At 58.4% G+C, this 81,752-nt stretch carries 62 protein-coding genes, 1 tRNA gene and 5 pseudogenes; 35 read left to right on the top strand and 33 right to left on the bottom strand.

The features are described 5' to 3' along the window. Positions 1–697 precede the first annotated feature (697 nt). From JQ567_RS30175 to JQ567_RS30165, 3 genes are all read left to right on the top strand, one after another. Complete coding sequence (locus JQ567_RS30175; RefSeq protein ID WP_212442198.1) at positions 698–2,191, top strand: MFS transporter; 1,494 nt, start codon at positions 698–700, stop codon at positions 2,189–2,191. 6 nt (positions 2,192–2,197) lie between these two features. Continuing rightward, positions 2,198–3,034 carry a trehalose-phosphatase gene (otsB, locus tag JQ567_RS30170; protein ID WP_212269001.1) on the top strand — a complete coding sequence of 279 codons (837 nt, stop codon included), beginning with the start codon at positions 2,198–2,200 and terminating at the stop codon, positions 3,032–3,034. Positions 3,035–3,242: 208 nt separating this feature from the next. Beyond that, complete coding sequence (locus JQ567_RS30165) at positions 3,243–4,706, top strand: trehalose-6-phosphate synthase (RefSeq protein ID WP_212442197.1); 1,464 nt, start codon at positions 3,243–3,245, stop codon at positions 4,704–4,706. 69 nt (positions 4,707–4,775) lie between these two features. Here the strand turns inward: JQ567_RS30165 and JQ567_RS30160 are convergent, their stop codons facing one another. Continuing rightward, positions 4,776–5,120 (bottom strand): hypothetical protein, encoded by a 345-nt coding sequence (locus JQ567_RS30160; RefSeq protein WP_212442196.1) that lies wholly within the window; start codon positions 5,118–5,120, stop codon positions 4,776–4,778. 194 nt (positions 5,121–5,314) lie between these two features. Between JQ567_RS30160 and JQ567_RS30155 the strand changes: the two genes are divergently transcribed. Continuing rightward, positions 5,315–5,404, top strand: a tRNA-Ser gene (locus JQ567_RS30155). A 1,121-nt stretch (positions 5,405–6,525) separates the two neighbouring features. Here JQ567_RS30155 and JQ567_RS30150 read toward each other — a convergent pair. The 4 genes and pseudogenes from JQ567_RS30150 to JQ567_RS30135 form a co-directional block, all read right to left on the bottom strand. Then, positions 6,526–6,647 (bottom strand): annotated as a pseudogene (locus JQ567_RS30150) (transposase); the annotation flags it as partial. Positions 6,648–6,835: 188 nt separating this feature from the next. Continuing rightward, positions 6,836–7,219, bottom strand: coding sequence for an enoyl-CoA hydratase/isomerase family protein (locus JQ567_RS30145; RefSeq protein WP_212442195.1), 384 nt, complete (start codon positions 7,217–7,219; stop codon positions 6,836–6,838). 21 nt (positions 7,220–7,240) lie between these two features. Continuing rightward, positions 7,241–8,320, bottom strand: coding sequence for an MBL fold metallo-hydrolase (locus JQ567_RS30140; protein WP_212442194.1), 1,080 nt, complete (start codon positions 8,318–8,320; stop codon positions 7,241–7,243). Further along, a complete protein-coding gene (locus JQ567_RS30135) occupies positions 8,320–9,390 on the bottom strand; it encodes an NAD-dependent epimerase/dehydratase family protein (RefSeq protein ID WP_212442193.1) in 1,071 nt (356 codons plus the stop codon). The genes JQ567_RS30140 and JQ567_RS30135 overlap by 1 nt, the downstream gene beginning before the upstream one ends. Before the next feature lie 140 nt (positions 9,391–9,530). On the opposite strand from JQ567_RS30135, the gene JQ567_RS30130 reads away from it, so the two are divergent. Both JQ567_RS30130 and JQ567_RS38955 read left to right on the top strand, forming a co-directional pair. Further along, the gene (locus tag JQ567_RS30130; protein WP_212442192.1) at positions 9,531–10,151 is read left to right on the top strand and encodes a TetR/AcrR family transcriptional regulator; all 621 of its coding nucleotides are present in this window, start codon (positions 9,531–9,533) and stop codon (positions 10,149–10,151) included. A 48-nt stretch (positions 10,152–10,199) separates the two neighbouring features. Further along, entirely contained in the window at positions 10,200–10,511 is a 312-nt protein-coding gene (locus JQ567_RS38955; protein ID WP_212442191.1) for a hypothetical protein, read from the top strand. Between the two features lie 775 nt (positions 10,512–11,286). Here JQ567_RS38955 and JQ567_RS30120 read toward each other — a convergent pair. The 6 genes and pseudogenes from JQ567_RS30120 to JQ567_RS30095 form a co-directional block, all read right to left on the bottom strand. Then, positions 11,287–11,691, bottom strand: a pseudogene (locus tag JQ567_RS30120) (autotransporter domain-containing protein); the annotation flags it as partial. Between the two features lie 395 nt (positions 11,692–12,086). Next, positions 12,087–12,539, bottom strand: coding sequence for a thioesterase family protein (locus JQ567_RS30115; protein WP_212442190.1), 453 nt, complete (start codon positions 12,537–12,539; stop codon positions 12,087–12,089). Next, on the bottom strand, positions 12,536–18,145 hold the full coding sequence (locus JQ567_RS30110) for a type I polyketide synthase (protein ID WP_212442189.1): 5,610 nt from the start codon (positions 18,143–18,145) through the stop codon (positions 12,536–12,538). The genes JQ567_RS30115 and JQ567_RS30110 overlap by 4 nt, the downstream gene beginning before the upstream one ends. A gap of 27 nt (positions 18,146–18,172) precedes the next feature. Beyond that, positions 18,173–19,183: a hypothetical protein gene (locus JQ567_RS30105; RefSeq protein ID WP_212442188.1), complete on the bottom strand. Its 1,011-nt coding sequence runs from the start codon at positions 19,181–19,183 to the stop codon at positions 18,173–18,175. Next, on the bottom strand, positions 19,161–21,161 hold the full coding sequence (locus JQ567_RS30100) for a VCBS repeat-containing protein (protein WP_212442187.1): 2,001 nt from the start codon (positions 21,159–21,161) through the stop codon (positions 19,161–19,163). Before JQ567_RS30100 ends, JQ567_RS30105 begins: the two co-directional genes overlap by 23 nt. Next, positions 21,158–22,153, bottom strand: a complete 996-nt coding sequence (locus JQ567_RS30095) for a DUF1702 family protein (protein WP_212442186.1) — start codon at positions 22,151–22,153, stop codon at positions 21,158–21,160. Before JQ567_RS30095 ends, JQ567_RS30100 begins: the two co-directional genes overlap by 4 nt. A gap of 367 nt (positions 22,154–22,520) precedes the next feature. Here JQ567_RS30095 and JQ567_RS30090 point away from each other — a divergent pair, with 367 nt between their 5' ends. The 6 genes from JQ567_RS30090 to JQ567_RS30065 all read left to right on the top strand — a co-directional run bounded on the left by JQ567_RS30090 (position 22,521) and on the right by JQ567_RS30065 (position 29,854). Continuing rightward, positions 22,521–23,447 carry a helix-turn-helix domain-containing protein gene (locus tag JQ567_RS30090; RefSeq protein WP_212442185.1) on the top strand — a complete coding sequence of 309 codons (927 nt, stop codon included), beginning with the start codon at positions 22,521–22,523 and terminating at the stop codon, positions 23,445–23,447. A gap of 301 nt (positions 23,448–23,748) precedes the next feature. Continuing rightward, positions 23,749–24,585 carry a BTAD domain-containing putative transcriptional regulator gene (locus JQ567_RS30085; RefSeq protein ID WP_212442184.1) on the top strand — a complete coding sequence of 279 codons (837 nt, stop codon included), beginning with the start codon at positions 23,749–23,751 and terminating at the stop codon, positions 24,583–24,585. 185 nt (positions 24,586–24,770) lie between these two features. Continuing rightward, positions 24,771–24,965 (top strand): hypothetical protein, encoded by a 195-nt coding sequence (locus JQ567_RS30080; RefSeq protein WP_212442183.1) that lies wholly within the window; start codon positions 24,771–24,773, stop codon positions 24,963–24,965. A gap of 441 nt (positions 24,966–25,406) precedes the next feature. Next, positions 25,407–26,048, top strand: a complete 642-nt coding sequence (locus JQ567_RS30075) for a DUF6008 family protein (protein WP_212442182.1) — start codon at positions 25,407–25,409, stop codon at positions 26,046–26,048. Positions 26,049–26,740: 692 nt separating this feature from the next. After that, the gene (locus tag JQ567_RS30070; protein WP_212442181.1) at positions 26,741–26,932 is read left to right on the top strand and encodes a hypothetical protein; all 192 of its coding nucleotides are present in this window, start codon (positions 26,741–26,743) and stop codon (positions 26,930–26,932) included. A 1,119-nt stretch (positions 26,933–28,051) separates the two neighbouring features. Continuing rightward, positions 28,052–29,854, top strand: coding sequence for an ABC transporter substrate-binding protein (locus JQ567_RS30065; protein WP_212442180.1), 1,803 nt, complete (start codon positions 28,052–28,054; stop codon positions 29,852–29,854). Positions 29,855–30,117: 263 nt separating this feature from the next. Here JQ567_RS30065 and JQ567_RS30060 read toward each other — a convergent pair. Continuing rightward, positions 30,118–30,813, bottom strand: a pseudogene (locus tag JQ567_RS30060) (ATP-binding protein). Between the two features lie 424 nt (positions 30,814–31,237). Between JQ567_RS30060 and JQ567_RS30055 the strand changes: the two are divergent. Genes JQ567_RS30055 through JQ567_RS30045 form a run of 3 tightly spaced genes read left to right on the top strand, consistent with a single transcriptional unit; the run spans position 31,238 to position 33,471 of the window. Further along, complete coding sequence (locus JQ567_RS30055; protein ID WP_212442179.1) at positions 31,238–32,233, top strand: hypothetical protein; 996 nt, start codon at positions 31,238–31,240, stop codon at positions 32,231–32,233. A gap of 17 nt (positions 32,234–32,250) precedes the next feature. Continuing rightward, positions 32,251–33,021, top strand: a complete 771-nt coding sequence (locus JQ567_RS30050; RefSeq protein WP_283816591.1) for an SDR family NAD(P)-dependent oxidoreductase — start codon at positions 32,251–32,253, stop codon at positions 33,019–33,021. Positions 33,022–33,036: 15 nt separating this feature from the next. Next, positions 33,037–33,471, top strand: a complete 435-nt coding sequence (locus tag JQ567_RS30045) for a helix-turn-helix transcriptional regulator (RefSeq protein ID WP_212442177.1) — start codon at positions 33,037–33,039, stop codon at positions 33,469–33,471. Positions 33,472–33,798: 327 nt separating this feature from the next. On the opposite strand, the gene JQ567_RS30040 is transcribed toward JQ567_RS30045, so the two are convergent. Then, positions 33,799–34,626, bottom strand: coding sequence for a bifunctional 2-polyprenyl-6-hydroxyphenol methylase/3-demethylubiquinol 3-O-methyltransferase UbiG (locus JQ567_RS30040; protein WP_212442176.1), 828 nt, complete (start codon positions 34,624–34,626; stop codon positions 33,799–33,801). A gap of 867 nt (positions 34,627–35,493) precedes the next feature. Between JQ567_RS30040 and JQ567_RS30035 the strand changes: the two genes are divergently transcribed. The 4 genes from JQ567_RS30035 (at position 35,494) to JQ567_RS30020 (ending at position 41,319) form a co-directional block, all read left to right on the top strand. Then, on the top strand, positions 35,494–37,311 hold the full coding sequence (locus tag JQ567_RS30035; protein WP_212442175.1) for an ABC transporter substrate-binding protein: 1,818 nt from the start codon (positions 35,494–35,496) through the stop codon (positions 37,309–37,311). Between the two features lie 46 nt (positions 37,312–37,357). Then, positions 37,358–38,722 carry a DUF6004 family protein gene (locus tag JQ567_RS30030; RefSeq protein ID WP_212442174.1) on the top strand — a complete coding sequence of 455 codons (1,365 nt, stop codon included), beginning with the start codon at positions 37,358–37,360 and terminating at the stop codon, positions 38,720–38,722. Continuing rightward, positions 38,719–39,675: a methyltransferase domain-containing protein gene (locus JQ567_RS30025; protein ID WP_212442173.1), complete on the top strand. Its 957-nt coding sequence runs from the start codon at positions 38,719–38,721 to the stop codon at positions 39,673–39,675. The genes JQ567_RS30030 and JQ567_RS30025 overlap by 4 nt, the downstream gene beginning before the upstream one ends. A 240-nt stretch (positions 39,676–39,915) precedes the next feature. After that, the gene (locus tag JQ567_RS30020) at positions 39,916–41,319 is read left to right on the top strand and encodes an AarF/ABC1/UbiB kinase family protein (RefSeq protein WP_212442172.1); all 1,404 of its coding nucleotides are present in this window, start codon (positions 39,916–39,918) and stop codon (positions 41,317–41,319) included. 198 nt (positions 41,320–41,517) lie between these two features. Here the strand turns inward: JQ567_RS30020 and JQ567_RS30015 are convergent, their stop codons facing one another. The 6 genes from JQ567_RS30015 to JQ567_RS29990 all read right to left on the bottom strand — a co-directional run bounded on the left by JQ567_RS30015 (position 41,518) and on the right by JQ567_RS29990 (position 49,892). Further along, a complete protein-coding gene (locus JQ567_RS30015) occupies positions 41,518–42,675 on the bottom strand; it encodes an aminotransferase class V-fold PLP-dependent enzyme (RefSeq protein WP_283816590.1) in 1,158 nt (385 codons plus the stop codon). 470 nt (positions 42,676–43,145) lie between these two features. Further along, the gene (locus JQ567_RS30010) at positions 43,146–43,946 is read right to left on the bottom strand and encodes an SRPBCC domain-containing protein (RefSeq protein WP_212442170.1); all 801 of its coding nucleotides are present in this window, start codon (positions 43,944–43,946) and stop codon (positions 43,146–43,148) included. Between the two features lie 222 nt (positions 43,947–44,168). Next, positions 44,169–44,918: a DUF899 family protein gene (locus JQ567_RS30005; RefSeq protein WP_212442169.1), complete on the bottom strand. Its 750-nt coding sequence runs from the start codon at positions 44,916–44,918 to the stop codon at positions 44,169–44,171. Between the two features lie 199 nt (positions 44,919–45,117). Then, entirely contained in the window at positions 45,118–47,271 is a 2,154-nt protein-coding gene (locus JQ567_RS30000; RefSeq protein WP_212442168.1) for a S8 family serine peptidase, read from the bottom strand. Between the two features lie 1,531 nt (positions 47,272–48,802). Continuing rightward, entirely contained in the window at positions 48,803–49,309 is a 507-nt protein-coding gene (locus JQ567_RS29995) for a YkgB family protein (RefSeq protein WP_212442167.1), read from the bottom strand. A gap of 46 nt (positions 49,310–49,355) precedes the next feature. Beyond that, complete coding sequence (locus tag JQ567_RS29990; protein ID WP_212442166.1) at positions 49,356–49,892, bottom strand: carboxymuconolactone decarboxylase family protein; 537 nt, start codon at positions 49,890–49,892, stop codon at positions 49,356–49,358. A 132-nt stretch (positions 49,893–50,024) separates the two neighbouring features. On the opposite strand from JQ567_RS29990, the gene JQ567_RS29985 reads away from it, so the two are divergent. Beyond that, positions 50,025–51,089, top strand: a complete 1,065-nt coding sequence (locus tag JQ567_RS29985; RefSeq protein ID WP_212442165.1) for an AraC family transcriptional regulator — start codon at positions 50,025–50,027, stop codon at positions 51,087–51,089. An 11-nt stretch (positions 51,090–51,100) separates the two neighbouring features. On the opposite strand, the gene JQ567_RS29980 is transcribed toward JQ567_RS29985, so the two are convergent. The 4 genes from JQ567_RS29980 to JQ567_RS29965 form a co-directional block, all read right to left on the bottom strand. After that, on the bottom strand, positions 51,101–52,204 hold the full coding sequence (locus tag JQ567_RS29980; RefSeq protein WP_212442164.1) for an alkene reductase: 1,104 nt from the start codon (positions 52,202–52,204) through the stop codon (positions 51,101–51,103). 89 nt (positions 52,205–52,293) lie between these two features. Further along, complete coding sequence (locus JQ567_RS29975; protein ID WP_212442163.1) at positions 52,294–52,968, bottom strand: peroxiredoxin-like family protein; 675 nt, start codon at positions 52,966–52,968, stop codon at positions 52,294–52,296. Positions 52,969–53,122: 154 nt separating this feature from the next. Next, on the bottom strand, positions 53,123–53,464 hold the full coding sequence (locus JQ567_RS29970) for a hypothetical protein (RefSeq protein WP_212442162.1): 342 nt from the start codon (positions 53,462–53,464) through the stop codon (positions 53,123–53,125). A 164-nt stretch (positions 53,465–53,628) separates the two neighbouring features. After that, a complete protein-coding gene (locus JQ567_RS29965) occupies positions 53,629–54,510 on the bottom strand; it encodes a LysR family transcriptional regulator (protein ID WP_212442161.1) in 882 nt (293 codons plus the stop codon). A gap of 110 nt (positions 54,511–54,620) precedes the next feature. On the opposite strand from JQ567_RS29965, the gene JQ567_RS29960 reads away from it, so the two are divergent. Continuing rightward, complete coding sequence (locus tag JQ567_RS29960) at positions 54,621–54,854, top strand: hypothetical protein (protein WP_212442160.1); 234 nt, start codon at positions 54,621–54,623, stop codon at positions 54,852–54,854. 107 nt (positions 54,855–54,961) lie between these two features. Next, positions 54,962–56,131 carry a patatin-like phospholipase family protein gene (locus JQ567_RS29955; protein ID WP_212442159.1) on the top strand — a complete coding sequence of 390 codons (1,170 nt, stop codon included), beginning with the start codon at positions 54,962–54,964 and terminating at the stop codon, positions 56,129–56,131. 28 nt (positions 56,132–56,159) lie between these two features. Here the strand turns inward: JQ567_RS29955 and JQ567_RS29950 are convergent, their stop codons facing one another. The 3 genes from JQ567_RS29950 to JQ567_RS29940 form a co-directional block, all read right to left on the bottom strand. Next, positions 56,160–56,561, bottom strand: a complete 402-nt coding sequence (locus tag JQ567_RS29950; protein WP_212442158.1) for a hypothetical protein — start codon at positions 56,559–56,561, stop codon at positions 56,160–56,162. Next, positions 56,558–57,397, bottom strand: a complete 840-nt coding sequence (locus tag JQ567_RS29945) for an alpha/beta fold hydrolase (RefSeq protein WP_212442157.1) — start codon at positions 57,395–57,397, stop codon at positions 56,558–56,560. Before JQ567_RS29945 ends, JQ567_RS29950 begins: the two co-directional genes overlap by 4 nt. A 95-nt stretch (positions 57,398–57,492) precedes the next feature. After that, a complete protein-coding gene (locus tag JQ567_RS29940) occupies positions 57,493–58,386 on the bottom strand; it encodes a hypothetical protein (RefSeq protein ID WP_212442156.1) in 894 nt (297 codons plus the stop codon). A gap of 212 nt (positions 58,387–58,598) precedes the next feature. Here JQ567_RS29940 and JQ567_RS29935 point away from each other — a divergent pair, with 212 nt between their 5' ends. From JQ567_RS29935 to JQ567_RS29915, 5 genes and pseudogenes are all read left to right on the top strand, one after another. After that, on the top strand, positions 58,599–59,174 hold the full coding sequence (locus JQ567_RS29935; RefSeq protein ID WP_212442155.1) for a carboxymuconolactone decarboxylase family protein: 576 nt from the start codon (positions 58,599–58,601) through the stop codon (positions 59,172–59,174). Between the two features lie 82 nt (positions 59,175–59,256). After that, positions 59,257–59,961: a glutathione binding-like protein gene (locus JQ567_RS29930; protein WP_212442154.1), complete on the top strand. Its 705-nt coding sequence runs from the start codon at positions 59,257–59,259 to the stop codon at positions 59,959–59,961. A gap of 148 nt (positions 59,962–60,109) precedes the next feature. Beyond that, positions 60,110–60,581: pseudogene (locus JQ567_RS29925) on the top strand (2,4'-dihydroxyacetophenone dioxygenase family protein). After that, complete coding sequence (locus JQ567_RS29920; protein WP_212442153.1) at positions 60,578–61,402, top strand: alpha/beta fold hydrolase; 825 nt, start codon at positions 60,578–60,580, stop codon at positions 61,400–61,402. Before JQ567_RS29925 ends, JQ567_RS29920 begins: the two are co-directional and overlap by 4 nt. A gap of 11 nt (positions 61,403–61,413) precedes the next feature. Beyond that, complete coding sequence (locus tag JQ567_RS29915; RefSeq protein WP_212442152.1) at positions 61,414–62,355, top strand: D-2-hydroxyacid dehydrogenase family protein; 942 nt, start codon at positions 61,414–61,416, stop codon at positions 62,353–62,355. 1,289 nt (positions 62,356–63,644) lie between these two features. Here JQ567_RS29915 and JQ567_RS29910 read toward each other — a convergent pair. The 4 genes from JQ567_RS29910 to JQ567_RS29895 form a co-directional block, all read right to left on the bottom strand. Continuing rightward, on the bottom strand, positions 63,645–64,052 hold the full coding sequence (locus JQ567_RS29910) for a hypothetical protein (RefSeq protein WP_212442151.1): 408 nt from the start codon (positions 64,050–64,052) through the stop codon (positions 63,645–63,647). A 755-nt stretch (positions 64,053–64,807) separates the two neighbouring features. After that, entirely contained in the window at positions 64,808–65,209 is a 402-nt protein-coding gene (locus JQ567_RS29905) for a hypothetical protein (protein WP_212442150.1), read from the bottom strand. A gap of 159 nt (positions 65,210–65,368) precedes the next feature. After that, positions 65,369–65,749 carry a DUF6946 family protein gene (locus JQ567_RS39130; protein ID WP_409363642.1) on the bottom strand — a complete coding sequence of 127 codons (381 nt, stop codon included), beginning with the start codon at positions 65,747–65,749 and terminating at the stop codon, positions 65,369–65,371. Between the two features lie 514 nt (positions 65,750–66,263). Beyond that, a complete protein-coding gene (locus tag JQ567_RS29895) occupies positions 66,264–68,813 on the bottom strand; it encodes a hypothetical protein (RefSeq protein ID WP_212442148.1) in 2,550 nt (849 codons plus the stop codon). Between the two features lie 1,810 nt (positions 68,814–70,623). Between JQ567_RS29895 and JQ567_RS29890 the strand changes: the two genes are divergently transcribed. After that, positions 70,624–72,597 carry an ATP-binding protein gene (locus tag JQ567_RS29890; protein ID WP_212442147.1) on the top strand — a complete coding sequence of 658 codons (1,974 nt, stop codon included), beginning with the start codon at positions 70,624–70,626 and terminating at the stop codon, positions 72,595–72,597. On the opposite strand, the gene JQ567_RS29885 is transcribed toward JQ567_RS29890, so the two are convergent. Continuing rightward, positions 72,557–73,252, bottom strand: coding sequence for a response regulator transcription factor (locus tag JQ567_RS29885; protein ID WP_212442146.1), 696 nt, complete (start codon positions 73,250–73,252; stop codon positions 72,557–72,559). The genes JQ567_RS29890 and JQ567_RS29885 overlap by 41 nt on opposite strands. Positions 73,253–73,446: 194 nt before the next feature. Between JQ567_RS29885 and JQ567_RS29880 the strand changes: the two genes are divergently transcribed. From JQ567_RS29880 to JQ567_RS38950, 4 genes are all read left to right on the top strand, one after another. Next, positions 73,447–73,767 carry a hypothetical protein gene (locus JQ567_RS29880; RefSeq protein ID WP_212442145.1) on the top strand — a complete coding sequence of 107 codons (321 nt, stop codon included), beginning with the start codon at positions 73,447–73,449 and terminating at the stop codon, positions 73,765–73,767. 313 nt (positions 73,768–74,080) lie between these two features. Further along, positions 74,081–74,482: a hypothetical protein gene (locus tag JQ567_RS29875; protein WP_212442144.1), complete on the top strand. Its 402-nt coding sequence runs from the start codon at positions 74,081–74,083 to the stop codon at positions 74,480–74,482. Positions 74,483–74,880: 398 nt separating this feature from the next. Continuing rightward, the gene (locus JQ567_RS29870; RefSeq protein ID WP_212442143.1) at positions 74,881–75,912 is read left to right on the top strand and encodes a hypothetical protein; all 1,032 of its coding nucleotides are present in this window, start codon (positions 74,881–74,883) and stop codon (positions 75,910–75,912) included. Between the two features lie 455 nt (positions 75,913–76,367). Beyond that, positions 76,368–77,135, top strand: coding sequence for a YARHG domain-containing protein (locus JQ567_RS38950; RefSeq protein ID WP_212442142.1), 768 nt, complete (start codon positions 76,368–76,370; stop codon positions 77,133–77,135). A gap of 181 nt (positions 77,136–77,316) precedes the next feature. On the opposite strand, the gene JQ567_RS29860 is transcribed toward JQ567_RS38950, so the two are convergent. Next, on the bottom strand, positions 77,317–77,883 hold the full coding sequence (locus JQ567_RS29860) for a hypothetical protein (RefSeq protein WP_212442141.1): 567 nt from the start codon (positions 77,881–77,883) through the stop codon (positions 77,317–77,319). Positions 77,884–78,143: 260 nt separating this feature from the next. On the opposite strand from JQ567_RS29860, the gene JQ567_RS29855 reads away from it, so the two are divergent. Further along, positions 78,144–79,100: an ABC transporter substrate-binding protein gene (locus JQ567_RS29855; RefSeq protein WP_212442140.1), complete on the top strand. Its 957-nt coding sequence runs from the start codon at positions 78,144–78,146 to the stop codon at positions 79,098–79,100. A 212-nt stretch (positions 79,101–79,312) separates the two neighbouring features. On the opposite strand, the gene JQ567_RS29850 is transcribed toward JQ567_RS29855, so the two are convergent. Continuing rightward, positions 79,313–79,528, bottom strand: coding sequence for a DUF1127 domain-containing protein (locus tag JQ567_RS29850; protein WP_212442139.1), 216 nt, complete (start codon positions 79,526–79,528; stop codon positions 79,313–79,315). A gap of 161 nt (positions 79,529–79,689) precedes the next feature. Here JQ567_RS29850 and JQ567_RS29845 point away from each other — a divergent pair, with 161 nt between their 5' ends. Continuing rightward, positions 79,690–81,258, top strand: coding sequence for a winged helix-turn-helix domain-containing protein (locus JQ567_RS29845; protein WP_212442138.1), 1,569 nt, complete (start codon positions 79,690–79,692; stop codon positions 81,256–81,258). A gap of 270 nt (positions 81,259–81,528) precedes the next feature. Then, positions 81,529–81,752: pseudogene (locus tag JQ567_RS29840) on the top strand (ABC transporter substrate-binding protein); the annotation flags it as partial.

The following is an 81,752-nucleotide window of genomic DNA, read 5'->3' as shown; positions in this document are numbered from 1 at the left end:
GTGCACTTTGTTTTGTGCAAACCGCACGCGAGACCGCGGGTGCAGCGCGCACCCGGTCTTCCCTGCGCCCTCTCATTGGAGGGCGGAAAGTTTCTGGCAAAGCTCGGGCGCACAGCGCCGCGAGATTGCAAAACTGCGCTTGGATGATGGTGCAACAACAAACACCGCCGTCGTCCCGGCCTCGAGCCGGGACCCATACGCCGCGGCCCATCGGTAAGAGCGCAGGCGTCAAATACCTCCCGCAACAATAACTGCCACGGAGTATGGGTCCCGGCTCAAGGCCGGGACGACGCGTGGAGAGAGCTGAGAAGCGCAATGACCACGGAATGGGTGTGCCACAACCCGGCTGTCATCGCCCGGCATAGCCGTTCGAAGAACGGCGTCGCTTCCGCTCCGCCTACGCCCGGGCGACCCAGTATCCCAGAGACGCCAATGATCGAACCGAGAAGCCGCGGCGTACTGGGTCCACCGCTTTCGCCGGGACGACAGTTGTGGACGTCACTTCAATTGTGGACGTCATTGGTGTGATGCGAAGGAACCGCGGCGCTAAATCCGCACGGGTCCTATGCCGCAATGCGGGAACCATGACACCACGCGGACGTTGTCTCCCGATGGCGGGCACCATGTCTGCCTTAATTCGGGCCAAAGAACCTTGGGGCTGGGGCGTTCCGGGTGTTTTTTCATTGGTTCAATTCCCATGGGTGTGCAGCTGACAGGGAAACGTTCGGCAGCGAATGATTCCGCCTCCGCAGCCGTGCGGCAGGATAATGATCGCGTCATCGAAACTTCCATTCCGGCGCGGCTCGATGATTTGCGCTGGAGCGGATTTCATACCCGCGTCGTGCTGGCGCTCGGGATCACCTGGATTCTGGATGGGCTGGAAGTCACGCTCGCCGGCGCCTTGTCCGGAGCGTTGAAGGAAAGCCCGACGCTGCGCTTTTCGAATTTCGATGTCGGACTGGCCAATAGCGCCTATCTCGCCGGCGCCGTGCTCGGTGCGCTCGGCTTTGGCTGGCTGACCGACCGGATCGGCCGCAAGAAACTGTTCTTCATCACGCTCGCGGTCTATCTCACGGCGACCGCGGCAACCGCGTTTTCATGGAGCGTGGGAAGTTATGCGCTCTTTAGATTCCTGACCGGTGCCGGGATCGGCGGCGAATACACCGCGATCAATTCGACGATCCAGGAACTGGTGCCGGCGCGCTATCGCGGCTGGACCGATCTCGTGATCAACGGCAGCTTCTGGATCGGGGCTGCGCTCGGCGCGGTCTGCGCGATCGTGCTGCTCGATCCGGCGTGGATCGGCCCTGATATGGGCTGGCGGCTCGCTTATCTCACCGGCGCCGTCCTCGGCCTCGTGGTATTCGTGATGCGGATGTGGATTCCGGAAAGTCCGCGCTGGCTGATGATCCATGGCCGTCCCGATGAGGCGCACGCGATCGTGGATGCAATCGAGAAGTCGGCGGGGCAGGTACGGGATGAGACGAAGGGTGTCTTGCCGAAGATCAGATTGCGGATGCGCAGCCATACGCCGCTGCGCGAAGTCGCGCACACCCTGTTGACGGTCTATCGCCAGCGTTCGATGGTTGGCCTCGTGCTGATGGCCGCGCAGGCGTTCTTCTACAACGCGATCTTCTTCACCTTCGCGCTGATCCTGACCGATTTCTTCAACATCCCGGCCAACCATGTCGGCTGGTATATCCTGCCCTTTGCGGCGGGCAATTTTCTGGGTCCGCTGCTGCTGGGCCGGCTGTTCGATACGCTGGGCCGCCGCAAGATGATCACGCTGACCTATGGCGTGTCGGGCGTACTGCTGGCGCTGTCGGGCTATCTGTTCTCGATCGGAGCCCTGACCGCGCAGACCCAGACGATCGCCTGGATGGTGATCTTCTTCTTTGCCTCACCCGCGGCGAGTGCGGCGTATCTCACCGTCAGCGAGACGTTCCCGCTGGAGGTGCGCGCACTGGCGATCGCGCTGTTTTATGCGATCGGCACCGGAATTGGCGGCGTAATTGGGCCCGCTTTGTTTGGTGTGTTGATCGATACGGGATCGCGCACCAGTGTTTTCGCCGGCTACCTGTTGGGGTCGGCATTGATGATCGTTGCGGCAGCCGTGGCGTGGCGATACGCCATCGCCGCCGAGCGCAAGTCGCTCGAAACTGTCGCACGACCGCTAGCCTTTGTGGAGTAGGATGAGATGAACGAGGATCTGTTGGAAATGCCATTGGAAGATGAGATCGTTGGCGAGGAGGAAGGTGCGCCGGAAACCGTTCCGGTGCCGCGCTCGCTGGTGCCGCATTTGAGCGAAACCGCCATTTTGCTCGACATCGACGGCACGCTGCTCGAATTGATGCCGACCCCGCGCGAGGTCTGGGTGCCGCCGGGGCTGTCGAAGACGCTTAACCGGCTGTTGGCTCGCACCAACGGTGCGCTGGCGCTCGTCAGCGGCCGCTCGCTCAACGATATCGACTTGATCTTCGCGCCGGAGCAATTCCCGGCCGTCGGCGGCCATGGCGCGGAAATGCGCATCGATCCCGACAATGAATCGGTCGACTCCCATGCGCCGCCGATGGACAGGGAATTGAAGCGTCGCCTTGCGGCGATTGCCAAGCTCAGCCCGGGAATACTGCTTGAAGACAAGGGCTATTCGCTGGCGCTGCATTATCGCCTGGCGCCGCATGCGGAGAAGGCGATCTATGCCGCAGTGTCGCTGATCAGGGCCGACCTGCCGAACGCGCCGATCGAAGTGCTGCCGGGCAAATGCGTCTGCGAGATCAAACATTCTGGTTTCACCAAGGCGACCGGTGTGCGCGAGCTGATGACGCGTGAACCGTTCAAGGGCCGCCGTCCGCTCTTCATCGGCGATGACGTCACCGACGAAACGGTGTTCGGCATCATGCCTGATTACGATGGTCTCGCATTCTCCGTCGGCCGCCGCGCGCAAGGCGTGCAGGGACATTTCGATTCGCCGAGCGATGTGCGTGAGTTTCTTGCGCATCTGCTCGACGACGAAAGAGACGCGGCGTTGCCATGATCGGCCCACGATTTTGCAAATGGCGCCGGTTTTAGAACACAGTTCCCTGACGCATCACCGTCATCTCGCGAAAAATTTTCTTTTTCGTGAGTTCGGGTGAGTTCCGTCCGCGCCAGCCCGAATTTGGTTTCAATTCGTTGAAAGGTTGGCCAGGAACCATATTGATGAATGGTTGTTAATTCGCGAGTGCAGCAACAGGAGGGGACCTGTGAACCTCGTCGTCGTCTCTAACCGCGTTGCGCGCGGAAAGCCCAATGAACCCATGACCGGAGGCCTCGCGGCGGCTTTATTGCCCGTTGTCGAGAAATCCGGCGCGATTTGGGTTGGTTCCAGCGGTCGCGTTCGTGACGGGAACCAGAAGGAACCTTTCGCCGAAATCGAAGCCTTGGGGGCGGGCGCGCTGGCCATGCTCGATCTGCCGGCGGCGCATTACGGCGGATATTACGAGGGTTTTGCGAATTCGGCGCTGTGGCCGGCGCTGCATTCCCGCGCCGACCTGATTCGCGCCTCCCAGGAGGATTACGTCAGCTATCGCGAAGTGAACGCCTTCATGGCGCGCGCGTTGCTGCGCTTCAAAAAGCCGGACTCCGCGTTCTGGGTTCAGGACTATCATTTTCTCGCGCTCGGCGCCGAGCTGCGTGATCTCGGCGTGACACAGCCGATCGGCTTCTTCCTGCATACGCCGTGGCCGGCGCGCTCGGTGATATCAGGCGTGCCGCATCATCGCGATCTGATCGAGGCGATGCTGGCCTATGATCTCATCGGTTTCCAGACCGAAGAGGATTGCGAGAATTTCCTGGCTTACGCGCAGTCCGATCTCGGGCTCGCCGTGCATGACGGCGTCGTCGTCTCGCGCTATGGCCGGACCCGCGCCGCGGTATTTCCGATCGGCATCGATCCGCAGAAATTCGCCCAGCAGGCCGCCAAGGCCACGACGCATCCGGATGTGTCGCGGCTGCGGCGCAGCCTGAATGGCGAGAAGCTCGCGATTGGCGTCGACCGGCTGGATTATTCCAAGGGCTTGATCAACCGCATCAAGGCGTTCGACCGGATGTGGACGCTGCATCCGCAGCTTTTGCGCACCGTGTCGCTGCTGCAGATCGCTACCCCGTCGCGCGGCGCGATCGAAGCCTATGGCAATCTGCAGAGCGATGTCGCCAGGCTCGTAAGCGACGTCAACGGCGTCCACGGCGAAGTCGACTGGACACCGATCCGCTATCTCAACAAGGGCTTTGGCCAGGCTGTGCTCGCCGGGCTTTACCGCACCGCGCAGGTCGGTGTGGTGACGCCGCTGCAGGACGGCATGAATCTGGTCGCCAAGGAATATATCGCCGCCCAGAATCCCGCCGACCCCGGCGTGCTGGTGCTGTCGAAATTCGCCGGCGCCGCCAACGAACTCGACACCGCATTGCTGGTAAACCCGCACGATATCGACGGCATGGCCCGCACCATCTCAACCGCGCTTTCGATGCCGCTGACCGAACGGCGGATGCGCTGGGAGGCGATGATGACTAAGCTGCGCGGCGGCACGATCCAGCAATGGTTTGCCGATTTCATCGACGCGCTGCAGGAAAGCCAGCTCGATAGAGGCCCTTTGGGACCCGTCATGGCTGATGCGCCGACCCGGTTGCCGCTACGCTCCATCAATAATGGCGCGCGGTATCATCATTAAAGCGTTTTCACGCGAAGTGGCCCCCGGTTCGCGTCAAGAAAACGCGTCAAGAATCCAAAGCCTAGACTCTCAGTAGCAGTAGGAAACGCCATCCAGCACCGGGCAGCGTGCCCGGCGCGGATCGCTCGGATTCTCCATCGGCACCACGCCGTTGCCCTTGCCGACGAACACGCCTTTTCCGACGATGACGGACGATTTGTTGCCGATGATGACGCTCGGATGCGGCGAGGCCAGGCTCGATCGCGTGCCGTCGGCCCAGATGATCGCTTCCCCCGAAAGGATGCCGCGCCTTCCGTCGTCGCAACTGACATCAACGCCCTGACGGGTGCAGGATTGCGCCATTGCGGGGGCCGCCGCGCCCGCGACCAGCGCCGCTATCAGGGTGGCGAATGAAAGCGCCCGCGTGATCATCATGCCGTTCTCCGCCCATGGTTGCCCCATGGTCGTCGGCGATAACCTGATTCCGGTTCAAGGCCCAGCGCCAAGCGGTTGCCTCTGCGGACATAAGATACAAATTATCCAATAAATTCAAACAATTGGGGAAATTTCAGCGCGCGTGCCCGCGGTCCCTTGCAAAAACCGTCCTGCCCCTTCAAGAGAGGGCCTCCGGAGAGATGGCCGAGTGGCTTAAGGCGCACGCTTGGAAAGCGTGTGTGCGGGAAACCGTACCGTGGGTTCGAATCCCACTCTCTCCGCCATATCCTATTGAAAAATAAAGTAAATCTTCGTTTTTCGACGGTTGATTCCCGGATTGCTTCTGGGCGGGACGGGGTTTTGGAAGCCAGCGTGATCCGTTCTGAAATTCGGTTGAGAGCTGAGCTTAACTGCGCTTTGCCGTTGTTTCTGCACCTCCACACCAACGAAATACCGCGCACAGACCCATTGGTATAGGTCGACTACGTACGCGTCGTAGATTTGGATATTGGAGCGAGCAAATCGGACATCTGCGCGATCAGAGTGGTCACCATTTTGGAACGTGGCGGCAGAACTCGAACCTGCAACCGCGGGTTGGTGTAGAAACAGCTATGGAAAACGTTGAGTCTACCGATCGCCCGCCGACGCACCGCTAGAACATCACCAAGGCCGGGGGGGCGAGTCCTTCCTCGCTACCAACGCTCAGATGCGCGCCAAACTACGATATTCTGCGGTCGCGTACGATTGATGGTGGCAGCTAAGCCGCGGGCGCGCGTGCCATGTCACGAGCAGTCTTCGCCTGATGCGTGGTAAGCGAACGGCCGCTCGTGGCGCGAAGTGGCCGTTGGTGGCTTCGCTCATTGATTTTTGACGACGACACCGGGTACTCGGACGCATCCTGATTTCAGCCACTTGGGCTGCTTGGCGCGCCGTCCGGTTGGACGTCGTATTAACGACGATTTACATCCGGAACTTGCGGAGGGAAGCCATCCACGCCACCTAGGGAGAACGACTGTGTGTTGGATGGCAATTACAAAAAATAGTCCACTTTGTAGTCCGCAATGTATCCCTCTAAATCGCCGGATTTGCTGCTTTTTCTAGGAAAACAGGCGGATAGTACCTAATTGGCGGAGTGTCCCTCCCTCTCCGCCACCGTTTTGCGATAGCGCAGAAGTCCTTCAGAAACAGGCGTTTCTCGAACCGCCGGAAAATGACGGTGTAGCACCACGGTGGAGCACCGCGGCGGTCGAACTTTGCCATTCTTGAAGTAACCGCGGAAGAGAAATCACCACGGTCCGCGGTGGCGGCATTCCGCGCTTACACCGGCCCCGGTGCAAAGGCGAACGGATGGTCGGTGATGACGTTGCGACCGGCTGTCTTGCGCAGATCGAACTGGAAAGGTGCAGCAGGTGGTGCGTGGGCCGTACGCTCAGGCAGGTCTCGCCACGGTGCACTGGATCGCAGCACCCAGCAGATGCCGTTCAGCACGCGAGGGTCATCGACACGCGGCACGCCTCGCGGCTTGTTGGCCCAGCGGCAGTCTCTCTGTTCGAGGCAGGGGCTGTTTGCCTCGCCAAGAGATCCGCGAGCCGCCTGCAGAGCCAACTCGCTTGGCAAATTGGCGGCCGCCCTTGGGCATTTCCTCCCTGACCTGCCGTGATCTTGATAGAGATCCCGGCGTCTTCGCGACGGCCTCCGCCGTTGCCATCAGCTTGTCAAGGGGGTACGACCTTCGAGACAAGATTGATCTGCAACGCCCGTTGCGCGTCGATCGGTTCGGCTGTCAGCAGCATTTCCATCGCTATGCCGACGCCGCAGAAATTGACGATCCTAGCGATGCCTCCGTCGCCGTGAAATCCGCGACGGGCCTCGAACGATCCGAACTGTGCGTTCTCCGACGCGATGCGGATATCGGCCCCAAACGCGGTCTCGAAGCCTCCAGCCAGCGCCCATCCGTTGACAGCCGCGATGACCGGCTTCGAGAAGCGATGCTTGCCGCGAGTCGTTCCGCCAGGGCCGAACTTCACCCAGTCTGCTACCTTCCCCGGAGTCGCATCAACGTACGCCGACACGTGAGGCTTGAGGTCCATATTCGCCATGACACCTCCCGTGCCAGCAAGTCAGGATGCGCCAAGCTGCACCACGGAGCCGGGCAGTAACGCTGCAAACGATTGGTCTGGCATCCCCGCCTGTGCGAGCGCCGCTGCGAGGTCTCGGGGCGGCTCATCGTAGCCTTCGTCCGTAAGGCGGAATGTGCCCCAATGATGACCGACCGCCTGCTGCGCACCGCACAGGCGGAAGGCTTCGACGGCTTCGGCCGGGTTCATATGTTGGTCCTTCATGAACCAGCGAGGCGCGTATCCCCCGATGGGCAGCAACGCCAACCGCAACCGCGGATGCGCCCGGCCCACCTCGCGGAAAGTGTTGCCATCGCCGAAGGCCGTGTCGCCCACGAAGTAAATGCCGCCACCCGGCGCCTCGATCACGAACGATGCCCACAACGCGTGCCGCCGGTCGGTGAGCCCGCGCGCCGACCAGTGGTGCGTCCGGCGAAAATGAACGACGACCCGCGGGTTCAGGCGAACTCTGTCATTCCAGTCGCCGCTCTCGACGACAATGGTGGGGTCGGCGCCGCGAATGATTGCATCGTTGCCGAGCGGCACAATGATGCGGGGCCGGTCGCGGCGCCAAAGACGCCCAAGCGTGCGGAGGTCCATGTGGTCATAGTGACTGTGGCTGACCAGGACCGCGTCGATGGGCGGCAGGCTGTCAAAGGCGATGCCAGGCGCAGTGTGTCGGGCCGGCCCGGCAAACGCGAGCGGGCTGGCGCGCTCCGACCAAACCGGGTCGAGGAGGATGTTGAGACCGTCGACCTGGACCAGGAAACTCGCATGTCCGATGAACGAGACGCGGCAACGACCTTTTTCCAACCGTGCCGGCGGTAGATCTGGGACGGTGGCAGGCAGTGCGCCCGGCCAAGCAGTGGCACGGGAGCCAAGCTGCCAACGGAGCACGTCGACCAGGCCGCGGTCCTCGTCCTGGCTGCCAGGATTGAAAAAGCGCGTTCCGTCGAAGTGGTCGCTGACCGGACCTTGGTAATAGGCGTTGGTTCCTGCAGACGCGCGATTCGGCAGGACGCCCGTAACGAGAGCGGCGAGACCTGTAACAAGGGCGCGGCGCGAGGGTCTGACGCTGACCATCAGGACGCCGCGACGGTGTGCCGATCGCCCCGTTGGGAAGCCAAAGCGGCGGGGTACCTCTTGTCGGATCGCATCGCGGCAAGTCCGTTGCTCATCGTGGTTCGCGGTGCGTACCCTAGATCGGCGCGGGCCTTGTCGGTGCGGATTGTGAATGGCTTGCCGATCAGTCGCAGCATCTGGCGGGTGATGGGCGGCTGGCCCTTGAGGCGCAGCAAACGCCAAACCGCACCCATCAGACCGGCCATCGTCCACGCCAGCCGGAACGGGACCGCCTTGTCGGACACGCTCACGCCGCGCGTGGAGAGCAGAGCCGAGATGAAGCCCTTAAGGGTGCTTTTTTCATCGTCGGCAACGAAATAGGCCTCACCGCCCCGGCCCCGGTCTGCGGCGAGGATGAGTGCATCGCAAAGGTTGTCGACGTGGCAGCTCGACATCGCCTGCTTACCGCCATCGACCCATTGCCAGCGGCCGGCGTGCACGGTCTCGACCATCTCGTGGAGGGTCGGCATGCCATCTCCCCAGACGAAGGGCGGACGAAGAGCGACCGTTTCCAAGTCAGGCCGAACGCGGTTGGCGCCCAGTAACACGCGCTCTCCTTTGGCCTTTGAAGAGCCGTAGGGCGAGAAGGCGCGGACCTGCAGAGGAAGAGTTTCGTCCACATCGACCATCGGCGCGGGATCACCCATCACCACTGCAGCGGCGCTGACAGCCACTACCCGGCGCACGCTTGCGGTGGCGGCGGCTGCGTTCACTATGTTGCGCGTTCCGTCGACATTGACTTGATCGAAAAGCGCTTGCTCGCCCCACAGCTTGAAATGCGCGGCAACGTGGAACACGACATCGCAGCCGGCCATGGCCTTCCTCAGAGCCTGCTCTTCACCCAGGCTGCCTTTAACTGGGGTGGCCCCTAGCGCCCGGACTTGGGCCTCGCTTTGAGGACTTCGGGCGAGCGCGCGAACCTGCCAACCACGTTGCAAGAGGTGCGAAATCAGGCGTCCGCCAACGAAGCCGGAGCCGCCGGTGACAAGCGCAATGCGAGGTCGTTCGGGTGGGATGGTCAGTTCGGGCATGGGGAAATCCTCTTCGTTCAGATTGCAATGCCTCCTTAGCACTCCTCTGAACATAATTCAATAAACATAATTCATAAAATGTTCGTTATTGTTTGTGACATTGGATTGCCGTAGGCTGGGCAAGCAACCTACTGGTCTCCATGCCCGAACCCTCTGCTTCTCTCGATGAGCATTCCTTCCGCGCGCAGATCCTAGAGGCTGCGCGCATCCAGGTACGTCGCTTCGGCGAGGCCAAAACGAACGTGGTCGACATCGCTCGTGGGCTTGGCACCTCACACACCACGATCTACCGGCACTTCCGCTCAAAGGCGGACATATTCGACGCCTTGGTCGTCGAGGCGATGCGAGACGAGGAGGACATGGCACGTCGCTTCGTCGAGACGGACGGTCCCATCGCGGAACGCCTGGAGGGCATGGTACTGGCCTTGCATGCTCGTAAGCGCGATCGGTTCGCGACCGATCCCGAAGTTTACGGCCTCTACCGCCGCATTGTGGAAGAGCGGCCGGAGATCATCGCGGCATACGCGGTCGCGATGACGACTTTGATCGCGCGCATCCTTGCGGATGGGCGACGACGTGGCGAGGTTAGGATCGACGACGTCGAGGCCGCGGCGGGTGTTGTGCGGGATGCTGTAACCGTGTTCGTCCACCCAGCCCATGTGGCCGCCGCCGTTGCGGCCGGCTTGCCGAGCGAAAAGATGGCCCGCAACGTTGTGCGGACGCTTTGCGCAGCGTTCCGGGCCGGGATCGACCTCGACTGACGGCCACGAACCGCGGTTGTTCGCTAACGCAGATCATCGAGGAGAGTAGTGAAGCATGGTCATCCGAGATGGGCCCGTCGATCTACAACGCGCCGCCGTTCCGAACGCAACGAGCGGGTTCGCATCCGGGAAGTCGAAGATCGCGCGGAGGCCGCCCGGCTGATCGGCTTCTCGCCCGACTACGTCCCGGACGGAGAGCCGATCCGGATCGTGTTCGTCACCGATGGTCTCGGTCGCCCTTGCTGCGGAACGCACGTCGCCGAAACCAGCGAGGTCGGCGGCATCGTGATCCGGAAGATCCGCAACAGGAAGAACCAGACAAGCGTCGGCTACGACATCACAAACGTGTCTCGCCCTTAAGTAAGCGGCTTCAAGACGGGCCAAGATCCATCCGCAACCGCATCCGGTCCATGTGTCTCCATAAAGGAGGGCCGTTGCAACGGTGGAGTGGCGTGCGCGCGGAACTCTAATGGGATAAAGCGGCTTCCGGATCGGTTGCCGCGCGATGTTCGATGGGCAACGGTGGAAAGCGTTTACCATCCGACCGAATCCGCTTGAGCTGAGCCACCGGTTTCGGTACATACTGGCGGTACACACAACCCACCGCGGTTGTCTGGAAACGCTGATCTTGCAGCGGTTTTCGAGGTCCATAGGACCCTGGCAGAGAATTCCTCCCTCTCCGCCACTTTAAAGCAGCTTCGAGAAAGCCCCGTAAAATAAGGCCTTACTGCACGCCAGGAACATCTGGTGTAGCCCCCGGGTGTAGCCCCTCGGGTAGCCCTGAACCTGCCATAGCAGGGCGAAGAATTCAACGCCGGCAAGCATAGGGCCTCAACCGGCGAGGTAGGGCCAATGTTCTCAGATGCGCGTCCCGCGACCGGAACGTGTGCCTTCGCGGCGACGTCAATTGGCATCGTTCGCTACTAGCTACTGCATCATGCGCCGAGCCGTTGGACGGTTAGAGCGATGAGCTCGATGCGTAGCAACGCTGCGTTGGTCGGCTTCTGGCGCAAAGCGGACATTAGGCCGAACGCCGATGTCGGCTAAGTGCCAAAAGCGGAAGTCGGTCAGCAAAGTCGGATCGTCCGCTTCAGTCCCGGCAAACGGACATCAAAAGTGCCATTGGCGGAAGTCGCTACCATGCGTAGCGCACCACGCCCTTGCCAGCGTAGCTGCGGGTGACGTTCGAGAATTTGCCTTCGAACGTCGCCGCCGCCGACCAGCCGTTGATCCACTTCATTTCAGCGGAACCAGTCAGCAGCGCCGCCTCAGCCGCTTGCCGCGCGCCGTTGACGACAAAGCTCGCCCCGGCAGGGTCTGGAACGTGGCGCCGATGCTGCGGTCGGGGTTGAAGTCGTGCGCGGCCGCGCAGGGTGAGGATCGCGTTCGTCATAGCGAGCGATTTGTCGGTGCGCCGGCCGAGTTCGCTGCGAGTGTCGGTGACGCTCTTGGAGTTATAGGCGAGCGCGAAGATGTTGCTGCCGACGATTGCCTGCTCGGCGTAGTTCGGCAGTTCGAACGTCGTAAACCGCCCGGCGGCATACGGCGTCCATTGAGGTTGAACGAATTTTTAGTGGGTTGAATTTCGTTGCCTCGGCGACTCAGGTGCTCCCATATCCATACCTGCGGGCTTGGTGCCTGCAACGAGCCCTTTGCGATGTCACGCTAGTAGCTGGCGGAGCGGTCCGGCCCTGTCTCTCCGACAGCCTCGCCTCGCTGATTCCACGACTGTGCAAAAGCAGACGCAACCCGGTGACGCAACGCTGTTTTGGCAGCAGACCAAGAGTGCCGCGCCGCCGTCTTGGAGTGATCAGGCTTTCAATAAAGCCTTTACTGGTGGTTCGGCTCTTGCCGGCGATCGGGTTCTAACTGAGGGGGAAGTTCACCTGACCATTGGTCCACGTGATTTCCGGAACGGTGCTAGCGACGCCGGATTCAGAGAACGGCCTCGAATGGCCTCAGAGCTCCCGCAAGCGAGGCGGGCACATTAACGGGAACAAGGCCCTTTTCGGCTAGCCGCATGCAGCCGATCTCCTGGAAGCCGTGCGCGACCGTCTGCTCTTCACCCTCTCCCCTCTTGAAATAGGAAAAGTCGAGCCCGATCTTGTTCTGGCGCAAGTGAGCCAACGACATCTGTAGGTCGATCTCGTCGAATGCGTTCAATTCTTGGAAATATTCGCAAGACACTCGAAGCGTTACCAAGCGCAGGTCACGCGCGAGATCGCCAAGGATATCCGGAGCGTGTTGCCTCAGGAACATCTCGCGGCAGCGCCCTTGCCAAGCGAGATGTCGAGTGAAATAGACGTTCCCAACCAAATTGGTCTCTTCAAAGGAGACGATATGCCGATATACAAAGGGCGACGGCGTCGTTGACTTCGTGACATTCATGCGGTGGCCTCGCGAACCAGCCGGGAAGGAATTTGCAGTATGGATGTCGTTGTGCGGCGAAGACGGCCGACTGCAACAGCATAGATGCCCGACGTCGTCAGCAGGTCCACGGTAATTAGTTCGACGTCACCGATCGCAGCAACAACATTGGGCTTTATAGCGCTAATAGCGGTGCTGTCCGGCCTTCTTCCGAGTTTGCGGCATACCTCGAGGGCGAGATGTCGCTGGATTTCCTCAAGATCGTCCGCCTCGGCCCCGTCGGTAGGCTCAATGTCGCATGCGATCGGGCAATTTGCCGTGACGGCCAGCGTGATGACAGCTCCATGCGCCAGCGATACAAATCCGAGTCCGTCTCTGCGGATCGGACATCCGTCGCCGCGGCGTTCGATCAGTCCCTTGCGGCCGAAAGAGTGCAACGCGCTGGTTCGCCGCAATTCGCGCGAGCTCTCACCATGGATCAGCGCAATCTCGATCGAATCGTCTTCCAGCGATTCGCGGGCGATCCGCTCGAGATAGGGCCGCGCCAGTGGAGGAGCCGCGGTTAGCACTGGCGACATGTGGATGCCCCCGACCACGCGAAACGCTGCGTTCGTCCATTGCCAAGCGACGCACCCGTTCGCGTCAGTCGCTACGATATCGAACACGTAGCTGTCCGCGAACGACTTCTTTTCCTTCGCTCGAACATTCACGGCGATCCCGGCATTTTGGTCGACTTCGATTCGCTCGGCGGCCACCGGCAAAACGCGTCTGTGCGGCACCGCGATCTGGACCGCGTGCAGAGAGGCGTCAGCAATGCCGGGATCCCACAGCACGAGTGTGTCCGGCTCGTATTGGCCGAACCAACGCGCGCGACCTTGCCGGAGGCGGGCCGAAATCTCGCGTGACGTGGCCAGCTCGAAACAATCCAACCTCTCGAAACGGTGGCGGCCAAAGAATAGTGGGCCGTAGAGTGGGGCGGCGGGAAATGCCTGGCCGAGTGGCGAAAGGTCAATCTCGGTGCGTTCGATCGCTGCACTGCAGAAGGTCGCGCGCATACAGGCCACTGCGAATTCATCATCTTCGGCGAACAGTTCGACCTCGGTGGTTGAGTCTCTGCCGTGTAGCGCGGCAATCCTGATTTTCATGTTGGCATGCTCTGCCACGTAAACGGCGCGTGTGAAGGCGACGCTCCTCATCACTATACGCGGTTCAAGCGGCCGTAGTGCGTTGGCAACCTGCGACATCGCCTCCAGAGCCACTACACCAGGGAATACGGTATGGCCGTCGATGGCGTGATCGGCGAGATACGGATCGCGGCCAAGTGACAGCGTGGTTTCGACGATCAGCTCAACGCCCGGGAAATGCAGCCTCGGTTCATCGACGAAGCGCATCATTGGCAGCTCCGCCGGTCCGAGCGAGAGGTTGCGCGGTTTCCCAAACCGGCTCGTGACGATAGTCGAACCTATGGCATTTTCGAGTAACAGTTTGTCGAATTCCTCGAGCGCATCGTTCACCGATATAGCGTCCACGCCGATCGCGCCAAGCCTCTCGATGGTGCCCAACCGCTCGCCCATGCCTATGCCGCCCCAGAGGCTCCATTCGATGGCAAGCGCGGTGCGATGCGCCGCCGCGCGAGCCCACGCCTCGGTGGCTGCAGTCTGCATGGCGTTCGCCAGCGCGTAAAGAGTCTCGCCCTCAAGTCCGATGCGGCCGATAATCGAACCGAACGTCACAAGCCGTCGCAACTGGGGGCCCAATGCGAGCAGCACCGACTCTAGTGCGGTAGTCTTAAGCGCGAGGGTGCTCTTAAGACTCTGTTCGTCGATTTCGGTGAGGCGCCTTGGTTCGTTTACGCCGGCTGCATAGAGCAAAACCGTAACGGGACCGAATTTCCGAACGGATGACTTGAGGCGCTCCGCGAATTCGGCCGGATGCATCAAATCGGCGCTCACATAGTGGCAGGGCAGGCGCTTTTGCTTCGCGCGATCAAGCGTCGCGGCAACTTCTGGATCATCCGCAGCGCTACGCCCGACCATGATAACGACTGACCCACGTTGGGCAATGCGCAGCGCGCACTCGGCGGCGATACCTTTCCCGCCACCGACCACGACTACGATATCATTCGCGGTGATGGCCATGGAGGGAAGCGAGTCCGGCGCGCTCGGTGATAGTCCGGGGGTCTCGAACCCCGTCTGCCCGACCAGTCGAACCTCGTGATACCGCTCAACCTGCGCCGAGAGCATCTTCTCGATACGGATGTCGCTCCTGCCCGCGGCGCCGCGATCGATGACGCGAAGCGAACGAAAGTACCTTTCGTACGCAACGGACCGAGCGAAGGCAGAGATCGGCAATGCGTTATGGCAAATTGCTAAGTTCTCGACCCCAGCGCGGATCGCCGCCGCGACCAAGTCGACGAGGCGCTCGGCTTGAGGCATTCTGAATTGACCGTCGATCCAGATGAGCGAGCTACGGCTGAACCTATGCTCGGTGGACTGATGCGCATCGGGCTCGATTGTTACCTCGCTCCAGCGATTGGGGTCGGTGTTTCGGTTTAGCTCTGTTGCGGCCTGCCAGATCATACCGTAAGTGCGGACCCACGGCCGTACTCCTGCTATGCGTTGCTGGCCCGCGGCTGCGTCACCGAACTCGCGAAGCTCGCTCAGGGCCGAGGCGAGGACGTGCGGCGTTGCATTGGCGAACTCGGTGGGAAGTGAAGGTATGCGTACGTTCAGCGCCCTCGCGGCCGTCCGTACAATGCGCGCGACCGCTAGCGAATTGAGATGAAGCGTGTCGAGAAATCGGTCGTCGGGACCGATGAGAGAGAGGTTGAGCCCGGTCTCCTTGGCGACAGTCGCAAGAACGACGGAAAGCGGCTCGCCGTCAGGCGGCATGGCAAGCGCGGTGTCCTCGACGGCGAGCGGTGCAGTGATCGGGCTCTCGATTGGCTTAGACGTATTGCGGGTACCGCAGGGATTCTCGATGAACCGGGGGACGTCTGCGGGATCGAAGCAGCGGATAGCGCGGTCATTGAACAATTCGTTGGCACGGATGTCGACGCCGGCTACGAACAACGACCCCAACGTGGCAAGCAGCGGTTTGAGGGACTCGCCAAGCGCATCAACCGACATCGCCGTTATATCACGTTCTCGCGCTAGCCTGGTCAGCCCATGCCCGGGACCGACTTCGATTAGGATGTCCGACTTCGCCGCCATTTCCTCGAGCGCGGTATCGAATATCACCGGCTTTGAAAGTTGGTCGACGAGCAGTTGCTTCAGATTGGCACCGGGTAGAAGGGATGCGCCGGTGACAGTCGACACTACCGGGGCGGCGACGGGATTGATGTGCACATCTACCAGCGCAGTGGCGAGCGGGATAGCTGCGCCCACCATGTGCGGACTATGAAACGCATGCGAGACTGCCAGACGCGATGTGTCGATTTGGTGTGCTGCGCACCGTGCCGCGGCCCTGTCGATGTCGGTAGGGGAGCCAGCGACGACGGTTTCGAAGCGGCCGTTTCGGCAGGCCACGACGACCCCGCAATCGCTCAATAGCTGCTCGGCGTCGTTCGCTGAAAGTGTGACGCGTAGCATAGCGCCGCCGGCCAGACCATGTTTTGCCATGATCGCCCCACGCGCGCGGGCAAGTTCGCCGGCGGCGCTGGGTTCTAAGGCGCCGGCCCAGGCAAGAGCCGAGATTTCGCCGAGGCTATGGCCGGCAGCGATATCGGCCGTCACTCCCAGACGTTCCAGCACGCGGAGGGCCGCCAGTGAGGACGCAACGATAATTGGTTGCGCAACGTTCGTTGCTGCCAGATCGCCGTTCGTGGCTGGCATTTGGGCGATAAGGTCCGCAGCCTCCGCAAAGCGACGGCGCCAAACGCCACCTTGCGGTCGGCACGGCGCGCCCTGACCCGGAAACAGAAATCCGATGCGCGGAGTGCCCTCGGGCCTTCCGATGAATAGGTCGGTCTGGCCAGCGTGATTACCGCTTGCAATTGCGAGTTTGGCGGCAGACAAACGCTCCGCAAGTTCGGCTCCATTGGAGGCGAGAACCGCTAGACGAACCGGACCATAACGCTGCATCGCGGCGCAATGCGCGGCGGCGTCGGCAAGCTCGGCCATCGAGAGCGTCGCGGCCCGTCTTTCTAGTTGAGTAACAGCGGCGATCACTTCATGAACGTTACCGCCGGAAAATAGAAATAGCTCGATCTCCTGAGCGATCGGTGGTCGCGGCAGAGCGACAGAGGGTAGGGTCGGTCCGGCGCGTTCGATGACGAAATGAGCATTGATACCGCCGAAGCCGAAACTCGAAATGCCAGCGATGGCTGGCTGAGTATCGGCGATCGCCTTTGGGGCTAAGGCGAGGCGAACGCGACCATCCACTTCCGCAAAGACGGGATGAGGCGTTGTGCAACCTACATGAGGCGGCACGATGCCATGGCGCAAAGCCTCGATCGCTTTAATTAGGCCTGCAAAGCCCGCGGCCGCTTTGGTGTGACCAATATTGGCCTTAATCGAACCGATCGGTAGCGGGGCATGCGCGCTGTCGCGGAGCGCAGCTAGCGCGCGCACTTCGATCGGGTCACCGACTGCCGTACCGGTGCCATGCGCTTCGACAAAGGCAACATCGCCAGGTTCCACTTGCCCCATCTCATAGGCGCGTCGATAGGCGCTGAGTTGCCCTTCGCTCGATGGTCGCGTGAGGCCGCCGGCGCCGTCGGTCGAGAGTCCCCAGCCGCGAATTTTCGCCAACATCGGCAGACCGCGCCGTAAGGCGTCATTCTCTCGCATCAATACGGCGCAGGCGCCACCTTCGCCTGGCCAAAAACCTCCCGCGCGCGCATCGAAGACGCGCATCTCGTCGGCCGCAAGTGCGCCATTCCGAGAAAAGCCTACCAGTTCGAATGGATCTAGGCTGAGATCGACGGCCGCTACCACAATGGCGTCAGCCTGTCTCAGCGTCAACAGGTTTGCGGCGTCGGCCAATGCCACTAGCGACGAAGCGCATGCGGCGTCAACCGAATAGGCTCCGCCGCCGAAATCGAAATAGTTGGCGATGCGCCCGGCGATTGTATTGGCAAGGCCGCCGGCAAGGCTCTCTTCATTGGGATCGGCGAAATGACGACGCATCCCTGCGGCGAAACGCTGCCGCACGGCCCTCGTGGTCTCACCGGATAGACCTTCGGCCTCGCTGGCCTCGCTCAGCACGTCCTCGAGGAAGGGAAGCCGCAGGCGGAGCAACGCCGCCCGGCTGAATTCGCCGGTCATGGTGTTAGCAACGACAACCGCGGTACGCTCGCGGTCGAGACGGTCCAATCCTCCAATTCCATCGATCGCTTCTGCCGCCAGTTCGAGGGCGAGCCAGTGCGTTAGGTCGGTCGCAACGAACGTCTTTCCCGGAATTCGGAATTTCCCACGGTCGAAGCTCCAATTGATCAACAGTGCGGCACGGATCTGAGAGATCGAATCAGCTTCACCAATCTGGTCCGCCGCATAGCGCGCGAGGTTGATCCGCTCCGCGGGCATTGCCCGAAACGAGCGACGGCCTTCAACAATGTTGGTCCATAGTTCCGCTGGTGATGATGCATCTGGAAAACGACAAGACGTCGAGAGAATGGCCAAATTCATGGTGACGAATCCATTCGGCAGCCGTTTCTATTCCGCAGGCGCAGCACGCACGGAACGAATAAAGAGCCCCGCCGCAAGACGACTACGATTCACGGGCGAGAGCGCCAGCCAGACACCGCGAATCGCCGTGACGACGGTCAGCGAATAGAATAGGCCGAACACGATGTGCAGGCTCATGAATAGTGCATAGAAGAAGGCAACCGCCACCGCGAACAGGATCTGGTTTTTCAATTTCGAAGGGGAAGTCGCAGGATCAGTAATCATGTAGAACGTGAAGAGAATGAAGGCGAAACCGGTCATTGGAACCAGTCCGGCAGCGATTGGGGTCCCGTTGAGAGCCGCGCGCACCAGCGCCTGCACCGCGAAGGCTGAGATCCAGGTGAGAATGAGCGGTATCCGCCCCGTCGCCTTGATGTTTAGATAGCTGCCGGTGCAGATGATGATGAGCGGCAGGATCCAGTCCACGATGCCCGAGGTATTTTCGGTGAACTGGTAAGGCGGCGCAATCCCGACCGACGGAAACAGAAGCAGCGTGATGGTAATGCCGAAATTGGAAGGATTGAGCACGTGTCGGAATACGGGTCTTCCATCGCTGTCTAAGTTCACGGCCACGCGGAATAGGTATTTTGATGCCATAGCCGCCGAGGCCGCGAATGCCACCGCGGCAACGTTCTCAGCGGCATAAAGCAGCATACCAACGGCTAGCCCGCTGATATGCGCGGGCAGCAGAAATTTGATAGCATTGACCGTCGAGCCGGCATATCGCGCGCCGCGGCCATTTACGCGGGCGTCGACTGCTTCACCGACGAACTCGGTCGCATACGCCGCGGCGAGTGCCGCAAAGGGTGTGATCCAGGATTGTTCGAAGCCAAGGAACAGGTGTCCTGCGAAATTGAGGATAGTGATGGCTAACGCGAAGCGCGAAAGCCCCCCCAGTCGCTTTTCGGAATACCAGCGGTCGGCGACCTGCACGGGCACCAACGTATGTTCTGGATGAGCTGATCCGACGCCCAAATCACGGCCTTGAACTAGCGACACGGCACGACCCCTCTCTCAGGCTTTCGTTGACCGGAAATGCTTGTCGGCATTCGGCTTCGCCGAGCACGATTTGGTAGCGACCAGGTATGGCTCGGATCGTTTCGCTACGGACGCCGCTTTCATCGCGCCACGTAATGTTGACGTCTAGCAGCTCGTTGTCGGGCGTTCGGCCTACACCGAGATGAATCTCCTGCGCCCGCTTGCCGCCATGGCCCGATCCGCCGTCGACGACCGACGTGACGATCCTTTGCTTGTCATTATCTGATACCACGACCTTCGCCTCGGCGCCGATTGCCGCACGGCTTCCGGCGACATGGCCCGGGAGACGCAGGTCGAACACGATCGCGCGGCCGGCGTTCGCCGAGGTGTTGTGTAAGAACAGCGAAGGGCTCCATTGCCGGGCGATGACGACGGAGAGACGACCGTCACCGAACACGTCGCCGGTGGCGATGCCGCGCGAGACGGTCTGACTGTCTAGACCCAGGCGGCTCCATACGTCGTGGAAAATGCCTTCGGCGCCGGGTAAGAACAAGCGGTCGTGATCACCCCCGGAAAGATCGTCGCCGACTGATACTCGGGGCCAGGACGCTGGATGCAGCAGTAGCTCATCATTGGCCATCGCTAGTTCCTGCAGCTCCGGCCAGCGGCTGTGCTGCCCGCGCACGAAGCCAATCGCTTGCAGCAGCGCGGGGTGTCCTGAATTCAAAAGATCGACGAATTTGATGTCCCAAGCCCAACTGCTGGTCCAAATTCCGCGCTTGAAACTTTCATCGCGATACGGCGCCTTGCCGCGCAGCCAGACGCTGGTGTTGCCGGTGTTGATGAACAGGAAATGGCTTTCCAATAGTGCGTAGGGCGAAGAGATGTTGCTGACCGCAATGGCGGCACGTCCGTCTCCCCCGACGTCGCCGAAATCGACGCCCATTCCCTTGAACGAATCCTGTCCCAAGACTTTCGACCGCGGCGTCGTGAAGTCCCTGTCGCCATCCACTAATTCGAAGCGCGGATGCCCAGGTCTCGAGCGGTTGAGCAGTAGCCGGTCAGGCCCGAAATCATTGGCCACATAGATTTCGGGAAGATGACGATACGGCGCGAGGCGTTCGCCGATAAGCTCGATCAGGTCACCATCCAGATCGCGCGCGGCAAGCGCCAACGTCCAACCATTCGCCATTTCCGGCGTAAAGGCGTCGCTCGCATCGCGATAGGTGACTGTCGTGGCGGTCGAACCCTGCCACAATAGCAGTCGGTTACGTCCACCATTAAAGGCGCGGGACATCGAATGTTGCATTTGGAAATTGGTCGTCGCGCGCACATCGAGGACGCGTTCCCCATCGGGGAAATAATTCCCGAACACCAGGTCGGGATGGCCGTCGCCGTCGATATCAGAAAAGATAGCAGCATTGGTATTCCAGTTTTCTCGCCCGGCAAATATCTCGACCGGCGTGAAGGCGGCCGCGGAAATCACCTGAGCGTCGTTGCGTAGGAATGCGATCGGCGGCCGTCCCCAGTAGTAAACCACGAGATCCATTCGTCCATCTTCATTGACGTCGGCGGGAAGACATCCCATAGGGGCTATGGTGGTCGAGTCATATCCTTCCGTTGGGACGGGAAGCGAGAAGGCAATGAAGCGCCGTCCAGTGCCGGGCGCGGGCAGCACCGAAACACTGTCATTACGTGGATCGACAAGGCAAATGTCGGCAGGTCGGCCTGTATCGCTGATGTCGGCGAGTGCCACGCCAGCGCCGACGGATGAGATCCAGGCATCAATGCGTTTGAGATCAGGATGCACATCGCGAATGCCGCGCATCGGCTGGCCGTTGTCGGCTGGCTCGATATAGCTCGCGGCGAAGGTCGGCAGTTCGATTGCCGGCCGTTGATCGTCCGTGGCCGCAACCTGATAGCTGGCCAGACCATACAACGCCAAGACAATCGCGGCGGTGGCGAAGCGGGCGGCATGAGGACGCAAGTGTTTAATCACGATCGCTGCTCCAGCATTGGGGTTATCGCAGCAGCGACCTGGCGCTGCCAGATTTCATACAACGGAGTATCGGCGCCTGCGGGCGGAAGATTTCTTCGGACGTCGCGTACGAGGGCGGAAAGCGCTTCCGCGCTGGCCCCGCTCACGTTCCGTGCGGCCAGATCGGTCTGTGCGGGAATATGTCGCGCCAGCGCGCGCGCTTCACACGCAAACGCCACACCCTGCGCGAAGCGCGACTTACAATCGCCGGCGTTCTCGAGCGCATCGGCGATATCGCCCTCGTCGGCTGGTCCGGCATAAGCCATGGCTAGACCGAGACCTGACCATAAGTCGCTTTGACGCTGGCTTGGGAAGCTTGCAATCAATCGCGTCGTGGCCGCGACCGAACCACCGCTGGCGAACCATAAGGCACGACCGACACCCTGATCATAGACGCGAGAGATGTAACTAGTTCGCTGGCGGCTCCAACCCGCCAGCACACGAAGGTGATAGAAGTAAGTATCGTGAAAGCCCAGTCCATCATAGGCGAGCCAATAGTGAACGGGATCGAGTTGCGCCAAAATCTGCCTACGTCGCCACGGTACCCGGGCCAGTGCCCAGCCGGTGCCAACATGTGTCAGGTAGGAGAATTCGCGCTCAAAAGACCGAAGAAAATGCGGTAAATTCGGCTTCTGCAGCGGTAGCGCGTCCGCGATGGCGAAGCCCATGGCTGCGCCCTCGACCGCAAAGCCTCGCCGGGATGGAGTTACCGTATCAACATGCTGAAGGGCGTCGTCGAGATGGTCGGCCGTGAGCGCCGCGTTGTAGCCGCCGATAAATGCGTGGCCTGTAGCCTCCAGAGCCAGTCGTTTGGTGGGGTCGATTTCGACGAAACCACGCCTCTCGAAGCTAGCCTCATCGTACGACAAGCTGAGAAGCCGGCGCAGCGGGCGTATTGAGCGCCCAACCCAAAAGCTGGTCCCAACAGCATCAGCTGCGCGTTTCGCGCTCACGACCGAGTTCCGCCCGTTTGCTGCCCGAAACGAGGACAAAACACGCGCGCCTTGTTGGATGGTACCAGCGGCATCCCGTGTCTCCCTAAATTTCTAAGCAGCCTAGATGCAAGCAACCTCGGAGAAATTGTCAGCAGTTGTAGGCAGCGATCCTTGCCGTCGGACCGTCTTGATCACGATAAAATCACGGAGGTCTTGCTGTGTCCGCCACGATCTTGGTGATCATGTCGTGATCCGCAAGCGGCAGAACTCATGATGGGGCGGTGAGCAACCATCGATTTGAGTTAGTAGGGTCGACGTTAGGATGCATAGATTCAGCAGTTCCATCCTGGATATGTTGGAAAAAAACAGATTTTTGGAGACGCGGATGGATGGCGCAGAAAAGCGCAACGGCTGCTATCAAACCTCCATCGTCGACGGTCGTACGGCATCTGTTGACTTCAAAAAGGCCGCTTGCCGCAACGAATTGCAGTACGTGCAAAGGTTTGAACGAGTGGTTTTGGCTATGAAACGTAGTTTCGATCAACCCATGACAAACAGAAAAATGGCGGATATTGCGTGTTTAAGCCCGTGCCATTTCAATCGCCTGTTTCATAACGCGACCGGAATTCCGCCAGTTCAATTTCACTATGCGCTACGTCTTGATCACGCCAAGCGCCTCTTGGTCTCAACCGACCTCTCGGTCACAGAAATTTGCTTTGAGGTTGGATACAACAGTCTCGGGACATTCATCAGCCGGTTTAATCAGCTTGTTGGCATATCACCCAGCGCATTTCGAAGCTGGACCCGACAATTCTCCTCAACCCGCCTGATCGAACTCGGCCTCACGCTCCTCGACACTAAGGTCGCGCCGGCCCTGTCGCGGAGTATTTGCGGTACTGTTTCCAGCGCTGGATGCGATGGGCTGATCTTCACGGCGCTGTTTCCGCGTGCGATCCCGGAAGGCGTGCCAGCCGCGTGCGCGCTCTCGAGCGCTTCCGGCCCTTATCACCTGTCGCAACCAAGTCGCGGCGGTTGGTACGTTTTTGCGGTGGTGATTCCACGGGCTGCGGCGGGCATGCAGCTGATTACGCTCGACGGACTACGTCGAGGGCGCAGCGGGCCGATTCGTGTAGAAGAAAACGGCTGGACCGGTTCGAGCAACATCGAACTGAGATCCGCGCGGATGCTTGATCCGCCAGTTCTGACTGCGGTTCCCGTTCTCTTGAGCCGCGTGTTGGCTGACCGAACGTTGCGGTTTTCGGCGCAACGATCGCCAAGAGCGCTATGCGACGCATCGCTAGGAAGAGTTTGATGGGCAAACGGTCTTCCGCTATAAAAATATGCCCTTTTGATTATTCGGCGCAGCGGTCTTTTGGACCCACTTTTCTGGTGTTAGGTCGGTAAGAAGCGTTGAGCATGGCTAGTTTTTCGTACCAATCGGGGACTAGAACGACTGGGTTCCATGGGTGCTACGAGTTCTTCGTCTCACCGGTCCGGTTGAGATATGGAATTGTCAGCAAACGACCTAAGCGTGTGTATTGACTTTCTTAGGTTTGTAATAGTTGCTAGTATAGTACGCTTCAGAGTTGTAACCCCGGAAAAGGGGATGTTCGATGTTGCGTGTTCGCATGTTGGGCGTACTCACCGTTTCGGTCGACGGAAAGCGGATCAGCGACGATCTGGGGCCCGCCGGACGACTGTTGGCTGGTTATCTATTCGAGTATATCGACCAAGTGCACCGTCGCGAAAGGCTGGTCGATATGTTCTGGAGCCGCCTAGACCCGGATCGCGCGCGCGCGGCGTTTAACACCGCGCTGTGGCGACTGCGAAAATTGCTGAACCGAGAGCCTAGCAGCCAAGGGGGCCAGATCCTGCGCACATACGGTTCGGAAATCGTACTCGAACCGGCGCCGTGGTTGAAAATCGACACGCATTGCTTCGCGTCCGCCGTGAAGGAGAGAGTTGAATCGAAATCGGTTGAGGATGTTGCTGCCCGGGTGGCTGTATTGGAGACCGCTATCCGCAATTACGCCGGTCCATTTCTGGAAGGCGAAGACGCCGACTGGATCTTAGAGGAACGCGAGCGCCTGCACTCGCTTTACGTTCGAGCGGAGACTGAACTGGTGTGCTGCTATGGGTGCAACGAGCGCTATGAGGACGCTATAGCCGCTGCACGACGGATTCTCGCATCGGACCCTTTCCGCGAATCTGTATTTCGAAGTCTTGCCCTTCTCTTCGTACTGAATGGTCAGCGTGCGAACGCCTTGCGCCATTATGAACGCTGGCGCGCTTCATTTCGCACGGAGCTTGGCATTGACCCCATGCCCCAGACCAGTCGTCTGGCTGAAGACATCCGGTCCGGTAAGATATTCGAATGTATGGACGAATTGAAGGAACAATGTTTCCGCCGAACGGAAACGGTTGTGCTCCGCCCGCGTTCGAACGCCTGATCAGGCAGTTTCTGCCCAATGTCGAACACGACGGCGGGTTCGCGTAGCCGTGACGCCATGACGAGTAGCGCGAGGACCGAGTGACCGTCGTGCGATATCGCGGTGAATAATCCGCGGAGACTGGCGAGAAAGAGATATCGAATACCCCTTTGTCATAGCATCATCTCACTCGCGAGGGGTTAAGCATGCTCGCTTCCAATGACGACGAGGTTTTTGTGATCCGTTTATGGCAGGAGCGCGAAGTGGCGGAATTGTCTCCGTCGCCGCATTGGCGAGCGCGCATCTCCTACGTGAACAATGGCCAACATTTTTATGCTTCTAGCATCGATAACGCGTTCGCAGTCGTAAGATTCTTGCTGAGCGAGAAGTATCAAAGTTGAGATAACGACCTTGTTGCGGCAACGATATATGTGCAATTGGCAGCGTCGGAGTTCGCGCCGGCGATTTCGTTGATGATGTAATCAAGGCTATCTAACTAAACGGCCTTGGATCGAAGCAATTCTTCGTGTCCAAGAACAGCAGTAGAAGTAGCGGGATTTGCCGTCTCGATTCCCCACTGCTGCGACCGACTGGGCGTATGTAAGCTCTGGTCAGGCTAAATTCACTCAGCAAGCTTCTGAAGCCTGCGAGCCGATCGTTCGATGGGTAAGCGCACGTGTGCACCGGCTGTCTCCGGATTGCATTCCGATCTTCGAACATGGAGTGAAAACACGCCGTGACTCTCCCGTGATTGAAGGATCACAAGGATAGTCTTTGATGGCGGTCTGGAGAAAATACAGGTGCGTTCTACTATCCGGCCAGTGACAACATGGACAAAGAACATGACTTCAGGAAAGGTTGCAGAACAAGTATTTGAAGCGCCGGTTCCGGACCCGATGCTGGATCTGGCTACTATGCTCGCGGCCGTTGCCGGGATCGGACTAGCGTTTCAGGTCGGTCACTTTGCGGAACATGCGATACAGTTCGCGGTGTGGATTCTCGGGGATTACTCGAATGTTTGCGGCCGTGACACACCGTGGATGTCCCCTTGGGTGACCGAAATAGTTCGTCAGGCCGGCACCATCATGTTTCCCGCCGCAGATGCGCGGCGGCAAATGATGATGGGAATGGAAGTCTTACACCTAATTGGCAACAGCATCTTCTTGATCAGTCTCGGTTGCTTTTATTACTGTTTGCGATCCAAATGGGTCAGGTGGGCCCTCTATGTCGAGGGCTTTCACTTGTATGAGCATCTCATGTTGACCTTGACGGCGTACTTCGTAGGTAAGCCGATCGGATTGAGCACTCTGTTCGGTGGCGCGGATATCGTTGGCAGTAGAGAGTTTGCAGTGGGCTATCGGGTGGCCTGGCATTTTGCCATGAACCTCCTGCCCATGCCGTTTGCCATGATCGGATTGATTGAACACATGCGGCGTGGGGCCGATGTTCGAACGCGTTGCGGGCGCTCGATCTCCATCCCGTAGTGCGTTGCCGGTCGTCGATAATGCTTGATTTCAAATAGTCTGCAGAATGGTATTGCGCGCCGCGTCGCATGGTGATTGACGCACCCTCGCTATGCCCACCCGACCTGCAGGGTTGGGCTGCATCTGCCAGCGTCGATTATAACGCTGCGCGATTTGAACGAATAGAGATGCGAAGATGGCCAGCTCGGCAAGGACGACAGACCTCTATAAAGCCGCGCGAGATAGACTGGAAACATCCGCAGAGCCGCTGCACAAGATTCAGCTGGTCACTGTTGTCGATGACCCGCCGCTCAAGCTGGTTTACCGTATTTGTTGGGCGGAATACGGAGATCCAGCCGGCGAGCCAGTTATGCTCCTTCGCGGTGGGCCGGGTGGTGGTTGCACGAACGAGTCATGGGTGACTCGGATTTTCGATCCTGAGCGTTTGGCCTAGCTTACGCGATCAAATACCCCGACACGGTGCAAACATTGGTACTTCGGAGCATTTTCCTGTCCCGGCAGAAAGAACCTAATTACCTCTATCAAGGAAGCGCTGCCGCCGAGCGACCTGGCGAATATGGCTCTTGTTTGGCTGGTTCCTTTCCGTTCTTTCCAGAAGCGTGGAAAAGATTTGTTGAACCGATTGCTCATTTGCACAATCGAACGGACATGATCAAGGCCTGCGCCGCGATACTAACCGGGGATGACGAGGATTGCGGAAGCGCGGCGGCGGCAGTATCGTGGTCGGCTTGGAAGCCGACGTCAGTTATCTGCAGCACGACTTAGAAGGCGCTAGCCATTTATCGAAACCCGAACGCGCGAGAGCATTTGCTCTAATTGAGACCCATTATTTTTTGAATGGAGGAGCCGTCGAAGCAAAGTTCGACATCAAAATTGCTTATTGAATGATATAAGCAAAATAAATCAAATTTCGGTCCAAATCGTCCAGGGCCGCTACGATCAGGTGAGCCCTATGTATCAGGCCCAGGAGCTCGTAGCTGCCTTATGAAAAGCCAACTCAGCCTCGATGAATTACGTTATTGCGGTTACAGGTCATAGCGTACTGGAGTGCGAAAACTACCGGACGTTAGAGAATATTATTACGCTACCGATGATGGCTTCGTCGCAAGACTGACACGAGGGTTTGAATAAGTCCGGCAGTGAAACCTTGCCCTGCCAAGCGCCTTTCGAGACCTTAGCAGAACGGCGAGATGTGCCGCCGGTGCTTGGCACCGACGCAAAATCGCGCGCGATCATTACCTTTCTGCCGGTTCGATATTTGGAGCGGGGCAAGTGCGATCCATGTCCCAATCTTCAGAATAACTGACCGAGGGTTGCGCAATTGCGGCGAGCGGTTGGACATGATTTTCACTGTCGATCGAAGGCGCCATTCACGGGTAGCGGCAGCGATTACGAATTTCATCGAGAGATTTAAACGCGTTTCCACACCAGTTTTAACGCATGCTCTCCAGATGCTTGCAGGCGGGGGTAAGCGCGGCCAGAGCCAGTTACGTTTGGAATTCCTCGGTCAGTTGTATCATGCCGGGTGGTTCTCTTATAGGCATTAGCTTCGCACTCACATGCGAAAAGTTCAATGCATTTTAGTGCCCAATAGACGGTTGTTCGTTACGGAGAACGGTAACTCATCGACAAGCTTGGCCGGCGTGCTAATTTAGGCGAAGCAATTCGTAAGCAAAAGAACGTGCCCTGTGCGGGAAATATTGTTGGAGATCGATACGGCGGATCTCCACCATGGCCTGGCCGAAGCAGCAGTCCTCCCGCGACAGTCTGCAATCGCATTTTGTGCGAGGGTGAGCGTCGTTGTAGTGATCAATCCAAATAACTAGCTTGATGGATGACAATCAGTACGTCCCGGCGCAGATTTGATGCGGGCAACGCGCGGCAATGACCGTTTTTTAACTCAGGTGCGAGGACGCATAAGCAGGAGTAGCGCATCTTCGCCACCTACCTGGCACTCACGGGCGCTTCGGTCGAATCTGAGCAAGCACAAAGAAGTCTCGAGCATGCTGCTCGTGCTATCCACCGGTCCGTTTTTCCCGTTCATCAGAACATCGTTGTACTACGTGCTCGAGCGCCTCGCCATGAACCGATCGCAACGACCGCTGCAGAATCAAAGTCACTTGCGCAAGTCGGTGCACTTCCTTGGCCCAGGCGATCCTGACCATCTCCATCCTGCCAGCATTTACTTTCTCAGACCGGGGCAACTCCTTCGGCTCTTAACTCGTCAACTTTTCTCTTACCCTATAACGAATGACCTATCAGACATGGGCTCGGCATTCACACCTATGCCTGATGTCGCCGTCGAGGTTCCAACGCTTAGCAACGGCGGTATCAGCAGGGATCGTCGAGTGTACACGATCCGACTGCGTGCAGACGTTTGCTGGGATACAGCACCACCTCGCAAAGTGACCTCGCACGACTTTCTTCGCGCGATAAAACGGTTGGCAAATCCCTTGATTTCGTCGGGTGTGCTTTCATATTTTACAAGCACAATTCAAGGAATGCGTGAGCACTGCGAAGCTTACGCAACAGAGTTTGCTGGTAAGCGGCCAAGTCCGCAGGAAGTTGCCAACTTTCAAGAATCACATGACGTTTCCGGCCTACTAAGCCCAGATGACCAAACGCTCGTGATAACGTTGAAGAAACCAGCTGGTGACTTCATAAACCTTCTTGCCATGGGATTCGTATCGGCCGTGCCGGAAGAATTCGACTATTTTCTTCCGGACGACGAACGCCTTCGTCGTAACTTTATCTCCAGCGGTCCGTACCGCATGAGATACTCTTCAAACGCAAAAAAGCTGCTGCTTGAGCCTAATCCTTTGTGGGATCATCGTTCCGATCCGATTCGGCAACAGTATTTTGAATCTATTCACGTGCATCTGCTAAGTGAATCAGATGTTCTAGCACGCAAAAAAATCGCGTCGGCACAGATCGACCCGGCGTGGCCATTTACAATCGTATCTTGGGGAGAGCCTAAGGAAAGCATCTGCGCATTTCCGAAAAATTATCCAGGCTTTGCGCTTAACCCCTATTTGGTGTTTAACTTACGAAGTCCGAACGAAGCTTGGGCAGTGCGAAATTTGAAGATACGTCAAGCAATCGCTTACGCAATTGATAAAGTTGCTATCGGCGAGATATTCAACCGACTACAAGGTGTTGCAACAACGCCATTGCATTCGATTATTCCGCCTGGGAATTTCGGTTATCGCGGGCTAAATCCTTATCCTACGATAGACGCCCGGGGCGACCAAGCCAAGGCCAAGCAACTTGTGCGTGACGCAGGCTATGCCGACGGGCTCTGTCTAATCGCCGCGGTTCGGGACAATCCACTTCATCTTGACGTGATGCGCTCGGTTTCGAGAGATCTTCAGGCGTGTGGGATATCGCTGACGTTTAAGACGTACGGCCAATCCGAATATTATGGACGTCTACTCATGGATCCCGCCAACGCTAAGGCTGGTTTGTGGGATATTGCTGAAGTCGGATGGACCCCCGATTGGTTTGGTAACAATGGCCGCGCCGTGACCATGCAGATTTTAAAGAGTAACGACGCGCATGGCACGACAAATTATGGTTGCTACAGCAGTCCCATAGTCGATGCATTCATCGACCGGGCGCTTGAAGAATTAGATCCAGTACGTGCAGATGATTTATGGCATGAGGTTGACGTGGAAGTCATGAAAGACCTGCCGATCGTTCCTATTCTTGCTTTTGCTTGCCAATGTTGCGCCGCGCGAACAGGAACAGGTTGGGGTTCCTGGATCCCCAGCCATCATCGCTGGGTCGAAACAGCCTCTCCACAGTAGAACTCTCAGTTCCGGATTGGTGTTGTCCACCGTTTGACTGCCAACTCGGTTGGGTGACCTAAGTGCAGATAGGCTTGCTCGGGGACCTTATTCTCAGGCAAAATGAGTGGCTCTCTTATTGTTCTCGAACAACCCGGCGATGGTGCAATGTCAGGACGCAGGGCAGTGGTGACGTGACTATAGCCGCGCTTGAACGTTTTGACGCGAAGGCGTCGTACTCAGTCCATGCACCAGCGTGTAGCGGAGTATCTGTCAATCGGCGTTCAATTTTGCCCCCTAGAGCTGCGAGTCTTGACGAAGCGCTCGCACGTCGGGGGTTGCGTAGACGAGGCGCGCGCGGGTAGCGTGATCGTCGTCGCGGCTTTTGAAGCGTTGCCACTCTCGATGATGTCGGAGTGGTGATTCAGCCGGTCGAGCAGAGTGGGGGGCATGTTGGCGTCGCCGAACACGCTAGGCCGGTCGCCGAACGTGAGGTTGGTGGTGACGACGATCGGGGTGCGCTCGTAGAGCCGGCTGACGAGATGGAACAGCAGCTGGCCGCCGGATGGGCAAACGGTAGGTAGCCGAGTTCGTCGAGGACGGTGCAGTCCATCCAGGTTAGATGCTCGGCGATACGATCGTGCCGTCTATTGCGGGTCTCGTCTCCAGACGGTTGACGAGGTCTACCACGTTGTAAGAGACGGGCGCTAGACCGGATGCAGCTTCTGGCGATCGCGATGGCCATATGTGTCTGTCCGGTGCCGGACCAAGACGACGATACGATGCTGAGCGATGTAACTGCCGCTTGCGAGATCACTGACTAGCGACTGGTCGAAGGGTGTGCCGTCGAACTGGAATCCTCGAGATCGCTTGCCAAGCGGCAGTTTTGCGATGGTGAGCTGGTGCTTGATCGAGCGGGCCTGTTTCTCGTTGATCTCTGCGATGACGTTTGAACGAGGACCGCGCTCATGCCGACTCAAAGTTGATCATTGTATTGGTAGATCGGAGAGCGCAACTCCCACGCTTGCATTTCGTTCATCGGCGGCTCAAGAGATCAGCTCGCTAAATGCGTGCAACGCATCGGCGAACCCGCGGAAAGCATCGACAAGATTTGAACGCGGAATTCTACTGGAGCCTATTCATGGACCACATCATGAACAAACTCTGGCCGTCGCTTGAGGATATCCCCAAGCTCTCCGAGACATGCCAGCTGAGTTAAGGATGTCTACCCGACCACAAACGGCCGACGGTTCTGCTGTCCATGGGGATGCCAGTCTGGTCGAGCTGTTTCAATTGAGCAATATAGGAGAAGACCAGCGCGGGTGATTAGCTCACAGTAAATCGGCCCATACCCGTTGGCGGGATCCGTTTGCCGTGCCCGCAACCCACTGGATCACGGGAAAAATGATTGAAGACACTCTAGATCGCGTGCAAAGAGCGTTCCTTCATGGGCGGCACCGTCCTCCCTCAAACGCTTACGCCGCGCCGGGAAAGATTTTCGCTGCGCAATTCAAAGATGAAGTCAGCTGCAAGTTGCAAGCGAGGGAAATCGCGGCCGTGGAAGGGTTCTGGCAGCGCCAAGGGCGCGGCCTCTCGGCAGCTAAAAAGGGCGATTTGGAGCAGTCCCAAAGAGAGTTCAGGGCTGCATCGACGGATCTTGAGGAAAGCGAGCTTTCAGAGCAAGCAATCCTGCTCGTACGTACGCTGCTGGACCCCGCTCAAGCCTATTACCATTACCTACTCCAGGACTATGGACGTGCGCGCGAACTCGTGCTTAGCGCGGCGGCTACAAACCATCGGTTAGTGGAGGATTTCGGAGTTGCCATCATCAGCGCCCAACGGATGCAGCTCTGTCACAACATCCTGAGGATCACGACACGGGAAGGGAGACGGGAAGAGACCGTTCGCCTTGCTGCAGGCTATCTGAACTATCTGGAACACAACCGTGTTCCACTTCCTGGAATAATCAATTGGGCGCACATAGTGCGCGATTTTCCGGATAGCATCGTTCAATTCTATTTCGATCAGGTTTGCGGAGAGGCGGCACTTGCGATGGCCGGAAGCTACGATTGCCGCGCCTTTTCGGCGCTTCTAGACCACGTTGATGCAGCGCATTGCTCTGCTTCGTTCTCTTCGCACGGGCATTCGTGGATTACAATTACACGATGCAAATTTAGTGAACAGATCGAGGAATACCTCGACCGTGTTTGTGCGCTTCTCGAACTAGGCAAGACCGCCGAACCCTCGATCTGGCTTGCATCGGTATTCGACGTCGCGGCCGTTTGCCGCGAACTGGGCTCTCGAGGCAGACAGGTCGCCGATAGAATTTATCGTGAAATGGAGAGTTTGCCAGACGCGCGCTGGATCTTCCAAGATCTTGTGCTCGACGAAGCGCGTTAACCTGGAGGCATTATGCCATGGAAGCGAGGAGAAGGGCAATTATAACTGGATCTACAACTGGAATTGGGTTTGCGATTGCTGGGATGCTTGCCCGAGCCGGGCACGACGTCGTCCTGAACGGGCGCGACCCTGTCCGGCTCCGATTAGCAGTCGAAAGATTGCGATATGAGGCGCCCGATGTGGAAGCGAGCGGTGTCGCATGTGATCTCAGTAGCGCGGACGACGCCATGAAGATAATCGAATACGCGCCTGAAGCCGACATTCTGGTCAACAATGTTGGCGTATTCTCCCCTAAAGAGTTCTATGACATCACCGACGACGAGTGGGAGCTATATTTTCAATTGAACGTAATGTCCGGCGTGCGCCTGTCCCGCCACTATGCGCGTCACATGGCGGAAAAAGGCTGGGGCCGCATATTGTTCAATGCTAGCGCCACCGGTGGGTTCCACCCCGGCGAGATGGTGCACTATGGAGCTACCAAGGCGGCCCTGCTGGGACTTTCCCGTACTTTGGCGGAATTCTTGGCCGGCACCAACGTGACGGTGAATGCCTTTCTTCCAGGTCCAACACGGACTGAAAAGACGGAAGCATTTCTGCACCTGGAAGGCAGCAGCTCGAAGCGCGAACGAGAGATTTTCGACAGAGATATGACAAGCTCGATCGTGAAGCGCTTTCTCCGACCAGATGAAGTAGCAAGTCTGGTGGCTTTTCTAGCGTCCGACCAGGCATCGGGGATCACGGGAGCCGGGTTTCGAGTTGATGGCGGAATCATACGTTCGCTGCTGTGACAAGAAGGTGACGGAATGAAGCACCTGTCGTCACGTTCTCCGCGTGAGCCTTCATGCTCGGCCACACGGGTGCCTCCTAGACCTTTTCGTCGAGGCAAAACTAAGTATCGAGAAGAAGTTCTGGACCGCACCTTTGCAGCCCTCGCCGATCCCACGAGGCGCGCACTGGTCGCGCGACTCGGCGACGGCGAAAGCCTCTCCGCGAGCGAACTGGCGCAGCCCTTTGCGATGTCGCTGCCTGCGATCATTAAACATCTCGACGTATTGTCGGATGCTGGCCTGATCGCGCGCGAGAAGACCGGCCGCACGGTTGCCTGCCGGTTGACGGCCAAGCCCATGGAGCAGGCCATGGACTGGCTCAACCGCTACCAGCGCTTCTGGTCCGACAATCGTCCCGCAGACGCCGCTGCAGGTGACGCTGTTGCCGGTAGCCGTCAAGGGCCCAGGTGAGAAGCGAAGCGTAAAGGATACAGCAAGAATTCTCCCGAGGTACCAGTCAATCAAGAATTTGGGCGGGTCCTCCTTCGCGACAGGCGCCAAATTGAATCGAAAATGCGAACTAACTCATCTGAGCTGAGCCGCCGGCTTCTCGCTGCGAACGAAACACGCATCGTCCTGGGTGACGTTTTTCGAACCGCCGCGAAGCCAATCAACATGTCGATCGATACAGACAAACCGAATGCCATCAACCAAGATGCGCCGGAGCCTCTATAGATCGAGCGGCCATATCGTCTCAAACACCATGACGAAGACCTCATCGCTGTCGGCGGAAGTGTATCAATTCGGCCCGCCGATGCGAACACAGCGAAATACGATGCAAACGGGAAAATCAAGCCGTACCTCATAGGAATCATCGCTCGCAAATCTATCACGCTTCGGGCAGCCCTCTGAGAAGCGGTGGATTAGGAAGCCATGCTGTAGAAGCTGAGATACGTAGGTCTGAAGAGTGCGATGATATTTTCGTACTGTCGCGCCCAACCACGTATCCGTTCGCTCGCCCTCGCGGAAATATTGGTGTAGGGGCCCCCCTCGTTCAATTTCATCAGAATCTGGCCGCTCACAGATCGAAGTGAGGACGGGATGCTCGACGGAAAACACGAATACCCCGGCAGGACGGAGTTGACGGCGCACGATCTCCAAAACCCGTCCAAAGTTCTCGACGTATTGCAGCGCCAGCCGCGATATTACCGCGTCGAAATGTCCGCACGTGCCGGACCACAACTCGAGATCCTGATGCTCCACCTCCCCTGCAGTTCCGGACAATATGTGCTGCGCTTCACTTAGCAACCTGTGACTGACATCGAGACCAAGATACCTTTTAGCTCCGCGATCTAAGAGATAACGGCCGATCCAAGCGTTCCCACAGCCAATATCCAGAAATTCTCGCCCTTTTGGTTCGCCAAGAAAGTCAAGCACAATTGGTCGCTCGATGGCGATGACGGGAGCCGCAGGATCGTCGCGCAATTGTCTGTAGCGAGTGCACACGTCTTCGCGATCGAAAAATGCACCGGGCGACAACACCCCATCGGATGCCGCGGTCGGCTCCGCATCGAACTGCTTTGCCGCGACGCAATCAGCAATGTGGTCCGGCACTGAAAGTGACATGTTATCTTCCTAGCTGGCTCCAAGTATCCGACCTATGCAAGATAACGAGTGAAGGCGTCGATATCTTCTTGCATCTTGCCTTTACGATGACAGGGCGCCGTTCTAAAGCGGGGCCTCCGAGGAGCTAGCGGAAGGCGCTGCGGCTCAGCGCCGCTCTGGCTGACCAAGTTGGTGCAACGCGAGTTCACGGCAACGAGAAATCCGAATTGACGACAGCCTGCTGTGCGGCGCGCGGTGGTCAACGACTTGCGTTTTTTTTCTACGTCATGACGTACGGCTCCGCATCGGAACGCATTGATGACGATCTTACGCCCGGTATGCACCCCGATGGGTGCGGGGGCGTGGACCGCCGCCAAGCATATGACGAGGGGCGTTGCGCAGATGTTGGTTGGAGATCCAGCATAGTATGGCAAATGTCTGGAAAGGATTGCGAAAAAAATGCGGAGCAATCGTCGGCTTACAGCGGAGCCATGCAATCTTCGCTAAGCGCTCGCCAGCTAGATCAATTTGGCGGCTATAGCCCGCGCCGCGCGCTCGAACCGGTGCGAGTGCAGGTACCACTGCGGCATGGTTGTTTAGCGCTGACGCTTTGCTATTGGCATTGTTACTCAAGATGCTACGGCATCCCGAAATGATGACCACGAATAGTTCTGACGCCGGCGATAGCGGCGGAATCATATCGCGATTGAGTCAAAGAAGCGTTTGTCCTATGCGATTGGCTTACGAATCGGTGACTACCTCGTAATAGAATATCACTCCGCCACGTTTAACTAATCGAGCAATCTGAAAGAAGCTTTGTCGGGCCGACACGCCTATGGTTGAGCCTCTTGCAGTGAAAAGAGGGCCAGAATTCTGGTGATCGCAAACATGCACTCTGAATTGCACGAGGTTCGTAGCAGCGCAGCGGGACCGGAAATCGGCCAGCCTCACTATGGCGGAACGCTACGGTTCTTAGGTCCAGGGGGTGTTGATCATTTGGATACCGCGAGCGCGTATTACGCGACTTCCGGACAAATATTACGAGCATTGACGCGCCAGTTGTTTTCATATCCCGCTTCGCAGGACTTATCGGATCCGCAGAAGTCGTTTACGCCAGCTCCAGATATCGCAACGGAGATCCCGACGCAGGCCAACGGCGGGATCAGTCTCGATCGACTGACCTATACAATCCATCTTCGTAACGGCGTCTGTTGGGACACGACGCCGCCCCGGGAAGTAACAGCGCAGGATTTCATCCGCGGGCTGAAGCGGCTCGGCAATCCGGTCGCGGGTGCCGGGGCTCGGCACTATTTCACGAGTACGATTGTCGGCATGAAGGAACACTGCGATGCTTACGATAAGGCGTTTGAGGGCAGGAAGCCGACCGCAGCTGACCTCGCTTGGTTCCAGAACTCCGTCGACATCGTCGGCCTTCGGGCCCCCGACGACAAGACACTTATTATCAAGTTGAAGCAGCCCGCCAATGACTTCCTGAACGTTTTGGCGATGGGTTTCGCCTCGGCGGCACCGCAGGAGTACGACAAGCATCTCCCCGACAGCGAAGAATTTCGACGAGACATGCCTTCCAATGGACCGTACCGCTTAGCGAAGTACGGAGCGCGTGGAGGGGAGATGCGACTGGAGAGAAATCCCGCCTGGCTGCAGGAGACAGATCCGATCCGGCATCAATACGTGGATGCGATTGAAATTCGCACCGCCACGGAGACGGTCGAAGCCATGCTCGCGAAGATCGACTCCGGCGAGATCGATCTGGCATGGTCTTTCACGGCGGTATCATGGGCAAAACCAGCTGAGGGCCTTGATGCGTTTCCGCGAAGTTACCCTGGTTTCGCACTAAATCCGTATTTGGTCTTCAACTTGCAAAGCCCGAACCAAAATGGCGCGATCAAAAATCTTAAGGTGAGACAGGCTATTGCCTACGCGATCGACCGGATAGCAATCAGCAGGATCTTGGAAGTCCTGGAGGGGGTGCCCAATTTCCCCTTGCATTCCGCGATCCCTCCCGGCAGCGTAGGTCACAGGAAATTCAATCCATATCCGACGCCTAATGGCCGAGGCGATCCCGTCAAGGCACGGCAGCTTCTGGAAGAAGCGGGATACGCAGACGGTCTTACATTGATCGCCGCGGTCCGTCAGGCCAGCCTTCATCTCGACATCATGAAATCTGTCGCAAGTGACCTCGAGAAATGCGGGATCAAACTATCCTTCCTAACATGCGACCAGGCAACCTACTACGGCTCTCTTCTCTCTGATCCCGCCAATGCCAAGGCGGGCAAGTGGGATATTGCAGAACCGGGATGGACGCCCGATTGGTGGGGCAACAACGGACGCGCCATCGTACAGCCGCTGTTCCAGACTAACTGCAGCGCGGGTACCACGAACTACGGATGCTACAGCAATCCCAGGGTCGACCAGCTCATCGAGCATGCCCTTCAGGAAGACGATCCGGAGAAGGCGGAAGCGAGCTGGCACGAGGTCGATGTCCAGGTCATGAAGGACCTTCCGATCGTGCCGATCTTGGCCTTTGCAGCGATGACATCACGCTATCATAGCCGACGTGTAAGGAACGCCATTCACGTGCCACAGATTGAGTTTTTCGATATCACAAATCTGTGGCTCGACCCTCTCGACGATCCTAGGCGTATGTACGATGGAATTCGGCAACCAACCCAACCACTCTCTTGATTACAGTTGATTACAGTCATTGAACAGTTTGCACTTGGAGGTGACAATGTCCAACCAGCATCGAGATCGACCCAGTGAGTCCGTCAACCGATCTGCCGTTGACGAACCCAATCGCCGCAACGGTGGCGGACTAGTCGGCGCGCGTGGCACCGAGACCTATGAGTCGCTGAATATCGAACCCAAGCCGCTACGGCCCCATATCCTCGCGGCCGCGACCGTCGTCTTCGGGGATGACTACTATACGGGCCGCCGGGAAACCATCAACCTATCCGGCTTCGTTCAGTTGAACAAATGGCCGATGGAGGGGTTCAATCACCGAGTCGACGAAAATGGATACGCCGAATTCGATATGGAGCTGATAAGTGCGCCCGAGGTCGGGATCAAGGGCTTCAGCTATACCTTAAATGATAGAATTCAGGTTCTGTCCAATCCCTATCTCCCGAACACGGGCCATGTGCGTCAGATTGTTCCAGGGCAGAACTTCCCTGCTCAATTTTTTATCCGGCGCTTCGGTGTGCTGGAGACTAGCACAATGCGCCTCGCCCACCGTAACGTCATAGCCATCGACGGCGTGATTGACGGCATTCCGCCCTACAAGAAGCCGTTGTCGCCGCCGTTGCTAGGTGCTCCACTAGGAGACGGTCCTGGAACGGTCGTGCCCGCGCCAAATACTGTGCGCGGCGTCAACCTGCCGGAGGCTTGGTACCCGGCCAATCGGATGAACCAGGCGGTTGGTATCACGCCAACGGTATTCTTCGCTGAAAGCTTAGGTCCATGCATTTCGACCCTCGTCGACCCTTCAATGATTATTCAAAGCACGGTCGAGGGCCGATTCAAAATCGAAGTCGACGGCCGCTCGGAGACCGTCGAGATCCACGGTGACCATCATTTGGCGGCTGGGTCCGAAATCTTGTTGTTTGGCCGCGATAAACACGGCGAAGGCGACGGCACGCTTTCGCAACTCGCTCGCATTGCCATGGTTGGAAACTGCGTTGCACTGGGCGGACGCGTTATGCTGCGGGTAAGTTTCTTCAAGGTCTCCGGCGGATCGTTCGGCGAAGGTCACGAGAATGAATTCGAAGCCGTCCGCTTCCCAGCTGCAATTCGATTTGACACGCATTTCGAAATTGTAACCCCTAACGGAGCGCTTTATGGAGCGACGCCAGTTTATATAAACGGTGTTCTCAATAATCTCGAAGCTGTCGGCAGCGAGCTCAAGATGGAAGGTTCAGATACTGCGTTGATCAACTCCAAGCTGGAGGTCAAGGCTCGTCTGGTCGGTGTTCATCTGGTGCTGCGCGACTCCATCGTCGGCCGTGAAGCGATGATGACGGATTCAGGCTTTGCGCCGGACACCGAGACGGTTAGCGATCTTGGCCGCAATGGTATTCAGGGTATTGCGACCCAATGACATTGCTGCAAGAGGTCGTCAGTGGACTTGCCGACCAGGTGCGTGCGGAGGTTCAGAAAGTAGGGTTGGATCAGCGACTTCTACTCATGCATCAGGTCATGCTGGGCGACCTTGAACGGTTGGAAGCTTATGACCGGGCGCTTGAGCAGGCTATCGAGCGAGGTGATACCGTCGTCGACGTCGGCGCGGGCACGTTAATCCTTTCCTTTCTGGCACTCCGCCGTGGCGCTGGCCACGTCTATGCAATAGAAGCCGACCCGCAGATGGCCGAGCTTGCCGCGAAGGTGGTTGCGGACAATGGTCTGGAAGACCGGCTGACCATCATGCGCGGCGACGCCCGCACAGTCCTTCTCCCTCGCAGAGCCGACGTGCTCGTGTCGGAGATGATGGGCAATCTCGGCCCGGAAGAAGAGATGGCCGAGATTCTCGAAGTGGTGGCGCGCCGACTTCTTCGACCTGGCGGGCGCATCATTCCGCAGAGGCTTACGACCAAGCTTCAAGCCATTGCATTCGCAAACGAAGGTTGGGGGGTTTGGCGCAAAGACTTCCTTGGCTTTTCCCTCGCCGCCGTCCGGCAGTACGCGTTGCCGGGTGCCCAGCTCCACTTTTTCAGTCGACCACCGGCGCTGCTCAGCGAGCCAATAGTGGTGGCGGACAACGTGCTAGGCCAGAAGTCGCGCCAACCCGGCGGGCGCCATCGCCTAGAAGTCACCGAATCAGGCACGGTACACGCCATCATCATGTATTTTTGCGCGACGCTTTGCCCGGGCATCGAACTGTCCAATTTTCCTAGCTATCCAGGCTGCAACTGGGCGGTGTGGGTGTGGCCGATCCAGCATGCCGACGTCGCCCGCGGCAACATCCTGCAGGTTGATATCGAACGTCCTGCAACGATCCGTTTCGTCACGGAGTGGCGACTTGATTGCCGTATCGCTCGGAACACGAAGCCATAGCCGATGCTTGCTCGGACGAATGTTGTGTACGAAATCTCTCTCAAGCGCCTGCAGCCTCGCCGTTCGACTCTCCTGCGTGGGCCTTCGGTTATTCGGCCAAAACCTGGAGTAAGATGACCCGATCTGTCGTCGTCAGCCAAGATTCGGCCAACCTCGTTCGGAGTCACATTTGCGACCAGCCGCTCTTGCGGCCTTCGGTATCCACGAACAACGAATTGTGCGCGATGGGGGTGCTTCTGGATGTCCACGACACCTGACGCCTCGGCCGAGAAGGCGATCCGCGCGGTGACGGCAGGCACTTTGCACCGCTCTACCTACTGCAGATCGGGGTCTCCGAGCGGATTCGCCCTGTCGTTTCGCGCTGTCGCAATCGCATTGCAGGCGGCGCGCTTTCTAGGACCCGTTGCAATTGCTTGGGCAGCGCTCGCCACGGTGGGAAAGCGACGGATAGCGATGGATCACGTGGCCCGGCAACTGGTCGCGCTTTTGGAGCGCCTCGGGCCGGCTTTTATCAAAGGGGGGCAGATTCTAAGCACACGCCGCGACATGCTGCCGGGAACAGTTTGCGCATGCTTGTCTGGGCTGCAAGATTCCGTCGCGCCAATGTCTGAGCAGCAAGCGCGCGAAGCCTTGACGGCTATCTACGGGTCTGCACTCGACACCATCTTCGCGGAGATCGACGACCAACCCATCGCAAGTGGGAGTATCGCTTGCGTCTATAAAGGGCGGCTTAAAGACGGCCCTGAAGTGGCGATTAAACTGCAACGATCGTTCATCGGCAATGTCATGACAACAGATCTTGTCCTAATCACGAAGATTGGTGCGATTCTGGCAAGGTTGCCCTGGTTTCGTGGGCTACCAATCTGTGCCGTCTTGAATCATCTGTGCGACGCCATTTATGCGCAACTTGATTTTGCGAGAGAAGCGACGCACCTCGTTCGCTTGCGTGACGCACTTTCTCTGGTACCACGCGTTTGGGTTCCGAAGCTGTACAAGGAAGCTTCGCGTGACCGTGCTCTTGTCATGGAATTTATCCCCGAACTCGACACGACACAGGCTGAACGTTGCTCCCTAGCCACCCGTAAGCGCTTTGCCGCCGGGACCCTCCGCGCTGTGTACCGTATGCTGTTCGTTGACGGTCTCGTTCACTGCGACCTGCACCCAGGCAACCTCTACTTCAAGCCGGGAGGGCAGGTTGTCGTCTTGGATGCCGGATTCAGCGTGCTGCTGACCGAAGAAATGCGTCAGCTGTTTGCCGAATTCTTTCTCGAAATGGCGCTCGGCCGCGGTGGGCGCTGCGCTGACATCGTCATCGAAAGTGCGGTGGGTCGGCGCGTGGATGCCGATCTCGATTCCTTCAGGCTTCGGCTGGCGGACCTCGTCAATCGCAATTCCGGCCTACCAGCTCAGGAGTTCAGTCTGATCGCGTTCGCGGCTGAAATGTTCGACCTGCAGCGGAAGTTCGGACTGCATGCTGCTCCCGAGCTTGTATTTCCGCTACTTTCACTTCTGACAATCGAAGGCACCGTTCGCTGTCTGGATCCCGACGTGGATTTCCAGGAAGCCGCGAAGCCTTTTCTGACTCAAGGTATATTTCAGGACCGTCCAGTGAATCTGGAGTTTACCGAAACTAGCTCGAGATGAGAGCCCCTAACAAAGTCGCCCACCGATGAGCAATGGCGTCGTAGGAGTCGAGGCTGCCCGATTATTTTACGGTGTTCAGTCGCGCGCAAAAGTCCATGTCAAAATCGCTTACGTCGGTGGTCGCGCCGACCGCTGTCTTCTCGTTTCAAGCCAAGCAAGGGCAACGTTGCTAGCAAAGGGAGCTCGTTCAGCGGCCGCTTACGCCATATCATTTGCGACTTTCTCCATTGCCTCAACAAGCTCATTGATGTCGTCTCGGTTATGGTACAGACGCGTGGAGATGCGGATGGCGTGATGTGGCGCGGCGGCCCCTTCCACTTCGAACTGCGTGTACTTCAAAAGGATTCGATATTCGCTTTCAAGCCGAGCTACGAATGTCTGGAACAGCGCCTCGTTGAACGCGTCGTCGGGGTTGCGCAAGGGATTGAACGAGGTCAGCGCAGTCGCTAAGCGGGCGTCGCGATAGGGCGAATAAATTGCAGCCTCACCCCAATGCTCGGCAATGCGCGCTTTCAGATAGGCGCTCAGGCCGACGATGTACCGTTCGATCCGATCGCGGCCGAACTCGTTCCACGTATCGCAAGCTCTCCTTAAGGCCTGCATTCTGCGCAAGCTCGCACTACCCACGTTCTGAACGTACTCTGCGATATCGTAACTGGGCGTGCTGTTAGCAGTCCGTGGTGGTAGGCCGCCGGCGAGTGGATACCAGGTCGAAATGATAGGCCAAAACGTGGGAAGTGGTGCCGGATTATGCTGCAACAGCACTTTGTTTCGAATGTACAGGATTCCCGTGCCAGGAGGCCCGCACTGCCATTTGTTGCCGGAGCCTGCGATGAAATCTGCGCCCAGCTTGTGAAAATTAACGTCCAACATACCGGGTATATGCGCGCCGTCAATGACGCTGATAAGGCCCCGTCGTTGGGCAAGCTCGGTCAGCATTTGAATCGGAAGCATAGTGCCGGTCAATGCAGTCGGCGCGGAGAAAAGTAATACCTTGGTGCGACTAGTAATGGCCGCGCTGAACCGCTCGACATAATCCTCGGCGCACTGGTCGTTCCCAACCGGCAGCTTGACTTGCTTTATGACGACGCCGTGCCTGTCGCGGGCAAGGGCCATTGGTGACAGGGCGCCATAGAACTCATGATTGGTTGTCAAGATTTCATCACCGGCGTTCAGCTCCAAGCCGCCTAGAATCTTTGAGATCGAATCAGTCGTGCTCACTGTGACGACTAACTCATCGGCGTCGCAGCCGAAACTAGGTGAAATCGCCTCTCGCATATCGGCAAACGTAGTGCAAATGGGCTCATCGTCCTCCATCACGCCACGTAGTGGCGAGGCCTTTGTGTTTGCGTCCATATTTCGAACGTGGGTATTCAAGGCGAATAGAGACCGCGTTTGCTTCCAGAAGAGAGCGTCGCAAGGCAAGGCTCGTTGCCGTGATTGCATGACGATTGGCCGTTTTGGAGACTGTTCTGCTTCTCGGTCCGTCCGGCTCCGGTCAGGGTGCCGCGTTCGAATTTCTACTTCAAAAGCGAATCTGACTCACGACATAGCGTTTCGAGACGAACACCAATACTGGAGTTTGGTGACTTTCGCTTGATGTGCAGTGCTTCGGCGACTTAACAGCTCGGTGGAAATTTCAATCGTCCGCCCACGGGCTGGTACCAAGCTCTTCACAAATTTGTCGAAGTGCTGCGAGACAGCGCGATACCGAATCCAGAACTGTTACATCGCCTAGGTGCGTATCTGATGTTGACCCCACCTCGGATCGGGGTAGTGACAAGGCAGTACTCACCGATTTGAGAAATTCTTGACTTTCCATAGGCCTATTTGAATGTTTGAGCGTATTTCTTTTGCGTCGTGTGGAAGTCGTCCCATGGCCAACTTCCCCCGCGTTCCGTCGATTTCAGACTCATTGCGCGGTTTCCAGGGTTGTGCAACGCGCCGTCCAGCATCTTGAGGATAATTTCCCAACTTGCCAACACCATATCCGGCGGTGCCGACTGGACCACAGTATCCGAAGCACGCACTGCCCGCGCCAGCGGCGCGGGAATCAGCTGTGGATTCATTGGCACGTAATGGGTGAGCTTGAGATTTGTTCCACCTTCCGGCGGTTTCGTCAGCTCGTATCGAATTACGCTTGCTGCAAGCGCGAGCCCGCCGCAATGTCCGTTTCCTGCGCGGAGAGCCTCAGGAATAGGTTGCGCCGGCGCGGTCTGCTGTCCAGTCACCCACATGTGCTCAAAGACCGACGGTGCGTCAAATTGGGTAACGATTCCGTGCTGCGTTGACCCGCTATTCGCAAACCTCAATACGATCTTGCCGCCTTCGCTCTGGTCAACGTCAGCGTCGGCGTACCAGTCAATCATGCGCCCGGGATCCGTCATTGTGCGCCACACTTCGTTGATGGTTTGATCGAAGTGACGATTGAATTCGACAGAATAGCCGCCGTTGGGGCTTACTTCTAAACTGCCCTCTCGTTTAAAGGTCGTCGCCGGTGGTTTGGCTGTATCAGCAGACCGCAGATCGGCTTGTTGAATCCGCTCGTCAAGCGAAGTGAGGCGCTTGTTTATTCGCTCCTCTAACGAACGAAGTGCGTCGACGATGTCGTCAGTTTCTTTCGTCATTGATCGCCTCCCCACAAAGTTTTCATGAACGGAAGTATGGATGACTGACGTAAATGAACACGGAATGTTCCTAGCAACCGTATTGCGACACTAAATTATTGGCTTCTTTCATATTGCGCACTTTCAGCACACACGAAGCGGCCGGCGGAGATCGAGAAAGGACAGAGGGTTCGGCAGCGCGCTTGCACGTTATGGATTGCCGACGCTCAGTGCTCACGGGTCTCACGATTTCGGGTCAGGTGTGGGTAGGGACGAGTCGTAGGAAAGGCTCGGAAACCACTCGGTGCCGCGACCTTCGCGGACCAAGTCAAACACGTTCCACAAAGGCCACATTAAGTCGAGATGACGAGGATTTTGGCCAGCATCGGGTTTAACGAATTGTAGTTCCGTGCTATAGGCATGCCGAATGCCATCGCGGCCCCGCTCGAAGACTTGAAGGATTGGGGTCTGGTTTTGGTCTGTGGTTTGCGCGTTATAATCGGAATTAAAGGTGTTGTTTTTTGATGACAACAAACGATGGTTGTTCCACTGTCGATCTCGTCCCAAGTCGCGCAGTTGCTCGATCGACGTTTTCGCGACCACGACCAGGGAGACGCGTTGACGGATGTGCGGGGCAGCACCGTTGAGGCTATCCAAAAACGATGCGCACATCGGGCAGGGCGTATTGGCACCCGGCGCAAACATGAGTCCGTAGATGACGAGAGTTTTCGTGGTGCCCTCAAAAAGCTCCGAGAAATGCGTCCGCTTTAGCGCTGTACGATCGTTCAGATCGATTCCGCCTTCGTCAAATACGTAATCTTCCTTCAACTTGCCGCCAGGCGGCAAACTTCGCCGTAGTCTAGCGACCTCCTCCAGTTGGCGACGCAACGCGACTTCTGCCCCGATCAAGTGATCCCGCGCTTGACGATAAACATCGGTTTCATCCGGAAAATGCTTATCGTGGAACCGTCCCATCTGTGTTTTTCCAACCATGGCCCACCTTCGATCTGTTCCTATTAAACTGTCGTTGTCTAACGAGGTATCGTTTCGAAAACCTCTTGCTGCGAATGCAAATCGGTAAAAGCCTCCTCATTGACAGGGTGGCGTCAGCCGCACGGACCCCCATAACCGATGAATTGGCCGGCCAAAACCATGCGCCGGAGCAGCACCGCACCACCAAAATTGTCTCACTTCAAAAAGGATGGCGGTCCTGCTTGTTCATCCAGGCGCGATAGGCCTCGAGCCCAATATCGCGCTCAAAATTGTCAGTCACCGGGATACGTTGCTGGGTCAGCGGCTTGACGAGTTCTTCATACTGGACAACGTCTTCGAAGCCGATCTGGCGGGCGTCTTCAAGGCTGGCACTGCAATAAACTCGATCGATGCGCGACCAGTAAATAGCGCTTAAACACATCGGACACGGCGCGCAGTTGACGTAGATCTCGCAGCCTTTGAGCATACGCGCGCGCGCTGGCAGCGGATCCAGCGAGCCCGCTTCCCGTGGTATCATTCCGAGGATGGTATCGGCCGCATAATCGCTTCCTATTAGCGCCTTCGGATTCAGTCTGGCCGATGCGTCTATGATAGCGGTGATCTCGGCATGATCGACCGGACATCCGCTGAGCAACACGCGGCTCTGCCCGCGGCCAATGATCACGCCGTTTTTCACGATCACTGCGCCGAACGGGCCGCCCCAGCCCTTCTCGACCGACTCGATTGCGAGTCGCGTCGCCTCCTGCATGAATTTCTTCCGCTCCGAATCGAGCGCCGCAACGGCGGCGCAGTTTCCGTTTGCTGGTCGCGCCGGTTTCGGCTGCTTTGCGTCAGCCATGGCCTTTGCCTGCAGTACAGCGAGCTGGGCATTAACCCGTCCGAACCCGTAGTCGTCATTGCGGCCGTTTGTATACGGCACGCCACCGATTTTTTTGCACGTGTCCTGCATCAGCTTACGCACCTGCTCGGGGCTAAGGAAGGAAGCTACCGACAGGACTAACGCCGCGACTCCCGCCGCTAAGGGTGCGGCAAAGCTCGTGCCTGTCCACGACGAATACCCGGCGCTGACTGCATTAAACACGTCTACACCCGGCGCGAGAAAATCAAGCTCCGGGCCAAAGCCCGAGTTGTTCTCGGTGTCGCTTCTCGTCGATCGACCGACCCGAATGATAGCTGGATGCGAGACTACGTGATCTTTCGAGATCGGACCATTGCCGTTGGTCGTCGCCCAGAATATCGGTAGTCCGAGGCCGCCGCGCCCTTTCGACGCGGCAAACTTGAGCGCGTCGTCCATGACAGTTTGCAATTCCCAGGCTGCTCCATTGGGCCCAAGGGAACAGGACAATATATCCGCTCCCTTGGCTGCGACGTTCTCGGTCGTCGGGTCAGCCGCATAAGCGACTCCGCGTGCGAGGGTTGTTTGAGTGCCAACCTGATCCGGCTGGATACAAATCAAAATTAGTTTTGCCTCCGGGGCTGCGCCGCAGCCGCCTAGATGGTTGTCCGCGACGGCCGCAACTTGAGCTGCGCAAAACGTTCCATGCGGCGCGCTGGGTATGCTAGCGGTGCCCTGTTGAAATGAACCTGTCGGATCAAAACGACCCGAAATAGGATCAATGTTCGCTCGCAAGTCTTCGTGTTCAGGATCGAAACCATTGTCGATTACAGCAACACGAACGCCCGCGCCGCGGGTAATATTCCAAGCGATTTCGGCGCCTACATCGGCCCCTGCGATGCCTCCACCAGCCCCCGAATTGTGCCACTGCCATTGTTTGAGGTACTCGGGATCGCTCGGTGTTTGCCGGCCCGGGAGGTGCTGTATCAAATTGGGCTCGGCCGATAGCACGCTGTCCTGCCCGTGTAATTCCGCCGATTTATCGATGCCGTCTTTGCCGTCGATAGCGCGTACCTCGAAAAGGTTCGGTGCAAAGCTCAGTTGCCGGATGATCTTTAGGCCATTAACGGTGAGAAAGTCACTAGCTTGAGCCTCAGTCAAAGTGGGTACGAGCTTGACGACAAGCTCATCGTTGACAATCGCAAGCCGGCCATCCTCGTCGCGCACGACCGAGCCGACGGCGTACGCACCCCCTGGCGTTTGCCGACGAGCGATGACGCCTCGGGTCGCCGCCGAAGGCTCGACGAAGATCCAATCCGCCCGTTCGAAGGCAGCCGCCTCCTCCGGATTCATCACGAAACCGCGCGCCGCTGCGTCGGCGCGCGGTATGCTCGTCCCGAACTGTTCCCGGTTGGCGCTTCGTACCCCATCCGGCGAGCGCTGCAATTTAAGTGCGGCAATTCCCTCTAGTTGCTCAACCTCAACCCGCTGACCTCGTCGATAAAATACGCGCGTCATGGCTGCCCTCCCCTGTTAGACGCTCACCGTCAAGCTTTATGCGACTTTCAAAGCTGATTTGCTCCTATCCCAAGAAAACTATCCTAATCCTATAAAGCAGTAATGGGCTGTCGCTCCCGGTGCGATCTATCGATCGTCCTTCTCGTCCTTTCAATTCAGACATGAACGGCTCTCAAAGGAATCCCGGTGTTATGGCCACACAATATCGTTGCCGTCCGCGCTGATCTCCACAACGTGCAGCGGCGATGAGGCAAATCTGACTTGGGGTTGATCAAGGCGACACCAACTCCTTCTCACTCACTTTATCTCGCCCCACACGTTACGTCAGCTCAGTTGTCCTTTGGGCATGACGAGTGTTGTTGTTGAGCCGACAGCCGGCTAGATACCGAGGTTGGAAACAAGTCATTTTCGGCGGGCGCTTCGGAGGGACCTCGCCTGCAATGCTTGGTAGTGAGTTCGATATCCTCGCAGATCAGATGAGGGCTGCGAGCCGTGGCCGCCTAGGATCCGTTATGCGCGTGCGTGGTGACACAGATTTGCCATCAGCTTTCAATCAATGGTTATCGAGCAGGGCGAGCGAGGTCGTCTCACCGGAATGTTACTTTAACGACTCGTTGGCCATTTTTCGCAAGGATTTAGCTGTAGGGTGGGATTTGCTTAGACTAGGTTGGACGACTGAATTGCAGGAAGTGGTTGCAAGAGAGGGAGATATTGGATTGGCCTGGACTTGCTTGGACGTGAAGTAGGGAGACACGGGCTCCGCCAGCATTCCCAACGTCGCATGTTCTCTGCGCGACGATGTTGTCAATTGAGCCCAGTATTTGCAGCGATCTCTGATTCGGAATCCAGACTTTTAAGCGGTAAGGCCCGCCCATCCTTCTCCGAAGGGATGAATTCTCTCCCGAGCTCTGGACTCTGGGGGTTCGTTACCGAGCTCTAAACTCAAGTGTTTCAACGGCTTAAGAATTCCGATGAAAATGGGGTTGCTGTAGATCTCTCGGGCAACCGAAGACGTGTATGTGGCCTAGCCGATTCGCGCGACCGGATTGGTCATGGCGTTTTGTGAAGGCGTGTATTCGAAAACTGGGCTTTCTGAGGCCCTGGTGTCCGCCTGTTCACACCCGCGAGTCGCCGTCGCATTTCTGCTCCGCCTCAAGATCAACTTCCGCTTTTCGGTGCAGATGAACAGCAAAGGTAACTGGGAAGAGGGGCTCACTTGCAGGGGCTAATTGCTTCCTCGGCCAATGACCTGGTTCTTCCAAAGGGTCCCTGTAATGGCCGCTGTTGGCGCAAAGCGGACGTCCGGTCGGACACGCACGTCTCACCACTATCGGAAATTGCCGATCGCTCGACCCTGGTCAGCTTTCTGCTCGGAAGCTGACCAGGCATAAAACAGGAATTACCAAACCCGCAGGCACAAACAGTTTGATTGCCGCGGAATTTTCCGCCGCACTCCTTTGGCATTTTCGAACGCGCAAGCCGGCGAGCGGGAAGCTCGCCGGCGACGCATCGCCATCAGCAGAGTGCCACCTTATTGTCGCGTCAGGCGAACCACGTCCTGCCTCAGGAGGTAGAGCGACACGGCGAGCAGAACGACGTCCTTCATCAGGAAGGGAACGTTCCCCGTCATCGCAGGAAAGCCTCCCGCAGCGACGTCCCAGCCTTCCGGCATGAATGGAATGATCGTAACCGTCGCGATGAACGTGCCGGTCGAGCCGAGTGCGCCGAGGATGCCGAGCCGCTTGTCCCAGAAGCCCGCGAGCAACAGGCTCCCGAACATCAACTCCGAGACGCCGAGGAAATAGCTGGCGCCGGCATGGCCGAACACGGGATAGAGCCACGAGATCAGCGGCCCGTTGCTGATGAACGGGACCATTCTTTCGAACGCATACGGGAACCACTTCTGGTAACCGAAGAAGAAGAACATGATCACCATCGAGGCCCGGACGACGTGGTAGTCGAGATCCTCCGCGAGCACGCCGGACCTGTGGAGCGCGCGGACAAGGGGATTTTGAGTGGTGTTGGCAAGCGTGGTCATGGTCGTGATCCTTTCATTCAAGATGATCTGACGGGGCGCGGTCGCTTCACGCGACTGCGGGAAAGTCGATCTCGGTGTCGTTGATCCGGTTGAAGACGTTGGTGAAGACGGTGGTCGCGAAGGCCAGGCTGATCTCCACCAGTTGGGCATCGCTGTATCCGGCGGCCTTGATCGCGGCGAAATCGTCGTCGCTCACGGTGCCGCTGGACTGTGCCAGCTTGCGGACGAAGCCGACCAGCGCGTCACTCTTGGCATCGCCGGTGGGCTGACCGTCGCGGATCTGCTTGAGCGCCTCCGGCTTCACCCCGGCGAGCCTGGCGAGATGGTTGTGGGCGGCGACGCAGTAGTCGCAGCCGCCGGCGGCGCTGATGACCAGCTTGATGACCTCCTGATCGCGCTTGGTCAGGGTGCCCGCAGCGAGCACCGCATCGGCGGCGAGCACTGACTTGAGGGCAGCCGGACCATGGGCGGCAATGGCTGCGAAGGTGTTCGGCACGCTGCCGATGGCCTTCTTGATTTGCGCATAGATCTGGCCCGACGGGCCGGTTGTGGTTTCGAGGTTCGGGACTGAGAGACGGGACATGGTGGCACTCCTTTGTGAGGGTTGGTGAACGATTGCGGAGTGACAATATGGTCTCGTATTGATACTTTGAATGTCACATTGTCTCAACTATATGCTCCATCGTCTCATATTGGATTTTCTCAGGAGGTCGCGATGGATTGGCTAAGCCGACTGTTCGAAATGATGCCGGTGCGCGGGCGGCTCGATCTGCGCTGCAACTACGGCACCCCCTGGCGCATCGACCAGGGGCCCGGTGAGGCCAACGAAATCCCGTACCACGCCGTGCTCGCCGGCTCCGCGATGCTGGAGGATCCGGCCGGGGGCCGACCGCTGCAGCTGAAGCCCGGTGACATCCTGCTGCTCCCCGGCAACCCGCGACACGTGATGCACGATGGCAGCGGGGCCGAGCCGCTGCCGGCACGCAACCGCGCGTCCCTCAACTTCACGATCAGCGAAAATCTCGGTTCGGACGAGCGGCTCGATCTGTTGTGCGGACACTTCGCCGTCGCTCCACCGCACGACCGCCTGCTGCGCAGCTATCTGCCGCCGCGCCTGGTCGTGCATGCCGGCACTCACGCTGGACAGAAGGAAACGGCCGCGCAGATCGCACGCCTTGTCGCGCTGATGCGAAGCGAGTCCGCGGACGATCACCTGGGCGGACGCGCGATGTTGAACGCGCTGTCGACCGCGATGTTCACGCTTGTGCTGCGGCTCGCCAGCGAGACGGACGACGCTCCTCGGGGTCTCCTTGCTCTGGCCGGTCATCCCCGCCTGGCACCGGCGGTGGCGGCTCTGTTCAACGAACCTGCGCGCGCATGGTCGCTGCCGGACCTTGCGCGTCTGTGCAACATGTCGCGAGCCACGCTCGTCCGCCAATTCCAAGAGAAGCTGGGGCGGTCGGCCACCGATCTCCTGACCGACATCCGGATGACGCTAGCAGCGAACGAACTGAGGAAATCTTCCCTCTCGACCGGCGCGGTGGCGGAGGCGGTTGGATATCAATCGGAAGCGGCCTTCCAGCGCGCCTTCAAAAGCCACATGGGCATCACGCCGGCCCAATGGCGCAAGATGCAGGAGCCGTCCGGCCGAGAGGTCTTCGCAAGGCCTGCCGCACCCGCCGATGCGAAGCCGGCGGAGACGTCCGAAGTGGATCCTCCTGTCAAGCGCAGGCCAGCGACGGGCGGCGATGCGCCCTCGCTGGCTAGCGAAGATTCGTGACGAGGTGCCGTTCAGTCCGCCGACGCGACCTCGGCCAGCGGGTAGTCGATGTAGCCGCGCGCGTCGCCGCCGTAGAAGGTCGACCGATCGTAGCGGTTGAGCGGAAGGCCGCGCCGCAGCCGCTCGGGCAGATCCGGGTTGGAGATGAAGTGACGGCCAAATGCGACGAGGTCGGCGTCCCCCGCGGCGACGATAGCCTCCGCCGAATGCGGTGCGAAGCCGCCTGCCGCGATCAAGGTCCGCGAGAACTTCGGCCGCAGATGCTGGGCGGCGATCGGCGCCTGGCCATGCGAGATCTCCTCGGTGCCCTTGATGCGCGGCTCGACAACGTGGAGGTAGGCGATGCCCAGGCGATCGAGCTGGCTCGCCACGTAGCCGAAGGTTGCGGGCGGATTGCTATCCGACATTGATCCGTACGTGCCGCTCGGCGAGATGCGCACGCCCACACGATCGGCACCCCAGGCAGAGATGGCCGCCTGCGTCACCTCGAGCAGGAAGCGGGCGCGATTTTCGATTCTGCCGCCGTACTCGTCCGTGCGCTTGTTGGTCCCGTCCTGCAGGAATTGATCGGGCAGGTAGCCGTTCGCGCCGTGAATCTCGACGCCGTCGAAACCCGCACGCAGCGCGCGTTCGGCGCCGGATCGGAACTCCTCGATGATATCAGGGATCTCATGCAGTTCGAGGGCGCGCGGCATCGAGAACGGGACTTCGCCGCGCTTGGTGTAAGCGTAGCCCTCGGCCGGAATGGCAGAAGGCGCGACCGGCGCTTCGCCGTTCGGCTGCAGATCGACATGAGACTGCCGGCCGACATGCCACAACTGCTGAAAGATGCGGCCGCCCTTGGCGTGGACCGCGTCGGTGACGCGCCGCCATCCGGCGACCTGAGTATCCGAGTAGATGCCCGGCGCGCCGGCATAACCGTTGCCGCGGATCGAGACCGGCGTCGCTTCGGAGACGATCAGACCGCCGTCGGAGGCGCGCTGGGTGTAGTAGTCGACCATCAGGTTGCTCGGAATATCGCCCGGGTCGGAGCGCATCCGCGTCAATGGCGCCATCACCACACGATGGGACAACCGGTAGGGACCGACTTCGGTCGTCGAGAATAGCTTGCTCATCGCAGACTTCCTTTGAATAGCCTTGGTTGGGAAAGACGGCGGCCGGTGGTCGCGACGAAGTTGCGCCCCACCGGCCGCCTGATGCGCCGTCACGCCTTGACGGCGGCCGCCCGCTGCAGAACTGGGATCATGTCTTCAGGCTCGGGTCGGCGGGTGTAGTCGGGGTTCACTTCGGAGTAGAGGATCACGCCGTCCTGTCCGATGACGTAGCGGGCCGGCATCGGCAGCGTCCAACTCGGATCGTCGTTGAATGTCGGCAGATCGTTCTTCAGTTGCTTGTAGAGCTCGACCAGGTAATCGGGCAGGTTGAAGCGCAGTCCGAACGCTGCGCCGACCTTGCCCCTCACGTCCGACAGGATCGGGAAGCCGAGCCTGTTCTGGCGCACCGATTTCCGGCTGTTCGGGGCGGTCTGCGGCGAGATCGCGACCAGCGAGGCACCGTACTTGTCGAACTCCGGCTTGGCGGCTTCGAGCGCCTGCAGCTCCATGTTGCAGTACGGGCACCAGACGCCGCGGTAGAAGCTGAGCACCAGCGGACCGCGCTTCAGGAGATCCGTCGAGTTGACCACGTTGCCCTCGGGATCCTTCAGCGAGAAGGAGGGAGCGACATCGCCGGCCTTCTTGGAGCGCTGGGCAGCCCCCGACTGGATCAGTTCTGCGGTGGCGCGGTGCATCGTCTCGATGACGGTGCGAGGAACACTGTAGGGCGGCTTTCCGGCCTCGAAATCGGCTTTGAAAGCGTCGAGCTTGGCTTGGAGCGACATGACGGTTCTCCTTTGGGCCTTTGCGTGGAGGACGGCGGCGCCGCCCGTTTCGTTGAAGTCACACGCAGGAAGCTAAAGGAGACCGCCATGGCGGGTAGCCGGGGCGTTGGACTAGAGGTTATTCCCGTCGGGAATGATCACTACGCTACTCGCGTCAGCACCCGCGACAGATGATCAGCTTGCGGTCCAGCTCCTGGTCGAGCTGCTGTTGCTGGCGCTCCCAGGCCGAGACGGCCTCCGATGGGACGTCGGCCTGGCGCGGTTGCCGATGGCCGACCGGAGCAAGCCAGGGCCGGCGAGAGGTCAGTTCTACGGACTTGCTCCTTGCAACCGCCTTGACGCCGGCATGATCTGCAGTCGCGGTGATCGGCAGATCAGGGAGGACGCTGACAGCGTCGTGCTGATCGGTCGCGTTTGCCGGCGAAAGCAGACCGACAAAGAACAGAGCTGCGGCGGTAGTGCGGATTGAGCGCTTCAGGATCGAGATGTGGGACATGGCGACACTCCTTGGCAGGAGGCTCGGGATGAGCAACTCCGTTGCGTGTCACCGTACTCGTTGACCCAAAGCGCTGAATGCCGCCCAGGATCGAAGACATGCTCGTTCGTCTCATCGGCCGCCGTTGACGCGCTCATCGCCGCAACGTCGGTCGGCTTTCCCGGTTATGCGTTGAAGGTACGTTCGAAGAAATCCACGAACGCCCGTGCCTTGGCCGTCGTGGCGCGCCCCGTCGGAAACACGGCCCACAGGTCGAGCGCCGGGAGACTCCATTCCAACAGGACCGCACGGACGGCGCCCGATCGTAGTTCGGGGCTGAACATCCACTCCGACGCGATGGTGAGGCCTATATCGGCGAGCACCGCAGCTCTTACGCCTTCCGCAGCGGTCACCCGCAATCTGCTTTGAACGGTCACAGCCAATTCGGAACTGTCACGCCGAAACGACCAGACGCTGCCTTCTCCCTGGAGATAGACGACGGCCTGATGCTTGCTCAGTTCACTTGGCGTCGACGGCGTGCCCGCGCGATCGAAATAGGCAGGCGTGCCCAACACGAGGCGCTTGCATCTTGCGATACGGCGCGCGGTCAGCGCCGAGTCCATCAACTTTCCCATCCGGAGAGCCACATCGATGCCCTCCTGGACGAGGTCGATCTGGCGGTCGTCCAGAACGACCTCCAGGTCCAGCTCCGGATTCTGCGCCAGGAACTTCGGCAGCAGCGGAATGAGGTGGATCCGGGCAAAGGTGACGGCGGCGCAGATCCGCAATCTTCCCTTAAGGCCGGCTCCCGCTCCCCGCGCGGCGAGCTCGGCCTCGGCTGCTTCCTCGAGGGCGCGCCTGGCACGCTCGAGATAACCGAGCCCGGCCTCCGTTGGGGTGAGGCCGCGCGTCGAGCGCGTCAGCAGCTTGACCCCGAGATACCCCTCCAGCTGCGCGATCGACTTCGAGACTGCCGGTTGCCCCACCCGAAGCTGCCGGGCCGCTCCGGAGAAGGACCCCGTTTCGACGACCCGCACGAACGTCTCCATCGAAGCCAGACGGTCCATCCTATTCTCCGCAGGAATGAGCGATATCGCTCCGCCCTATCTGCCATGCCGCGCGAGAATTGGCCACATCTTCACGCATCCGAGCGGTTTGCCGACAAAGGAGAGAAGCGATGAGCACCCATGAACACCCGATTGTGATGCCGGTCCGGAGCGCCGGTGCAGGCTCGAGCCGCATGACCCGCGCGAAGGCCGCAAGCCTCGAAGCCGTTCAGACCTTGAGCGGGGCGGCAAGGGATGCTCTGTTCGCCTATGCGATGACGGGGAGCGCGGTGGCAGGCCTCGCCATCATCACCGCGCCGCACCTCGAGATGCTGCTGCGCTGCGTCTTCCAGGGCCGGGGATAAACGGGCGCAGGCCGCCTGCGGCGCCCACCTGATTGACAGGGCGTCGCAAGGGCATTGAATCAGGAACGGCAAGCGCGTTCCGGCAACGCGGAAGCAGGAGGCCTCGAATGCAGCGACCGACGGAATCTTCTCGCGTCTCGGATTTCTTGCGCTGCGCCCGGAACGCGTTGCCCGGCCAAGTCGTACTCGTTCTGCAGGGTGGCGGGGCCTTGGGATCCTACCAGGCCGGCGTCTATCAGGCGCTGCACGAAGGCGGCATCGAGCCGGACTGGATCGTCGGCACGTCCATCGGAGCGATCAACGCCAGCCTGATCGCCGGAAACGCGCCGCAGGACCGTTTGCCTCGACTGCACGAATTCTGGAGCAGGGTGCAGCGTGCTCACCAATGGGACTTGCGCGGCGTATTGCCGGGATTCGCCGACAAATGGTCCTACTGGACGACCCTGACGCACGGCATACCCGGGTTCTTCATGCCCAATCCGCTCGCCCATGCCGGCGACGGATTCCCGCTCGGCGCGGACAACGCCGGCTACTATTCGACGGCTCCGCTGGAAAGCACTCTCGCCGAGCTCGTCGATTTCGATCTGATCAACCGAGGACGCCCGCGCCTGACGGTCGGGGCCGCGCACGTGCGCACCAGCCAGATGACGTATTTCGACAGCCGTCGCTGCAAGCTGGACGTGAAGCACATCATGGCGTCCGGCGCGCTGCCGCCGGCATTCCCCCCGGTACGCGTCAACGGCGAGCTCTACTGGGACGGCGGCATCCTCTCCAACACGCCGACCGAAGTGGTGTTCGACGACAATCCGCGCAGGGACTCGCTCATCTTCAACGTCCACCTGTGGAATCCAGTGGGCGCCGAACCGACCACGATGACGGAGGTCCTCAACCGCCACAAGGACGTCCAGTATTCCAGCCGGCTCGCAAGCCAGATCACGCGCCATGAGCAGGCGCACCGCTTGCGCCACGTCATCAACGAGATCGCGGCACAATTGCCGGAGTCCGAACGCACCAGACCCGAAATCACGGAATTGATGAGCTACGGCTGTCAGACCCGGATGCACGTGGTGCAACTGCTGGCGCCGCAGCTTTCGCACGAAGATCATACCAAGGACGTCGATTTCAGTCCCGCCGGCATCAGACAGCGCTGGGACGCGGGCTACGCCCACACCAAGGCGGTGCTCACGCGCGAGCCCTGGGTCGGCCAATTCGATCCGCTGTCGGGAGTCATCCTCCACGAAGCCGCGGAGTACAGGGCGGCGCTCGCAGCCGAATGAATTTGACGAGGGCGCCTCCGCTGCTTTGCTACCCCGTGCCGGCGGCGGCCAGCTGATACAGCCTTCCGGTCGCGTCCAAGTCCTCGACGCGCCATTCGCCGCCGACGCCTTCGATGATCCACCTGAGCAGTGCCCACAAATCGCTATCGACATTGGTGTCATCCAAGGTCTCCAGCGCATAGGGCAGGGCGTAGATCTCGAGCCCGTCCGGAAACGGCTCACCACTCCGCCCGATGAAGACGAACGCGTAGATCATTCCAGAAGGAGCCCGCACGTAGCCAGGCCGCGACAAACCTTCCGAATTCAGAGAAAAGCGCCGTACGAAGAAGTCCCGGAATTCAGGGTAGTGCCCGACCCGATCCTCGGTCAGCACCAGCGCCCTTCTCGTTCCGTTAAGCTCAGGATTATCGATGATTTCGATCTGCGTCATGACTGTCTCCCCTCGATACGGTCGAGGAAACGGTTGATCTTCTCGGCGATCTCGGCGCCGGAATCCTCTTGCAGGAAGTGCCGACCGGTCACCAGTTCGGGTCCCTCGGCATGAGGCAATAGTTCCTTGAAGCGCGTCGCAAACGTCTTGTGGTCGAACACCTCGTCCTCTCTGCCCCAGACCAGAAGCGTCGGGAACTTCGACTTCCTCAGCTCGCGCTCGAGCCATTCGAAGCGCGAAAAGCCCCGCGCGCTCTTGTCGAGCGGAATCCAACGCGGCCAGGTCCATGTGAGGAGACGCGATCCCGGATCCGGCAGGATGCCTTCGTAGACGCTCTGGGCCTCCGCCCTGAATTTCTTGCGGTCGACCACCGACAAGTACATGCCGCGGCCAGCAAGGGCGTTGTGGCGTCCGAGGAGAAACGGACCTACGACGGGCGCGTGCATCATGCGCCAAGGGAATATTCGCTGGTGGAATTCGGCCGGAGGAAGGGGCCATGCCCACGTGCTCATGATAACCAGAGCGCGGACGCGGCCGGGATTGGAGAGCGCGAACCCTAGACCGGTTGGCCCGCCCCAGTCGTGACAGACCATGGTGGCGTTGCGCAAATTGAGCTGCCTCAGCAGTCCCGTCAGGTTCGCGATATGGCCATCCAGAGTGTGCCCCTGTTCACGCACTGGCTTCTCGGACAGGCCGAATCCGATCATGTCAGGAATGATGACGCGCCGGCCCGCCGCCGTCAGCGGCCTCACGAACTTGCGATACAGAAATCCCCATGCCGGGTTGCCGTGCAGGAGAACCACCGGATCGCCGGCACCCTCGTCGATGTAGTGCATGCGCCAGCAGTTGACGCGCTTGAATTTCGGCTCGTATGGCCATTGCTCATGCGCGAACCGCTGCGCTCCTCCCGATGCATCCATTCCTTTTCTCCTTATCCAAAGAAGATCACAGCCTGGCCGTTGAGGCCCGGTAGCCCGACAGCCGCGCCCAGGCATTTGCCACTCACGAAATCGAAGACGACGACTTCGTCTTGAGCTACGCCGTAGAGCTTGCCGTCCGGCCCGAAGCGTAGGCCGCGCGGCTTCCTGAATCCGGTCCCGCGATCAGGAGCGAGGACGCGAACGAGACGACCATCGATCCGATCGTATTCGCGGATGGTTGTCACCGCATCCGGAGCTCCGAACGGATGTTCGCTGCTGACGACCACGTTTCCGTTCGGCGCGGTTGTGAGGTCGAGCGGGCTGAGCTCCGGATCCTCGACCTTCCAAGACAACTTGATCCTCCGTTCCGGACTGAACGCCAAAATGGTGTTGTCGCCTTCGCCGCCCGGACCGATGCCGGACGCGAGAAAAAGAGTGCCGTCCTGGCCGAATGCAAACCCGCGCGGAAACGGGACCACCGCAGACGGAAGCACAGGGTGGCCAAGCCCATCGAGCGTCGGCGCAAACGCCGTGATAGTCCGTGCAGCGCGTAATCCGACATAGTACCGGCCATCGGGTCCGAAGTTGCCGCCGCCCGGGTTTAACCCGGCAATCTCGCCGCTCTCGCACACCACACGACCCTTGCCGTCGAGCGCCAGAATCCGGTTCGACCCACTGTTGAGAAAGAGCAAAGCTCCATCGACGCCGAGTCCGCGCGGATCGACGATCCGAGCATCCTCGCTGAATGGTCCGAGCAGCTCTCCGTCCTCACCGAATGCCAGCAGCTTGCCGTAGCCCGCACCGTTCGCGCCTGAACCGCTCGTCACGAGGAGAACCATAGCAATTCCTGCCGTTGCGACCTGCGCCTTCGTGCGCAGCCCCCGCTCGTATGACGCGCGATCCACACCGACCAGCTTCGATGTAGGCATAGCTTTTATTCCGGCCTGGAATGGCGCCGGCGGGGGCGAATTTTGGGGGAGGCCCTTGTCCATCTTCCGGTGGGCTGACCCATTCTTTAGCGGAATGGTTCATATCACTTCGGCATCTCTGCCGAGGCGAAGGGGAATGAAGCAGGGTACGGAAGTCACTTCGATGCCTGCTCAAAAGGAGAGCGCAAATGATCAACGGCTTCACGCTTCACGATACTTCCAGTGCACCGCCGGCCTCGGCCGAGATTCTAAACGGCGTTCAAAAGGCCTGGGGCTTCGTGCCCAACCTCCACCGCGTGCTGGCCGAGAGCCCCGCAGCCCTCGAGGCCTACGGCACGCTGTGGAGCATCGCCGAGAAGACCGGCTTCACGCCCCAAGAGCGCAACATCGCCTATCTCGCGATCATCTACGAAAACGAGTGCACCTACTGCATGGCCGGCCACACCAATCTATCGCGCATGGCAAAGGTCGACGACGACGCCATCGCCGCGGTACGCCAGGGCCGATCGATTGCAGACCCTAAGCTCGAGGCACTGCGCCAGTTCACGGCCAAGATCACCCGCCAGCGTGGCTTCGTGAGCGAGGTCGACGTCGCAGCCTTCAAGGCCGCAGGCTACGACAATCGCGCGGTGCTCGATGTGCTGGTGCTCGCCGCGACCAAGCTCATCTCGAACTACACCAACCATCTCGCGCAGACGCCCAACGACAGCTTCATGAAGGGCGCCGAGTGGTCCGCGCCGGGCAAGCTGAAGCCCGCCGCCTGACCCGCGATCGAGGCCGCCCCTTGCCTCGGGCAGGGCCGGCGTTCGCAGCCCTGCACTTGGCGCACAAGCCGAGGAGACCGAAATGATCGACCTCTACTATTGGCCCACGCCGAACGGCCACAAGATCTCGATGTTTCTGGAGGAAGCCGGACTGGACTACACCATCCACCCGGTCGACATCAGCACTGGCGATCAGTTCAAGCCCGACTTCCTCGCCATCTCACCGAACAACCGCATGCCGGCGATCATCGATACCGCGCCGGCCGATGGCGGCGAACCGATCAGCGTGTTCGAGTCGGGCGCCATCCTGTTGTACCTGGCCGAGAAGACCGGCCGCTTCCTGCCGAAAGATTTGCGCGACCGCAAGGCCGCGACGGAATGGCTGTTCTGGCAAGTGGGCGGGCTGGGACCGATGGCCGGACAGAACCACCACTTCGGCATCTACGCGCCAAGCAGAATTCCTTATGCGCTCGACCGCTACGTGAGGGAGACGAACCGTCTCTATGGCGTGCTCGACCGTCATCTCGAAAACCGCACGTTCATCGCTGGCGACGGCTACAGCATCGCTGACATGGCTTCCTATCCCTGGATCGTCCCTTGGAAACGCCAGCAGCAACATCTGGACGACTTCCCGAACCTGCAGCGCTGGTTCGAGACCGTGCGCCAGCGCCCCGGGACGCAGCGGGCCTACGCCAGGGGCGAGCCGTATTCGAACCGTCCAACCGTCACGGAAGAAGGGAAGAAGGTCCTATTCGGACAAACCGCAAGCAGGCCGTCGGCTGCCTGACGGCAGAGCGGCGAAAAGTTTCCGGACGTCCCATTGCATGGTTGAGGAGAAAATGACGGACAAGCCTTCATCGGAGCAACAGCAGGCGCCCGAGCGCCGGTCCATCGATCAGAGCAAGATCGCCTATCAGAAACCTCAGCCCGCAGGCATGGTGCCGGATGTATTCGTCGGCTCCGCGCTGGACCTTGACGGCGACGAGCGCGAATGGGTCCCCCAGTCGGACACGGTCGCGTTCAGGCCGCTCGTCCTGAATGTCAGCCAGGGCTACTACATCAACATCCTGCGGGTTCGGTCCTCGGGCGTGCTGTCGCGCCACCGCCATTCCGGACCGGTGCATGCCTTCACGCTGCGCGGAAGATGGCATTTACCTCGAGCACGACTGGGTCGCGACCCCAGGCGACTTCGCATTCGAGCCGCCCGGCGAGACGCACACCCTCGTCGTTCCGGATGACGTCAAGGAGATGGCCACGCTCTTTCACGTGACCGGCGGGTACACCTACGTCGATCCCTACGGCGAGGCGCTCGGATACGAAGGCGTTTTCACCAAGCTGGAGCACGCGATCAGGCACTACGAAGCCGTCGGGCTCGGCAAGGACCATGTGAGGAGGATCGTCCAATGACGAGGCGCGAGACAGTCGACGTAGGCGGCATTCCGATCAGCTATCTCACCGCGGGTGAGGGCGGCCCCTTAGTGCTTCTGCTTCACGGGACGTATTGGAGCCGCGTCTGGCAGCCCGTGCTCGACGGCATCGCCGCCGCGGGCCTTCGCCCGGTGGCGGTCGATTTCCCCGGCTTCGGCCGTTCCGGAGGTGAGCTCCTGCTAAGCGATGCTTCGGTCCCGCGTCTCTCCGCCTGGCTGCTGCGTTTCCTCGAAGCGCTCAGGCACGAGGGTCCGGTCATGGTCGCCGGCCACGACATCGGCGGAGGCGTGGCGCAGCATCTAATGCTCGCCAAGGAGGTGGAGGTGCCGCGCGTGGCCGTGGTCAATGGAACCATGTACGATTCCTGGCCGGTGCCTGGCGTTGCCCGCTTCCGGGATCCAGCGGTGGCTGCCGCCACGACACGGGACGACGTTCTGGCCGCGCGCCGAGTGTCCGTCGTGAAGGCGCTCGGCCGCCCCGCAAGCGAAGCCGAGATCACCGAATATCTCGATCCCTGGACAGACCCGAGGGTTGCCCGTTCGTGGCTGGCGCTCGCCGGCGCTGCCGACCATCGCTACACCATGGAGATGCTGCCGGCTCTGCTGCAGTCAAAGACGCCGAAGCTGCTTGTCTGGGGTGAAGACGACGGATTCCAAACGGTTGACTATGCCGAGCGCTACGCACGCGAGATTCCGGAGACGAAGCTCGTCCGGATCAAGTCGGCAGGCCACATTCCGATGGAAAACGATTCCAAAGGCGTAGCGGGAACTCTGGTCGAGTTCTTTGCCGCCAAGCAGTGAAGGAGGGGCCCATGAAGGTTGCGATCCTCGACGACTACCAGAACGTGGCGCTGCGGCTTGCCGACTGGTCTGCCGTCCGACGGCACGCCGAGATCTCCGTTTTCAACGACGATGTCGCCGATCCTTCGGCCGTCGTCGAACGGTTGCGGCCATTCGAGGTGGTATGCGTCATGCGCGAACGCACGCCGCTTACAAGGGAGATCCTGCAGCAGCTGCCGAACCTGAGGTTGATAGCTTCGACAGGACCGCGAAACGCCTCCATCGACACTCAGACGGCGACCGATCTCGGCATCGCTGTCACCGCGACGGGCTACGATTCCACTCCGACCATCGAGTTCACCTGGTCGCTGATCCTGGCGAGCATGCGGGGCATCGACCGGGAGGCCGCCTCGCTGAAGGCGGGTGGGTGGCAGACCGGCCTCGGCTCGAACTTGCGAGGCAAAAGCCTCGGGGTCGTCGGGTTGGGCAACATCGGAAGAGAGGTCGCGCGCATCGGTCTCGCCTTCGGCATGAAAGTGATCGCCTGGAGCCAGAACCTGACTGAGGAGAAGGCCAGCGCTGCCGGCGCCACTCTCGTCAACAAGCAGACGCTGTTCCGCGAGGCGGATGTCGTCACGGTGCATCTCGTCCTGAGTGGCCGCACCAGAGGCCTGATCGGGGCGCCCGAGTTCGACTCGATGAAGCCGACGGCGAGACTCGTCAACACATCGCGTGGTCCGATCGTCGACGAGGTGGCCCTGATCGAAGCGATGCAAGCACGCCGGATCGCCGGCGCTGCCGTCGACGTGTTCGAAGTCGAGCCGTTGCCAGCGGATCACCCCTTCAGAAAGCTAGATAATGTGCTCGCGACGCCTCACATCGGCTACGTCACCGAGGATCTCTATCGCACGTTCTACGGCGATGCCGCCGCCAACATTGCCTCGTGGCTTGAGAAGCAGGGGCCGTCGTCGTAACGGCGGCGGATTTTCTGACTCACCTCAAGTTCGCGTGGGTCCCGTCGCACATACATGGCCCAACCCACGTGCACGGTAGATTCCCGCGGACCGAGCCGCCGATCACACGCCAGTATGGAGATTTTGTTGGTGAGTCCGTGGTGAGTTTTGATTTTTGGGCGTTTTTGATGATTTGCGCAACTCGTTGAATTCATTGGCGCACCCGACACGATTCGAACGTGTGACCTTTGCCTTCGGAGGGCAAACGTCCACGCCCCCAATCCCGGAACAACGCATTTAATCAATCGCAAGAATGGGTGTTGCAAGCCCCCGGGCAACCACGCCACAGCGTGCCACCTTACTCCGCGCTACGTTTCCTTGCGAAACCGCGCTATGGCTCTTTCATGACGTCGACCGCCGACAGAAATTGATGGGCTGGGCCAGAATCTGGATGAGCCACCATTGGATTCCACGACTGGCGGCGACCGGCCGAGCGGTGCGACGGCAATTTGCCTTTCGCTAGTCGCTTGATGCCAGCGTTGTCGATGACGGGCTATTGGGCGGGTCAGGTTTTGTCGAAGGCGGAATTCCATTTTGGCGGTAGCTCAAACGGTAGGTTTTGGTCTAGGAAGGTCGAAAATGCATTATCTTTCAATGGGGATTGACTGACACTCTCTCCGCCATATGTAATTGAATTTACTGTGTTTTTTCGTATTTCCATAATGTAACCCCCGGATCGGCCCCCGGATCGGGTGCCCTTACGGTGGCTGAAGCCGGAACCGAGCGAGCGCTGATGTTTGCCCTTGGGCGGCATAATACTTAAGAGTTTGGGCCGCTCCGAGCCGGAGTTTGGTTCAGCGCAAACGAAAGAAACCAGTCTTCGGTTTCCCTTCGTCGCGGTTTCTCGGATGAGGCGTCGCAGCCTCCGATCCCGCAGAGCAGAAAAAATCAATTTCCACGGGTGTTCAAAACAGGGCTCGGTTACGAGGGAGTCCGCCGAGAAGTCAAATAAGACATTGCAATATCTATGTTATTCGGAATGTTCTAGTTCCTACATACACTTGAACATACAACAAGCCACCGGCTTTGCTCAGGTGAACCCGAACTTGTGTATCTGACAGGAACGAGCCCGCTTTCGCGGCGGGATGTATTCAGTCCTATCGATCCCGAGAAGGGCTCCTTTGATCTCAAGATCGCCGCTGATCGGAGACTGCCGCCACCATCCGACATGGATTTTAGCGCACTTCTCGTTGTTCTCCCAGCGGGCCACCTTGAGCGGATCATCCTCGAACAGCCACTGGCCATTGTGATCATTTTCCCGAGGCCCACACCTTTGCTGAAATCCTCTCTAACGAAGCCTTGATGTCCTCGGCGCGCATCGGCTCGCAATTATCGGGCAGCGCAGGCGGGCAGCGCTCCGAAAAATCCACCAGGTCGCGAATCAACTCGCCGATCAGGTACTTGGTCGCGGCGAAGCCGTGGTCAGGACTTTGCCAGTAGCGACCGCGCATGCCGTCACGCGCGTTGTAAAGTAGGTCGTTGGTTTCCAGCGCTACGCGAACGACAAAGATGATCTGCCGTCCATCTTCCTCGCCGAGAGGCGCATCGTCATAGGGCTTGATCCGATTGCTAATAACGGTGGCGCTCTGGATGACCTGCGAGGCGATTTCCTCGAAAGACAAATCGTCGCTATCGAGATAGGCGCGTCCCTCGGCCAACAGCCTCGATGTATCCCATTCCGTTTTACTGGGTGGTCCAATCATTCGCCTACCTTCAGCAACCCATCAAAACTGTGCCGTCTGGCCGCGGCGAGGCCCGAGGTCCTAGGCAAACGGGCCCACTCTCTGTACTTGGGTCAGCCCTTCGCCCTCGTGGTGCAAGCATCATCAAATCCAAAAGCGTGGGCTCGCTCTCCACGCGGGTACGGCTGCGGCTGCTCGGCTCAGCGTTGCGTCGTCTGGCGGAAATTGGAAAGCAAATTCGCATGGGGCACACTGCAAGGCGCGTCGCCTCTCACACACACACACCTACGAACCAAACTACGGCGCTGGGACGTAGCTAAATCCGAGCAATCTCATGGCGCAACCTTGATGACCGGGATTGTTCGCCACTGCACCAGCGCATCTGCTGTCAAGTCCCACGTATAGTGGCTTATCAGAGGGTCCTTGTTTACCGGGTGCGATGACGTAGCCAAACGGAATAGTTTGACCTCCTCGCCAAACGGCACCATTCGTATTGACCATTCCAGCGTTCTTATTCGGTGTGACGCCGAGGTACAAAGCGTCACCGGCCAGCGGCCCTGCGCGTATGGACCAGCCGTACGCCAGATTCGTTCCATTTTTGAAATTTGAAGCGTTGGACCTGCCAATTCAGAAAGACGGCAGTCGCGGCGAAGGCGAGTACAGCGATCGCGATGGCGCCAATAGCGATCGGCAGGTTGGATCGGCGACGAAACGGAATTGCCGGCCCCATCCTAGCGTTTTGCAGCTTCCCCATTTTGGACCTTCAGTGCGTTTGCTCGACGCGTCGCAACGGCGTTCTTCGCCATCTCGCTGCCGATGCCTCTTGCTGCTCTCGTAGCGGCAGCCTTCTTGCCAGCGTCTTTCATGAAGGCGTTTGTGCGTTTGCCCTTCATTTCCTGCCAGTGAGTGCGTTGGAGCTTCAACGCAGCAGCCGAAAATAGACCAATGTCGTACATCCAGTGATGGTGATTGCACAGCCAGGCCAGATTGTCCGGATCGTTGTTGGAGGCTTCATGATCAAGGTGGGCAAATTCCTCGCCGACCGTCTGCCCACATAGGCAGCAACCAGGATACGGGTACGCGAGCCTTGCAATTCGTCGCGCCGCAGCTTGGTTGCGCTTCTTTTCAATCATCCCACTGCTTCCTTTGAGACGGTCAACTCTTGTAACCAAAAAGGCCCGTCATCCTCATGATCGTTTGCTGCGCGCACTCCGCGCCTCGAAACAACAATGGTGTCACGCAAACGAAATGCTTCGCGAACGACTGTTTGCGATAGCGTCCTCGCATGTCGTTTACGCTGACAAAAATTGAGGGTCACCTTCGGCCCATCCAAAATGAAGGGGCCGCCCGTCTGGCAGCTCCGTGCTCACCAATTGTCCTGGCCTTGCAGCTAGACCGAAGAGATTGAGAAACGCCGCATAAGCATCTAACCATTTGTTCTCTGGCGAGAAGGAATGTACGACCATCGCCGCATCGTCGGTCTTAAAACGTTCGGCTTCGATGACAGCCGAGGCAGTGCGGTGAAACAGTTGATAATGGGCGTCACCCGGAGGTGGGCATTGTACCCCGACCAGATCGCAAAGGAACGCAAGCCGCTGCTGCTTTCCGGGGGATGGGTCCACGTACCACTCTCTGATGGTGGGTCCGAAGGACTCATTGACCTTGCCCTCCACCGCAACAGCGATGGTGCGATTGCTTGACTTTACCAGGGCGAACCTTGGAGGGATATAATGCAAGGTAATCTACAGTGATGCGAACCTGGCAGATAATCAACCGATCTTCGGATACAATCCGGTACCAGCAAGCATCAGCGTTCCCTGATCAAAGCACCAATTATCTCAACTTTTTTGCCATTACGGAAAGCAATCTTGCAAGTTCTGGTACAGTCTGCATTCAGCCCTCTGGCGAGCTGGCCCTCCATACAAATGCCATTTCGCTTCCGGTTACACAGGGCATCGGCGGGCGTTAGGCCTACAAGTATCGTCCCCCCTACGAGGACAGCTAAGATTGCATGTTTCCGCACTTCGGACCTCCTAATGTTTGAACGCTTTTCCTGTCGGACCACCATGCGGTAGCAAAAGCGGCACGAACAAGCCAGGTGCAGGGACGCCTGCTCGAAGTAGACAAGCATGCTGAACGGTCAGTGACGCCAAATTCGCTCAGTGCAACGGGTGCTTGAGTTTCTACCTATTGTCTCTCGATCAGCTGATAATCCCTACCTCGGAACGCACCAAAGGTCGCGATTGTCTTCGGCGTCTGATTGGGAAGCAAATGCGCAACAGGGATTCGTCCTAATTCGTTTCCAGCGAACACGTAAATCAAGAGCTCCTGACCACGGGCGGCTACTCTAATACATTGCACAGTAGCAGTGGTATCGCGCAAATTGCTGTCATCCACCGTATCCGCATCTGTGCAGCTCATTCGCCGCGTCTGGGCTGAGAGCACAATTTGCGCAGGGCTATCCAAATCGGTGAACTGAGCAAGCGCGTTCAAGTTGGTTGACCATTGCGCAGGGGTTTTCTGAATTAAGTAATGGACGAGCGACTGGCGAAGAGCCTCGTCCAACAATGTTATTCTTTGAGACTGCTTCTTCAGTAGACTCCGCTTTGCATTCCACAATTCACGAAGACGCGAAAATCGCGTTTGAAGTATACTGTCGCGCTCGGTTTCAACATACCGAAGATAGCTCATAAGTGACTTGCTAGCGGCTTCCGCGTCTTCTCTCAACCGTTCTGCTTGCTCATACAGCGTATGATCCTTTTTGCCGAACTCCGTTATCTGTGTATAGATATCTTTCGCTGCAGAAAGCATATCGCGAAATGATGACGCGGCGTCACCTGTTTCATATGGCTTAATTATCCCGTCATGGGCTCGCTTTGCTAGTTCGCCATACCACTTGGCAAACTCTGCGAAGCCCTGGTCTTCATTCTGACTCTTAATTCTCTGCTCTATATTTGACACCTGCCCACGCAGCTCTGATACGACCGAGGCTAATTCCTGTTCGCGGCCTGCGGAAAAATACTCCTGCAGATCGATACGCAGTGATCCGATCTCGGTCGCAAGCTCAACAATCTTCTGTCGAATTAGATTCAGCTCAAAGCCTAGTTCAAGACTGGCAGATTGCGCAGAAACGTCCTGCCCAGTCAGTTCGAACAAGCCGTCTGCATTGACCAAATATCTAGCGACGAGTTGAAGGCCGTTTCTTGGTTGCTCGACATGAAGGTTCGCGAGCTGCGCAACTTTTCTTAACAGCTCTTGTTGTTCGTTCCTTAAGCTCGGTCCAAATCGCGCTCCGATAGAGAGACCTTGAAAAATTTTGTCTACGGTTGGCGACGTTGCATTTGTTGTATTCGAAGCATTCAGAAGAAGGTGATTTTGCATCCGCAGAACAGTTTTTAAAAGAAAAAGGGTGAAATGCTCTGATGGCGTCATGCCACGGAGAACTGTCGCGTCGTTGCTAACCAATGAAGCATAATCGCGCTCTACTCGAGCATCTATTCGGGCAAGTGCCGCGCCAGCAATTTCCAATGCCGTCGCCGTGTCGGCGTGGATCACGTCCAGCATACCATGCTCTCGGCCATCGGTTTCCGTAGAAAGCCCAATCGTCTGAAAGACGCATCGATTGGCTATCCTCTGGAGCCGATCAAAACCTGGGGTTATGAGGAAATGTTTGCGAACCTTCGGACTACGATAGGACGCAAATGCTTCATAATAGTCTGACCCTCTATAGCCAGAACTGTTTCCAGCTTGATTCACCAGTACAAGTCGAATATTGCCCGATGGCCCAGATTCCCCGGCGCTTCCGGACCTACCGCCAAAGATGTCTATGGTGCAGCGAAATCTAGCGTTTCCAGGAAACACGCAGCCGTCAGTCTGACCGACGCCCCCCCTACCAGCTTCCATGCCAGACGTAACCAACAGCATGTCTGTTCGTATGCGGTCCAGCTTGAAAGGAACCTCAATCAACCGCACTAGCGATTCGGCCACTAATGAATCCGTCGATGCAGGTCGGAGTGGACGTCCACCTCCAAATTCGTGGCATTCCGGAAACATTGGACTGGTATCATCAGATTGAGCGCGTGACGGATAACTCGGGACGCTAATCGGATTGTAGTTCATTTCGCGCGCGTCCGGACAGTCATCACAAAAACGAATTGTGCTTGCCACTATGGTTATGCTGCCCGACCGCGTATTTGCTCGCAGAATAGGCTCGGTCGGAGCGTCTGTGCCGTTTGCGATGCCTCTGCAGTGTGGAGGTGTGCGTCCCTGAGGCATTTCCGCGAAAGTGGTCATCAATCCAAACTGCCACCATTTTCGTGATGCATCCCACACCAACGTCTTCAGATAGTAATCGTTGTAGGCTGATATCGCGTTGGGGAGATTGCGCAACGACACTGATTGAGACTCGCACTGTGGAGCCTGCGCGAAGTATTCGCCGTGATTGAGATAAACGCGGGTATCTATTGGAGCGGCAATTAGCACGTCATTTGCTATAATTACGACATCGCCACCGTTGGAAAGGATTGAGCTGCTTATCGTTACTTGATCACCCGTTATGAAGACGTCGTTTTTCTTCACTGTTGCTTGGGAAGCGTAGCCACCCGTATAGGAGACAGAGAATATTCGCTCCTGAAATGGGAAATTCGATTGCTCAAATGCTGAAACTGAAATCGAACTCGCGACCAGAATGACAACCGATAAAATGCCACTCTTGTGAAGCGATCTAAACGCCTTCATGAAACCCTCAAAGTTGCAATGTCGGAGCGGCAAGTCTGAAAAACTGTGGGCATCAGTCTGAGATGCGATCCGCCATTTGTCAAACTGCTGGTTAGATGAGACCGACCAGACGTCTAAGGGAGCCGTAAAGCGCGTTCAACGCGGCGGCGCACGCGAGGACGCATCACGGGGCATATCGATAAAAATCAACTCGGCTCGTCCCGCCCAGGAACGGAGATGAGGGTGGCGCTACTCGCGGCGGCTTTGTCAGTCTGTTTCATTCTGCTCGCCTCCAGTTGGTAGGCGGCCAACGACTCTCTGTCAGCCAAATGGCTCTTCATCTGTGCGGTTTCGACGACCATTCTCGGATGAACGTATCGAACCGCGCCCAGCGCACATCGCTGAGCGTGCTCGCGCGCGTTCAAGAGTGGTTGGATTGACTTGAACAATTTAGCTCTCTGATCCGGGTCCGCTATTCTGGAAAAGCCGGTTATGAGCCTTTCAGCGAGCGTCGCCGCCCAGAACCGCCGACGGAAATTCCAATGGAGGAGGGGGCGACCTCCGCCGATCCGCAGGAGCGGCCACGGTTGCGGATTTCCAAGTCCAGGCAATACCCGATGCAACTCGCCGTCGCGGCGGGGGCAGGCTACTTTCCATTCCAAAAGCAGAGCCCGCAGCAAGATCCCTATCGGGACGTCTCGGGTGCCAGCGGTCGCGGAGTGTCGATAAGTTCTTTGAACCACAAAGGATGTTTTCTCTGGGTTTCTTCAAGAGGTTCGCAATTTTTCAATCAAAGAAAAGAACCCGCAGTGCGCGTGGGTCGCAAACCTAAAAGCCAAGAACAGCGGTTGGATTAAAATTCGGCGTTCTCAGGCCCTCGTTGGTCTTAAATCAACGATGAGAGACGACCAACAAGCGAGCGCCTTTGTTCATGACGTATGTCTATGATCGAGAACTATCGTTTCCATCGTTTTCATCGTTCGGAGCCAAATGATGGAAACGATGAAAATGGTGATTTTCCTGGTTCAAGTCACAACTTTCGCGGAGGTGAAGTGATCCTATCTGATGTCCGCGGTTTAGAGAGAAGTGGACACGAAGCAGTCTAGCCGCCAATTCCGCTAACAACCGACCCAAGCGGACTTTTGACGGCAACTTTGGGTGCGTTTGTGGGGTAGTCCTCTGTCGCCGTAGGCGCAAGCTTTGGCTTAAGCCTGCCAAAATTGGATTTTCGATTTTCCGTCGACGACGTTGGCGTTCCTTCGATGAGGAGTAAACGATGGGCGCGTTGGCGCATGCGGGACCGCCGCAGTTCGGCGGCGCTCCGTCACCAATATCCGCAACGTCAAAAGCCCGCATTGGCGGGGCTGGCTCAAACCCGTCAACCGATGCGTCGTGCCGCTCAGGTCATTCTGCGAATACGCCGACGCTGAACCGCTCAAGGCGCCGACTTGGTTTGCGTTTGATGAGAGCAAGCCTCTCGCACTCTGCGGGCATCTGGGCGGCGCCGTTGACGATCAAGCCCAAGTCGAGCGACATCAGGTCTTGCAGATCGCGTCACAACAGCCCGGCCCGCAAGGCGGACGCGCCGAACGGGGTACAATACGCCTCCTCGGTCCTCGTCTGGACCATGGCATAGCTGCGAAGGGACGGCTGCCGGGACGAGCCGATCAACTGGCCGCGGCCCAATTCAATCGATTGACGGTAACGGTAAGCAACGATACGTTTACCCAACTATTGATTGCAATTCAAATATCTATTTTGCGGGCGAAGCAACGAAGCCGCCAGACAATATCTACACCCGCATGCATGATAAAATTGGATTCGACCGCGTATGAACAGCTCCACGGTGAGAGACTTTTTGTCCTTCCTAAAAGCGGTGTTTATTCCGCCGGGCAGGTTCGATCCGAAAATCGAAAGAGAATTTCTTGTCGAATACTCGAGAAGGTACGCTGTACATCGGCGAGCTGCCGTAGTCCTGGCGATACTGACGTGGACGTCTTTCTATTCCTGGGACTCTTTTCACTTCAGAAATACGCCAGAGTTTACGCCCTTCTTTTATCAGATCATTGCATGGCGCACGGTCGGTCTGATTCTTCTCGTGATCGCTGGCGCCGTCTTGTTTACAAAACTGGTGTACGAAGAGCGTGTTGCCTCGATCACATTGTCTCTCGCGGGAGTCGCGGCCTTCACGGCATTGTTGGCAATGATCTTGACGTCGCCATTTCCGTTCAACTACCTCTTTTACTACGGCGGGCTCTCGTTGGTCATGGCGTTCACGTTCGGACTTCTGCGATTGCTTTCGCGGGCGATAGTGAAGCTCAACATCAGTTTCCTCATCATTAGTGCCGTGTTGCTACAATATGCGGTTAACGAAGGTCAGATGCCGCTATCCGGGTCGGTTCTTAAGTACTATTTCTCGGCGGCATACACATATCTGCTGTCATTCGCGCTGGTTGGCAATGTGGTCTCGGTAGAGCTTGAGCGGTCAGCGCGTGATGCATTCGCTCGCGAGCGTGCGCTTTCCGATGCGGGGCTTTCGCTGAAGCAGAAGAACTCAGAGCTAGAAACGGTAAATCGCTCTTTGACGGAATCGGAACGAGATACGCAGATCAAAACACAAGCGTTAGTCGCGCTCAAAGATGAGCTTCGAGCTCAAGCCGAGCGTCAAAGCGCCGCCAAATCGAAATTCATAGCTGATGCTGCTCACGACCTCAGGCAGCCGATGCAAGCCTTGGCGAATCTAATTGAGGCTGCTGGTTACGCCTTAAAGTCGGACGAAAAGGACAAGTGCACACATTATCTCACGCTTGCGGAGGACGCGGCACGGCTTACCCGATCTTCTTTCAACGCTGTGCTCGACATATCTCAGCTTGAGTCTGGCTTTGTTCAGGCAGAATATTCAGATTTTGATGTTCACGAAGTCGTTAACGAAGTTGTTCGTTCCATTGAGCCGCTTGCGGAGCGGCAACGCGTACGACTTGTGGTGCGCCACTCGGCAAGAGAGCGCGTATTCGTTCGAAGTGATCGCCACCTCTTAGCTCGCGCCGTTGCAAATCTGTTGAACAACGCCGTGAAGTACTCAGATCCGACGAAACCGGAAGGGGCAAAGACTTTGATTGCAGTGGTTCCCGGAAGGGTGAAAGTCGAGATTATTGACAACGGAATCGGAATCGAACGGCGAGCCTGGCCAGAGGTATTCAAACCTTTTGTTCAACTCAGCAATCCGGAGCGGGATCGTGAGAAAGGCGTTGGTTTAGGGCTTTCAATCGTCAGCGCGATCACAAACTTGCTTGACGGGCATCGCGTGGAAATGAGCTCGGAGAAAGGCCGTGGCACTCGTTTTACGATTTCGCTTCCGCGTGCAGATGACCAAGAGTTCATTGCCGACGATCATCGTCCGGCCAGTGGGATCGACGCAGGCTCGGTCGAAGGTTTGTATATTCTTTATATCGAAGATGACCGACTGGTCAGGCGCGCTACAATTGCGATTTTCGAGACATACGGCATTCTGTCCGAGTCATTCGCAACGTTGCATGAACTCCAAGGCGCGCTGCCGTCTATGGAGCGCCCACCTGATTTGATCATCACCGATTATCGCCTGCCGGACGGGCGCAGCGCCAGCGACGTAATAGCGGCCGTGAAGGGCGTATTTGGTGAAACTGTACCGAGTATTGTGCTTACCGGCGAGGTTCTGCAGATTGATGAGAGGATGACGACTAGAATATTGAGAAAGCCTGTGTTGCCGAAGGATCTGATACGTCACATCAGTGAGGTCTATCAGCTTCCTGCGGAGGTCGCGGTATGACGAGGCCGCGCCGGGCGACCTCAACGACAAGCTCGGTTCGTCGCAAGACCTTAAATGCGCGAAAGAGTTTAGGGACGTAGTCCTTTCTGATTGTACCCTCCTCGATGCCCATTCTTCGAGCGATTGTCTTGTTCGGCAGCCCCTGACAAAGATAATACAAAGCTTCCAAACTGCGACCGGACAACCCCAGCCCTTCAATCGATCCCGGCCGCGAGGCTGCGGTAGGCGAGAATGCACCGCGTCCGATAACATTAGCTGGGAGGAAAATGCTCCCTTGGAAGATGGTATCTAAGGCCCGACGGAAAACGCCATCATTCTCCATGTCCTTTAGGATGAAACCACTGGCACCAGCGCCGATACATTCCATCACCACCTCTCGTTCCGAGCGCCCCGATAACATGACGACGCGCGTATCCTCATCGTGACTTCGCAAATGCCGCAACACGTCGAGCCCCGACTTTTCGGTCTTGAGATCAATGTCAAGGAAGGCGATATCGAAATGGTGGTTCGAGGCTCTCTCCACGGCTTCATCGAACGATGAACATTCCTGAATCGCGGCCAGGGGCTCGCAAACCTGGATAAGCGCGCGCATCCCGGCGCGAACAAGGCCCTGATCCTCCAGCAGCAATATTGACAACGGGTCGGCGCTTCGCATGGTCCCCTCGCTCTTGACGGCTTGTTTATGTCAAAGCGGTGCCGTTTGTAACCCGACAGATGTCGGGTGACGACCACCAGACATCTGCCCCATCGGTGTAGGACAACCGCGGGAATGATTTCGCTTTGGTGAACCGGTACTCCTCTTGTCATGGCGGCTAACACGCCGCTGAACGTTGAACAGGGAGACTAACTATGAACAAACGCATTGCAACTTTCTTCGCCGCAGCCATCGTCTCGGCGACTGCCGCAACCTTCGCGCCGCCCGCAGTTGCCGGCGGTCTCATCGGTGACATTATCGAAGGTGCTTGCGGTGGTTGCGGAGCTGGCCGCGCACTCGATCAGGCACATAAGCAGATCAACCGTCCGCTCGATCATGTCGCGGCCGGTGTCGCACGCTCTTATGGGGTGCCGTTGAGCCCGTACTGCGCGACACCTGTGGGGGTTTTTGTTGGCCCGTTCCAACCCATTGGTATTCCCTGTAACGTGAACGGCATGCTCGGTATCGTGCAATAGGACGATGATCGATAGATCGCCACTCGCTTCGGCCTTGCCACGCCACGACGGATAGGTCGTTGCGTGGCACCGTCCGTTGGTACTTGTAATATCTCGCTGGACCTTGCAGGACGTCGCCTCCGTCGTTTGAGATCGGAGGGCTCTTCTCGCGCCTTTCGAGTGTATTTCCTCTCCAATCCGACAAATGTCCGCTGCGTGCGTAGACATGTGCCGTGCCCGAGGAGGACAACTGCCGGAATGATTAGCCGCGAATAATCGGTACGTTTAGGCCGTGACGGCTGGTATCGTTCAAAACCAATCAGGGAGAAGGTCAATGACCAACCTAAGTCAAGTCGCCAAGAACCCACTCTATGGCATCGTTTTGGTTGCCGCTACGTCGCTTTTTACGACGTCGGCGATGGCTCAATGCGCTGGCTGCGGAGCAGACTTCAATCGCGCCGAGCGAAGCAGGATTCAGGAGCAGCAGCGTCTGGAACGCGTTGACCCTCCAATTAGGCCCGATCCGATCGGAAACGCATTGATTGGCGGCGCCGTGACCGGCACTATCCGCGGAGCAACTGCGGGTGCCGTATCGACGCTTCGAAGTGGAGCTGTCGGCACCGCGGTCCAGTCGGCAAAAGACGGAATTGAGCGAAACAAGGCTCAGAACCAGCAAACCGGCCGCGGAGGCTCGACCGACCCTCGCTATGATCCTCGGGCGCTATTTAATCGATGACGTAAGACGTAGATCAGTCGCGTCCAAGAATACGCTGAGTGTTACGAACGGCGCATACTGGAAAGCCAAACGCTTCTTCAAGAGGTCGCCTCCAGCAGGCGACCTCTTTTGCTATTACGGGCCGCTAAGCGTCTTCGACCAGGGCCCCACGAGGTCCTTGTCTTTATAAGACGTTGTTTCGGAAAGCTTGCCAAGCTCGCACGCTTTGCACACGAACGACACAGTCGGGCATGATGCCGGGAATTTCGCCATCCGACAAACGTTGGGTGATGTTAGCCGACGCTTGTCTTTCGCGCATCCGACAAGTGCGGGAACGACTTCTCTGACGGGAGCCGATACACACTGCGACTGTCTCGACCGCTATGCAACAAGATGGCTCTAACAGAGAGGAACACGCCATGCTTTCCCGAATCCTGTCTTTGATGATGCTGACGCTGACCTTGTCCACCTCTGAAGCCCCCGCGCAGCTCATTGGAAACCTTCTTCCGCCCGTCCATCTGCCGCCACCAGCGATTATGCCATTTTCGCCGCCCATCGTACCGCCGCCGGCGGGCGGTACTCCGCAGGAGATCGCACAATTCTGCGCGAGGAGCGTCGGAACAAACGTCGGTGCGTTCGCGCAATGCGCCAGGGGGCAGATAATTCTTCGTCCAGATCATCAGGTCTGGGTCGACTGCGCTCAGCAATCTGCTCAGAACCGGAACGGTTTCGCGAATTGCGCGGCGCAACGGCTCATTAGCAATAAGCTCAGCCAGGACCAGCGGCTCGCGCTGCAGTGCGCGTACGATTCTGATGGTGATTCCGACACCTTCGCAAGCTGTTTGGGAAATCGTTTCATTGGAGATCGCTTAAACAGAGATCAACGCACAGCGCTGGAGTGTGCCAAGCGCTCTGACGGTCTCTCGGAATTCGCCACATGCGCAGGCACAACGATCCTTGGTAGGAATATGTCCAGGGAGCAGCGCGCCGCCGTTGAATGCGCCGCGAATTCTCAAGGCGAGGCGATTGCTTTCGCGACTTGCGCGGGCGCGAAGATTTTGAACGCTAACCTGAATCCGGAGCAGCAAATTGCCATGCAATGTGTTGCCCAGACCGGCGGCCAACCCTATGCAGCAGCAGGGTGCGTGGCTTCCCGGCTGACCTTCCGAGAGTTGGAAAAGTGCATGTCGGATGGTATCGGCGGGGACGGATGCTTCGGTGACTCGAATGATCTCGTCGGGAAAAATGGATGGACCGCCAAGACGCTAAACAACGCTGTGAACGACATTACGCGGGGACCTGGACCGAATAATGATCTCGTTGGGCGAGACGGCTTCGTCGGACGTACAATGGAAAATGCTCGGAAAGACATAACGCAGGGCCCAGGTGCAAACAACGATCTGGTCGGTCGGAATGGCTTCGTATGCAAGACGCTCTTCGGAGGGTGCTGACGAGACTGCTAAACGATAACTCTCGCCCGAGCATCAAGAGGAGGAGGCCGCGCCCGATGGGGGCGCGGCCACTTTTTCGGAGTCTATAGCCAATCCACTCCGGCGACTGCACCGCTTCCGGCGTGACACCAGCGCGTGGGTTCTGCACGACGATCTGCAACGTTCGGCCTCGGGCGTCGGGATTCCGCGCGATCCTGCGTCCAGCCGTGGTACTCGCATCAAAGATGACGCCGACCTCGTGGAGCACGGAGATCGCCCACCCCCCCCCGCAGCGTTCGGATTACTGGTCGTCGGCCCATCTATCAGCATCAACTGCGACCTCGTCAAATTCTGCCGGGGAGATCCGGAGCTCGCGGTGGGCCTCCTCAAGGCCAAGCGCCGTCGTCCCGGGCTTGGTGGCCTTGAACTGGAAATTGCCCTGGGTTCGGTTCCGCTGACTGGCGGCATCGTTAACAATGGAGACGCTGGGCGATTGCGCGCGGGGGCGCCCATATGGCACTGGTGTTTTCCGATTTCGAATCCTTTTCCGGAGGTCTCCATTGCGTCCCGCATCCGTCCTTTCCGTCCTCGCATTCGTCGCGCTGCCAGCCGTCGCCGCGGCCCAGACCCCGTCCTGCGAACAGGCCTGGCAGGAGCGCAACGCGATCTATAAGGCGGCCGGCTACTGCTTCAAGACTCCGAAGGCCGTTGCCGCGTTCGGCAACGCCGGGTGCAAATACGACGAGATTCGCGACCTGCCGCTGTCGGACCGCGAACGCGAGACGGTCGCCGAGATCGTCAAATTCGAGGGGCGCAACCACTGCACGGCGACGCTTGCCAACGGCGAGACCTTCCCGGCGATCAGCCTCAGGATCGAGCTTTCTGCGGCGGCGCTGAAGAAGCTCGTCGAGAACGGCGAGATGGTCAACGTGGAGGCGACCTACTACGGCAACAGCAGACGGGCGGACGGCGATCAGACGCCCGGCGACGTGCCGCTCGGCATCCACGCGTTCGACGTCTCCGCGGAGGCGGCCAACGTGACGACGATTCCGGCGCCGACCTTCGATCGCCGCCTGACCGATAAGGTCTTCGACCGCACGCCGCGGGTGACGATCCGGGCCCGTTCCAGCCGCAAGGTCTTCATCTATAATCTCTTGGAATGCGGGATGCCGCAGGATTCGGTCGTCGAACTCGCTAAGGAGACGGTCGCGATGCCCTGCAAGCTGATCGGCGAGCGGAGCTAGTCCGGGTCCTTCGTCCTCAGCGACAGCGTTCGAGGACCGGGCCTTCAAGGTTGACGCCGTTGGCCTCGGCCATCTCGCGGTAGCCGTCCCTAAGTTCACGCTCGCAAAAAAACCATTCTCATCGTTTTCATCGTTTCAGAAAACGATGAAATGATGAGAATGGTGAATTACCTGGTTCAGGTCACATTGTCGGCCGAGGTGAAGTGATCCTAATTCGTTTGATGTTTGTTTCCTTATCTCGTTCAAAGTCCAGTTCGACTTCAATCCCCATCGATCTCATTACGGGCGCCAACCGCCTCAGCGAGCGTGTGAGCTGATTGGGTTGCTTTGGCCAGTTCCGCTTCCTGGCTTCTTCGACGGGCACTGATTTCTCCAGTAGCCGCAGGAGTTCGGTAGCGGGCTCAACAATCAGCCCCTCGTGAGTAGCAAGACATTTGGAGATGGCCTCGATCAAAGGATCCTGAGAGGTCAGATCTATCATCGCAAGTTCAAGGTTGGCCTCGTAAGCCGCGATAAATGTACCGGGCTCCCAGCCCAGGCCTTCTTCTGCGGCGGTGATGGCAACAGCGAAGTCCGCCATGCGAGGCGATGTCTCTAATTTTACGTCTGCCCGATTTTTCAACTCAAAGCGCTGCAAAGCGCGCCAATATACCCGGCGCGGCTGCCTCAAATTCTGCCTTGAATTGCTTTTCGGGTTTGCGTTGTTCGGGTTCAATAAGGCTGATCGCAGCACCGAGAAGTTGGCCATTACGGTTGGCGACCCCATTCCCATGTGACCCTAAGTCGCCTGTTGGCACTTTTGAGACATGCCTGCTCGCCTTCCGGATGTCTGCTTTCGGGGAAGGATCGGAAGTCACGTTTCGAGCCTGCTAGGGCAGCTTTTGACCATTTCCGACGTGGGAGGATAATTCCAGATTAACAAGATGCGGCCGAAAGCCTATTTGTATGGGTCGATCCAATGCAGTGGTCAGAACGCCGGGTGATAGAATGAGGCGACGGGAATTCATATTGCTGACGAGCGGCGTGGCCATCGGTTCCATCTCAGCGGCTTATGGACAACAAACTGCGAAGCCGCCGGTTGTCGGTTTCCTCGTAGCTGGAACGCAAGCTTCTCATGGGGCGTGGGTGGCGGCATTCGTGGAACGACTGTCGAAGCTTGGCTGGACGGATGGGCGCAATGTCAAGATCGAGTATCGCTGGGGAGCAGGAGACGTTCGGCAAATCACCGAATTCGCCGCTGAATTCGTGCGGCTAAAGGTTGATGTGATCGTTACGTCGGCTTACGGCGTTGTGGCCGCAAAGCAAGCAACGGCAAGCGTTCCAATTGTATTTGCCGCCTACGGTGATGCGGTCGCCAACGGAATCGTCGCGAGCTTGGCCCGGCCTGGCGGGAACGTTACAGGACTTTCCATCCAGCCCGGTGAACTCAGCAGCAAACGTCTTGAATTGATGAGAGACATCATCCCGAATGTCCGCCGTTTCGCTGCACTGGTTAACACCAATTACTCGGGTGTTACGCAAGAGGTGATTGGCATTCGAGCGGCAGCCGCCCGGCTGAATATAGAAGCCAACATACTCGAAATCCAAACGGCCGACGATATTGACGCAGCAATGGCAACACTGACGAGCGACACTGACGCGCTGTACGTGTATAGTGAACCCCTTACAAATGCCAATAAGTCCAAGATCATCAAAGTAGCTACCGCCGCAAGGATTCCAACCATCTTTGGTTTTAGAGAATTCGTGGACGCGGGCGGCCTGATTTCGTACGGAGCGAACTTCATCGACCTTTTTGCGCGTGCTGCTGAGTTTACCGACAAGATTCTGCGTGGAGCAACGCCAGCTGACATGCCCATTCAGCAACCGGTGAAGTTCGACCTCGTCATCAACCTTAAATCAGCCAAGGCTCTCGGCTTGAATATTTCAGAAACTTTTCTTACCCGCGCCGACGAGGTGATCGAGTGAGGAGCAGTTTGCTGCAATGCATGAGTCCGGAAGTGGCACTTCTGAGACATGCCCTGCGGCTCTGATCATGTCCGTTTCCGGGGATAGCTCGGAAGTGAGTTGCGGTCGGTCGGATCAACGCGATTGACCCGAACCGGAAGTCGAGCCACGGAAACCATGTGCCCCAGTCCGGTCATTGATCGGTGCCGGATGACAGACATTCATCGAGGGGGTCAGAAGCCTCTCCGCGGCTCGGTACCTCGGATCTCGCCGCGCGCAATACCTATATCCATTAGCGCCCGATCGCTCAGGTTGCACAATTCAGCTTGCAGCCTTCCACGTCTGCGCCATTCCTGAAACGCAACCCAGCAACTCGTGAGGGAGCTGAAGACGCGCCAATCTGAGTCGGTCGTATGTCCAAATTCGGCTGCACTATGGGCCGTGCTCATTGAGGTATCTCCTGAAAATATCCCGGACGAGGATGTCAGGACGGGGCACGACGCACTTAACATTGGGCTTACATTTTCCTCACCAGCGGCTTACGCTTTGCGCTCTAAGCGGTGCCAGAGCTCCCTACCGGCGATGGGGGTTGTCCCAAGGGAACGGCAGCTTGCGCTATCTTTTCGAGCAGTTCGCATTCGACACTGACCGGCGCGAACTGCGTCGCGGGGCGGACGTCGTCCCTGTCGCGCCCCAGGTCTTCGACCTGCTCGATTACCTGATCCGCAACAGGCAGCGCGTCGTCAGCAAGGATGATCTCATCGGCGCCATCTGGAATGGGCGTATCGTATCCGATGCGGCACTGACGACCCGTCTGAATATCGCTCGGAGCCTGATCGGCGATACCGGGTCTGAACAACGCCTTATCAAGACCCTGCCGCGCAAGGGCTTCCGTTTTGTCGGCCCGGTGCTGGAAGCGCATGAGCCTTCAGGCGAGGCAATTGCCGACAACCCGGCAGAACCGTCGAAAGTCGCCCTTGCACTCCCCGACAAACCCTCCATCGCGGTACTGCCGTTTCAGAACATGAGCGGCGATCCGGAGCAGGAATACTTCGCCGACGGCATGGCCGAGGACATATTGACGGGGCTTTCACGGCATCGCTGGCTATTCGTAATCGCTCGTAACTCAAGCTTCACTTACAAAAATCGCACCGTGGATGTGCGCCAGATCGGACGCGAGCTTGGCGTACGGTATGTGTTGGAAGGCAGCGTCAGGCGGGTCGGCAGCCGTGTCCGCTTCACTGCGCAGCTCGTCGATACGGCCACCGGCAACTATGTGTGGGGCGAAAAGTACGATGGAGAAGCGGAAGACCTGTTCGACTTGCAGGACCGGATCACCGAGGCGATCGTGGGCATTCTGGAACCCACGATCCAGCTTGCTGAAATCGAGCGCACACGACGAAAGCGGCCGGAGAACCTGGGCGCCTATGACTACTACCTGCGCGCCCTGGCGTTGACCGACGCATTCACGCGTGACGCCGTTCGGGCCATGCTGAGCAACTGCCTTCAAGCGATCACGCTTGATCCGACGTTTGCTCCGGCGTACGCCTTGGCGGCGCGCACCTACATGCAAAGGCATATACAAGGTTGGGATGTTGACGAGCCGAGAGAACGTGCCGAGGTTCTCGATCTCGTCGAACGTGGGCTTTGCGCAGACCGCCTCGATCCGCTCATGCTCGGCACCGCCGGGCAATGCTTTGCCTGGTTCGCTCATGATCTTGCGAAAGGCATCGCCTACATCGACGAGGCGCTATCCGTGAACCCGAACCACGCGCACGCCTACTTGCAAAGCGGCATCGTCAGGACGCGGGCTGGTGATACCGAAGTTGCTATCAAGCACCTCAACCATGCAAGACGGCTCAGCCCGCGAGATTCCCGTGGTTACGCGATCTTTCACGCGTTGGCGTTGGTGCACCAGGTCGGTGGAAACCTCGAACTGGCACGTGACTGGGCCCATCGAGCCGTGCAGCACAATCCGAACTTTCTGCCCGGCTGGACCGCTCTTGCTTCGAGCGCAGCCTTGATGGGCAGAGACGCAGAGGCGAAGGCGGCCGCGGAAACGCTGCTCGGGCTCGACCCGCAATTCTCAATAAGTCTGCTCGTTCGCCGATTTCCGGTCGTTAGCGACAAGTTCGAGACTTATTACGAAGGGCTTCGCCGCGCCGGTGTCCCTGACTAACGCCGCCCAAAGGACTCCTCGTAACGCAAAGTCACCACTCAGAAAACTGTTCAGAGGAGTGCGCGCGCGATGTCGCCTTTTGGCACCTTTGAGACATGCCCGCTTATCCTGAGAATGTCCGTTCACTGGGGTAGACCGGAAGTCGCCGCGGTCCGGTCAAAACGACGCGAATGACCCACAACGGACCTCGACCCGCCCCATTTGTTTGCCCTCGCCACTCTGCAAAGTGCTAAGGTCAGACATCAGTGAGGCACTTTCTCCGGAGGCTCAATGAGGCGGCGCGAATTCATCGCCGGGATTGGCGTCACAGCGGCATGGCCGTTCGAAGCGCGGGGGCAGAAGTCGGGAGTTTTACCAAGGGTTGGCGTTGTTTGGATCGCTTCCCAATCAGATGTAGCGCCGTTCCAAGAGGCTTTTCGGCAAGGGTTGCGCGATCTAGGTTACGTTGAGGGCGAGACGATCACAATCGAGGCGCGTTTCGCCGAGGGGAAGGC

It is taken from the genome of Bradyrhizobium sp. AUGA SZCCT0431, from assembly GCF_018131065.1.
In the GTDB taxonomy this organism is placed as follows: Bacteria; Pseudomonadota; Alphaproteobacteria; order Rhizobiales; family Xanthobacteraceae; genus Bradyrhizobium.
The sequence above is the reverse complement of the archived record's forward strand: the minus strand, read 5'-3'. Positions and strand labels throughout refer to the sequence as shown.

What these genes read in the sequence shown, in the direction of transcription:
- JQ567_RS30175 (WP_212442198.1), top strand. Translation starts at nt 698, where the DNA reads ATGGGTGTGCAGCTGACAGGGAAACGTTCGGCAGCGAATGATTCCGCC.
- otsB (WP_212269001.1), top strand. Translation starts at nt 2,198, where the DNA reads ATGAACGAGGATCTGTTGGAAATGCCATTGGAAGATGAGATCGTTGGC.
- JQ567_RS30160 (WP_212442196.1), bottom strand. Translation starts at nt 5,120, where the DNA reads ATGATGATCACGCGGGCGCTTTCATTCGCCACCCTGATAGCGGCGCTG.
- JQ567_RS30145 (WP_212442195.1), bottom strand. Translation starts at nt 7,219, where the DNA reads ATGGCGAATATGGACCTCAAGCCTCACGTGTCGGCGTACGTTGATGCG.
- JQ567_RS30140 (WP_212442194.1), bottom strand. Translation starts at nt 8,320, where the DNA reads ATGGTCAGCGTCAGACCCTCGCGCCGCGCCCTTGTTACAGGTCTCGCC.
- JQ567_RS30135 (WP_212442193.1), bottom strand. Translation starts at nt 9,390, where the DNA reads ATGCCCGAACTGACCATCCCACCCGAACGACCTCGCATTGCGCTTGTC.
- JQ567_RS30130 (WP_212442192.1), top strand. Translation starts at nt 9,531, where the DNA reads ATGCCCGAACCCTCTGCTTCTCTCGATGAGCATTCCTTCCGCGCGCAG.
- JQ567_RS30115 (WP_212442190.1), bottom strand. Translation starts at nt 12,539, where the DNA reads ATGAATGTCACGAAGTCAACGACGCCGTCGCCCTTTGTATATCGGCAT.
- JQ567_RS30110 (WP_212442189.1), bottom strand. Translation starts at nt 18,145, where the DNA reads ATGAATTTGGCCATTCTCTCGACGTCTTGTCGTTTTCCAGATGCATCA.
- JQ567_RS30090 (WP_212442185.1), top strand. Translation starts at nt 22,521, where the DNA reads ATGGATGGCGCAGAAAAGCGCAACGGCTGCTATCAAACCTCCATCGTC.
- JQ567_RS30085 (WP_212442184.1), top strand. Translation starts at nt 23,749, where the DNA reads ATGTTGCGTGTTCGCATGTTGGGCGTACTCACCGTTTCGGTCGACGGA.
- JQ567_RS30080 (WP_212442183.1), top strand. Translation starts at nt 24,771, where the DNA reads ATGCTCGCTTCCAATGACGACGAGGTTTTTGTGATCCGTTTATGGCAG.
- JQ567_RS30075 (WP_212442182.1), top strand. Translation starts at nt 25,407, where the DNA reads ATGACTTCAGGAAAGGTTGCAGAACAAGTATTTGAAGCGCCGGTTCCG.
- JQ567_RS30065 (WP_212442180.1), top strand. Translation starts at nt 28,052, where the DNA reads ATGCTGCTCGTGCTATCCACCGGTCCGTTTTTCCCGTTCATCAGAACA.
- JQ567_RS30055 (WP_212442179.1), top strand. Translation starts at nt 31,238, where the DNA reads ATGATTGAAGACACTCTAGATCGCGTGCAAAGAGCGTTCCTTCATGGG.
- JQ567_RS30050 (WP_283816591.1), top strand. Translation starts at nt 32,251, where the DNA reads ATGGAAGCGAGGAGAAGGGCAATTATAACTGGATCTACAACTGGAATT.
- JQ567_RS30045 (WP_212442177.1), top strand. Translation starts at nt 33,037, where the DNA reads ATGAAGCACCTGTCGTCACGTTCTCCGCGTGAGCCTTCATGCTCGGCC.
- JQ567_RS30040 (WP_212442176.1), bottom strand. Translation starts at nt 34,626, where the DNA reads ATGTCACTTTCAGTGCCGGACCACATTGCTGATTGCGTCGCGGCAAAG.
- JQ567_RS30035 (WP_212442175.1), top strand. Translation starts at nt 35,494, where the DNA reads ATGCACTCTGAATTGCACGAGGTTCGTAGCAGCGCAGCGGGACCGGAA.
- JQ567_RS30030 (WP_212442174.1), top strand. Translation starts at nt 37,358, where the DNA reads ATGTCCAACCAGCATCGAGATCGACCCAGTGAGTCCGTCAACCGATCT.
- JQ567_RS30025 (WP_212442173.1), top strand. Translation starts at nt 38,719, where the DNA reads ATGACATTGCTGCAAGAGGTCGTCAGTGGACTTGCCGACCAGGTGCGT.
- JQ567_RS30020 (WP_212442172.1), top strand. Translation starts at nt 39,916, where the DNA reads ATGTCCACGACACCTGACGCCTCGGCCGAGAAGGCGATCCGCGCGGTG.
- JQ567_RS30015 (WP_283816590.1), bottom strand. Translation starts at nt 42,675, where the DNA reads ATGGACGCAAACACAAAGGCCTCGCCACTACGTGGCGTGATGGAGGAC.
- JQ567_RS30010 (WP_212442170.1), bottom strand. Translation starts at nt 43,946, where the DNA reads ATGACGAAAGAAACTGACGACATCGTCGACGCACTTCGTTCGTTAGAG.
- JQ567_RS30005 (WP_212442169.1), bottom strand. Translation starts at nt 44,918, where the DNA reads ATGGTTGGAAAAACACAGATGGGACGGTTCCACGATAAGCATTTTCCG.
- JQ567_RS30000 (WP_212442168.1), bottom strand. Translation starts at nt 47,271, where the DNA reads ATGACGCGCGTATTTTATCGACGAGGTCAGCGGGTTGAGGTTGAGCAA.
- JQ567_RS29995 (WP_212442167.1), bottom strand. Translation starts at nt 49,309, where the DNA reads ATGACCACGCTTGCCAACACCACTCAAAATCCCCTTGTCCGCGCGCTC.
- JQ567_RS29990 (WP_212442166.1), bottom strand. Translation starts at nt 49,892, where the DNA reads ATGTCCCGTCTCTCAGTCCCGAACCTCGAAACCACAACCGGCCCGTCG.
- JQ567_RS29985 (WP_212442165.1), top strand. Translation starts at nt 50,025, where the DNA reads ATGGATTGGCTAAGCCGACTGTTCGAAATGATGCCGGTGCGCGGGCGG.
- JQ567_RS29980 (WP_212442164.1), bottom strand. Translation starts at nt 52,204, where the DNA reads ATGAGCAAGCTATTCTCGACGACCGAAGTCGGTCCCTACCGGTTGTCC.
- JQ567_RS29975 (WP_212442163.1), bottom strand. Translation starts at nt 52,968, where the DNA reads ATGTCGCTCCAAGCCAAGCTCGACGCTTTCAAAGCCGATTTCGAGGCC.
- JQ567_RS29970 (WP_212442162.1), bottom strand. Translation starts at nt 53,464, where the DNA reads ATGTCCCACATCTCGATCCTGAAGCGCTCAATCCGCACTACCGCCGCA.
- JQ567_RS29965 (WP_212442161.1), bottom strand. Translation starts at nt 54,510, where the DNA reads ATGGACCGTCTGGCTTCGATGGAGACGTTCGTGCGGGTCGTCGAAACG.
- JQ567_RS29960 (WP_212442160.1), top strand. Translation starts at nt 54,621, where the DNA reads ATGAGCACCCATGAACACCCGATTGTGATGCCGGTCCGGAGCGCCGGT.
- JQ567_RS29955 (WP_212442159.1), top strand. Translation starts at nt 54,962, where the DNA reads ATGCAGCGACCGACGGAATCTTCTCGCGTCTCGGATTTCTTGCGCTGC.
- JQ567_RS29950 (WP_212442158.1), bottom strand. Translation starts at nt 56,561, where the DNA reads ATGACGCAGATCGAAATCATCGATAATCCTGAGCTTAACGGAACGAGA.
- JQ567_RS29945 (WP_212442157.1), bottom strand. Translation starts at nt 57,397, where the DNA reads ATGCACTACATCGACGAGGGTGCCGGCGATCCGGTGGTTCTCCTGCAC.
- JQ567_RS29935 (WP_212442155.1), top strand. Translation starts at nt 58,599, where the DNA reads ATGATCAACGGCTTCACGCTTCACGATACTTCCAGTGCACCGCCGGCC.
- JQ567_RS29930 (WP_212442154.1), top strand. Translation starts at nt 59,257, where the DNA reads ATGATCGACCTCTACTATTGGCCCACGCCGAACGGCCACAAGATCTCG.
- JQ567_RS29920 (WP_212442153.1), top strand. Translation starts at nt 60,578, where the DNA reads ATGACGAGGCGCGAGACAGTCGACGTAGGCGGCATTCCGATCAGCTAT.
- JQ567_RS29915 (WP_212442152.1), top strand. Translation starts at nt 61,414, where the DNA reads ATGAAGGTTGCGATCCTCGACGACTACCAGAACGTGGCGCTGCGGCTT.
- JQ567_RS29905 (WP_212442150.1), bottom strand. Translation starts at nt 65,209, where the DNA reads ATGATTGAAAAGAAGCGCAACCAAGCTGCGGCGCGACGAATTGCAAGG.
- JQ567_RS29895 (WP_212442148.1), bottom strand. Translation starts at nt 68,813, where the DNA reads ATGAAGGCGTTTAGATCGCTTCACAAGAGTGGCATTTTATCGGTTGTC.
- JQ567_RS29890 (WP_212442147.1), top strand. Translation starts at nt 70,624, where the DNA reads ATGAACAGCTCCACGGTGAGAGACTTTTTGTCCTTCCTAAAAGCGGTG.
- JQ567_RS29885 (WP_212442146.1), bottom strand. Translation starts at nt 73,252, where the DNA reads ATGCGAAGCGCCGACCCGTTGTCAATATTGCTGCTGGAGGATCAGGGC.
- JQ567_RS29880 (WP_212442145.1), top strand. Translation starts at nt 73,447, where the DNA reads ATGAACAAACGCATTGCAACTTTCTTCGCCGCAGCCATCGTCTCGGCG.
- JQ567_RS29875 (WP_212442144.1), top strand. Translation starts at nt 74,081, where the DNA reads ATGACCAACCTAAGTCAAGTCGCCAAGAACCCACTCTATGGCATCGTT.
- JQ567_RS29870 (WP_212442143.1), top strand. Translation starts at nt 74,881, where the DNA reads ATGCTTTCCCGAATCCTGTCTTTGATGATGCTGACGCTGACCTTGTCC.
- JQ567_RS38950 (WP_212442142.1), top strand. Translation starts at nt 76,368, where the DNA reads ATGGAGACGCTGGGCGATTGCGCGCGGGGGCGCCCATATGGCACTGGT.
- JQ567_RS29860 (WP_212442141.1), bottom strand. Translation starts at nt 77,883, where the DNA reads ATGGCCAACTTCTCGGTGCTGCGATCAGCCTTATTGAACCCGAACAAC.
- JQ567_RS29850 (WP_212442139.1), bottom strand. Translation starts at nt 79,528, where the DNA reads ATGAGCACGGCCCATAGTGCAGCCGAATTTGGACATACGACCGACTCA.